Annotated in this window: 93 protein-coding genes (2 of these 93 only partly in view); 51 read left to right on the forward strand and 42 right to left on the reverse strand. The window is 66.2% G+C overall.

Going from position 1 to position 115,343, the window contains the following annotated elements:
• A protein-coding gene (locus tag AC3ITW_RS02385) for a histidine phosphatase family protein (protein WP_004140776.1) crosses the window boundary here: on the forward strand, positions 1 to 326 show its 3' portion. It extends 253 nt beyond the left edge of the window; only the last 326 of its 579 coding nucleotides appear in the window; the start codon falls outside the window, past its left edge; its stop codon occupies positions 324 to 326.
• Between the two features lie 84 nt (positions 327 to 410).
• Here the strand turns inward: AC3ITW_RS02385 and AC3ITW_RS02390 are convergent, their stop codons facing one another.
• Positions 411 to 773, reverse strand: a complete 363-nt coding sequence (locus AC3ITW_RS02390) for a TfoX/Sxy family protein (RefSeq protein ID WP_012509946.1) — start codon at positions 771 to 773, stop codon at positions 411 to 413.
• Positions 770 to 1,252, reverse strand: a complete 483-nt coding sequence (locus AC3ITW_RS02395; RefSeq protein ID WP_004140850.1) for a GAF domain-containing protein — start codon at positions 1,250 to 1,252, stop codon at positions 770 to 772. The genes AC3ITW_RS02390 and AC3ITW_RS02395 overlap by 4 nt, the downstream gene beginning before the upstream one ends.
• A gap of 68 nt (positions 1,253 to 1,320) precedes the next feature.
• Between AC3ITW_RS02395 and bioD the strand changes: the two genes are divergently transcribed.
• Positions 1,321 to 2,004, forward strand: coding sequence for a dethiobiotin synthase (gene bioD / locus AC3ITW_RS02400; RefSeq protein WP_100467762.1), 684 nt, complete (start codon positions 1,321 to 1,323; stop codon positions 2,002 to 2,004).
• Between the two features lie 75 nt (positions 2,005 to 2,079).
• Here bioD and AC3ITW_RS02405 read toward each other — a convergent pair whose 3' ends face one another.
• The 4 genes from AC3ITW_RS02405 to msrB form a co-directional block, all read right to left on the reverse strand.
• Positions 2,080 to 3,528, reverse strand: coding sequence for an aminotransferase-like domain-containing protein (locus tag AC3ITW_RS02405; RefSeq protein ID WP_100467763.1), 1,449 nt, complete (start codon positions 3,526 to 3,528; stop codon positions 2,080 to 2,082).
• Positions 3,529 to 3,733: 205 nt separating this feature from the next.
• Positions 3,734 to 4,471 (reverse strand): peptide-methionine (S)-S-oxide reductase MsrA, encoded by a 738-nt coding sequence (gene msrA / locus AC3ITW_RS02410; RefSeq protein ID WP_489390043.1) that lies wholly within the window; start codon positions 4,469 to 4,471, stop codon positions 3,734 to 3,736.
• A gap of 14 nt (positions 4,472 to 4,485) precedes the next feature.
• Positions 4,486 to 6,255 carry a cytochrome c biogenesis protein DipZ gene (locus AC3ITW_RS02415; RefSeq protein WP_012509949.1) on the reverse strand — a complete coding sequence of 590 codons (1,770 nt, stop codon included), beginning with the start codon at positions 6,253 to 6,255 and terminating at the stop codon, positions 4,486 to 4,488.
• A gap of 2 nt (positions 6,256 to 6,257) precedes the next feature.
• Entirely contained in the window at positions 6,258 to 6,830 is a 573-nt protein-coding gene (gene msrB, locus AC3ITW_RS02420) for a peptide-methionine (R)-S-oxide reductase MsrB (protein WP_004140930.1), read from the reverse strand.
• Positions 6,831 to 6,974: 144 nt separating this feature from the next.
• On the opposite strand from msrB, the gene AC3ITW_RS02425 reads away from it, so the two are divergent.
• Together AC3ITW_RS02425 and AC3ITW_RS02430 are read left to right on the forward strand one after the other, a co-directional pair.
• Positions 6,975 to 7,694, forward strand: a complete 720-nt coding sequence (locus AC3ITW_RS02425; protein WP_012509950.1) for a response regulator transcription factor — start codon at positions 6,975 to 6,977, stop codon at positions 7,692 to 7,694.
• Positions 7,691 to 9,160 (forward strand): sensor histidine kinase, encoded by a 1,470-nt coding sequence (locus AC3ITW_RS02430; RefSeq protein ID WP_012509951.1) that lies wholly within the window; start codon positions 7,691 to 7,693, stop codon positions 9,158 to 9,160. The genes AC3ITW_RS02425 and AC3ITW_RS02430 overlap by 4 nt, the downstream gene beginning before the upstream one ends.
• Here the strand turns inward: AC3ITW_RS02430 and AC3ITW_RS02435 are convergent.
• Entirely contained in the window at positions 9,157 to 10,503 is a 1,347-nt protein-coding gene (locus AC3ITW_RS02435; protein WP_012509952.1) for an ATP-binding protein, read from the reverse strand. The genes AC3ITW_RS02430 and AC3ITW_RS02435 overlap by 4 nt on opposite strands.
• Positions 10,500 to 11,189: a winged helix-turn-helix domain-containing protein gene (locus AC3ITW_RS02440; RefSeq protein WP_004141029.1), complete on the reverse strand. Its 690-nt coding sequence runs from the start codon at positions 11,187 to 11,189 to the stop codon at positions 10,500 to 10,502. The genes AC3ITW_RS02435 and AC3ITW_RS02440 overlap by 4 nt, the downstream gene beginning before the upstream one ends.
• Positions 11,190 to 11,538: 349 nt before the next feature.
• Here AC3ITW_RS02440 and asnB point away from each other — a divergent pair, with 349 nt between their 5' ends.
• The gene (gene asnB, locus AC3ITW_RS02445; protein WP_100467764.1) at positions 11,539 to 13,440 is read left to right on the forward strand and encodes an asparagine synthase (glutamine-hydrolyzing); all 1,902 of its coding nucleotides are present in this window, start codon (positions 11,539 to 11,541) and stop codon (positions 13,438 to 13,440) included.
• 447 nt (positions 13,441 to 13,887) lie between these two features.
• Here the strand turns inward: asnB and AC3ITW_RS02450 are convergent, their stop codons facing one another.
• Entirely contained in the window at positions 13,888 to 14,235 is a 348-nt protein-coding gene (locus AC3ITW_RS02450) for a phasin family protein (protein WP_100467765.1), read from the reverse strand.
• Between the two features lie 116 nt (positions 14,236 to 14,351).
• The gene (gene queD / locus AC3ITW_RS02455) at positions 14,352 to 14,714 is read right to left on the reverse strand and encodes a 6-carboxytetrahydropterin synthase QueD (protein WP_049444904.1); all 363 of its coding nucleotides are present in this window, start codon (positions 14,712 to 14,714) and stop codon (positions 14,352 to 14,354) included.
• 192 nt (positions 14,715 to 14,906) lie between these two features.
• Between queD and AC3ITW_RS02460 the strand changes: the two genes are divergently transcribed.
• Positions 14,907 to 17,546 (forward strand): TonB-dependent receptor plug domain-containing protein, encoded by a 2,640-nt coding sequence (locus tag AC3ITW_RS02460; protein ID WP_100467766.1) that lies wholly within the window; start codon positions 14,907 to 14,909, stop codon positions 17,544 to 17,546.
• 74 nt (positions 17,547 to 17,620) lie between these two features.
• A complete protein-coding gene (locus tag AC3ITW_RS02465) occupies positions 17,621 to 20,215 on the forward strand; it encodes a M14 family zinc carboxypeptidase (protein WP_489390044.1) in 2,595 nt (864 codons plus the stop codon).
• A gap of 533 nt (positions 20,216 to 20,748) precedes the next feature.
• On the opposite strand, the gene AC3ITW_RS02470 is transcribed toward AC3ITW_RS02465, so the two are convergent.
• Positions 20,749 to 22,167 (reverse strand): DEAD/DEAH box helicase, encoded by a 1,419-nt coding sequence (locus AC3ITW_RS02470; RefSeq protein WP_004141443.1) that lies wholly within the window; start codon positions 22,165 to 22,167, stop codon positions 20,749 to 20,751.
• Positions 22,168 to 23,035: 868 nt separating this feature from the next.
• On the opposite strand from AC3ITW_RS02470, the gene AC3ITW_RS02475 reads away from it, so the two are divergent.
• Together AC3ITW_RS02475 and maiA are read left to right on the forward strand one after the other, a co-directional pair.
• On the forward strand, positions 23,036 to 24,025 hold the full coding sequence (locus tag AC3ITW_RS02475) for a fumarylacetoacetate hydrolase family protein (RefSeq protein WP_004141513.1): 990 nt from the start codon (positions 23,036 to 23,038) through the stop codon (positions 24,023 to 24,025).
• A gap of 14 nt (positions 24,026 to 24,039) precedes the next feature.
• Positions 24,040 to 24,708: a maleylacetoacetate isomerase gene (maiA, locus tag AC3ITW_RS02480; RefSeq protein WP_100467769.1), complete on the forward strand. Its 669-nt coding sequence runs from the start codon at positions 24,040 to 24,042 to the stop codon at positions 24,706 to 24,708.
• 78 nt (positions 24,709 to 24,786) lie between these two features.
• Here the strand turns inward: maiA and AC3ITW_RS02485 are convergent, their stop codons facing one another.
• A complete protein-coding gene (locus AC3ITW_RS02485; protein ID WP_012509960.1) occupies positions 24,787 to 25,914 on the reverse strand; it encodes a PilT/PilU family type 4a pilus ATPase in 1,128 nt (375 codons plus the stop codon).
• A 121-nt stretch (positions 25,915 to 26,035) separates the two neighbouring features.
• Here AC3ITW_RS02485 and AC3ITW_RS02490 point away from each other — a divergent pair, with 121 nt between their 5' ends.
• From AC3ITW_RS02490 to galE, 9 genes are all read left to right on the forward strand, one after another.
• Positions 26,036 to 26,401: a DUF4398 domain-containing protein gene (locus AC3ITW_RS02490; RefSeq protein ID WP_065722703.1), complete on the forward strand. Its 366-nt coding sequence runs from the start codon at positions 26,036 to 26,038 to the stop codon at positions 26,399 to 26,401.
• On the forward strand, positions 26,398 to 27,282 hold the full coding sequence (locus tag AC3ITW_RS02495; protein WP_100433994.1) for an OmpA family protein: 885 nt from the start codon (positions 26,398 to 26,400) through the stop codon (positions 27,280 to 27,282). Before AC3ITW_RS02490 ends, AC3ITW_RS02495 begins: the two co-directional genes overlap by 4 nt.
• Positions 27,283 to 27,605: 323 nt before the next feature.
• Positions 27,606 to 27,842, forward strand: coding sequence for an HP1242/YdcH family protein (locus AC3ITW_RS02500; protein ID WP_012509964.1), 237 nt, complete (start codon positions 27,606 to 27,608; stop codon positions 27,840 to 27,842).
• Between the two features lie 366 nt (positions 27,843 to 28,208).
• Positions 28,209 to 29,579, forward strand: a complete 1,371-nt coding sequence (locus tag AC3ITW_RS02505; protein ID WP_100433995.1) for a pyridoxal-phosphate dependent enzyme — start codon at positions 28,209 to 28,211, stop codon at positions 29,577 to 29,579.
• A 123-nt stretch (positions 29,580 to 29,702) separates the two neighbouring features.
• Entirely contained in the window at positions 29,703 to 30,878 is a 1,176-nt protein-coding gene (locus tag AC3ITW_RS02510; protein ID WP_100467770.1) for a cystathionine gamma-synthase, read from the forward strand.
• 145 nt (positions 30,879 to 31,023) lie between these two features.
• On the forward strand, positions 31,024 to 31,773 hold the full coding sequence (locus AC3ITW_RS02515) for an ABC transporter permease (RefSeq protein WP_197737731.1): 750 nt from the start codon (positions 31,024 to 31,026) through the stop codon (positions 31,771 to 31,773).
• Entirely contained in the window at positions 31,763 to 33,190 is a 1,428-nt protein-coding gene (locus tag AC3ITW_RS02520; RefSeq protein WP_100433997.1) for an ABC transporter ATP-binding protein, read from the forward strand. Before AC3ITW_RS02515 ends, AC3ITW_RS02520 begins: the two co-directional genes overlap by 11 nt.
• A gap of 16 nt (positions 33,191 to 33,206) precedes the next feature.
• Positions 33,207 to 35,513 carry a class I SAM-dependent methyltransferase gene (locus AC3ITW_RS02525; protein WP_100433998.1) on the forward strand — a complete coding sequence of 769 codons (2,307 nt, stop codon included), beginning with the start codon at positions 33,207 to 33,209 and terminating at the stop codon, positions 35,511 to 35,513.
• Between the two features lie 42 nt (positions 35,514 to 35,555).
• Positions 35,556 to 36,569 carry a UDP-glucose 4-epimerase GalE gene (gene galE / locus AC3ITW_RS02530; RefSeq protein ID WP_100433999.1) on the forward strand — a complete coding sequence of 338 codons (1,014 nt, stop codon included), beginning with the start codon at positions 35,556 to 35,558 and terminating at the stop codon, positions 36,567 to 36,569.
• A 25-nt stretch (positions 36,570 to 36,594) separates the two neighbouring features.
• Here the strand turns inward: galE and AC3ITW_RS02535 are convergent, their stop codons facing one another.
• Together AC3ITW_RS02535 and AC3ITW_RS02540 are read right to left on the reverse strand one after the other, a co-directional pair.
• Positions 36,595 to 37,794 carry a glycosyltransferase family 4 protein gene (locus tag AC3ITW_RS02535; RefSeq protein WP_065722710.1) on the reverse strand — a complete coding sequence of 400 codons (1,200 nt, stop codon included), beginning with the start codon at positions 37,792 to 37,794 and terminating at the stop codon, positions 36,595 to 36,597.
• Positions 37,795 to 37,810: 16 nt separating this feature from the next.
• Positions 37,811 to 39,796 carry an HAD family hydrolase gene (locus AC3ITW_RS02540; protein WP_161994210.1) on the reverse strand — a complete coding sequence of 662 codons (1,986 nt, stop codon included), beginning with the start codon at positions 39,794 to 39,796 and terminating at the stop codon, positions 37,811 to 37,813.
• A gap of 261 nt (positions 39,797 to 40,057) precedes the next feature.
• Here AC3ITW_RS02540 and AC3ITW_RS02545 point away from each other — a divergent pair, with 261 nt between their 5' ends.
• The 4 genes from AC3ITW_RS02545 to AC3ITW_RS02560 are packed head-to-tail and all read left to right on the forward strand — an operon-like array spanning position 40,058 to position 44,954.
• Complete coding sequence (locus tag AC3ITW_RS02545) at positions 40,058 to 41,017, forward strand: glycosyltransferase family 2 protein (protein ID WP_217491433.1); 960 nt, start codon at positions 40,058 to 40,060, stop codon at positions 41,015 to 41,017.
• The gene (locus tag AC3ITW_RS02550) at positions 41,014 to 42,006 is read left to right on the forward strand and encodes a lysylphosphatidylglycerol synthase transmembrane domain-containing protein (protein ID WP_489390045.1); all 993 of its coding nucleotides are present in this window, start codon (positions 41,014 to 41,016) and stop codon (positions 42,004 to 42,006) included. The genes AC3ITW_RS02545 and AC3ITW_RS02550 overlap by 4 nt, the downstream gene beginning before the upstream one ends.
• Positions 42,003 to 43,307: an NAD(P)/FAD-dependent oxidoreductase gene (locus AC3ITW_RS02555; RefSeq protein WP_489390046.1), complete on the forward strand. Its 1,305-nt coding sequence runs from the start codon at positions 42,003 to 42,005 to the stop codon at positions 43,305 to 43,307. The genes AC3ITW_RS02550 and AC3ITW_RS02555 overlap by 4 nt, the downstream gene beginning before the upstream one ends.
• A gap of 3 nt (positions 43,308 to 43,310) precedes the next feature.
• Positions 43,311 to 44,954: a hypothetical protein gene (locus AC3ITW_RS02560; protein ID WP_489390047.1), complete on the forward strand. Its 1,644-nt coding sequence runs from the start codon at positions 43,311 to 43,313 to the stop codon at positions 44,952 to 44,954.
• 53 nt (positions 44,955 to 45,007) lie between these two features.
• On the opposite strand, the gene AC3ITW_RS02565 is transcribed toward AC3ITW_RS02560, so the two are convergent.
• A complete protein-coding gene (locus tag AC3ITW_RS02565; protein ID WP_100434003.1) occupies positions 45,008 to 45,946 on the reverse strand; it encodes an electron transfer flavoprotein subunit alpha/FixB family protein in 939 nt (312 codons plus the stop codon).
• Complete coding sequence (locus AC3ITW_RS02570; RefSeq protein WP_012509979.1) at positions 45,946 to 46,692, reverse strand: electron transfer flavoprotein subunit beta/FixA family protein; 747 nt, start codon at positions 46,690 to 46,692, stop codon at positions 45,946 to 45,948. Before AC3ITW_RS02570 ends, AC3ITW_RS02565 begins: the two co-directional genes overlap by 1 nt.
• A 285-nt stretch (positions 46,693 to 46,977) precedes the next feature.
• On the opposite strand from AC3ITW_RS02570, the gene rfbB reads away from it, so the two are divergent.
• The 4 genes from rfbB to rfbD are packed head-to-tail and all read left to right on the forward strand — an operon-like array spanning position 46,978 to position 50,391.
• Positions 46,978 to 48,033: a dTDP-glucose 4,6-dehydratase gene (gene rfbB / locus AC3ITW_RS02575; RefSeq protein WP_100434004.1), complete on the forward strand. Its 1,056-nt coding sequence runs from the start codon at positions 46,978 to 46,980 to the stop codon at positions 48,031 to 48,033.
• A gap of 14 nt (positions 48,034 to 48,047) precedes the next feature.
• Positions 48,048 to 48,935, forward strand: a complete 888-nt coding sequence (gene rfbA / locus AC3ITW_RS02580; RefSeq protein WP_065722718.1) for a glucose-1-phosphate thymidylyltransferase RfbA — start codon at positions 48,048 to 48,050, stop codon at positions 48,933 to 48,935.
• The gene (gene rfbC, locus AC3ITW_RS02585; RefSeq protein ID WP_065722719.1) at positions 48,932 to 49,489 is read left to right on the forward strand and encodes a dTDP-4-dehydrorhamnose 3,5-epimerase; all 558 of its coding nucleotides are present in this window, start codon (positions 48,932 to 48,934) and stop codon (positions 49,487 to 49,489) included. Before rfbA ends, rfbC begins: the two co-directional genes overlap by 4 nt.
• On the forward strand, positions 49,486 to 50,391 hold the full coding sequence (gene rfbD, locus AC3ITW_RS02590) for a dTDP-4-dehydrorhamnose reductase (protein WP_100467772.1): 906 nt from the start codon (positions 49,486 to 49,488) through the stop codon (positions 50,389 to 50,391). Before rfbC ends, rfbD begins: the two co-directional genes overlap by 4 nt.
• Before the next feature lie 3 nt (positions 50,392 to 50,394).
• On the opposite strand, the gene AC3ITW_RS02595 is transcribed toward rfbD, so the two are convergent.
• The 10 genes from AC3ITW_RS02595 to AC3ITW_RS02640 all read right to left on the reverse strand — a co-directional run bounded on the left by AC3ITW_RS02595 (position 50,395) and on the right by AC3ITW_RS02640 (position 60,827).
• Positions 50,395 to 51,960, reverse strand: a complete 1,566-nt coding sequence (locus AC3ITW_RS02595) for a hypothetical protein (protein ID WP_489390048.1) — start codon at positions 51,958 to 51,960, stop codon at positions 50,395 to 50,397.
• Entirely contained in the window at positions 51,960 to 52,298 is a 339-nt protein-coding gene (locus AC3ITW_RS02600; RefSeq protein ID WP_489390049.1) for a hypothetical protein, read from the reverse strand. Before AC3ITW_RS02600 ends, AC3ITW_RS02595 begins: the two co-directional genes overlap by 1 nt.
• Positions 52,276 to 52,602 carry an EamA family transporter gene (locus AC3ITW_RS02605; RefSeq protein ID WP_489390050.1) on the reverse strand — a complete coding sequence of 109 codons (327 nt, stop codon included), beginning with the start codon at positions 52,600 to 52,602 and terminating at the stop codon, positions 52,276 to 52,278. The genes AC3ITW_RS02600 and AC3ITW_RS02605 overlap by 23 nt, the downstream gene beginning before the upstream one ends.
• Positions 52,603 to 52,649: 47 nt before the next feature.
• Complete coding sequence (locus tag AC3ITW_RS02610; protein WP_197737729.1) at positions 52,650 to 53,369, reverse strand: class I SAM-dependent methyltransferase; 720 nt, start codon at positions 53,367 to 53,369, stop codon at positions 52,650 to 52,652.
• Between the two features lie 17 nt (positions 53,370 to 53,386).
• A complete protein-coding gene (locus AC3ITW_RS02615; RefSeq protein ID WP_100467774.1) occupies positions 53,387 to 54,322 on the reverse strand; it encodes a class I SAM-dependent methyltransferase in 936 nt (311 codons plus the stop codon).
• Positions 54,319 to 56,283 (reverse strand): NAD-dependent epimerase/dehydratase family protein, encoded by a 1,965-nt coding sequence (locus AC3ITW_RS02620; protein WP_065722726.1) that lies wholly within the window; start codon positions 56,281 to 56,283, stop codon positions 54,319 to 54,321. Before AC3ITW_RS02620 ends, AC3ITW_RS02615 begins: the two co-directional genes overlap by 4 nt.
• Positions 56,280 to 57,173, reverse strand: a complete 894-nt coding sequence (locus AC3ITW_RS02625) for a transketolase family protein (protein WP_065722727.1) — start codon at positions 57,171 to 57,173, stop codon at positions 56,280 to 56,282. The genes AC3ITW_RS02620 and AC3ITW_RS02625 overlap by 4 nt, the downstream gene beginning before the upstream one ends.
• On the reverse strand, positions 57,170 to 57,898 hold the full coding sequence (locus AC3ITW_RS02630) for a 1-deoxy-D-xylulose-5-phosphate synthase N-terminal domain-containing protein (RefSeq protein WP_065722728.1): 729 nt from the start codon (positions 57,896 to 57,898) through the stop codon (positions 57,170 to 57,172). The genes AC3ITW_RS02625 and AC3ITW_RS02630 overlap by 4 nt, the downstream gene beginning before the upstream one ends.
• Before the next feature lie 161 nt (positions 57,899 to 58,059).
• Entirely contained in the window at positions 58,060 to 59,469 is a 1,410-nt protein-coding gene (locus AC3ITW_RS02635; protein WP_065722729.1) for a mannose-1-phosphate guanylyltransferase/mannose-6-phosphate isomerase, read from the reverse strand.
• A gap of 11 nt (positions 59,470 to 59,480) precedes the next feature.
• Positions 59,481 to 60,827: a phosphohexomutase domain-containing protein gene (locus AC3ITW_RS02640; protein WP_065722730.1), complete on the reverse strand. Its 1,347-nt coding sequence runs from the start codon at positions 60,825 to 60,827 to the stop codon at positions 59,481 to 59,483.
• Positions 60,828 to 61,056: 229 nt separating this feature from the next.
• Between AC3ITW_RS02640 and AC3ITW_RS02645 the strand changes: the two genes are divergently transcribed.
• Genes AC3ITW_RS02645 through AC3ITW_RS02670 form a run of 6 tightly spaced genes read left to right on the forward strand, consistent with a single transcriptional unit; the run spans position 61,057 to position 65,598 of the window.
• Entirely contained in the window at positions 61,057 to 62,013 is a 957-nt protein-coding gene (locus AC3ITW_RS02645; RefSeq protein ID WP_012509987.1) for a UDP-glucuronic acid decarboxylase family protein, read from the forward strand.
• 10 nt (positions 62,014 to 62,023) lie between these two features.
• A complete protein-coding gene (locus AC3ITW_RS02650; protein ID WP_012509988.1) occupies positions 62,024 to 62,968 on the forward strand; it encodes a glycosyltransferase in 945 nt (314 codons plus the stop codon).
• The gene (locus AC3ITW_RS02655; protein ID WP_004141946.1) at positions 62,946 to 63,350 is read left to right on the forward strand and encodes a GtrA family protein; all 405 of its coding nucleotides are present in this window, start codon (positions 62,946 to 62,948) and stop codon (positions 63,348 to 63,350) included. Before AC3ITW_RS02650 ends, AC3ITW_RS02655 begins: the two co-directional genes overlap by 23 nt.
• Positions 63,347 to 63,946: a hypothetical protein gene (locus tag AC3ITW_RS02660; protein ID WP_004141949.1), complete on the forward strand. Its 600-nt coding sequence runs from the start codon at positions 63,347 to 63,349 to the stop codon at positions 63,944 to 63,946. The genes AC3ITW_RS02655 and AC3ITW_RS02660 overlap by 4 nt, the downstream gene beginning before the upstream one ends.
• A 49-nt stretch (positions 63,947 to 63,995) precedes the next feature.
• Positions 63,996 to 64,421, forward strand: a complete 426-nt coding sequence (locus tag AC3ITW_RS02665; RefSeq protein WP_004141952.1) for a hypothetical protein — start codon at positions 63,996 to 63,998, stop codon at positions 64,419 to 64,421.
• Complete coding sequence (locus AC3ITW_RS02670) at positions 64,396 to 65,598, forward strand: hypothetical protein (RefSeq protein WP_012509991.1); 1,203 nt, start codon at positions 64,396 to 64,398, stop codon at positions 65,596 to 65,598. The genes AC3ITW_RS02665 and AC3ITW_RS02670 overlap by 26 nt, the downstream gene beginning before the upstream one ends.
• Positions 65,599 to 65,628: 30 nt before the next feature.
• Here the strand turns inward: AC3ITW_RS02670 and AC3ITW_RS02675 are convergent, their stop codons facing one another.
• Positions 65,629 to 68,943, reverse strand: coding sequence for a DEAD/DEAH box helicase (locus AC3ITW_RS02675; protein ID WP_100434013.1), 3,315 nt, complete (start codon positions 68,941 to 68,943; stop codon positions 65,629 to 65,631).
• A gap of 160 nt (positions 68,944 to 69,103) precedes the next feature.
• On the opposite strand from AC3ITW_RS02675, the gene AC3ITW_RS02680 reads away from it, so the two are divergent.
• Positions 69,104 to 69,835: a CoA transferase subunit A gene (locus AC3ITW_RS02680; protein ID WP_004142008.1), complete on the forward strand. Its 732-nt coding sequence runs from the start codon at positions 69,104 to 69,106 to the stop codon at positions 69,833 to 69,835.
• 1 nt (position 69,836) lies between these two features.
• Entirely contained in the window at positions 69,837 to 70,469 is a 633-nt protein-coding gene (locus tag AC3ITW_RS02685) for a CoA transferase subunit B (protein ID WP_004142014.1), read from the forward strand.
• A gap of 10 nt (positions 70,470 to 70,479) precedes the next feature.
• Here the strand turns inward: AC3ITW_RS02685 and AC3ITW_RS02690 are convergent, their stop codons facing one another.
• On the reverse strand, positions 70,480 to 72,540 hold the full coding sequence (locus tag AC3ITW_RS02690) for a glycoside hydrolase family 99-like domain-containing protein (RefSeq protein WP_004142016.1): 2,061 nt from the start codon (positions 72,538 to 72,540) through the stop codon (positions 70,480 to 70,482).
• Positions 72,541 to 72,656: 116 nt separating this feature from the next.
• Between AC3ITW_RS02690 and AC3ITW_RS02695 the strand changes: the two genes are divergently transcribed.
• Positions 72,657 to 73,244: an alpha-ketoglutarate-dependent dioxygenase AlkB family protein gene (locus tag AC3ITW_RS02695; RefSeq protein ID WP_004142019.1), complete on the forward strand. Its 588-nt coding sequence runs from the start codon at positions 72,657 to 72,659 to the stop codon at positions 73,242 to 73,244.
• Between the two features lie 71 nt (positions 73,245 to 73,315).
• Here the strand turns inward: AC3ITW_RS02695 and AC3ITW_RS02700 are convergent, their stop codons facing one another.
• Genes AC3ITW_RS02700 through AC3ITW_RS02715 form a run of 4 tightly spaced genes read right to left on the reverse strand, consistent with a single transcriptional unit; the run spans position 73,316 to position 76,834 of the window.
• Complete coding sequence (locus tag AC3ITW_RS02700) at positions 73,316 to 73,957, reverse strand: ABC-type transport auxiliary lipoprotein family protein (RefSeq protein WP_012509997.1); 642 nt, start codon at positions 73,955 to 73,957, stop codon at positions 73,316 to 73,318.
• Complete coding sequence (locus AC3ITW_RS02705; RefSeq protein WP_012509998.1) at positions 73,954 to 74,880, reverse strand: MlaD family protein; 927 nt, start codon at positions 74,878 to 74,880, stop codon at positions 73,954 to 73,956. The genes AC3ITW_RS02700 and AC3ITW_RS02705 overlap by 4 nt, the downstream gene beginning before the upstream one ends.
• A gap of 3 nt (positions 74,881 to 74,883) precedes the next feature.
• Positions 74,884 to 75,711 carry an ABC transporter ATP-binding protein gene (locus AC3ITW_RS02710; RefSeq protein WP_004142066.1) on the reverse strand — a complete coding sequence of 276 codons (828 nt, stop codon included), beginning with the start codon at positions 75,709 to 75,711 and terminating at the stop codon, positions 74,884 to 74,886.
• Between the two features lies 1 nt (position 75,712).
• Positions 75,713 to 76,834, reverse strand: a complete 1,122-nt coding sequence (locus AC3ITW_RS02715) for an MlaE family ABC transporter permease (RefSeq protein WP_004142067.1) — start codon at positions 76,832 to 76,834, stop codon at positions 75,713 to 75,715.
• Between the two features lie 92 nt (positions 76,835 to 76,926).
• On the opposite strand from AC3ITW_RS02715, the gene AC3ITW_RS02720 reads away from it, so the two are divergent.
• Positions 76,927 to 78,186 carry a threonine/serine exporter family protein gene (locus AC3ITW_RS02720; protein ID WP_004142069.1) on the forward strand — a complete coding sequence of 420 codons (1,260 nt, stop codon included), beginning with the start codon at positions 76,927 to 76,929 and terminating at the stop codon, positions 78,184 to 78,186.
• Between the two features lie 131 nt (positions 78,187 to 78,317).
• On the opposite strand, the gene AC3ITW_RS02725 is transcribed toward AC3ITW_RS02720, so the two are convergent.
• From AC3ITW_RS02725 to AC3ITW_RS02735, 3 genes are all read right to left on the reverse strand, one after another.
• On the reverse strand, positions 78,318 to 78,701 hold the full coding sequence (locus AC3ITW_RS02725; RefSeq protein ID WP_004142140.1) for an H-NS histone family protein: 384 nt from the start codon (positions 78,699 to 78,701) through the stop codon (positions 78,318 to 78,320).
• Positions 78,702 to 78,923: 222 nt separating this feature from the next.
• Positions 78,924 to 80,627 (reverse strand): proline--tRNA ligase, encoded by a 1,704-nt coding sequence (locus tag AC3ITW_RS02730; protein ID WP_004142201.1) that lies wholly within the window; start codon positions 80,625 to 80,627, stop codon positions 78,924 to 78,926.
• Positions 80,628 to 81,193: 566 nt separating this feature from the next.
• Positions 81,194 to 81,568 carry a DUF4124 domain-containing protein gene (locus AC3ITW_RS02735; RefSeq protein WP_485618602.1) on the reverse strand — a complete coding sequence of 125 codons (375 nt, stop codon included), beginning with the start codon at positions 81,566 to 81,568 and terminating at the stop codon, positions 81,194 to 81,196.
• A gap of 80 nt (positions 81,569 to 81,648) precedes the next feature.
• On the opposite strand from AC3ITW_RS02735, the gene pssA reads away from it, so the two are divergent.
• From pssA to rimI, 3 genes are read left to right on the forward strand one after another with little or no spacing between them, the layout of a single operon-like run.
• The gene (gene pssA / locus AC3ITW_RS02740; RefSeq protein WP_004142286.1) at positions 81,649 to 82,425 is read left to right on the forward strand and encodes a CDP-diacylglycerol--serine O-phosphatidyltransferase; all 777 of its coding nucleotides are present in this window, start codon (positions 81,649 to 81,651) and stop codon (positions 82,423 to 82,425) included.
• Positions 82,422 to 82,925, forward strand: coding sequence for a hypothetical protein (locus AC3ITW_RS02745; RefSeq protein ID WP_004142287.1), 504 nt, complete (start codon positions 82,422 to 82,424; stop codon positions 82,923 to 82,925). The genes pssA and AC3ITW_RS02745 overlap by 4 nt, the downstream gene beginning before the upstream one ends.
• The gene (gene rimI / locus AC3ITW_RS02750) at positions 82,922 to 83,419 is read left to right on the forward strand and encodes a ribosomal protein S18-alanine N-acetyltransferase (RefSeq protein WP_004142288.1); all 498 of its coding nucleotides are present in this window, start codon (positions 82,922 to 82,924) and stop codon (positions 83,417 to 83,419) included. Before AC3ITW_RS02745 ends, rimI begins: the two co-directional genes overlap by 4 nt.
• 67 nt (positions 83,420 to 83,486) lie before the next feature.
• Here the strand turns inward: rimI and AC3ITW_RS02755 are convergent, their stop codons facing one another.
• From AC3ITW_RS02755 to AC3ITW_RS02775, 5 genes are all read right to left on the reverse strand, one after another.
• A complete protein-coding gene (locus AC3ITW_RS02755; RefSeq protein ID WP_032968532.1) occupies positions 83,487 to 84,308 on the reverse strand; it encodes an EamA family transporter in 822 nt (273 codons plus the stop codon).
• 121 nt (positions 84,309 to 84,429) lie between these two features.
• Entirely contained in the window at positions 84,430 to 87,258 is a 2,829-nt protein-coding gene (locus tag AC3ITW_RS02760; protein ID WP_004142369.1) for a valine--tRNA ligase, read from the reverse strand.
• Between the two features lie 33 nt (positions 87,259 to 87,291).
• A complete protein-coding gene (locus AC3ITW_RS02765) occupies positions 87,292 to 87,483 on the reverse strand; it encodes a YqaE/Pmp3 family membrane protein (RefSeq protein WP_012510005.1) in 192 nt (63 codons plus the stop codon).
• 19 nt (positions 87,484 to 87,502) lie between these two features.
• Positions 87,503 to 87,928, reverse strand: coding sequence for a DNA polymerase III subunit chi (locus AC3ITW_RS02770; protein WP_005415211.1), 426 nt, complete (start codon positions 87,926 to 87,928; stop codon positions 87,503 to 87,505).
• Between the two features lie 82 nt (positions 87,929 to 88,010).
• On the reverse strand, positions 88,011 to 89,489 hold the full coding sequence (locus AC3ITW_RS02775) for a leucyl aminopeptidase (RefSeq protein WP_004142473.1): 1,479 nt from the start codon (positions 89,487 to 89,489) through the stop codon (positions 88,011 to 88,013).
• A gap of 104 nt (positions 89,490 to 89,593) precedes the next feature.
• On the opposite strand from AC3ITW_RS02775, the gene lptF reads away from it, so the two are divergent.
• Together lptF and lptG are read left to right on the forward strand one after the other, a co-directional pair.
• Positions 89,594 to 90,676: an LPS export ABC transporter permease LptF gene (gene lptF / locus AC3ITW_RS02780; protein ID WP_012510006.1), complete on the forward strand. Its 1,083-nt coding sequence runs from the start codon at positions 89,594 to 89,596 to the stop codon at positions 90,674 to 90,676.
• Complete coding sequence (lptG, locus tag AC3ITW_RS02785; RefSeq protein ID WP_004142518.1) at positions 90,673 to 91,779, forward strand: LPS export ABC transporter permease LptG; 1,107 nt, start codon at positions 90,673 to 90,675, stop codon at positions 91,777 to 91,779. The genes lptF and lptG overlap by 4 nt, the downstream gene beginning before the upstream one ends.
• An 82-nt stretch (positions 91,780 to 91,861) precedes the next feature.
• Here the strand turns inward: lptG and AC3ITW_RS02790 are convergent, their stop codons facing one another.
• Positions 91,862 to 92,353, reverse strand: coding sequence for an RDD family protein (locus AC3ITW_RS02790; protein WP_012510007.1), 492 nt, complete (start codon positions 92,351 to 92,353; stop codon positions 91,862 to 91,864).
• 56 nt (positions 92,354 to 92,409) lie between these two features.
• Here AC3ITW_RS02790 and xerD point away from each other — a divergent pair, with 56 nt between their 5' ends.
• Both xerD and AC3ITW_RS02800 read left to right on the forward strand, forming a co-directional pair.
• A complete protein-coding gene (gene xerD, locus AC3ITW_RS02795; RefSeq protein WP_012510008.1) occupies positions 92,410 to 93,387 on the forward strand; it encodes a site-specific tyrosine recombinase XerD in 978 nt (325 codons plus the stop codon).
• 100 nt (positions 93,388 to 93,487) lie between these two features.
• On the forward strand, positions 93,488 to 94,279 hold the full coding sequence (locus AC3ITW_RS02800; protein ID WP_012510009.1) for a DsbC family protein: 792 nt from the start codon (positions 93,488 to 93,490) through the stop codon (positions 94,277 to 94,279).
• Between the two features lie 121 nt (positions 94,280 to 94,400).
• Here the strand turns inward: AC3ITW_RS02800 and AC3ITW_RS02805 are convergent, their stop codons facing one another.
• Entirely contained in the window at positions 94,401 to 96,512 is a 2,112-nt protein-coding gene (locus AC3ITW_RS02805; protein WP_154354607.1) for a glycosyl hydrolase family 18 protein, read from the reverse strand.
• An 830-nt stretch (positions 96,513 to 97,342) separates the two neighbouring features.
• On the opposite strand from AC3ITW_RS02805, the gene purL reads away from it, so the two are divergent.
• The 8 genes from purL to xpsI all read left to right on the forward strand — a co-directional run.
• Positions 97,343 to 101,227, forward strand: coding sequence for a phosphoribosylformylglycinamidine synthase (gene purL, locus AC3ITW_RS02810; RefSeq protein ID WP_012510011.1), 3,885 nt, complete (start codon positions 97,343 to 97,345; stop codon positions 101,225 to 101,227).
• Positions 101,228 to 101,665: 438 nt separating this feature from the next.
• The gene (locus AC3ITW_RS02815) at positions 101,666 to 108,844 is read left to right on the forward strand and encodes an ESPR-type extended signal peptide-containing protein (RefSeq protein ID WP_489390051.1); all 7,179 of its coding nucleotides are present in this window, start codon (positions 101,666 to 101,668) and stop codon (positions 108,842 to 108,844) included.
• Between the two features lie 158 nt (positions 108,845 to 109,002).
• Positions 109,003 to 110,856, forward strand: coding sequence for a S8 family peptidase (locus tag AC3ITW_RS02820; protein WP_012510013.1), 1,854 nt, complete (start codon positions 109,003 to 109,005; stop codon positions 110,854 to 110,856).
• Positions 110,857 to 110,992: 136 nt separating this feature from the next.
• Positions 110,993 to 112,714: a type II secretion system ATPase GspE gene (gspE, locus tag AC3ITW_RS02825; RefSeq protein WP_100467785.1), complete on the forward strand. Its 1,722-nt coding sequence runs from the start codon at positions 110,993 to 110,995 to the stop codon at positions 112,712 to 112,714.
• A 24-nt stretch (positions 112,715 to 112,738) separates the two neighbouring features.
• Positions 112,739 to 113,959, forward strand: a complete 1,221-nt coding sequence (xpsF, locus tag AC3ITW_RS02830) for a type II secretion system protein XpsF (RefSeq protein ID WP_004142828.1) — start codon at positions 112,739 to 112,741, stop codon at positions 113,957 to 113,959.
• A gap of 49 nt (positions 113,960 to 114,008) precedes the next feature.
• Positions 114,009 to 114,452 carry a type II secretion system major pseudopilin GspG gene (gene gspG, locus AC3ITW_RS02835; protein ID WP_004142831.1) on the forward strand — a complete coding sequence of 148 codons (444 nt, stop codon included), beginning with the start codon at positions 114,009 to 114,011 and terminating at the stop codon, positions 114,450 to 114,452.
• A gap of 6 nt (positions 114,453 to 114,458) precedes the next feature.
• On the forward strand, positions 114,459 to 114,953 hold the full coding sequence (gene xpsH / locus AC3ITW_RS02840; protein WP_489390052.1) for a type II secretion system protein XpsH: 495 nt from the start codon (positions 114,459 to 114,461) through the stop codon (positions 114,951 to 114,953).
• Positions 114,950 to 115,343 carry the 5' portion of a type II secretion system protein XpsI gene (gene xpsI / locus AC3ITW_RS02845; protein WP_012510015.1) on the forward strand. Its footprint extends 26 nt past the window's final position, so only the first 394 of its 420 coding nucleotides appear in the window; it begins with the start codon at positions 114,950 to 114,952; the stop codon falls past the right edge of the window. Before xpsH ends, xpsI begins: the two co-directional genes overlap by 4 nt.

Raw genomic sequence — 115,343 nt, forward strand, 5'->3', positions numbered from 1 at the left:
AGTCGCTGTTCGACCTGCCGGAGGATGCGCTGGCCGCTTTCCATGCTGACCCGCATGCGTTCCCACCACCGAATGGTGAAAGCTGGGGCCACTTTGAGCGACGTATCGCACGCGCGCTGGATCGCCTGCTCGATGATGACGATCCGGTGCCGACGCTGGTGGTCAGCCATGGCGGTCCGCTGCGTATGGTGCTGTCGCAGGTCTGTGGACTGCCGATGTCGCTATGCTGGGCCCTGCGCATCGACCACGGCACCCGCCTGCGGGTGTGGCTGGAGCGAGGTGAGGTCGGGCTGGTGGGCGAACTGCTGGAGCTGCAGCAGCCCTGACGAATCCGGTAGCGCCGGGCCATGCCCGGCGAATTCCACATCACCCGCGCTACGCGCTCGCCGGGCATGGCCCGGCGCTACCGGTCAATCCTCGTCGGCGCTCTCGGCCACGCTGTCTTCCGCGTCATCATCGGTGTCGAAGCGCTGCTCATGCACCGGTCCCGAGGCCGGGCCGGCCGCTTTCAACGGATGCGCGGCGATGCGCGCCTCATAGTCCTGCACCAGCGCATCGCGCTGCGGCTCGCTCAGTTCCTGCCAATGGCAGTCCAGCAACGCGCCTTCCAGTGAATAGAGCAGGTTCAAACTGGGCTTGAAGCCGGCGCGCTTGACCTTGACGAAGGCGCCGACCGCGCCGATTGCCACCAGATCCTCGCGGCTGCGCAGGCCGACCTGGCGCAGCCACGCCGCACTCTTCGGGCCGATGTTGCGCAGCTTCGGTGCGCTCATCCCAGCGCCTCGACGAACACGCGGGCGATGGCTTCCAGGCCGGCCTGGTCGTCGGCGTCGAAGCGGCCGACCTTGGGGCTGTCGATGTCGAACACGCCGATCAGTTCATCGCCGCGCAGCAACGGCACCACCAGTTCCGAGCGCGAGGCCGAATCGCAGGCGATGTGGCCGGGGAAGGCATCGACATCATCCACGCGCTGGGTCACGCGCTGGCTGGCGGCGGCACCGCACACGCCCTTGTCCAGCGGGATGCGGACGCAGGCCGGCAGGCCCTGGAACGGTCCGACCACCAGCTCTTTGCCGTCGTACAGGTAGAAGCCCACCCAGTTCAGGTCGGGCAGGGCGTGGTAGACCAGTGCCGAGAGGTTGGCCGCGTTGGCGATGCGGTCGGACTCGGCGTAGACCAGGCCACGGGCCTGTTCCAGCAGCTGGGCGTATTGTTCCGGCTTGCTGCCGGTAAGCGAGGCATTGGCGAACATGCCCGCAGTCTAGCAAGCGCGCCGGGCCGGCGATAATGTACGTTCTGTTGCCCCGCTGGAGCTTATCGATGCCGTTGCCCGCCACGCTGCCGCCTGCCCTGTTCGTCACCGGCACCGATACCGAGATCGGCAAGACCGCGGCCAGCACCGCGCTGCTGCATGCACTGCGCCGGCGCGGCCTGCGCGCGGTCGGCATGAAGCCGGTGGCCAGCGGCAGTGAGGATCTGGGACAGGGCCTGCGCAACGAGGACGCGCTGGCGCTGCAGGCGGCCAGCTGGCCGGTGCCGGACTATGCCGACCTGAACCCGTATGCGCTGCGGCAGCCGCTGGCGCCGGAGCTGGCTGCTGCCGAGGACGGCGTGCAGGTGGAGCTGGCGCCGATCGTGGCTGCATTCGAGCGCCTGCGCGCGCAGGCAGACATCGTGGTGGTGGAGGGCGTTGGCGGTTGGCTGGCGCCGGTCTCGGCCACGCTGGACCAGCTCGATCTGGTGCGTGCGTTGCATCTACCGGTAGTGCTTGTGGTCGGCATGCGGCTGGGCTGCGTCAACCACGCACGGCTGACTGCGCAGTCGCTGCAGGCCAGCGGCGTGGAGTGCCTGGGCTGGATCGGCAATCACATCGACCCGGCGATGCAGCGCCAGGATGACAACATCGCCACGCTGCAGCAGCGCCTGCCGATGCCGTGCTGGGGGCGGTTGCCCAATCTTCCGGGGGCGAATGGCGAAGCGTTGGCGGCGCACCTGCTCGAGTGACCCTGAGTAGTGCCGGCCGCTGGCCGGCAACTGCATCCACCCGGCGATCCCGAGGTTGCCGGCCAGCGGCCGGCACTACCGTGTTACAGCTGCCAGCTCCTTCGCGATCGCACCGAGCCGCTCCACCGCACCGATGAAGCGCGCATCCAGCGTCTGGCAGCATGAGAGTCGCAAGCAGTGACGGTAGCGCGCGCCGCGCGAATACACCTGGCCGGGCATGAACACGATGTCCTCCTGCAGCGCACGTTCGAACAGTTCGCGGGTATCCACCCCCGGCAGTTCCAGCCACAGCAGGAAGCCACCCTGTGGCTCGGTGGCACGGGTGCCGGCCGGGAAGTGTTCGGCCACCAGCTGGCGCAGGCGACCGACCTGTTCGCGGTACAAGCGGCGCATGCGATGCAGGTGGTGTTCGTAGCTGCCTGCTTCCAGATACGCCGCCACCGCATCGCCCAGCAGCTGTGGTTCGCCACCGGTGGACTGGAACTTGAGCAGCGCGATGCGCTCGGCGAAGCGGCCGCCATCCAGCCAGCCGATACGGTAATCCGGCGCCAGCGTCTTGGAGAAACCACCGACCACCATCACCCAGCCATCGCGATCGAAGGCCTTCAGCAGTGGTGCCGGCGGCTCGCAGAACTGCAGTTCTGCGTACACCGCATCTTCGATCAGCGGCAGCTGGCGCGCGTTGACCAGTTCGGCCAGGCGTTGTTTGGCGGGTGTCGGCATGGTGCAGCCGAGCGGGTTGTGCACGGTCGGCATCACCACCAGCGCGGCCAGCGACGTGTGCTCCAGCATCGCTTCCAGTGCATCGACATCCAGGCCGTGCTGCGGGTGGGTGGGCAGCTCGATGGCCTGCAGGCCGAGGTTGGCCAGCAACGGGTACAGGTTGAAGTAGGACGGCGCCTCGATGCCTACCGCGTCGCCGGGCTGGGTTACTGCACGCAAGGCCAGCTGCAGGGCTTCCATCGCGCCGTGGGTCAGCAGCAGCCGCTCGCTGTGGGTGTGCAGGCCCATACGTGGACCGCGCCGCACGATCTGCGCCAGCAGTCGCGGCGAGCCGTTCGGGCGCGCGTAGGTTTCCACTGTCTGCTGGCCGTGGCGCAGTACCTGTGCGGTATGCCGGGCCAGCTGCGCACCGGGATAGAACTGGCGTCCGCGCGGTCCCGCGAAAGCCAGATCGATCACACCGGCGCGGCGTTGTGCCTCCAGCACGCGGGCCATCAGCACCTGCTGCAGCGGCGCGGTGGGTGCGGACGGAGTGTCACGCAGCGAACGCTGCGGCACCGACAGTCGCGGCGCAACTTCGAAGCCGGCCTTCGGCCGCGGAATCACCAGGCCGGCATCTTCCAGCTGGCGATAGGCGGCGATCACCGTGTTCAGGCTGAGCCGGCGCTGCGACGCCATCTGCCGCAGCGAGGGCAGGCGGCTGCCGACCGGGAGACGTCCGCCGTGGATGGCTTCGGCCAGTTCATCGGACAGCCGTTGGTAGCGGGGTGGGATCATCGCGCTCTGGTCATCTGTATCCATCGAACTTCCCGCCATCTGGTTCTGTACCCATGATGATGGCGAGCCTAGCATGTCGTTGTCGGACGGGCCTGATCGGGGCGTGGCCGATACTTCCCAAGCGCACGGCTGGATGGCCGTGCGTCTTTTTTTGTGTGTAGGTAGCGCCGGGCCATGCCCGGCGGAATGCATGGGCCCGCCGGGCATGGCCCGGCGCTACCGGAATGGTTCAGCGCATCGGCACCAGCACCGCCTCGCGCCGGTACAGCGCCGGGAACTGCTTGCCCAGCGCGGCCAGCTTCGGTGCGTCGTAGTAGCGGATGTAGGCCGCCTGCGGGTAGTTGGTCATGTAGTTCTGGTGGTAGCTCTCGGCCGGGTAGAAACGTTGGCCGCTGCCGAGCTGGGTGACGATCGGCGCGCGGTAGCTGCCGGCCTGGCCGAGCTGCGCGATGTAGGCGCGGCTGGCCGCCTGCTGGCGGGCGTCATCAGAGAAGATCGCCGATCGATACTGGCTGCCTTGGTCCGGTCCCTGCCGATTGAGTTGGGTCGGGTCGTGCACCACCGAGAAGAACACCTGCATCAGCTGCCCGTAGCTGACCTGGCGCGGGTCGTAGTCGATCTTCACCGCCTCGGCATGACCGGTCTGGCCGCTGCTGACCCGCTCATAGCGTGCATTGGCAGCGCTGCCGCCGATGTAGCCGGACACCGCATTGCTCACGCCCTTCTCGTGCTGGAACACGCCCTGCACGCCCCAGAAGCAACCGCCGGCGAACACCACGCTGGCATGGGTGGCGTCATCGCGGAACGCGGCGTCGCCGCTGGGCGCCGGTAGTGCCTTGGCCTGCGCGCTGGCTTCCAGCGGTGCCGCGACTGCGCCGTGGTCGACCAGCAGCACGCCAGCGATCAATGCAGTAGCCACCAGGCCGGCGACACCGGCGGCGATACCTTGTTCAAAAGAGAGTTTCATCGTGTGCTCCCGTTTCAACCGAAGGTGAAGGCGTAGGCCTGCACGCCCGTGTCGAGGAATTCGATCTCGAAGCGATGCGGGCCGACCGTGCCGCGCTGGCGAACCAGCTGGTACAAGCGGTGTTCATTGACCACGCCGCTGCCATCGGCACCGACATCGCTGCCGGCATCGGCAGCGGTCAGCGGCTTGCCGTCCAGCCAGACGCGGAACCGTACCGGCGTGCCGTCCTGGCTCGGTGCCAGCACCAGGTGCAGGTCCCGCGCGTGGAACTGGAAGGCGATGCGGCCACCGGCCTGCTGCAGCTGTGCGGCTTCGTCGGTGACGGTCCAGCGTCCGGACAGGCCCCACTGGTTCAGTGCCAGGGTGGTTGGCAGCGTGTAGTCGAACGGGCTATCGCTGCGTTGGCCGCCGGGTGAGGCGAACTGCTCGGCACGCGCGTGGCCCAGATAGGTCTCCGGCGAGCGCAGGTTGCTCATGTCGGCCTGCACGGCCACACCCTTCAGGTCGGCGGCGGCGGGGTCGGCCGGTGGTGGCAGGTTGGTCTGCCCGGCTTCGGTCAGAAGCCGGCGGATCACTTGTTCCGAGCGTGCATAGTTGCCCTCGCCGAACTGGTGGCCGCGGATGTTGCCCTGTGCATCGACGAAGTACTGCGCCGGCCAGTAGCGGTTGTTGAACGCGCGCCAGATCGTGTACTGGTTGTCGAGCGCCACCGGGTACTCGACCTTCAGTTCCTGCACCGCCTTCATCACGTTGCTCGGGTTGCGTTCGAAGGCGAACTCCGGCGTGTGCACGCCGATCACCACCAGCCCATGGTCACGGTAGCGACGTTCCCATTCGTGCACGAACGGCATCGCGCGCAGGCAGTTGATGCAGGAGTAGGTCCAGAAGTCGACCAGCACCACCTTGCCACGCAGCTGCTGTGCACTCAGCGGCGGGCTGTTGAGCCAGCCGGTGGCGCCATCCAGCGCGGGCAGGGTGCCTTCCACCGGCAGCGGAGCATCGGCACCTGCATTGGCGCCGGCCATCATCATCATCGGCGGTGCCGCCGGCTGCGCGCCGGGTACTGCGTCCAGCAGGTTTTGCTCGATACGCGCGGTGCTGACCGTTGAAAGACGGGTCAGCAGGCCAGTGTCCCAGCCCAGGCCGATCGCCACCACGGCCAGCAGTGCGGCTACGCCCAGCACCTTGCGCAGTACGTCACCCAGGCCGAGCCGCGCCTGCAGCGCACGGAACACGCGGCCGCCGACCCACACCGCCAGCGCCAGCGCGGTGATCGCACCCAATGCATAGGCAAGCAGCAGGCTGCTGGTACCGACGCTGGCGCCATGCAGGGCAGCACCGGTCAGCACCAGGCCGAGGATTGGACCGGCGCACGGCGCCCACAGCAGGCCGGTGGCGACGCCGATCAGCAGCGAGGTCCACGCGCCGCCACGTCCTGCGGCGTCCGCGGCATCGGCGCGTGCGCTCAAGCGTGCACCCACACGCTGGAACGGCGCCAGCAGATGGTCGGCCAGCCGTGGCCACAACAGGGCGACCGCGAACAGCGCCATCAGCAGCAGGGCAATCCAGCGCCCGACCTGGTTGGCCTGCGCCACCCATTGGCTGCCTACGGCGGCCAGGCTGGCGACCACGGTGAAGGTGAGCGCCATGCCCAGCAGCAACGGCAGCGTGCTGCGCAGGAATGGACGGTCGGCACGCGCGAACACGAACGGCAGCACCGGCAGGATGCAGGGGCTGAGCAGGGTCAGCGCGCCCCCGAGGTAGGCAAGCAGCAACAGCAGCATCGTCAGGCTCCGGAAGCAGGGGAAGAACCGACCGGCACCCGCCAGCCGTCGGCAGTGCCAGCAGGGGCACCGGGAACGAACACCATCGCCGCACCGTTCATGCAGTAGCGCAACCCGGTTGGACGCGGGCCGTCGTTGAACACATGGCCGAGATGGCCGCCGCAGCGGCGGCAGTGCACCTCCACCCGCAGCATCCCGAAGGTGACGTCGCGGTCTTCGCCGATGGCGTTGTGCAGCGGTGCCCAGAAGCTGGGCCAGCCGGTGCCGCTCTCGAACTTGGTGGACGAGGAGAACAGCGGCAGCGCACAGCCGGCGCAGGCGAAGGTGCCCTGCCGATGTTCCTTGTTGAGCGGGCTGCTGTACGGGCGCTCGGTGGCCTGCTGGCGCAGCACCGCGTACTGCGCCGGGGTCAGCTGCTGGCGCCACTGCGCATCGCTGCGCATGACCTCGAACTGTCGCGACGGACGCGCTTCGGCGGCGGCCGGGGCGGCGCGGCTGCAGGCCCCCAGGCCGAGCAGGCCGGCGGCGGTGGCAACACCGCCCAGGCCCAGCAGATGGCGGCGGGAGAGGGACATGGCGGACTCCGGGAAGGGGCGACGGGGCCATGCTGCGCCCGCCCGGGTCAACGAATCCTCACGCAGGATTCAATTTTTCGTGAGGTATCGGCGGCCGTCCCGCGTCACAATGCAGCCAGCCTCCCCACTGGCCCCGAGCTGCCGATGTCGACCAAACGCGTGCTGATCGTCGAAGACGATGCCCACATCGCTGACCTGCTGCGCATGCACCTGGGCGATGAAGGCTATGACGTGGCCCACGCCGCCAGCGGTGACGGTGGCCTGCGCCTGCTGGAACAGGACGGCCCATGGGATGCGCTGGTGCTGGACGTGATGCTGCCCGGTGTCGACGGCCTGCAGGTGTGCCAGCGTGCACGCGCGATGGCGCGCTACGTGCCGATCATCATCATCAGCGCGCGCGGCAGCGAGACCCAGCGCATTGTCGGCCTGGAGCTGGGCGCGGACGACTACCTGGCAAAACCCTTCTCGATGCCGGAACTGGTGGCACGGGTGCGCGCCCTGCTGCGCCGGGCCGAGGCGATGGCACAGAGCGCACGCATCGATGCCGGCGCGATCGAGCTGGGCGGGCTGCAGCTGGATCCGGTCGCGCGCACCGCTTCGGTGGATGGCAATGCGCTGGAACTGACCCCGCGCGAGTTCGACCTGCTGCTGTTCTTCGCCCGCCACCCGGACCAGGTGTTCGCACGCATGGAACTGCTCAACCAGGTCTGGGGTTACCAGCACGATGGTTACGAGCATACGGTCAATACCCACATCAACCGCCTGCGCAGCAAGATCGAGCCGGACCCGGCAAACCCGCGGCGGCTGCTGACGGTGTGGGGCCGCGGCTACAAGCTGGTCGACCCGGCCGGGGCGGCGGCATGATCAAGCCCAATCTGTGGCAGAAGCTGGCGGCGGTGATCGCCGCGCTGATGCTGATGTGCTGCATGGCGCTGCTGGCACTGCAGATGCGCGCCAACACCCGCCATGAGCAGGAAGTGGTGCAGCGGCTGTCGCTGGGCCTGGCCGAACACATCGCCCAACGCAGCGAACTGATGGACACCAGCGGCATGCGCGATGCTGCGGTGCGTGCGCTGTTCGGCCAGCTGATGGCGGTCAATCCCAGCGTCGAGGTCTACCTGCTGGACGACCAGGGCCGCATTCTCGGCCACGACGCGCCCAGCGGTCATCTGGTGCGCAACAAGGTGGACGTGGCACCGCTACGCCGCCTGCTGTCGGGTGCGCCACTGCCGATCCTCGGCGATGACCCGCGCAGCGCCGATGGCCGCAAGGTGTTCAGTGCCGCACCGTTGATCGTGCAGGGGCGCCAGGCCGGTTACGTGTACGTGGTGCTGGTCGGTGAACACCGGCAGATGCTGGCCGACGACCTGGCGGCGGGCAGCCAGTGGAACACCACATGGTGGTCGGTGATGCTGGTCGGAAGCCTCGGCCTGCTGGCCGGGCTGGTGGCGTTCTACTGGGTGACCCGTCCGCTGCGGCGGCTGACCCGGCGCATCCAGGCCTTCGATATCGATGCGCCGACACCGTTGCCGCCGCCCGAACCGCTGCGCCCGGGCGAGCGCGACGAGCTGGTGATTCTCGAACATGCACATGCGCAGATGGCGCAGCGGCTGGGTGAGCAGTGGCAGCAACTGCGCCAGCAGGACCTGCAGCGGCGCGAGCTGGTCGCCAACATCTCGCACGACCTGCGTACGCCGTTGTCGTCGCTGCATGGCTATCTGGAAACGCTGGCGCTGAAGGACGTCACGCTGTCACCGGACGAGCGCCGCCGCTACCTCGGTATCGCGCTGGCACAGAGCGCCAAGGTTGGCCGGCTGGCGCGCGCGCTGTTCGAGCTGGCGCGGCTGGAGCACGGTGAAGTGCGTCTGGAGTGGGAAGTGTTCGCGCTGCCGGAACTGCTGCAGGACGTACTGCAGAAGTTCGAGCTGGCCGCGCAGGCGCGCAACCAGCGCCTGCACGCCGAGTTCCCGCCGGGCCTGCCGCTGGTACGTGCCGACCTGGGCCTGGTCGAGCGGGTGCTGACCAACCTGCTCGACAATGCATTGCGGCACGCGCCGGAAGGTGGGCGGATCGAAGTGTGCCTGCGTGCGACCGCGGACAGCATCGAGGTGAGCGTGGCCGATGATGGTCCCGGCGTGGCAGCGGCGCTGCGCGCACAGTTGTTCCAGGCGCCGGCCGCACTGGGCGCACGGCGTGGCGAGAACGGTGGCCTCGGCCTGTTGATCGTGCAGCGTATCGTGCAGCTGCATGGCCGCCGCATCGAACTGCGCGACAGTGAGCGTGGCGCGCTGTTCGTGTTTGCCTTGCCGCGCGCGGAGCCGGCGGCCTAGCAGGCCGCCTCGCTCTCCACGGCACCGCCGCTTTCCAGCGGCAGGTGCAGGCGGATGCAGGCACCGCCCAGCTCTGAATCGGTTACCTCGACGTGGCCGCCATGCTTGTCGGCCACCACCTGCACCAGTGCCAGGCCGAGACCGAAACCGGGGCTGCCCGGGTCCAGCCGCACATAGGGTTGCAGCACCTGGCCGCGCAGTTCGGGCGCGATGCCGGGGCCGTCGTCCTCCACCTGCAGGCACAGCCAGCCATCGTTGACCGTGCTGGCGATGCGGATCTGCCGCCGCGCATAGCGCAAGGCATTGCCGAGCAGATTGCGCAGCGCCAGTTCCAGCATGTGCCGGTTGACGTTGACCAAGCCGGTGGGCGACAGCACCTGCTGCACTGGCATCGGCAGCGGTGCGAACTGGGCCACAACGCCGCGCACCAGCGCGGCCAGCTGCAGGCGCTGGCGGGTCAGCTGATGGCAACGGCCCAGCGCGGCGTACTCGACGCCGGCATCGGTGAGGTGCTGCAGGCGATCGACGTCGGTACGCAGGCCACCCAGCGCATCGCGCTGGATCTCGTCGAGTGCGGTGTCCTCCAGGTCGGCCAGGCCGAAGCGCATCCGCGCCAACGGCGTGCGCACTTCATGCGCGACCGCCTGTGCCAGCACGCGCTGGCTCTCCAGCAGTTGCTGCAGCTGCTCTGCCATGTGGTTGAAGGCATTGGCCAACGGCCGCACCAGCGCGGTGCCGGCACGCGGCGCACGCGTATCCAGCTGGCCGTCGCGCATCTGCCGCGCCGCCTGTGCCAGCTGCGACACATCGCGCCACAGGCGGTAGACCATTACATACATCGGCAGCGCCACGGCCACCATCAGGATCAGCAGCAGGATCGCCACGCCGGACACTTCGCTGTCCTGCCAGCCTTCCTCAGGCAACGCCTCATCCAGTGGCCCCAGCATCACGGCATAGCCGCTGTCGCCGATCCGCTGCAGGCTGCGCATGTGTTCCAGGTCGATCTGCACTCGGCCGTTGTTGAACGGCGGTCGCTGGCTGGCCGACAGCGCCTTCTCTGCCTCGGCCAGCGGCACCATCCGCAGGGCATAGGCGAAGTCGGCGTCGAGCCCTCGTGCCAGCGCCGGCCACTGGTCGCGTGGTGTTTCCGCGAAGCGTTGCTGCAGCAGCGCATGGGTGCCACGCATCTCGGCCAGCAGGCTGGCTTCGGTGCGGTCTTCCAGCAGCGCATCCCAGGCCCACAGGCCCAGCACGATCAGCAGCAGGTGGGCGACCAGGAAGCCGATGCCATAGCGCAGGAAGTGGAAGGCGTGGCCGCGCATCGCCGAGGGCGTACGCTTCATCCCCATGCCGAGCGGCTGAACAGGTAGCCGCGGCCGCGGACGGTCTTGATCCGTTCCGGCTGTTCCGGGTTGTCGCCCAGCTTGCGGCGCAGGCGCGAAATGCGTGCATCGATCGAGCGGTCGAGGCCATCAAACGCGATCCCGCGCAGGCCGCGCAGCAGCGCATCGCGGTCGAGGATCTGCCCGGCGTTGCTGGCCAGCAGGAACAGCAGGTCGAACTCGGCGGTGGTCAGCTCCAGCAGGCTGCCCTGCAGGTGCACGTTACGGGTGGACGGGTCGATGTTCAGCTCGCCGAAGCGCAGGCTGCCGTCACGCGGCTCGACCCGGCGGTGGCGGCGCAGATGGGCACGCAGGCGCGCCAGCAGCACCCGGGGCTCGATCGGTTTGCCGATGTAGTCGTCGGCGCCCAGTTCCAGTCCCAGCACCTGGTCGATGTTGTCGGTACGCGCGGTCAGCACGCAGATGATGCCGTCATAGTGGGGTCTGATCTGCCGACACACTTCGAAACCATCCTGGTCGGGCAGGCCGACATCCAGCAGGACCAGGGCGGGCTTTTCGGCCAGGATCCGGGCCACCGCGCGTTCGCCACTGCGCTCGTGGGCGACCTGGTAGCCATGCCGCTGCAGATAGTCGCTGACCATCGTACCGAGGCGGGCATCGTCTTCGACCAGTACGATATCCAGCATTTTCAAGGCCTCCGTGGGGCGTACGTACCGCCACGGCACGAGCGCGGCGATGCTATCCCAGCCATTGGGCCGCCCGGGTCCTGGGGGCGGGCGCCATTCAGCCGGGGTTGCTGGCGCGCGGGCCGGGTCTCAGTCCCGGCAACAACTTGGCGTCCAGCATAGCTTGTTGCCGTTACAAAACGTTACCTTCGTGATACGTCCGGTGACCATCGCTGACAGCAAAGCGACTGACGCGGGGCAGGGGGCGGGCCGAGCATGGAGTCTCCTCCGTTCCGCGTGCCGTCCTCATGTCGCCCGCTGCCTTCTCCCTGCCGAACCTGTCCCACCGCCGCCATTGCGGGGGTATCCGATGAGCGGCGTGGTTGGCGCCTGGCTGCCGCCGGCCGAGGACGAGCACCTGCTGCAGCAGCTGGCGCCGATGCTGCGCGCCCTGCAGCAACGTGGCCGTGGCCGCATCGGTTACTGGACCGACGCCGAGGCCGGCCTGGCGCTGGGTCACTGCCGGGCGCCGACCGACACTCCGCTGCAGCCACTGAGCTCGGACTGTGGCCGTTACGTGCTGTGCCTGGACGGTCGCCTGTACAACCGGGCTGACCTGCAGTCGCAGCTGCGCGATCTGCCGCGCAGCTGCAGCGATGCACGGCTGCTGCTGCAGGCGATTGTCGAGTGGGGCGTGGAGCGGACGCTGTCGCGTATCGAGGGCGCGTTCGGTTTCAGTGTCTGGGACCGGGAGTCGCGCGCGCTGTGGCTGGCACGTGACCCGGTAGGCGAGCGGCCGCTGTACTACGGTTGGTACCAGGGCCAGTTCCTGTTCGCCTCCGAACTGAAGGCGCTGCAGGCGTTCGCCGGCTTTGCGCCGAGCATCGACCAGGATGCGCTGAGCCTGCTGCTGCGCCACGACTATGTCCCGGCGCCGCACACCATCTACCGCGGCATCCACAAGCTGGTGGCCGGCGCGATGCTGCGCATCGACCTCAACGACCATGCCGCCGGGGGTTCGAGCCAGGCTGCGCAGGGCGGGTCGCGCTACTGGTGCGCGCGCGAGGCGATGCACAGCGCGCTGCAGGAACCGCTGCAGCCGGCGCCGAGCCTGGAACAGGCCACCGACCAGCTGGAAGCGGTGTTGCAGAAGGCCATCGCCGCACGCATGCACTCGCCGCTGGCCTGCGGCGCGTTCCTGTCCGGCGGCACCGATTCGTCGTTGGTGACGGCAATGATGCAGGCGCAGTCGACGCTGCCGATCGAGGCATGGACGGTGGGCTTCGACGATCCAGGCCACGATGAGAGCGACTGGGCCTCGCAGGTCGCGCGCCACCTGGGTGTGCAGCATCACCTGCACCGCATGGACGCGCGGCAGGGTCTGGACCTGCTGCAGCGGCTGCCGCAGGTCTGGTGCGAACCATTCGCCGACGCCTCGCAGCTGCCGACTCTCTTGGCCAGCGAACTGCTGGGTGCACGCAAGCCGGTGGCGCTGACCGGCGACGGTGGCGATGAGCTGTTCTTCGGCCATCCCAGCTATGGCCGCGCACTGCGTAACGCACGCCTGTGTGGTGGCCTGCCGGACTGGGTACGCGACCTGGCACGGCGCAGCGGCAACCGCATGAACGTCGAACGTGGCCGTCTTGGTGGCTGGCGCGCGTTGGTGGCCGAGGTCGCCGCCAACGACGTGGAAGGCCATTACCTGCAGCGCGTCACCCGCTGGCGACAGCCGGCACAGGTGGTGCTGGGCGCGCGCGAACCAATGACGATCTTCCAGCAGCAGGACACCGCGCTGCCGGCCGAAGCGCGCATCCAGCTGCTGGATTTCCGCATGGACCTGGCCGAGGGCATCCTCGCCAAGGTCGACCGTGCCGGCATGGCGGCCGGCGTGGAAACCCGCGCGCCGCTGCTGGACATGGAGGTGGTGCGCCTGGCCTGGCGCCTGCCGCAGCATTTGAAATACCACGACGGTGAGCACAAGCGGATCCTCAAGCACCTGCTGGCACGCTACCTGCCGGAACCACTGGTGTACCGCCCAAAGCGCGGCTTCGGCCCGCCGATGGCACGCTGGCTGGCCGGTCCGTTGCGCGACTGGGCCGAGGCACTGCTGGACCCGCAGCTGCTGCGCAACCAGGGATGCTTCGATGCAGTACGCGTGCGCGGCATCTGGGAGGCGTTCCTGCGCGGTGAGCGCAAGTGGCACACGCACCTGTGGAACGTGTTGATGTTCCAGGCGTGGCACCAGCACTGGCACGGTGGTCGCGGGCGCTGAGCCGTTTCTGCATTGCGTGCAGCGGATTGAATCAGCGTGGCGCGGGGCGGATGCCCTTGCGTACGAATGTCCTCCGGCGCCGGCCGTTGGCCGTCACCTCCCTCTTTACTTCGTACGCAAGGGCATCCGCCCCGCGTTCGGAGTTCGTCGGCGCCTCGTTGAAAGGCACCACGAGCGCTGCGCTTTACCTGCCGTAAGCCGAGCCTCGTCGGGGTGGGCAGGGGTCTGGGCAAAGTAAAGGAGGAGGTGACGGCCAACGGCCGGCGCCGGGGGACATTTGCCCAGGCCCCTGCCCACCTCGGCGGGGCCCATCAGCTCGCAGGGAATCCAGACGAGGAAGCGCTCTTCAATCCAGACGTCAGGCAAAAAAAGACCCGGCAGAGGGAGGGATCTGCCGGGTCCGGATTGCGTGGGGGGAGGGACCCACGCAATGAGCGTTGCGTCGCGTCAGTGGTTGCTCGCGTCCGCCGTTGATTGGTTGTAGCCCTGCACCAGTTCGGACCAGGCCTTGCTGGCCTGCAGGCCAAGCCCGACCACGTCCTGCTGGGCCTGGCCCAGCCGTTGCAGGTTGTCCTGCCACAGCTGTGCGCCCTTGTTGAGCGTCCCGGCCGCATCTTCGCCGCGGGCCAGTTCACCCAGCCAGCCGCCGGTCGCGGTCAGGTTGCGCTCCATCACCTTCAGTTGCACGCCGAACATGCTTTCCGCGTTCTCCAACGCCAACCGGTTCGCACGTGTTGCCGCGGCGGCGAGCTGGCGGGTGGCATCACTGAAGCGATCGCTGAAGGCGGCGGCCATGGGTCATCAGGAAGTGACTTGATGCATTGCAGCATACGCCCTTGATGCGGCAATGCAACAAAAATAACAAAGGCGCCCAGGGCGCCTTTGAAACACCTTTCAGATCAATGGGTTGATCAGGCCGCCGGGCCGCGGTAACGGCACCCCGACGTGCAGGTTTCGTGCACGGTGATCTCGCTCAGCGCCGGCAGGCTGGGCTTGAGCTCGTTCCAGATCCACACCGCCAGGTTCTCGCTGGTCGGGTTCTCCAGGCCGGGGATGTCATTGAGGTAGTGATGGTCCAGGCGGTCGTAGATCGGCTGGAAGGCCGCCTTCACGTCGCCGAAATCCATGATCCAGCCGGTCTGCGCACCCGGCTCGCCCTCGACCTTCAGTTCCACCCGGAAGGAGTGGCCGTGCAGGCGCGCGCACTTGTGCCCCGGCGGCACGTTGGGGAGGCGGTGCGCCGCCTCGAGCATGAAGACTTTGAAGATTTCCATAGCGCGATTGTACGCCGCAGGCGGGCAGCGATCCTGAGCGGATGTTGGGCTTTGGTGAGGAAATTCTTTCCATCCGGATGAAGAGATGATAGTTTCTCTTATATCCGTATGAAGAGATGTTATTGGCCGGACCCCGGCCAGGCATGGACTACTGCGGAACTTCGTCGCCCTTACCACCTCCCCCACATCGTCATGCCCAAGCACACCCTGCTCGTGGCGGCCCTGGCCGTCGCTCTGGCCGCGCCTTTGTCCGCCGCCGCCGAAACCTCCGCCGACGCCAGTGGCGAAGCCAGTACGCTGGCTGCCGTGCGCGTCACCGGTTCCAACATCAAGCGCACCGATACCGAGGCCTCCAACCCGGTGCAGGTGATCGGCCGCCAACAGCTGGAACAGACCGGCAAGGCCACCGTGGCCGACGTGCTGCGTTCGATCTCGGCCAACACCGGCAACGCCAGCAACGAAACCACCAACAACGGCTGGGCCTCCGGCTCGGCCGGCATCGGCCTGCGCGGCCTGTCGCAGAAGAACACGCTGGTGCTGCTCAACGGCCGCCGCCTGGCCAACTATGGCTTCCCTGCCGGTGGCCTGTCCGACACCTTCGTCGATCTCAACGCATTGCCGCTGGTCGCGGTCGAGCGCATCGAAGTACTCAAGGACGGCGCCTCGGCCGTGTACGGCTCCGATGCGGTGGCCGGCGTGGTCAACATCATCACCCGGCAGAACTTCGAAGGCGCCGAGATCGGCGGCAGCTTCGGCGGCGCCGACCAGGGCGGCCTGCACGAGCAGAACCTGAAGTTCGTCGGCGGCCTCGGTGATCTCGACACCGATGGCTACAACATCCTCTTCAGCCTGCAGGGGTACAACCGCGAGCGCCTGGACCAGGACGAACGCAACCTGACCAAGAGCGGCATCTACACCGACAAGCCCGGTGGCCGCTGGAACGGCTGGTCGGCCAAGGGCGCGCGCTATCTGGTCAACGGTGTGTCGGTGCCGATGCTCGATGCCAGCGGCAACTGCCCGGCCGGTACTACCCGCGTCGCCAGCGCACCGATCGATGGCCTGGCCGGTGATACCTGCGGCTTCAACCAGGCGCCGTTCACTACGCTGATTCCCTCGACCAAGCGCTACCAGGCCTATGCCAACGGTACCTTCCGCCTGAACGACAACGTCGAAGCCTTCGGCGAAGTGCTGTACAGCCAGATCAAGAGCACCGCGTGGTTCGGCAGCAGCCCGTTCTTCACCCTGGAGAGTGGCCGCTTCGCACTGAACGCGGACAGTGGCCTGGCCGAGCCGGTGTCGTCGCTGCTGCCGGCCAACAATCCGTACAACCCGTACCGCCGTGCGATCCCGATCGAATACACCTTCTTCGACCTCGGCGGCACGCTCAAGACCAACCGCTCCACCGCTTACCGCGGCGTGTTCGGCCTGCGTGGCACCACCGCGAAGTGGGACTGGGAAGTCGCAGCGTTCGGCGCGCGCAGCAGCGAGCGCGAGAGCGTCTCCGGTGGCTTCGCCAACCGCTGGGCGCTGGCCGATGCGCTGGCCACCGGAAGTTACAACCTGTTGAACCCGGCCGCCACGCCGCAGTCGGTGCGTGACTCGATCAACATCGCCACGCTGCGTCCGGCCGAGTCCAAGCTGCAGGGCATCGACGCGAAGATCTCCGGCAGCCTGGGCCATACCTGGGCCGGTGAGATCGGCTTCGCGGCCGGTGCCGAGTGGCGCCGCGAGAAGCTCGATTCCAACAACCCGTGGCAGATCGATGCCGGCCTGCAGGTGCGCCCGGCCATTGCCGAAGTGCACGGCAAGCGCCAGGTCAGTGCGGCCTACGCCGAAGTGAACGTACCGCTGGCCTCGACATTGGAGCTGTCCGCCGCCGCGCGCGCCGATCACTACGATGATTTCGGCGACGCGTTCTCGCCGAAGATCGGCCTGCGTTGGCAGCCGTTGGATTTCCTGCTGATGCGTGCCTCGGCGTCGAAGGGCTTCCGTGCGCCGTCGCTGTCGGAGAACTCCAACAGCACCAGCATCGCCTACGGCAGCGTGGTCGATCCGCGTGATCCGGACGTGCCGGGCTCGCGGCAGAACCCGACCTTCTTCACCGTTGGCAACAACGAATTGAAGCCGGAGCGGACCAAGAGCCTGAACTTCGGCGTGGTGCTGTCGCCGTGGGCCAACACCAACCTGAGCGTGGACTACTACCGCATCCAGCTGGACAACCTGGTCGGTACCAACAACACCCAGACCCTGGTCAACGACAATGTCGCCGGTGCCGTGCAGCGCGATGAGCGTGGCAAGCTGCAGGCGGTCTACAACCGCTACCAGAACCTGAGCGAGTTGAAGACCTCGGGCATCGATGTCGAGCTGCGCCAGCGCATCCCGACCGCTGCGTTCGGTGACTTCACCGTGTCTTCGGCCTATACCCACGTGCGCGATTACCGTCGCCCGACCGTGGTCGGTGGCCCGCTGGTGGACTATGCCGGCAGCAACCTGGGCGCGACCCTGCCCAAGGACAAGGCGACCACCACGCTGGACTGGAAGTACGGTGATTTCAATGCAGCGGTGACCTGGTACTACACCAGCAGCTATCGCCAGGAAGCCAGCACCGCTGCCAAGGCCGTGCAGCAGCAGGTCGGCAGCTACAGCCAGTACGACCTGTACCTGGCCTACACCGGCATCGACAAGCTGACCGTGTATGCCAAGGTGCAGAACCTGGCCGACAAGACGCCGCCGTACGACGCCTCGTTCCCGGGCATCCGCGCGCCGTACGACTTCAGCCAGTACGACCTGCGTGGCCGCTACTTCACGCTGGGCTTCGATTACCGCTTCTGATCCACCCGCCGCGGCCGGTCACCTGAGAGGACCGGCCGCGCGACCGTCTGCCGTTGTGTTCCAGGGGAGTCACCGTGTCCTTGCATCGCCGTGCCGTTCTTCCGTTGTTGCTCGCCGCCGCCACTGCACTATCCTTGCCGCCGCCGGTACAGGCGCAGAGCGCCTACTTCTTCCCGCAGGCCACCGACGCCGCCGCGTTCGATACGGCCGTGCCCACGCCGGAGCAGTTCCTCGGCTATCCGATCGGCAGCCGCTACACCCGACACGACCAGCTGGTGGCGTACTTCCAGGAACTGGCGAAACGCTCGGACAGGATCAGTGTGCGCGAGATCGGCCGCAGCTATGAAGGTCGCCTGCTGTTGATCGCCACTGTCACCGCTGCAGGCAATCATGCGCGGCTGGAACAGATCCGCCAGCAGCACGCGACCTTGGCCGATCCGGCGCAGCCGCGCAGTGCGGCCGGTGACAGCCCGGTGGTGGTGTGGCTGGGCTACAGCGTGCATGGCAACGAAACCTCCAGTGCCGAAGCGGCGATGCTGACTGCCTACTACCTGGTGGCCAGCCGTAGTGCCGAAACCCAGCAATGGCTGCAGCAGGCGGTGGTGCTGTTCGACCCGGCGCAGAACCCGGATGGCCGTGATCGCGCCGCCAACTGGCACAACGCGTGGGCCTCAGATCCAGCCTCGGCCGACCCGGCCGACAAGGAGCACGTCGAGCCGTTCCCGCAGGGCCGCACCAACCACTACTTCACCGACCTCAACCGCGACTGGCTGGCCCTGACCCAGCAGGATTCGCGGCCGAAGGTGGAGGTGTTCCACCAGTGGTACCCGAACGTGCAGATCGACTTCCACGAGATGGGCAAGGACAGCACCTACTACTTCGAGCCCTCGCCGAAGAGCATGCACAGCCCGCTGATTCCGCCGGCGTCGTACGAGTTCAACAAGACCCTGGCCAAGTACCACGCGCAAGCCTTGGATGCATTGGGGTCGCTGTACTACACCGGCGAGAATTTCGACAACTTCTCGCCGGTCTACGGCTCCACCTATCCGGACTTCCATGGTGCAGTGGGCGTCACCGTTGAACAGGCCAGTTCGCGCGGCCGCGTGCAGGAATCAGTGAACGGCCTGTTGACCTTCCCGTTCACCATCCGCAACCAGGTCGCTACCGGCCTGGGTACCGTGCGCGGCGCAGTGAGCGAGCGCAGCGGGCTGTTCGACCTGCAGAAACAGTTCTTCCAGAGCGCGCTGAAGCAGGCCGCGCAGCAGCCGGTGAAGAGCTTCGTGTTCGGCGATGCGCATGACCCGGCATTGACCCGGCGTCTGCTGGAACTGTTGCTGCTGCATCGCATCGAGGTGCGCGCGCTGGATCGTGCAGTCAGTGTCGATGGGCAGCACTTCGAAGCGGGCAGCGCCTACGTGGTGCCGGTGCAGCAGGCGCAGTTCCGCCTGGTGCATTCGATTTTTGCCGAGACACCTCCGATCAAGGGCGATGTGTTCTACGGCAGCACCAGCTATGCGATCGCACCCGCGTATGGCGTGGCCCTCGCCGGCAGCCGCAGCCGTATCGAAGGCGGCGCGCGCGTGACTGCGGTGCCGGCAGCGCAGGGCGCGGTGCTGGGTGGCCAGGCCGGCTTCGCCTATGCCATCGACTGGCGCGACTACAACGCCGGGCGCGCGTTGGCCGCGCTGCAGGACAAGGGATTGAGCGCGCGTGCGGCGTTCCAGCCGTTCACCACTGCGACTGCACAGGGCGAGGTCAGCTTCGCTGCTGGCAGCCTGGTGATTCCGGTCGCCGGTCAACCGTTGCAGGGTGCGGCGTTGCTTGAGGCGGTGACCGCTGCCGCACGCGACGCCGGTGTGCAGCTTCACTCGCTGGCGAGCGGCCGCAGTCGCGAGGGCATCGACCTCGGCAGTGACGGTGTCAAGGCGCTGCGCAAGCCCGCCGTCGCGCTGGTGATGGGCGAGGGTGTGGCCGCCACCGAAATCGGTTCGGCCTGGTTCCTGCTCGATCAGCAGCTGCACCTGCCGGCCAGCAAGCTGGACCCGCAACAGCTGGGCAAAGTGCCGCTGGACCGCTACACCACGATCGTGTTGTCCGGTGGTACCTATACCGGTGTCGATGCCACAGCGGTGGCTGCACTGAAGCGCTGGGTACAGGCCGGTGGCTCGCTGGTGACCTACGGTAGTGCCTCGAAGTGGGCGATCGAACAGAAGCTGGCCGACGGCGAGAAGCTCGGCAAGGAAGAAGACGCTGCTGACGAAAGCCGCCGCGCGTTCGGCGATCAGCGTGACATTGCTGCGATCGAGCGCGTCAGCGGCAACATCCTCAGCGCTGATGTGGACACCAGCCATCCGCTGGCATTCGGTGTGCCGCGCCGGCAGCTGGCGATCAACAAGGAAAACACGGTGACGCTGCAGCCGAGCGCGAACCCGTTCTCCACGGTGGTGCGCATCGATGCCACGCCACGGGTGAACGGCTATCTGTCCGAGCGCAACCGCGCGCGGGTGGCTGGCAGTGCGTGGCTGCTGGTCTCGGCGCAGGGGCAGGGCAACGTGGTGTTGTTTGCGGATGATCCGGCGCACCGCAAGTACTGGCACGGGACCGATCGGCTGTTGATCAACGCGATCTTCTTCGGGAATCTGGTGAATCCGAGTAAAGCGCGGGGTTGAGGCGTTTGGCGCCTTGATTGATGCGTGTATGGGGAGGCCGGGCGGGCTGCGCAGGACACGCCGTAAACCCGTCCTTGGGGGCTCGATGGCGCCATCCATGGCGCCAACGGTCCTGCGCACCCCGCCCGGCCTCCCCTCGACAGTTTCCCGCGGGCGCGGACGCATCAAACCCAAGGCGGGAGCAAGGGCAAAAGCAAAGCCAGGAATTGCGACTTCGGCTTTTGCCTTTGAATTTGAATTTGAATTTGATCTTTCTTCCCACGGCTACCCGGAGGGAGAAGAAGGCGCAGGTAATGCTTGAAGCGGATGGGCGTGGGGCCAGCGCAAAACCGTGAGGCGCATGGATGCGCCGACCGAGCCCCCATGGATGGGTTTACGGCGTGTTTTGCGCTGGCCCCACGCCCATCCGCCCTCAGCGCAATACACCGCCGGCTCTACTCACGGTAGCTGGCAACAAAAAAGGGACGGCGCGTCAGCGCCGTCCCTCGATAGCCCCCCCGCGCAGCGGGAGACGCCATCCCTGTCAGCTGGGATCAGCTGGCGCGACCGCCGCCGCCGCCCTGGCCGCGGCCACGGCCACCACCATTGCCAGCACCGCCACGACGCTGGCCCTGACCGGCACCTGCACCCGCACGCTGCTGGCCATTGCCACCGCCCTCGCGACGGCCGCCACCAGCCTTCTTCGGGCCGGCATGTGCGTGACGCGGTGCATCGCCATGCGGACGGCGCGCGTGGTTCTTGCGCGGTGCGCGCTCACCGGTTTCGTGCTCGGCCTTGCCCGGTGCACTGTTGCCCCAGCGGATCGGCACCTGCAGCTCGAAGCCCGGCACATCGCGGATGTCCATGTCGCGGCCGAGCAGGCGGGTGATCGCACGCAGCAGCTTCACTTCATCCTGCGCGACCAGCGAGATTGCCTGGCCGGTGGCGCCGTTGCGGCCGGTACGGCCGATGCGGTGCACGTAGTCTTCGGCCACCATCGGCAGATCGAAGTTGATCACCTTCGGCAGCTCGTTGATGTCGATACCGCGCGCAGCGATATCGGTAGCCACCAGCACGGTCACCCGGCCGGCCTTGAAATCGCCCAGTGCACGCAGGCGCTGGCCCTGGCTCTTGTTGCCGTGGATCGCCGCGGTCTTGATGCCGGACTTTTCCAGGAACGCGGCCAGCTTGTCGCTGCCGTGCTTGGTGCGGGCAAACACCAGAGTCTGCTCGCGGCTGTCCTGCGCCAGCAGGTGCAGCAGCAGGTCGCGCTTGCGGCCGCCATCGACCGGGTGCACGCGATGGGTGATGGTTTCAGCGACGGTGTTCTTCGGCGTGACCTGGATCTGCTCCGGGTTGCGCATGAATTCCAGCGCCAGCTGGCGGATGTTGTCCTCGAAGGTGGCCGAGAACAGCAGGGTCTGGCGGTTCTGCTTGGGCAGCTTGGCCAGGATGCGCTTGATCGAGGGCAGGAAGCCCATGTCCAGCATGCGGTCGGCTTCGTCCAGTACCAGCAGTTCAATGCCGGACAGGTCGATGCTGCGACGCTCCAGGTGGTCGATCAGGCGGCCCGGGCAGGCCACCAGCAGGTCCACGCCACGGCGCAGGATGTCCAGCTGGTTGCCCATGCCGACGCCGCCGTAGATGCAGGCGCTGGGGATGCGCAGGTACTTGCTGTAACCGCGCAGGCTGTCATGCACCTGGGTGGCCAGCTCGCGGGTCGGGGCCAGGATCAGGGCACGCGGCTTGCGCGGGCCGGTACGCACTTCCTGCGAGGCGGTGCCCAAGTGCTGCAGCAGCGGCAGGCCAAAGGCAGCGGTCTTGCCGGTACCGGTCTGCGCGCCGGCCAGCAGGTCGCGGCCGGCCAGCACCAGCGGGATCGCCTGCTGCTGGATCGGGGTCGGGGTTTCATAGCCCTGCTCGGCGAGCGCACGCAGCAGGAAGGGCGCAAGGCCCAGGGATTCAAAAGACATTGAGATTGCTCCAAGTACAAGAAACGCCTGTCCGAACGGACAGACGGGGGCAGATCAAACTGATCGGCTGACTCGGAGCGTTCCCGTGAACCGCGCTGCGAGAATTGGGTGCAGCCGGCACGGAGCGCAGGCTGGAATGCGTGACGAACGGCGTCGGAGTGGGGGCGGGCAATCAGGGCGGACCCTGGTCGCCGGCGATCCCGGAGGGAAACGGACGGCCGCTGCAGACCCGCCTAGTCTAACCGATGGTTGAGACCCCGCGCAAAACGGCCTGTTCAGGTAGGGGTTCTGTCTGCAGGGCTGCGCCCTGCACCCGCAGAGGCCGAAGCAACGTCAACGTCAACGTCAAAAGCCGGTTTCCTGAGGGATGGCGGGGTGGGTCCGGTTGCGGGGGGCGCTGCAAGTACGTCCATGTAAGCTCGGTCGCCGCATCCATGCGGCTCACGCCCCCGCAACCGGACCCACCCCGCCTTCGACAGTTTTCCGCGATCTGTCGAATCTCATTCGATCAACATCGATATCTGACGGATTTCGACGACGAACGATGTGGATGTTCGATCCGTCATCGGGAAATTGGCGGGGGCGGGGCGGTGTGGGTGGGCAGGACCGTTGGCGCCATGGATGGCGCCATCGAGCCCCCAGGGATGGGTTTACGGCGTGTCCTGCCCACCCACACCGACCCGCCCAGCTCACAGGAAACCAGAGCCGCTTTGGCATTTGACGTTGCACTGGCCTCCAGCAGGTGCAGGGTGCAACCCTGCCGAACCCCCCACTGCGGTAGGGTGGGCCGATGCGGCGCTGCAGCTTGGCGTCGCCGCATATTTGATTACACTTGAAACTTGTTTGCCCACGACTCCGGACACCCACCATGAAGCTTGGTTCTTTGAAGGAAGGCGGCCGCGACGGCACCCTGATCGTCGTCTCGCGTGACCTGCGCCACGGCGTGCGCGCCACCGGCATTGCCGCCACCCTGCAGCAGGCCCTGGAGGACTGGAGCCACATCGCGCCGCGCCTGAACGCGCTGTACGAATCGCTCAACGCCGGCGACGCCGATGGCGTGTTCGACCTGGATCCGCAGGCGCTGGCCGCGCCGATGCCGCGTGCCTATGAATTCGTCGATGGCAGCGCCTACCTGCCGCATGTCGAGCGCGTGCGCCGCGCCCGTGGCGCCGAGGTGCCGGAGAGCTTCTACACCGACCCACTGATGTACCAGGCCACCAGCGCCGGTTTCCATGGCCCGCGCGACGCGGTCAAGGTGGTCAGCGAGGACTACGGCATCGACCTGGAAGCCGAGATCGTGGTGATCACCGACGACGTGCCGATGGCCGCCACCCCGGAACAGGCCGCAGGCCATATCCAGCTGGTCGGCCTGGTCAACGATGTCTCGCTGCGCAACCTGATTCCGGGCGAGCTGGCCAAGGGCTTCGGCTTCCTGCAGTCCAAGCCGCGCTCGGCGCTGTCGCCGGTGTTCGTCACCCCCGACGAGCTGGGCGCCGCCTGGCAGGACAGCAAGGTGCACCTGCCGCTGCTGACCCACATCAACGGCCAGTGGTTCGGTGCGCCGGAAGCGGGCGTGGACATGCAGTTCAACTTCGCCCAGCTGGTCGCGCACGCGGCCAAGACCCGTCCGCTCAGCGCCGGCACCATCGTTGGCTCGGGCACCATCGCCAACGAAGACACCAGCAAGGGTGCCTCCTGCTTCGCCGAACAGCGCGTGGTCGAAACCCTGCGCGACGGCAAGCCGAGCACGCCGTTCATGTCCTTCGGCGACGTGGTCCGCATCGAGATGCTCGATGCAGCCGGCAACAGCATCTTCGGTGCGATCGAGCAGCGCATCGAACAGGCGGCCAAGCCCTGAGCATGGAGGCGGCGATGGAGATTCCGGTCGACGACGGCATCGCGCTGTACACCTACTGGCGATCCAGCGCCGCCTACCGCGTGCGCATCGGCCTGGAGCTGAAGGGCCTGGCCTGGGAGGCCCGGCCAGTGCACCTGGTGCGCGAAGGCGGCGAGCAGCATCTCGACGCCTATCGCGCTCTCAATCCGCAGCAGCTGGTGCCGACTCTGTTGCATGAAGGGCATGCGCTGACCCAGTCGCTGGCGATCCTGGAGTACCTGGATGAGCGCTTCCCGCAGGTGCCGCTGCTGCCAGCCGACGCCGCTGGCCGTGCGCGGGTGCGAGCATTGGCCCAGCTGGTGGCCTGCGACATCCACCCGATCAACAACCTGCGGGTGATGCAATACCTGGAGCGCAGCCTGCAGGTGCCGGCCGACGCCCGCACGCAATGGACCCTGCACTGGATCGCCGAAGGCTTTGCGGCGATGGAAGCAATGCTGGCCAACAGCCGCGATACCGGCACCTTCTGCCACGGCGACCGCCCGGGCCTGGCCGATATCTGCCTGCTGCCGCAGCTGTACAACGCGCACCGCTTCGGCCTGGACCTCACGCCGTACCCGACCTTGCGCCGCATCGAAGCGGCATGCCAGGCACTGGACGCCTTCGACCGCGCACGCCCGGAAAATCAGCTCGACGCCGCCTGAAAGGAAAAGGGGACGGAGGGGATTAAGTCGTATGTGCACTTACGACTTAATCCCCTCCGTCCCCTTTTTTTCGTGTGGTCAGAAGCCGTGGGTGATGCTGGGCGCACCGGCCGAGAAGTCGGCGTACGGGTCGTGCTCGCCGCTGCTGCCTTCGGACAGGCGGAACTTCAGGGCCAGGCCATCGCGTGAGTCGGCCGCGCGCAATGCTTCCTCCTGCTCGATGGTGCCGGCCTTGGCCAACCGGAACAGGCACTGGTCGAAGCTCTCCATGCCTTCTTCCAGCGAGCCTTCCATCGCGGCCTTGATCTCGTGCACCTGGCCGCGGCGCAGCAGGTCGCGGATCATCGGCGTATTGATCAGGACCTCTGTGGCCGGCAGCCGGCGGCCTTCCTTGTTCTTCACCAGGCGCTGGCTGACCACCGCGCGCAGGTTCAGCGCGAGGTTCATCAGCACGTTCTTGTGCGCGCTTTCCGGGAAGAAGTTGAGGATGCGCTCGATGGTCTGGTCGGCATTGTTGGAGTGCAGGGTGGCCAGGCACAGGTGACCGGTCTCGGCGAAGGCGATCGCCGCCTCCATCGTTTCCGCGTCCAGGATCTCGCCGATCAGGATCACGTCCGGCGCCTCGCGCATCGCATTCTTCAGCGCGTTGTGGAAGGCATGGGTGTCCAGCCCGACCTCGCGCTGGTTGACGATCGACATCTTGTGCTTGTGCAGGTACTCGATCGGGTCCTCGATGGTGAGGATGTGGCCGGTGGTAGTGCTGTTGCGGTGGTCGATCATCGACGCCAGCGAGGTGGATTTGCCGGAACCGGTGGACCCCACCACCAGCACCAGCCCGCGCGGGGTCATGATGACGTCCTTCAGCACCTGCGGCAGGTTCAGCTCTTCAATGCTCGGGATGCGGCTGCGGATGGCGCGAATGACCATGCCGACTTCGCCGCGCTGCTTGAATACATTGACCCGGAAGCGCCCCGCATCAGGCAGGGCGATGGCCATGTTCAGCTCCAGCTCGCGCTCGAACTGCGGCACCTGGCCCTCGTCCATCAGCGAGTAGGCGATCTTCTTGACCATGCCCGGCGGCAGGCCGGTATTGCCCAGCGGATAGAGCTTCCCCTCGATCTTGATGTAGACCGGTGCCCCGGTGGTCAGAAACATGTCCGAAGCGTTCTTTTCGGTCATCAGCTTCAGGAAGTAGCCGATATCCATTGCGAATTTTCCCCAACGAAACGGTCGACGCCCGTTGCCAGCACGGTGTCGGCTTGACGACAATGGCCGTGAACCGACAACCGGTACGGCCTCCCCAATGAAACGACTTAGCTTCGCACGAATGCGCCATGGCCTGTATGTGATGGCGTTTGCATTCGCACTGACTGCCCCCGCTTGGGCGCAGGACGCCGCACTGGAACTGGCGCAGGCCCGGCAGGCGGTCGACAAGGCCACCCAGGCCGATGCCGACCAGTACGCTCCGGATCTGATCGGGCTGGCCCGGCAGGGGCTGGAGCAGGCCCAGCGCGCCGCCGGCGACCGCCGCGAGCGCAAGAACGCCCCGGCGATGGCCCTGCGCGCCGCCGCCGATGCCGACCTGGCCCGCGTCCGCAGCGAGGAAGCCACCGCCACCGCGCAGCTGCAGCTGCGCCGCAACGAGGTCAACCAGCTGCAACGCCAGCTGTCGACCGGGGAGGACCGCCGGTGAAGCCGATGACCGCCGCAACCCTGGCCGCGCTGCTGGCGCTGCCGACCCTGGCCGTGGCCGCCGACAATCCGATGGTGGCGCAGCTGAGCCAGCGCCTGATGTCCATCCAGGCCAATCCCGACACGGCTGAGCTGGGCGCTTTCGAGCGCATGCAGGCGCAGCAGGCCATCGCCACCCTGGACAAGGCCAAGCGCCGCGACCAGGAACTGGCCACCTACCTGGCCGAGCGCCGCGTCGAGATCGCCGAGACCGCCGTGCGTACCGCACTGGCCGCGCGTGAGGTCGACCGTCTCGAGCGTACCCGCAGCGACCTGCTGATCGAGGCCAGCCGCCGCGATGCCGCCCGTGCCCGCCAGGAAGCCGAGCAGCTGCGCATGCAGGCGCAGATGCAGGCCGAGGAGGCAGAGCGCCTGCGTCAGGCCGCCGAGGCCGAGACGCTGGCCCGCCAGGATGCCGAGAATGCCCTGACCAGCGTGGCTGGCAAGCAGCAACAGCGCCTCAGCGCCGCGCAGCAGAACGCTGCCAAACTGGCCCGCGAGGAAGCCGAGCTGGTGTCCGGGCAGAAGCTGCCGGGCTCGAAGTTCGACGGCCGCGGTGAGGTGTTCACCTTCAATGGTGACGCCTTCGCCGCCGGTGCCTCCAGCCTGTCCAGTGGTGCCCGCAACCAGGCCAAGGCACTGGCCGAGTACCTGAACATCGGCAAGAAGGGCCGCCTGCGCATCGAGGCGTATGACAGTGCCAATGGCGTCGGCCAGAAGCGTGCCGAAGCGCTGCGCGATGCCCTGGTCGCCGGCGGTGTCGCAAGCAACCGGATCCAGCTCAGCGGCAAGAAGGCAGCGTCCACCCGGGCGCGTTCGGCCGAGGTCATCATCGCCCCGTAATTGCTTGATATTGTTTGTTTTTCGTTGCGATGAGCATTCAGCCTGAACCCCGCCCCGGCGGGGTTCGGTCTTTTTGACGCAGGGGCTTGAACCCCGCCCGGAGCAGGCGTAGGGTCAATCGTCCGGGACGCAATGCCGCGGACCGGACGATGGGAGGGCCGGGCCGATGCAAGCAGGGCGCGAACCGCAGCAGATCGACGTGCGCAGGCCAGTGCCGCAGGTCGTTGCAGGCGTCCAGGTGGCCATCGACCGGCGCTCCTCCATGAACAACGCCCCGTGCCTTGCGGCCGGGGCGTTCGTGTATCTGTCGAAGGAGGTCCATCATGTTTGAAGATCAGCCCCAGAGCGAGATCGACGCCCGCCGCGCGCGCGATCCGGAGTTCCGGGCACTCCATGACCAGCACCGCAAGTTGAACAAGAAGTGCATGGACGCGGAGTTGGGTGTACTCCCGATCGATGATGTCACCCTGGGTCGCATGAAGCGTGAGAAGCTGCTGGCCAAGCAACGTCTTCTGCGAATGTACGAGACACCGCTTCCAACGACGTCCCCCGCGCATTGACGCACCCCGTCACGCCCGGAACGGCGTGACCCGGCCAGAGATGGCCCTGCCGGGCGCTCCTGCCCCGGCATCGCGGCACCGCCGATGAGGCGGCCGCGCCAAGGCACCACAGGCGGTGGTGCCTTGGCCTGCAGGCACAACTCACCGATGCGGGCGGTACCGGTCTCCTCGTCGATCCGGGGCCGCCCGCATCCCTTTTGGGTGTTCAGCCGAGCATGGCTCGGCTCTACAGCAGGCAGCCGAGCATGGTGGGGCAGCCGAGCGTGGGCTCGGCTCTACAGGGCATGCGGCAGCGCCTGACTTTCATCGCCATCCGTCGGATAATCATCGGTCCGGCCCTGCGTGGCGCGAACCGAAAGTCCCCGAATGCCCATCCACTCTTCCGTCCTCGAACTCATCGGCCAGACCCCGATCGTCAAGGCCCAGCGCCTGGATACTGGTGTCTGCGAGCTCTACCTGAAGCTGGAGAGCGCCAACCCGGGCGGGTCGATCAAGGATCGCATCGGCCTGTCGATGATCGAGGCAGCGGAAAAGCGCGGCGACCTGAAGCCGGGCGCGACCCTGGTCGAGGGCACCGCCGGCAACACCGGCCTGGGCCTGGCCCTGGTAGCGCAGCAGAAGGGCTACAAGCTGATCCTGGTCGTTCCCGACAAGATGAGCCGCGAAAAGATCTTCAATCTGAAGGCGATGGGTGCCGAAGTGCGCTTGACCCGCTCGGACGTGGCCAAGGGCCATCCCGAGTACTACCAGGACTTGGCCAAGACCATCGCCGAGCAGACCCCGGGCGCCTACTTCATCAACCAGTTCGGCAACCCGGACAACCCGGCCGCGCATGAATTCGGTACTGGCCCGGAAATCCTGGAGCAGATGGGCGGCGACCTCGATGCCATCGTGTTCGGCTGCGGCAGTTCCGGCACCATGACCGGCCTGTCGCGCGCCTTCGCCAAGCTGTCGCCGAAGACCGAGCTGGTGCTGGCCGATCCGGTTGGTTCGATCCTGGCCGAGTACATCAACGACGGCAATCTGAACGACAAGTCGGGCAGCTGGCTGGTGGAAGGCATCGGCGAGGACTTCCTGCCGTCGATCTCCGATTTCAGTCGCGTCAAGAAGGCTTATGCCATCAGCGACGCCGAGAGCTTCCACACCGCACGCGAGCTGCTGGGCAAGGAAGGCATCCTGGGTGGCTCGTCGACCGGCACCCTGCTGGCGGCGGCGCTGAAGTACTGCAAGGAGCAGACCACGCCGAAGAAGGTGCTGGTGCTGGTGCCGGACACCGGCAACAAGTACCTGTCGAAGATGTACAACGACTACTGGATGCTGGACAACGGCTTCCTGCAGCGCCCGCAGCACGGCGACCTGCGCGACCTGATTCTGCGCCCGTATGGCCAGCGCGACACCGTGGTGATCGGCCCGAACGACCTGCTGACCACGGCCTACCAGCGCATGAAGCTGTATGACGTGTCGCAGCTGCCGGTGCTGGACGGCGATCAGCTGGTCGGTATCGTCGATGAAAGCGACGTGCTGCTGCATGTCTATGGCGATGAAGCCCGTTTCCGCGACCCGGTGGCGACCGCAATGGTCAGCAAGCTGGACCGGCTGGACGTGAAGTCGCCGATCGAAGCGCTGTTGCCGGTGTTCGACCGCGGCCAGGTGGCGATCGTGATGGACGGCAATGCCTTCCTGGGCCTGATCACCCGTATCGACCTGCTGAACTACCTGCGTCGGCGCGTTCAATAAGCCGCTGATCGCGGATGTTCGCCGCTGAATCCTGGTTTATCCGCGTCAAAGGTCGTTAAGGCCGCGCTGATAGACTTCCGCACCTTCGATGGCGCCGTGCGTCGGCGCCCCTCAGGAAAGAACATGTCCAACGCTACTTCCCAGGATCGTGCCCTGGCCCTGGCTACCCTGGCCATCCACGGTGGCCAGTCGCCGGACCCCAGTACCGGTGCGGTGATGCCGCCGATCTACGCTACCTCGACCTATGCGCAGTCCAGCCCGGGCGAGCACCAGGGCTTCGAGTATTCGCGTACCCACAACCCGACGCGCTTCGCCTACGAGCGCTGTGTGGCCTCGCTGGAAGGCGGTACCCGTGGCTTCGCCTTCGCTTCGGGCATGGCCGCCAGCTCGACCGTGATCGAGCTGCTGGACGCCGGCAGCCACGTGGTGGCGATGGATGACATCTACGGTGGCAGCTTCCGCCTGTTCGAGCGTGTGCGTCGCCGTACCGCCGGGCTGGATTTCAGCTTTGTCGATCTGACCGACCTGGCCGCGTTTGAAGCGTCCATCACGGCGAAGACGAAGATGGTGTGGATCGAGACCCCGACCAACCCGATGCTGAAGATCGTCGACATCGCTGCGGTCGCCGCCATCGCCAAGCGCCATGGCCTGATCGTAGTGGTCGACAACACCTTCGCTTCGCCGATGCTGCAGCGTCCGCTGGAGCTGGGCGCGGACCTGGTCCTGCATTCGGCCACCAAGTACCTCAATGGCCACTCGGACATGGTCGGCGGCATGGTCGTGGTCGGTGACAACGCCGAACTGGCCGATCAGATGGCCTTCCTGCAGAACTCGGTGGGTGGCGTGCAGGGCCCGTTCGACAGCTTCCTGGCCCTGCGTGGCCTGAAGACCCTGCCGCTGCGCATGAAGGCGCACTGTGCCAATGCGCTGGCCCTGGCCCAGTGGCTGGAAAAGCACCCGGCGGTGGAGAAGGTGATCTACCCGGGCCTGGCCTCGCACCCGCAGCACGAACTGGCCGGCAAGCAGATGGCCGGGTACGGCGGCATCGTCTCGATCGTGCTCAAGGGCGGTTTCGACGCGGCCAAGCGCTTCTGCGAGAAGACCGAACTGTTCACTCTGGCCGAGTCGCTGGGCGGCGTGGAAAGCCTGGTCAACCACCCGGCGGTGATGACGCATGCGTCGATCCCGGTGGCGCGTCGTGAGCAGCTGGGGATCAGCGATGCGCTGGTACGGCTGAGCGTGGGTGTTGAGGATCTGGGGGATCTGCAGGTGGATCTGGAACGAGCGCTGGGCTCGTGAGACAGCGGCTAGCTCGGGAGTACTTACATCCATGAATGACGTTGTCGTCCATACGCCGAACTCGATTTCAGAGCGTACCAATCTGTTCAATGCGCCCAGGAAGCTGGCGCGGAGCATCTGGATCCATCGCAGCCTGATCGTGCAGATGACCCGGCGTGAAGTGACCGGGCGCTACAAGGGGTCGTTGCTCGGTCTGGCGTGGTCGTTCTTCAATCCACTGCTGATGTTGGTCATCTATACGTTCTTCTTCTCGGTGATCTTCAACGCGCGCTGGGGCACTGATGCCCCAGGTGGCAAGGCTGCATTCGCGATCATCCTGTTCTCCGGCCTGATAATGCATACCTTCCTGGCCGAATGCATCAACCGTGCCCCCGGTCTGATCGTGGGCAATGTGAACTACGTCAAGCGCGTCGTGTTTCCATTGGAGATTCTTACGCTGATCTCGCTGGGCTCGGCGCTGTTCCATGCAGCAATCAGTCTCCTGGCGTTGTTTGCCGCGCAGCTGGCCTTCATGCAGGAGATGCACTGGACCGTCGTGTTCCTGCCGTTGGTAATGTTGCCCCTGATCCTTGCGGCCATGGGCCTGTCGTGGATCCTTGCATCGCTGGGCGTATTCGTCCGGGATGTGGGGCAGATGACTGGTACGGTGATGACGATCCTGCTGTTCCTGTCGCCGGTGTTCTATCCCATCACCGCGCTTCCTGAGAAGTACCGCGGCTGGCTGATGCTCAATCCACTGACCTTCATCATCGAGAATGCGCGCAAGGTGATCGTGTTCGGAACCTATCCTGACTTCCGCCAGCTGCTGGTGGGTACGGTAATCGCCGGTGTTGTTGCCATATTCGGCTTCTGGTGGTTCCAGAAGACCAGGAAGGGGTTTGCCGATGTCCTCTGATGAAATAGCAATCAGTGTACGTGGCGTCAGCAAGCGCTATGAGATGTATGACACCCCGCGGCAGCGCCTGAAACAGTTCTTCGTGCCGGCGCTGAACCGTGTTTCGCCGGGCCTTTGCCACGATCAGTTCCGTGAGTTCTGGGCACTCCGCGACATCGATTTCGAGGTCAAGCGCGGTGAGGCGGTCGGTATTGTCGGACGCAACGGCAGCGGCAAGAGCACGCTGTTGCAGATCATCACGGGCACCTTGTCGCCTACCGCCGGCGAGGTCCGTACCAGCGGGCGCATTGCTGCGCTGCTGGAGCTCGGATCGGGTTTCAATCATGAGTACTCAGGGCGCGAGAACGTTTATCTCAACGGCGCGCTGCTGGGCCTGACGCCGGCCGAGATCGACGAAAAGTTTGACGCTATTGCTGGGTTCGCCGATATCGGCGACCACTTGGAACAACCCGTCAAGACCTATTCCAGCGGCATGCTCGTACGCCTGGCGTTCGCCGTGCAGGTGCAGTTGAGGCCCGACATCCTGATCGTTGACGAGGCCTTGGCCGTGGGTGACGCGCTGTTCCAGAAGCGCTGCTTCCAACAGATCGAGCGCCTGGTCAGCGAAGGCGTATCGCTGCTGTTCGTTTCCCACGACCAGGAATCGGTGCGCACGCTGACCAATCGGGCATTGCTGCTGCGCGATGGCCGGCAGATCGGCTGGGGCACGTCTTCGGAAGTGATCGTGAGCTACCGGCGGCTGCTGCACGAGGAAGAGTCGCGCTACTTCTCGTCATTGACTGAGAAGATCGCGGCCTCGACAGCCCAGCACAAGCAGGAATCGGAAGCATCGCTTCCTGCACTCCCGCCTGACACGCAGGCCGACGCGGCTTCGTTGCCGTCGGTCGGAGAGGACGAGGCGGTCCAGGGGGCGCGCTCGGGCAACATGTCATTCGGCGACCAGCAGGCCTTTGTTGTGAAGGTGGAGACGCTGGACGAGGCGGGTGACAACGTATCCGTGTACTACCCCTCGCAGCGGATCACCATTCGCGTCGAATGCGAGAGTCGTGTCGCAATCAGCAATTTGAATGTCGGAATTCGCATTCGAAACAAGGAAGGTTTCAAGATTTATTCATGGGGCACCCTGAATCAGGACATGAAGCGCCTGGCAGGCCTGGCAGAAGGCGAGGTCTTCTGGAATCGCCAGTTTGCCCCGGGTGAGCGCTTCAGTGTCACGTTCACCTGCGATTGTGATCTCGGTGTCAATCTGTACGAAATTCAGGCCGCAGTGTCCTTTGAAGAGCGGCCGGACTACACCAGCCAGCGCATACTGCACTGGATGGATGAAGCCGCGTTCTTCCAGGTGCTGATGCGCAGGGATGAGCATTTCTTTGGCGGTGTCATCGACCTGAGGATGCAGGCCGATTGGGACCGTTAGCGATGGGTGTGTGGATATGGGTGAGAACGAGAGCGTAGCGGTCTACCAGCTGCGTTGGGACCGGTGTTGGAGTGCCGGTGCAGAGGACGACACTCCGGCGATTGCTGCGTTCGCGCAGACAATCTTGGCTACTGCCGGTGCTGGCAGGGTGCTGGACGTCGGCTGTGGCCGTGGCGGGCTGGTCGCAGAGCTGCTCAAGCAAGGCGTGGACGCCCGTGGTGTCGATATATCGCAGGTCGCGATCAGCGCGGCGCAGCAGCGTGCGCCGGGTCGTTTCGCCTGCGCTGCTGCGACGGCCCTGCCTTATCCCGATGGCCATTTCGATTGTGTCGTGGCCAACGGCCTCTTCGAGTACCTGGATGAAGTGGATGTGCCGCGCGTGCTCGCCGAGCTGCGACGGATCTGCCAGGGGCAGTTGCTGGTACGCGTGCAGGTGTCGGCGGTCGTGGAGGAGGGGGATGGCAGGCAGGTCATCGAGGGCCGCAGCTGGTGGGAGCAGAAGTGCTTCGACGCGGGCTTCCGCAAGCACCCCGGCTACTTCGACCTGATCAACTTCGAGTCGTTGAACTTCGACGACGGTGTGATTCTGCTGGCACTGGAGGCGAAGCCCGTGGTGGCGGGCGATGCAGTGTGCGACTCCTGCTGCAGCACGGGTATCGTGGCCGACGCCGAACTCTACAAGTACCACTGGGCGGCGGGTTATGTACGCCCGGGTGACCGGGTGCTGGATCTGGAGGCGGCGGCCGGTGCAGGCAGCTATCTGCTGTCGCGCCGCTCCGAAGCGGACACGCTCTACTGCGTGATCGATCCCGCGGCACGTTTGGCCTTTGAGGCGGCCTATGTCGCAATGGATCCCCGCCTTCGCCCGACGCTGTCCGGCGCAGCGCCTGAAGTCGATTTCGTCGTCGCGGTCGGTGACCCGAAGTCGCGCGGGACGCTGGTGGATGTGCTGGATTCGCTGCAGGGCGGGGTTTCGCCTGGAGGTCGCGTGCTGCTGTCACTGGTGGCAGACGGTGGCGACGCCTCGGAATCATGGCCCAAACTGCAGGATGTACTCCCGTCCGGTTGGTACCTTGAACAGGCCTTCAGCCTGCTCGGTGGCATTCCCCGGGGCAGGGGCGGTGCGGTGCGTGCATTTGCCCCCTGCGGGCTGGAGTGCACGGACACGGTGCCGAAGGACGCCGAGTTGCTACTGGTCGTGATGCGGGATCCGCTGGCTTCGGGATTCGTCTACCGTGAATCCGTCTACGGAGCCAGTGATAGACCGGCCGAAGTTCTGGAGTTCGCCCGCGACTACCGTAATCCCTGGCTGCTTCGTGCGCTGGTGGAGTTCCCGTTCCGCGCACGCAATCCGCAGGTACTCGCCGACATCGCCCGGCGCGTGCTGGCGCAACCTGCGAACGAGGGTGCTCCGGACGCGGCGGCCGCATTGGCCGTACTCGGCTACCAGATGCTCGAACGTGAGGAGCTTGTGGCCGAGGAGGTCACTGTCGTGGTCAGGCGGATGGTGGAGCACTTGGACCGCGTCATCCCGTCTCCACACGCGGTGCGCTGGTCGATCTCGCTGCGCTATCTGTGCGCCTCCCTGTTGCGTCGTATCGGTGATCTGGATGGAGCGCTGGAAGCGCTTGATGCGGTTGTTGCCGTTGACTGGCGCTCGTTCAGCCCGACCATCGGTACCAAGATCGTCGATGCCGCCTACGAGGCCGGGCAGCTGCTGGCCGCTGGCGGTCAGCTGGAACAGGCCCGTGCGCGTTGGCGCATGGCCAGCACGGTTGCCTTCGAGATGCTTGCGTGCGGGCATGAGGCTTACCTGGGGGACCCGGAGCAGCCGCAGCAGTTCGCATCGATCGTGGGGGTGGAGCTTCTGGACTCGGCGACGCGCAGCATCAAGGCGCTGCGCTGGTCGGCTCCCGCGCGACAGCTGCCCCAGGAGCGCCTGCTCGAGCAGAGCCGGCAATGCTGGAAGTGGATGATCCGCGAGCGTACCGACTCGATTGCATCCCAGGCGCGCCTGCTGGACGAGCGTTGGCAGGTTCTGCAGTCGCTGGACCAGATGGTGTCCGAACGGGATGAGATCATCACGTCGCTCGAACGGATGGTGTCCGAACGCGACGAGGTGATTCAATCCCAGGGGCACCTGATCGATGGCCGCGATGAATCGATCCGTTCGATGACTGCCTTGATCGATGCGCGTGATGAGGCTCTGCAGGGGCAGGCCGACCTCCTGGAAGCGCGCTGGAAGGTGATGACCCATATGGATGCTGAAATCGCGGCGCGTGACCAGATCATTGCGAGCCTCAAGCAGAAGCTCGGCACGTAGTCCTTCCCAACGGCAAGTACGAAGAAATAAGGAAGAACAAGGATGAAGATCCTGGTAACTGGTGGCACCGGCTACATCGGCTCGCACACGTGCGTGAAGCTGGTCGAGCAGGGTTACGATGTCTGCCTGGTGGACAATCTCTGCAACTCGTCGGCACGCGTGCTCGACCAGCTGGCCAGGATCATCGGCTTCACTCCCGAGTTCCATCAGATGGACATCCGTGAGCCGGCGTTCGCCGAGCTGCTGCGCAGCAGTGGTGCCGAGGCGGTGATCCATTTCGCCGCACTCAAGTCGGTGGCCCAGTCGGTCGCTGCTCCACTTGACTACTTCGATAACAACATCACCGGCACCTTGTGCCTGCTGCGGGCCATGAAGGACGCTGGTGTCGGCAAACTCGTGTTCAGCTCATCGGCCACGGTCTATGGCGATGGCAACACCTCGCCGATCACCGAGTCGGCCGGTCTTGGTGCGGTCAATCCCTATGGCCGTACCAAGCTGGTGATGGAACAGATGATCGGCGATCTGACTGCCTCCATGCCGGAGTTCGGGGCAGCGCTGCTGCGCTACTTCAACCCGGTTGGTGCCCATGAAAGTGGATTGATCGGCGAGGATCCCAATGGCCTGCCGAACAATCTGATGCCCTACATCTCGCAGGTTGCGATTGGCCGCCGTGCGGCATTGAGCGTGTTCGGCAATGACTATCCCACCAGTGATGGCACGGGAGTGCGCGACTACGTGCACGTGGTCGACCTGGCCGAGGCCCATGTACGCGCCATCGATGCCCTGCAGAAATACCCGCGTGGCTTTACCGTGAACCTGGGAACGGGGCGCGGTTACAGCGTGCTTGAGGTGGTGCAGGCATTCGAGCGGGCTTCGGGTCGGAACATCGCGGTGGACTTTGCGCCACGTAGGGAAGGTGACGTGGCCGAATGCTTTGCTGACACGGGCCTGGCTGAGCAGTTGCTGGGCTGGAAGGCGCAGTTCGACTTGCAGCGAATGTGCGAAGACAGCTGGCGCTGGCAGACGCAGTATCCGAGAGGCTACCAGGACGCCTGAGCAGCGTCCTGGGAAACGGGCTGGTTCAGAACCAGCCCTCGCCGATGTAGCGGCACCATTGACGGAAGTCGTGGATGGCGCGGATGCGGTACAGGCGCGCGCCGACGCGCTTGCGCAGGCTGACATGCTGCGGGATGTGCTTGAGACGCTCGTTTTCATCGGCAACATAGCGTGCCCAGAAATGCTCGTTGCGCTCGCGCAGTTCGGTGCGGTCGACCGCTGGCAACGCGTGCATCTGGCGAAGCACTGCCTCGAACTGGGTCGAGGAGGTATCCCAATCGGGCCAGGCCTCGGCCGTGGCAATCGCGTTGTGCTTCAGCCGCTGCAGTTCATCCGGAGAGTCCTTCAGCAGATTCAGGGCATTGACCACGCCGGCTTCGTCGTCACGCTGCAGGACCAGGGCGTTCTCGCCATTACGGATGTACTCGTCATGGCCGGTGACGTTGTAGACGATCGCGGTGCCGCCGCAGTGGAACATCTCCAGCGGCGGTCCGAACATGCCTTCGACATAGCTCAGCTTGACGATCACATCGCATGAGCGATAGATAGCGGGAACCTGGTCGATCGGAACCCTCGAGAACAGGCGGTCAACTCCCGGGTACCAGCGCAGCTGACTGGAAGTCAGCAGCCAGGTCTGGTCGGCGCGGCTGTTGCGGGCCAGTTTCAGGCTGCGGCCGACGTTCTTGAAGAACACACCGAACGGTCCTTCGACCAGCACGCGCAGATCGCGGTTACGCGGTGCGTGGGCCGGGCCGTCCAGGCGATAGAGATCCTTGCGGATGCCATTGCGTACCAAGCGGGCATCGTTTCCATGGCGTTCCCGCAGGTGCTCCTGGATCCAGGTCGCCTCGGTGACGACCGGGAGCCCCAGATCGTAGGTGCTGTCGACCAGCGACTGCAGCGGCCGTTCCGCGTCCGGGTAGAAGCGCGATTCGATGGATTGCACGAAGTAGGCGTACTGGTCGGCATTGATCTTGTGCAGCTCGGTAGCGGTACGCCACCAGGTGGCGACCGCCAGATCGAAGTGCTCCTCGCCGAGGTCCCAGATCTGCACGATCCGCAGGACATCAAGTGCGGGGTGCCACTTGCGTTGGCTCGCGACATAGGGGTACTGCAGTACCAGGGTGACGTCATGCCCTTCCTGGATCGCATGCAGTGCATGCTGGAACACCACGTAGGTACCACCGCTGATGTCGGCAGAGCCGACAAAGAACGCAATTTTCATTCAGGCTTCCCGGTGATCAATCTTCAATGCCGCGCAGTCGACCTGAGGCGTAGCGCGAGGCAACCCAGCGGCCGCCGCGCTGCAGGCAGGTCAACAGGGGCCAGAAGCCGAGGTTGTCCACGCCATTGCGGCGCAATGACAGGTAGAAACGAAGCTTGTCGATGAACGATGGTTGATGTGCGCCGACATCGAAGGTGGAATGGTTGAACACGCCGAAGTTCTCGACGTGGTAAACGTTCTCGAACCACTCGATTGCGGCCTGGTCTGGCTGCAGCAGCATGCGTGCATGCGCGCGCGTGGCCAGGCGTTCCAGCTCACGGGCAGGGATGTTGTGGTGGCGGAAGACGCGATCCAGTTCAACGAACAGGTCCCACAACTGGGCTTGCAGCGGTGCGACCTTGCTGCGGAACAGCGACTCCTCGCTGAACTCCTGGTGGCTCACCACGGGCAGGCCGTTGGCATCGAAGCTGTAGCACAATGCCGAGCCATGGTCGGCCGCGAGCACGACTTCGAACAGTGCTCGGTTTTCGTTGAAAACTGCGAAGTTGCGGCTGGTGTTGCCAACGCAGGAGAACAGCAGGCCATCCTTCCGGTTCCGGGCCGAAGCCGAACCGCTGGCCACCAGGCCGATGTAATGGCCTTGTACGGCTGTCAGGCCGTTGTCCGCACCGATGACGATGGCCGAAATGTTGTCCTGGATGGTGCCCTTCCAGCCCACATCGACCAGATGCAGGGTCTGGGCTGTGGGGTCGGCCCCGAAGGCGTTCAGGTAGGCGAGGAACGCCGAGCGGCGTGCCAGGCGTTCCTGTTCATAGGTCTGCTGGAACAGCGCATCGGCACGCAGGCGGGCGAAGACTTCGCTGGACGGGAGGTCATCCTGGATGGCGTCGGCCCCAACGCCAAGGCGCTCGGCCAGTTCAGCAGACATCGACTGCAGGCCAAGGCTGGACAGGAAGTCGTTGAGCGAGATGCGCCGATACTGGCGGAACAGCGTCTCGAAGGTTTCCTGGGCCAGTGGCTGCAGTGACGGCAGCAGGGTGGCGCGGCGCGAGACCTCGAGATAATGGCTGCGAATGCGGACTGCGCCCTGGAGCTGCCGCGTGCTCTGGTAGTGGTCGAACAGGCGCTTCAGGAACTGGCCCTCACGGGCCAGGAAAAACACATCGCGGGCACCCTCGCGGACCAGGCGCGCATGTAGACGGTCGATGAAAAGATGGAGCGTGAGCGCAAGCTCGCGGAACACGCCGGGTCCTGCACTGAGCAGGCGATTGACGTCGGCACGGGTACGGGCAAGGTCGGCGGCACGTTCAGCCAGCACCTGGTAATGGGCGTGACGTCGACTGCGATCCAGGTGGATGGCGTGGAGTCCAGCGGCCCTGGCGTTGTTGAAATCAGCGTGCTCGTTGTCGCCGATCATCAGCACCCGGCCTGGCGCGATGCCCGTTTCCGCAAGCAGGCGGGCATACATTCCATTGCCGCGCTTGGTCGTGAACGAATCGCATGATACGAACATGCGTTTGAAGGCCGTATCCAGCCCATGATGGGCAAGGAACCGCTGGAAAACATCGGTTTCAAGATAGAAATCGCTGACCAGCCAGCATTCAATGCCCTTTGCCGCTAGCTCCCGGACCAGGCCAACCACCTGTTCGTCCAGCTGCTGAGTAGACAATTCCAGCGAGACTTCCAGGTCCAGCGCGAGTGTGGTGAATGCGGTGCGAGGCATCGACTGCAGCCCCGGGTTGGCGTCCCAGAGTTCGATATAGACCTCGCTGGCGCGGAATTCGCTGTCCAGGCCGGGACCACGGTCGATGGCGCAATGAGCGGCCTCGCGCGCGTTGCGCTGGCGATACAGCTCGGGGCCGTCAGGACCCTCTGGGAAGGTGCGGGCAATCCCCTCGGCCCACAGCCGCTTTACGTCCTCCGGATGGACGCCCCGCGATACCAGGGTATCGAAGTAGTCGAAGCAGACCACCGAAGGCTGAATGCGTTCAATTTCACTCATGACCCCCTTCGGGTCGATATCGGTGCAATGCTCTTGGGTCATGGACTGTCGTGAATGGCCTGTAGCGAAAGGGTGCGGGTTACGCAAGAGGGGATAGAGATGGTATCAGCGTCGCCTGGGACCGCGGTAGCGCAAAGGTGGCGAGGCTCGGATATCATGTCCGGCTGAAAATGACGCGGCCTGAATGGGCTGTGCGCCGTTCATCCGAAGGATGTGGACCTGGGACCCGCAATGAGCATTGACAATCCGGACGGCAGATTGGTGTCTATCGTCGTACCCTGCTACAACGAGGAAGAGGTGCTGGCCGAGACACTGCGCCGCCTCTCCGAGACCGCAGAGACCCTTGAGGCCCGCGGTTTGAAGGTTGAACTGGTATTCGTTGACGATGGCAGCCGGGATCGTACCCGTCAACTGCTGAGGCACTATGCCGCCAGTGATCGTCGTGTCCGCATGCTGGGCTTCGCACGCAATTTTGGCCATCAGCTGGCGGTAACCGCCGGCATCGACGCAGCGCGCGGCGATGCCGTGGTCCTGATCGACGCCGACCTGCAGGATCCGCCGGAAGTGATCGCGGAAATGGTCGATCGCTGGGAAGAGGGGTTCGACGTGGTCTATGGAACCCGCACGGACCGTCCAGGTGAATCGCGGTTCAAGCTGGCCACTGCTCGCGCCTTCTACCGCGTGCTCAACCACCTGTCCGATGTGCCGATCCCGTTGGATACAGGGGACTTCCGCCTGATGAGCCGCGATGTTGTCGAGGTGCTGAAGTCGATGCCGGAGCAGGATCGCTTCGTTCGCGGCATGGTCAGCTGGGTGGGTTTCAACCAGATTGCCTTGCCCTATCGCCGTGACAAGCGTTTTGCGGGCGAAAGCAAGTATCCGTTGCGGAAGATGGTGCGCTTCGCGACCGACGGAATCCTGTCTTTTTCGGCCAAGCCACTGCAGATTTCGGTGACGCTGGGTGTGCTGAGTTCGTTGCTCGCGATGCTCGTCATCGTCTATTCGCTGGCCATGCGCCTGTTCACCCAGGTATGGGTGCCGGGCTGGACCGCACTGATGATCGCGGTGCTGTTCCTGGGGGGCGTGCAGCTGATCTGCGTCGGCATCCTGGGCGAGTACATCGGCCGCATCTACCGTGAGGTCAAGCGTCGCCCGTTGTACATCGTGCAGGAAACGAGGGATGGCACCGCTGCCGTCAGTCGGACGGAGTCTGGTGAATGAGGGGGGCCCGAAAGGTCCTGCGACTGCTGGTCGGGGTGGGGGTGGCGGGCTTGTTCGGCTGGCTGGTGCTGCGCCAGGTCAGCGTCGAGCAGATGAAGAATGCCTTTGCCAACGTCGGCTGGGGCTGGCTGGGTCTGGCCCTGTTTTGCTTCCTGCTGGGCTACTCTGCACGTATCGAACGCTGGCGCCGGATGTTGGCGCGCGACAACGCCGACCTGCGTTGGCGCGACTGCGCGGGACCGTTCATGGGCAGTTTCGCCATGAACAATGTACTGCCGATGCGCGCTGGCGACATCCTCCGTGCCTTTGCATTCAATGACCGTCTGGGCGTTACCTCCGGCGTGGTGGTGGCGACCCTGTTCGTCGAGCGCCTGCTGGACCTGCTGATGGTCGTGCTGCTGCTCGGCATTGCCTTGTGGGTCAGTGGCGCCAGTGATTCGCTGGCCGGCGGCGTCGGGATCTGGACGCTGGCGGCGGCAGGGCTGGTAATTGCCCTGGCGCTGTTGTTCCCGGGCGCGTTCTCGCCGTTGCTGGCCTGGGGCGGTCGCCTGCTCTCGCGCATTTCGCCCCGCATCGGAGCCCGCGTGCAGGGTGAACTGTTGAAGGGGGTCGATACCCTTGGCCATCTTTCCGGCAAGGGCACCATGGCCGGCCTGATGCTGTGGTCGGTGCTGGCATGGACCGGCGAGGGGCTGGTGTTCTACCTGTGCGCCAAGGCGCTGGCCAGCCTCGCTGTTGCCGCCGCAGCCTGGCTGGCTTTGCCGCTGGGAACGCTGGCCACGCTGCTCCCCGGCACGCCAGGTTATGTGGGGACTTTCGATTACTTCGTGGTCAGGGCGATGAAGGCGATGGGCAATGGTGTTGCCGAATCGACGGTCTATGCGCTGCTGGTCCATTTCATGTTGTGGCTGCCGCCGACAGTGATTGGCGGTCTGTTCCTGATGACCCGTTCGATGCGGGGCAAGCCGTCTTCCGAGGATAGGAAATGAAGAACAAGAGCGTTGCCATCATCGGTGGCGGATTCACCGGTCTTACCGCTGCTTATGAACTGGCACGCAATGGCGTGCAGGTGACGTTGCTGGAGGCCGAAGCCGATGTTGCCGGCCTGGCAGCAGCATTCGACGTCGGTGGGGAGAAGCTGGATTGCTTCTATCACCACTGGTTCACCAACGACCTGGAGGTCATGCAGCTCATCGACGAGCTGGGTCTCAATGACCGGGTTGAAGTGAATCCGACGAACACTGGCATGTACTACGCCAACAACTTCTTCCGCCTGTCCACTCCATGGGACCTGCTCAACTTCACACCGCTTTCGTTCGTCGATCGCATCCGCCTGGGCCTGCTCGCCCTGCGCGCGCGCAGGGTCAAGCACTGGATGGAGCTGGAAGGCCTGACTGCGGCCCAATGGTTGAAGAGCCTGGGCGGCGAGAAGGTCTATGAGGTGGTGTGGGAGCCGCTGCTGAAGGGCAAGTTCGGCCCTTACGCCGAGACGATTTCCGCCGTGTGGTTCTGGAACAAGCTGAAGTTGCGTGGCGGCAGCCGTGGCAAGGGCGGTGAAGAGCGTCTTGCCTATTTCCGCGGTGGCTTTGCCAGCCTGGCCGAGGCGTTGGCGGCCCGCATCGTGGCGCTGGGGGGCAAGGTGATCACCGGTACCCGGGTCGACAGCTTCGCCCCCAATGGCGATGGCTGGCAGTTGCAGACGAGTGCCGGCCCGATCGATGCCGACAAGGTGCTGGCCACCACCGCGCTGCCGCTGGTGGCCGACATGGTCTCCGGCTGGGCGTCGCCGGAGTATGTGCAGTCTTTGCAGCGCATCCAGTACATCGGCAATGTCTGCCTGGTGCTGGAGATGGACCGCAAGCTGTCTGATACCTATTGGTTGAACGTCAACGATCCCAGCTTCCCGTTCGTCGGCGTCATCGAGCACACCAACTTCGAGCGGGCCGAGACCTACGGCGGCAGCCATATCGTGTATCTGTCCAAGTATCTGCCGCATACGGATGCGCTCTATTCGATGGACCGCGATCAGTTCCTCGACTTCGCGCTGCCTTATCTGCAGAAGATGTTCCCGGCACTGCGCCGCGAATGGATCACCAAGCACCACCTGTGGCGTGCACGCTGGTCGCAACCGGTTGTCGAAAAGTTCTACAGCCGCCTGATTCCCGAAGTGCGTGGGCCGGAACAGGGCTTCTACCTGTGCTCGATGGCGCAGATCTATCCGGAAGACCGTGGTACCAACTATGCGATCCGCGAAGGTCGCAAAGTGGCGCACGAAATCCTTGGGAGCTGAACCATGCCGGTTGTCGCCCGGATACTGCTGACCCTGTTGCTGGGGTACCTGTGCCTGGTGGCCGGCCGTGCCGTGCTGGCCTTCCAGTACAACACCTGGGGGGAGAGCTACTACGTCCTGGTGGACGACGCTGAAAAAAAGGTGTTCGATCAGCGTGCACGGCACATCCCGGTAGAAGCACTGGAGGGGCGTGGTCTGCGCTGGGAAGGCGACGTCCTGACCCGGGACGGACAGCCTCTGTCCAGTCATGCCGACAAGCAGGTGAAAGTATTTCATGCCGGTGGCGGTCCGCTGCACTCGGCGGCGGTTCGCTGGCTGGGCCTTGGAGTTGTCCTTGTCTTGACGATCCTGATGTGGCGCCGCCAGGTTGCAGGGCGCTGGCTGGGTCGGCTGCGCACCGCCTGTCCATGGTTGCGGCCGGTGGATCTGCTGGTGGCGGCAGGCCTGTTGCTGTTCTCCCTGCTCAAGGTAGGCATCATCGACATGGGCCCCTTCGGGCAGGTCGTCACCGGGCTGCAGTTCGGACTGAACTTCTACGTCCATGACGTGCTGGTCGGTACCAGTGGGGCGCTGACGATCTACCCGTACAACCCGGTGAGCCTGATCTGGATGCAGGCCCTCGCTTGCATTCAGGGCGACCTGCAGTCGATCGGGATGAATCTGCGTCCCTATGCACTGGTCAGCCTGTCGATCGTGGCTGCCTATATCTGGCTGTGCCTGGAATTGCAGTTGCTGTTCAAGGAGCGCTGGCGCGGCAATCCGCGCCTGCTGTTCTTCGTACTGCTGTTCAATCCCTTCGGCCTCTACTATTCGCTGGTCCTGGGCCAGGTCGATGTGATTGCGGTGGCCCTGCTGGTGGCGGGCGCGCGCCGGGTTCTCGCTCCGGGAACACTGGCCGCCGGACTGGGCCTGGTGGTGCTGGGCCTGGTGTTCGCCAAGCCTCAGCACATGCTGGTCCTCCCTGCATTGGCCATCGCCCTGTTCGCTGCCCGTAGGCAGGCACTCAAGGGGCGCATCCTGCTGATCGCGGCCGCGGTGACAGTGGCCAGCCTGGCCATCTACTGGAGCTACGGTCGGGTGCCGGCCTATGCCCTGTCACTGGGGGTGAACCCGCAGTCGCAGCGGATCGGCTGGGCCACCTGGTTCCCGTTGTTTGGCGATGCAGTGGTGATCAACCGACCGTTGGCCTTCCTGACCATTGCGTTCCTGGTCCTGGCTTACCGGGTGAAGCACGTTGCCGATGGCATGGGGGCCTGGCAGGTTGTCGCGCTGGTGACCGCAGCATTAACTGCCTGGTTCCAGGCGGCCTATGCGCACACCTTCGGCATGGCCATGCTGATGTTCCCGGCCCTGATGCTGCTGGTGGCCGAAGCTGAGGACCGTTGGCGTGCCGCGGGTGTCTGGCTGGCGTCGATCCTCCTGTTGGTGGGTTGGGGAACCGGCGAGGTCGGGGACATGGCGGGCATCTTCGGCAAAGTGCTTTTCAGCCCGGAAAGGGTCCATCACATCGTGGCATTGGGTGTGAACTATCCGTCCCTGCTGGCGACGTTGGAGGCGGCAGCCTACATCGCATTTGGCGTGATGTTGATGCTGCGCCTGCTGGGTGGTGCGGAAACGGCAGACGCCGGTCGCTACATCGATCGTTGAGCACTGCATGAAAGAGGCCGGCCCTGTCGGGGCCGACCTTCACTTTCAGCAGATCAGAGCGCTTTTTCCAGCTCTGGCAGGATCGCAAACAGATCCCCCACCAGGCCGATATCGGCAATCTCGAAGATCGGCGCGTCGCCGTCCTTGTTGATCGCCACGATCGTGCCGGCATCCTTGATGCCGGTCAGGTGCTGGATTGCACCACTGATGCCAACGGCCACGTACAGTTCCGGCGCGATGATCTTGCCGGTCTGGCCGACCTGCAGGTCGCTGGGCACGTAGCCGGCATCGACCGCCGCACGCGAAGCACCGACGGCGGCACCGAGCTTGTCGGCCAGCTGGAAGATGACCTTGAAGTTCTCTTCCGAACCGACACCACGACCACCGGAGACCACACGCTTGGCGCTCTGCAGGTCCGGGCGGTCGCTGGCACCGGCGGCTAGGCCGACGAAGCGGGTGTGGCCCGGCAGCGCGGCATCGACACTGGCGGCTTCAATCGCGGCGCTGCCGCCTTGGGCGGCTTCCGGCCACGAGGCTGCACGCACGGTGGCGACCACGATCTGATCGGCCGGGGCTTCCACGGTGATGATCGCGTTGCCGGCGTAGATCGGACGCTTGAAGGTGTGGCTACCTTCAACGCTCATCAGGTCGGAGACCTGGTTGACGCCGAGCAGGGCGGCCACACACGGCATCAGGTCCTTGCCGAAGGTGGTCGACGGGCCGAACACGTGGGTGTAACCCTTGGCCAGCTGCGCGATCTGCGGCGCCAGCACCTGGGCGATGGCCTGCGCATTGGCAGCGCTGGCCACGGTCAGGACCTTGGCGACGCCAGCGATCTTCGCGGCCTCGGCGGCAACGGCGGCCGGGTCGGCGGCCAGCACCAGCACGTCGATGCTGGCACCGCTGATGGCGGCAGCAGCGCTGACGGTCTTGGCGGTAGCGGCGTTGAGCTTACCGTCGTGGTGCTCGGCGATGACGAGAATCCTGCTCATTACAGCAACCCCTTCTGCTTGAGTGCGGCAACCAGTTCGGCTGCGTCCTTGACCATCACACCCTTGCTGCGCTTGGACGGCGCTGCGTACTGGGTGGTCTTGAAGGTGTCGGCGGCTTCAACGCCGAGGTCGGCCAGCTGCAGGGTCTCCAGCGGCTTGGCCTTGGCCTTCATGATGTCCGGCAGCTTGATGAAGCGCGGCTCGTTCAGGCGCAGGTCGGTGGTGACCACGGCCGGCAGATCGACTTCCAGTGTTTCCAGGCCAGCATCGACTTCACGGGTGACCGTGGCCTTGCCGTCGGCGATCTCGAGCTTGCTGGCGAAGGTCGCCTGCGGGCGGCCCCACAGCGTGGCCAGCATCTGGCCGGTCTGGTTGGCGTCGTCGTCGATGGCCTGCTTGCCGAGGATCACCAGGTCCGGCTGTTCCTTCTCGATCAGCTTGAGCAGGGTGCGCGAGGCGGTCAGCGGCTGGATGGCCTGGTCGGTGACGACGTGGATGGCACGGTTGGCGCCCATGGCCAGGCCGTTGCGCAGGTGCGCCTGGGCGTCGGCCGGCGCGATGGTGGCAACCACGACTTCGCTGGCGATGCCCTTGTCGCGCAGGCGCAGGGCTTCTTCCAAGGCGATTTCATCGAAGGGGTTGGGGGACAGCTTGACGCCGTCGGTGACCACGCCGGAACCGTCCGGCTTGACCTGAATGCGGACGTTGTAGTCCACCACGCGCTTGTACGCGACGAGGATTTTCATCTGCTGCTCGATCCTTGTAGTGCCGGCCGCTGGCCGGCTCACAGTTGCGGAGAACGCCCGGTCCTGCAACAGCAACCGGTTCGGGGGTGGGACCCCGATTCTAGCTGGCTTGGGGTGACCATGCGAATGCGTATGGTTTTGCTGCGGCGCGGCAAAATCCATCGCGCCGGGTCCTTTGTTCATGCTCGGCAGACAGTTGGCGGGGGCCCTCCATGTATTCTGTATGGCTGAATCGGACGGTTCTCATATCGCCGAACTTCGATAGATCGATCAGGAGAACAGGTAGTGCCCACATGGCTTGTCACCGGCGGCGCCGGATTCATTGGCGGTAACTTCGTTCTCGAAGCCGTCGCGCGCGGCGTCAAGGTCATCAACCTTGATGTGCTGACCTACGCCGGCAACCTGAAGACCCTGTCCAGCCTTGATGGCAACCCGAACCACCTGTTCGTCCAAGGCGACATCGGTGACCGCGAACTGGTCACCCGCCTGCTGGCCGAGCACCGGCCGGACGCGGTGCTCAACTTCGCCGCCGAGAGCCACGTGGATCGCTCCATCGACGGTCCGGGCGCCTTCATCCAGACCAACGTGGTGGGTACCCTGGGCCTGCTGGAAGCGGTCCGTGACTACTGGAAGGCGCTGCCGGCCGAGCAGGGTGCGGACTTCCGCTTCCTGCACGTGTCCACCGACGAGGTGTACGGCACCCTGGGCGAGACCGGCAAGTTCAGCGAAACCACGCCGTATGCCCCGAATTCGCCGTACTCGGCGTCGAAGGCGGCTTCGGACCATTTGGTCCGCGCCTTCCACCACACCTACGGGCTGCCGGTGCTGACCACCAACTGCTCCAACAATTACGGCCCGTACCACTTCCCCGAGAAGCTGATTCCGCTGGTGATCGCCAAGGCGCTGGCTGGCGAGCCGCTGCCTGTTTACGGCGATGGCAAGCAGGTGCGCGACTGGCTGTTCGTGTCCGACCACTGCGAAGCGATCCGCACCGTGCTGGCCAAGGGCCAGGTCGGCGAGACCTACAACGTCGGCGGCAACTCGGAAAAGCAGAACATCGAAGTGGTGCAGGCGATCTGCGCGCTGCTCGATGCGCGCCGCCCGCGTGAGGATGGCCAGCCGCGCAGCAGCCAGATCACCTACGTGGCCGACCGCCCCGGCCACGACCGCCGCTACGCGATCGATGCGTCGAAGCTGAAGAACGACCTGGGCTGGGAACCGGCCTACACCTTCGAGCAGGGCATCACCTTCACCGTCGACTGGTACCTGGACAACCAGGAATGGGTCAACGGCGTGCTCGACGGCAGCTACCGTCTGCAGCGCATCGGCACCGCGGGCTGAACCCAGGAGACCTCATGACCCAGCGCAAGGGCATCATTCTCGCCGGCGGCTCCGGCACCCGGCTGTATCCGATCACCAAGGGCGTCAGCAAGCAGCTGCTGCCGGTATACGACAAGCCGATGATCTACTACCCGCTCAGCGTGCTGATGCTGGCGGGCATCCGTGAAGTGCTCATCATCAACACCCCGCACGAGCAGGCCCTGTTCCAGCAGCTGCTGGGTGACGGTTCACAGTGGGGCATGGACATTCAGTACGCGGTGCAGCCAAGCCCCGATGGCCTGGCCCAGGCCTACCTGATCGGCCGTGATTTCGTGGCCGGCAAGCCGAGCTGCCTGGTGCTGGGTGACAACATCTTTCACGGCCATGGCCTGCGTGAAATGCTGAGGCGCGCGGACGCGCGCGATCAGGGCGCCACAGTGTTTGGCTACTGGGTCAACGATCCTGAGCGCTACGGCGTGGCCGAGTTCGACAAGAGCGGCAAGGTGATCGACCTGGTCGAAAAGCCGGAAAACCCGCGTTCGAACTACGCGGTCACTGGCCTGTACTTCTACGACGGCAACGCCAGCAATCACGCCGTCGACCTGAAGCCCTCGCCGCGCGGCGAACTGGAGATCACCGACCTCAACAAGCGCTATCTGCAGGAAGGCAATCTGCACCTGGAAGCGCTCGGTCGTGGCTATGCCTGGCTTGATACCGGCACCCATCAGTCGCTGTTGGAAGCCTCCAACTTCATCGAGACCATCCAGACCCGTCAGGGCCTGCAGGTCTGCTGTCCGGAAGAAATCGCGTTCGGCCAGGGCTGGATCACCGCCGAGCAGCTGGAAGCACTGGCTGCACCGCTGATCAAGAATGGCTACGGCCAGTACCTGCACAAGCTCGCGCTGCGTGGAGTCGTTCCGTGAAAGTGATTGAAACCAGGTTGCCCGGCTGCGTGGTGATCGAGCCGGCCGTGTTTGGTGATGCCCGTGGTTACTTCTTCGAAACCTGGAATGCCGAGCGCTTCGCCGCGCTGGGCCTGCCGCATCGCTTCGTACAGAGCAATGTTTCCACCTCGGCGCAGGGAGTGCTGCGCGGCCTGCATTATCAGTGGCCGCGCCCGCAGGGCAAGTTGGTGAGCGTGCTGGAAGGGGAGGTCTATGATGTCGCCGTAGATATCCGCCGTGGCTCGCCGACCTTCGGCCAGTGGGAAGCGGTAGTGCTGAGCGCCGAGAACAAGAAGCAGTTCTGGATTCCGGATGGCTTCGCGCACGGCTTTGCGGTGCTGTCCGAACGCGCGGTGTTCAGTTACCTGTGCACCGAGGTGTACCTCAAGGACTTCGATGCCGGCGTGCGCTGGAACGATGCGGACATCGCCGTGGACTGGCCGATCAGTGCACCGACGCTGTCGGCCAAGGATGAGAGTGCTCCCTTCCTGAAGGACATCGCTGAAGACCGCCTGCCGGTCTACGTGCCATGACCGTTCTGGTATTCGGCGGCAACGGCCAGGTCGGCCAGGAACTGCTGCGCGCGCTGGTGCCGCTGGGCAAGGTGGTCACGACCACCCGCAGCGGCATCCTGCCTGATGGCAGTGTCTGCCAAACCGCCGATTTCGACCAGCCGGACAGCCTGCCGGCCTTGCTCGACCGGCTTCAGCCATCGGTCGTAGTCAATGCGGCGGCTTACACCGCCGTCGACCGTGCCGAACGGGAAGTCGACGCGGCCTTTGCGGTCAACGCACAGGCACCGGGCGTGATCGCGCGTTGGTGTGCGGCGCATGATGTGCCGTTCGTGCATTACTCCACCGACTATGTGTTCGATGGCCAGGGCACGGCACCGTACCGTGAGGACGAGCCGACCGCACCGCTGGGTGTCTATGGCATCAGCAAGCGTGATGGCGAGGACGCCGTACGGGCTGCGGGAGGACGCCATCTGATCTTCCGCACGGCATGGGTGTATGCCTCGCATGGCGCGAACTTCCTGCGCACCATGCTGCGTGTGGGCGCCGAGCGCGATCGGCTGCGCGTGGTGGCTGATCAGATCGGTACACCGACCTCTGCAGCGCTGATCGCCGATGTTACGGTGTTGGCACTGCAACGATCACCATCATTGTCGGGCACCTGGCACCTGACGGCGAACGGCCAGACCAGCTGGCATGGATTCGCCGAAGCGATCTTTGCCGAAGCACTCGCGCTGGGCCTGCTGGAGCGGGTGCCGGACGTCGAGGCGATCCCCGCTGCTGATTACCCCACGCCTGCGCGACGCCCGTCATGGTCGGTGCTGGACAACCGTGGCCTGCAGCAGGCGCTGGAGATCCAGTTGCCCGACTGGCGTCATGGCTTGCACGCGGTGATGCGGCAACTATTGCGGCAGCAGCAGTGACTCTCACTGCGCGCAGTGATGACCACCGGGTTTGATCCGCCGGTACAGCGTGCCGCCAAAGATGCCGTAGTGCTTGGCCGGGTCGGCTGGAAGGACGCCGATCTGCTCGTACAGCGAAGACATTGCGATCGCCTGCTCCAGCTCGTGCGCGCCTGGCCAGTCGGTGCGCGTGGTGGTCAACACCAGGTCGGGAGAGCAGGTCGCAAGCTCTTTCGCGAGCCGTGCTGGATCAAGGTCGAGCTGGATGATACGCGCACTGAGGTTGTTCAGTTCACCGGAGGGTGGCAGGCGCCCGGACAGCGGATACACGCTGAACATGAAGCCGCTGATGCTGGCGGACGCACCGGGCGGTGCGGCATCACGCAGCATGCGTGCAGCCAGTAGATAGTTGGATCGCTCGATCTGGTCGGCAGGCCAACCGTGCTGGACCAACTGTTGGACTTCGGCCAATGCCTGGGGGCTTTCCTTCGCCTGCGTGAGCACTGGAGGCACCAATAGCAGTGCTTCGCCAATGGCGAGCACGCCGATGGCAAGCCTGGTGCGCTTCGCACCGGCCGGGAGCAAGGTGCGCCAGGCTAGCGCGCAGAGCATGGCCATGGCCGGCAGCATCACGGCGAAGTGATAGGGGAAGCCGGCCTTGGTGGCGGGTTCCACCAGCGGCAGCAGGGCGCATGCGAACCAGAACAATGAACGCCGCAGCAGCCAGTGATCCCGACGGGCGACGATCATGGCCAGCAGTACGACCGTGGCCACGATCGACAGCGCGCACGCGATCGGCGCAGCAGCTACACTGCGGCGGGCCGCCAGCAGGAACAGTTCCATCGTTTGTGGTTGGGCCGAGTAGACTGCGCCGGAGCCCCGATAAGCGTCCAGCAGGCTCGTCAGATCTCCACGCAGTGCGATATCAAGCGCCAGCAGAGGGAGCGCCAATGCTGCGCCGCCGGCACACATGGCCAATGCCTGGCGGCGGCCGTGACTGATCCAGGCTGCAGCGACTGCGAGCACGGCGAACGGCGCCAGTGTCTCGCGCAGCAGTACGCCGAACGCGATCAGTACTCCCATCAGGAGCCATCGATGGAAGGATGCGGAGTCCGCGCGCTGCCACAGCAGTACGGCTGCGAACAGAGGTATGAAGGCCGCCTGATAGCTGTTCTTGAATCCATACTGGATGAACTCGGTATGGTTCATCCCAAGAAGGAACGGCGCGCCCAGCAGCAATGGCCCCCACCACCGGCTTCCGGACTCGCGGGCGATCATGGCCAGTAGCAACAGGCCAGCCACGCTGGCGATGATCAGGTCGGCCAAGCGGAGCATGGGCAGTGATTCTGCCTGCAGCCCGTTGATCCACGACAGCAGGATGGGATAGAGCATCAGTGGCCCATCCCCGGGTAGTTGTCCTGAGCCCTCCAGCAACAGGTACGCCTTCATCGCGAAATAGGCCATGTAGCCTTCGTCGGTGGCAGGCGGCGAACGCAATAGCAGCAGGCGCGGCAGGGCAATGGTCAGAACCACGATGACCAGCCAGGGCAGCCAGGCGTGGACGCGTGAGGAGGGGCGCACATGTGCCATCAGTGGAGGCTCGCGAGAACTACACCAGCGCAGACCAGGCCCGCGCCCAACCAGAAGCGCAGGGTCAAACGTTCCTTGAAGAGGGCGGCACACAGTACGGGAACCGTGAGGTAGGCCAGTGCGGCGAACACCACCAGCATCGATAGCGGCAGCGTACGCAGCAGCACGATCACCAGTAGGACCGAAGTCAACTGCAATCCGATCGCAAGCATCAGAAGCAGCCACTTGCCTGCCTGCTTGTGGGTGCGTGCAGCGGCCTTCATCGCCAGCTGTGACAGAGTGCTGGCACATACCGAGGTAAGTCCGAGGGAAAGTTCAGCGGGCGTCATGTTGGCCATTGGCCCCGTTGATGATGAACAGGCCGATCACGATCAGTGCGACGCCGGCCATGAAGCCTGGCGGCAGAATCTCACCGAACAGACCCGCGGCGGCCAGGGGCGTGAGCAGGTAGATCAATGCCGTCCATGGATAGGCGGCGGAGAGAGGCATCGCCCGAAGCGTGATGAACCAGCAGACAAACCCCAACGCAGAAGCAGCCAGTCCAGCATGCAACCAGGGATTGAGCAGCGTCTGCGGGCCGATTCCGCTTTCGCCGGAGGAGCGCAGGCCTGCGTACTTGAATGCGACCTGGGCGGCGGTCATGAACAGGATCATGGCCGCGAGGGCGGAATGATTTCGTGCCACATGGCTCATCGCTGCGCCAGCATGACGTTCTGGCCACAGGCGATGTCACGGGCGAGAGGCAGCTGCTCGACCAATGGCTCCAGTAACCGCAGGCCACGCGCGGCTGCGTCGGGGCAAAAGAAGGGCACGAGATTGATGGTGGAGGTGCTGATCTTGCTGAAGCCGGCGGCGCGCAGCCAGTTGCGGATTGCCCAGGGCGTGAACGAGCGCTCTTCGTGTTCGATGTGATAGCGGGAAAAGCGCTCCAGTAGTTTCAGCACCGGATTGAGGCCATTCGGCTCCACCACCACGATGCTACCCTTGAAGCCAGCCAAGCCGGCGATGGCACCGGCTGGGTCCGGCAGGTGGTGCAGGACGCCCCGTAGCACGATGCAGTCGAAGCTTCCTTCTTCCAGGACGGCGCTGATGTCATAGATGTTGCCGACGGCAAATTCCACCTGGGAGGCAAGGCCATGCGCGGCTGCGCGCGCCTGCGCGGCCTCGATCGCAACGGCGGCAGGATCGACCCCTAGTGCGTGGGCTGCTCCCATGCCCGGAAACTCGAGCGTATAGGAACCATCGCCGCACCCCAGATCCAGTACGCGCTTGCCCTGGAACGGGAAGGCGGCAGCAACCGCGTTGCTGATGCGTGCATTGGCCAGATTGGAGGACAGGCGATCGGTGGTATAGCGATAGGAACCGGTCGCGCGGACGTCGTCATCGAACTGTGCGACGTTCTTCTTCACCAGCGGGCGTTGGGATTTCATGCAGGGGTACTCACAGGTTTGGTGCCAACAGCCATGATGTTGCCGACTCTGAGCGGGATCATCATCCCGGCCAGGCCGACGCGTTCAAGGCCCGTGAGCAGCAGTGACTTCAAGACGCTGGGCAGTGGCGTCAGGCGGACCCAATAGCGCAGCGGATAGGCGTTGCGGATCGAATCAACGCGCACGTGCTGGAATCCGTTGGATTCAAGCAGCGCAGCAACGGCGCGATCGCTGAACAACTGCAGGTGCTCGACATCGATGATGGGCGAGCGAAGCCCCAACAGACGGTTCAGCGGGGCCCGCCAATTGTGCACGACCACCGCCAGCTTACCGCCAGGTTGCAGCAGGGTATGTGCCGAACGGACCAGGTCACCAGGCTCTGCGACATGCTCGAGGGTCATGAACGAGCACACCAGCGAGATAGACTGATCGGCAAGAAGATCGGGGTCGAACATGGCTTCGACCAGCATGGGCCTGACATCCTCGGGTGCGGCGTCGATCGCCGCACGCGACGGCTCGACGCCGATGACGGGAGCGAAGCCGGATTGCCGGAGGTAGGGCAGTAGTGGTCCGCTGCCGGCACCCACGTCAACCGCGCCGCGTCGGTGCGCAAGCTGTTGCAGATGCGGCGCCAGGGCATGCGCGTAACTGGCGGCTGCAGCCGCAGCTTCCGGAGTGGAATCGTAGGCGGCATCCGCATAGGCCTGCGACAGGAAGTCATGGCTGGGCGGGCGCGGAGCGAACACCAGGTCGCAGGCCAGGCAGCGCACCAGCCACAGACACATGAACTCCGGATCCTTGCGCGATGCGTAGGTGAAGTCGTTGACCCGTGATGGATCGAGCTTCTCGTCGGCGAATGCAACTGCGTCGCGGGCGCCACAGCCGGGGCACGGACGGTCCCGCGCCTGATCGAATTCAATAGGTGTGCTCATGATTCATTTCCGGGGGCAAGCACTCTGATTTCGCCATGGACGATCAGGTTACGGCGGATGAAGGCAGGGCGCGCCTTGGTTTCCTCGAAGATCTTGCCGATGTACTCGCCGAGCAAACCGATGCCGAGGATGCTGGCCGAGCCGAAGAACATCACCAGCAATGCGACGAATGTAACGCCGCGTGGTGCCAGTTCCGGGTGTAGCACGCGCACGGCAACACTGAACGCGGCAAGCAGCACTGTAAGGGCACAGGCGATGCCGCCGAACGCAGTCAGGAGATGCAGCGGAATGCGCGAGAACGAGAATATGCCCTTCTTGGCCCAGCCGATGTTGCGGATCCAGTTGTTGGTGCTGGTGCCGAACATCCGGTCGGGGCGTACGTAGTCCACGCCGACCTGGCGGAATCCGACGAAGGCGCGCAGGCCACGCAGGAACGCGTCGCGTTCTTTGCACTGCAGCATCCAATACACCACAGAGCGGTCCAGTAGCGAGAAATCGCCGGCATCCTTCGGAATGGGGACCTCGCTCATCGCCGCGAACACGCGGTAGAAAGCGCGGTAACAGGCCTCGAGCATCACCGGCATGTCGCGCTTCACGCGCCTGCCATAGACCACTTCAGCGCCCGCACGCCATTCACGGACAAAGTCCTCGATCAGCTCGGGCGGGTCCTGCAGGTCGCCATCCAGCAGTACACACGACGCCTTGCTGGCGTACTCCATGCCGCTGCGGAATGCCGCCTGCGAACCGAAGTTGCGCGAATGGGTGATGCCGATGACATGAGGGTCTTCGGCACTGATGCGCCGGATGACGTCGGCCGAGTCGTCCGGCGAGCAGTCATTGACGAAGATGATCTCGTAGTCGACGCCCAGGCGCTGGAATACGTCGGTCAGTCGCTGGTGCATCACTGGAATGGCCTGGGCATCCCGGTAGCACGCGATCACCGCCGATACGGAATTGCGTTCGGCCTGGCGCGGGGCTTTCTTGGTCAATTCGCCAAAGGTGCTGTGGCCCAGTTGCTCACGCCACCAGTCGACGCTGCGGCGCAGCCCATTCTCGAGGGTGATCCGAGCCTGCCAGCCGAGTAGGCGGGCTGCTTTTGCCGGGTTGGCGTACCAGTCGCTGAGGTCCCAGGCGCGTCCGGCCGAGGTGCTGAACTCTGGTGTGGCGGCCAGATCGAACTGGGAGACTGCCTGGGCTGCCAACGCGTCCAGCCGGGTCGAGTGCCCTGTGCCGATGTTGAAGGACTCGCCGGCGATCGCCGGTGACATCCGGGCGGCTGCCATCACGAAGGCGGCGACAACGTCGTCGACATGGATGAAGTCGCGCGATACGTCGGGGCGTGCAAACATCGGTAGCTCGCCGCGTGCGATGTGTGCGCAGAGATTGGGAATCAGGCGTGAGCTGTCCTCGTATGGGCCATAGACCGAGTACAGGCGCAGGTTGACGATTGGCTGATGCAGGACCTTGCCGTAGTAGCTGACGGCCTGGCTGCAGGCCGCCTTGCTCACCGCATAGTGGCTGTTGGGCAGCAGGGGCGCATCCTCGGCCGGGCCAGATGCATTGAGCCCATACTCCGAGGATGAGCCGGCTCGGATATAGGCCACCAGCGGTAGTGACTTGGCTTGTTCCAGCAGATTGATGAAACTGCTGTAGTTGGTGGCGTGGATGCGCTGCGCGTCATCTTCGAAGGCGTAGGCGCCGAACGAGGAGCAGTCGAATATGGTTCGTGGTGCGACCTTGCGAAGCAACGTCGCGACCGATGCGGGATCGTTGAGGTTGAGGTATGCCAGGTTGGCGGCATGTATGCCCTGCAGGCGCCATGAGTCTCCGGAGAACACAGTGCCCACCACATCGCTGCGCTGTGCGAGGCAGTTGCGCAGCAGGTTGGCACCGATGAATCCACTGGCTCCGATCACCAGGATCGGCCCCTCCAGGGCGGCGATCATCCGCTCCAGGCTCATGCGGTCTGCTCCTTCACCATCGCATGCAGCGATTCGGCATCAAGGCCGCACTCGCGGCGATGGAACTGCTGCGAGCCGAAACGGCCTGAAGGATAGCGCAGGGCGTGGCGGTGGATGAACGGGCCGACAGCATGGCCGGCAGTCAGCACGGCAGCGGCCAGCGACATGCCGAGACCTCCTTCGCGCACATGCTCTTCGACCACGTACAGTGGGCCGCCACGCAGCTGGTCGACCACGGTCTTCGGCAGCTGCCGTACATCCGGTTCAGTCACTGCCCACACCGCCGGCCGGTCGGCCACCGACAACTCTGCCAGCGCCGACCAGGCAACCCCCGCCATCGGCCCGAGCGCAGCCAGCACCCCGCGTTCTCCATGCAACAGCTGGCGCCATGCAGCATAGGGCGGTGCCTGGTGCCCCGCAGGGCGGGCATCATAGCCCAGCCGCAAATAGGTGGGGCGGCGCAGGTCCTGCAGCAGTGCGGGCAGATCCTCGTCGAACGCAGGAACTTTGACGTCCATGCCCAGCGCCATCATTGCCGCGCAGTCCTCCAGGGCATGATGGGTCGGACCCATGTGGCCGTAGGCGAACCCACCGCCATTGCCTACGAGGCAGACGGGCAGGCCAGGCAGGCAGACATCATTGCGGATCTGCTCGAACGGCCGTGCGTAGCAGAAGGGGGCGATGCTGTAGGCGAAAACGATGTTGCCTTCGCGGGCAAGGCCGGCTGCAACCCCGATCATGTTCTGCTCGGCGACGCCGGCATTGATGAAACGGCTGCCGAACACGTCCTTGACTTCTTCCAATGCCATGAATCCAAGGTCACCGGTGAGGAAGAAATGCTGTGGGGTTGCGCAGTGGGCAATGACTGCGGTGGCGAAGGCCTTTCTCATCGTACTGCGTCGCTCCCGAACGTAATCGCCTGCTCATACTCGGCTTCCGCCAACGGCAGGTAGTGGGATTCCAGCAGGCCTGCATAGTGGGTGCCAAGGCCCTTCACTGTATCCAGCACCAGTACTGTGGGCGCACCGGTGGCCGGTTGGTGGAGGATCTGCGCCAGGGTGTCGGGATCATGGCCGTTCGCGCGCTGCACCTGGGCACCGAAAGCCTGCAGGCGGGGACCCAGATCTGGGCAGGAAACGACATCCTGGGTACTGCCGAACCCTTGCAGACCGTTCTGGTCGATCAGCAGGGTCAGGTTGTCCAGGCGATGGTGAACGGCGAACGACAGAGCCTCCCAGCAGCTGCCTTCCTGCCATTCTCCGTCCGAGCATAGGCAGTACACCCGCCGATTCGAGCCCTGGTGACGTGCAGCCAGGGCCAGGCCGGCCGCAAGCGAGGGGCCGTGGCCAAGCGATCCTGTGGAGAACATCAGGCCGGGAATGCCACTGCCGCTGGGGTGGCCGGGCAATAGGCTGTCGTCCTGGCTGAAGGTTTCCAGATCCGCGTCGCTCAGGCGCCCCAAGCTCCAGAGTGTGACGTACAGCGCGCCTGCGGAATGGCCCTTGGAAAGAACGAAGCGGTCATCCTCCTGCATCACGTCGTGATGCAGGGCGATCAGTGCATCCAGGCAGGAAAGGTTGCCACCCACATGGCCAGACCGGGTCTGGAAGTGCATCTTCAGCAGGCGCGCGCGGGCCTGGGCTGCTAGAGCGGGTAGCCTGTTCACTGTAGTCCCACATTGCTTCAGTCGGGCAAGTATAGACGCGGGCAGGCGTGACATGACTCAGCTGCCCGTTCGTCGGACCGGACCAGGCAGACTGCCAGTCGGCCCCCAACTCAGCTCTCGGTCCGCCCGTAGGTATCCTCGAACCGCACGATGTCATCCTCGCCCAGGTAGCTGCCCGACTGCACCTCGATCAGTTCCAGCGGCAGCTTGCCCGGGTTGCGCAGGCGATGGGTCACGCCCAGCGGAATATAGGTGCTCTGGTTTTCGCTGAGCAGGATCACCTCATTGCCGCGAGTCACTTCAGCCGTGCCGCTGACCACGATCCAGTGCTCGGCGCGATGGTGATGCATCTGCAGGCTGAGCGTGCCGCCGGGCTTGACGGTGATGCGCTTGACCTGGAAGCGCTCACCATTATCGATTGAGTCGTAGGCACCCCAGGGGCGGTAGACCTTGCGGTGCCAGGTGGCTTCGCTGCGGCCTTCGGCCTTCAGCTTCGCCACCACCGTCTTGACTTCCTGCATGCGGTCGGCCTTGCCGACCAGCACCGCGTCATCGGTCTCGACCACGATCACGTCATCCAGGCCGACCAGTGCCACCAGACGCTGCGCATAGGCGTAGGTGTTGCGGCAATCGATGGCGATCACGTCACCCTGGTGGGCGTTGCCATCACCGTCCTGCTGCGAGACATCGCGCAGCGCGGTCCACGAACCGACGTCGTTCCAGCCGGCATCCAGCGGAATCACCACCGCATCGGCGGTCTTTTCCATCACCGCGTAGTCGATCGAGTCTGAGGGCACGGCGGTGAACGCATCCTTGTCCAGGCGGGTGAAGTCGGCATCGCGTCGGGCCTGCTGCCAGGCCTGGCGGCTGCTGGCCAGCATTTCCGGCTGGAAGCGTTCCAGCTCCTGCAGGTAGCGCGACGCCTTGAACAGGAACATGCCGCTGTTCCAGTAGTACTGACCGCTGCTCACGTAGCCGGTGGCGGTCTCCAGGTCGGGCTTCTCGACGAAACGCTCGACCGCACGCACACCCTGTCCATCAGCGGCTTTGATGTAGCCATAACCGGTTTCCGGGCCGGTCGGTACGATGCCGAAGGTCACCAGCTTCCCAGCGTCGGCGGCACTGGCCGCGGCCTGCACTGCACTGCGGAAGGCAGCTTCGTTGGTGATCACATGGTCAGAAGGCAGCACCAGCAGCAGTGCGTCGGCACCGTCACGGGTGGCTTCCAGCGCGGCCACGGCAATGGCCGGTGCAGTATTGCGGCCCACCGGCTCGAGGATGATCGCGGCCGGTTCGGCGCCGACCTGCTGCAGCTGCTCGGCAGCGACGAAACGGTGTTCTTCGTTGGCGATCACCAGCGGGCCATGCGCCGCCAGCGGGGCGACGCGTTGCCAGGTGGCCTGCAGCATGGTCAGCTCGCCCGCCAGCGGCAGGAACTGCTTCGGATACGCTTCGCGCGAAAGCGGCCAGAGGCGGGTGCCGGATCCGCCGGAGAGAATGACGGGCTGGATGCTGCTCATGCGGGCCTCGGTTACTGCTGGATCAGACGGGAAATTTCGTCGGTGCGCGCCTGCATCAACGCAGCGTCACCGCGCGCTTCGACGTTCAGGCGCAGCAGTGGTTCGGTGTTGGAACTGCGCAGGTTGAAGCGCCAGTCGCCGAAATCGGCGCTGATGCCGTCGGTGTGGTCCAGCGCGGGCGACTGCGCCGCGAAGTGCTCCATCACGCGCGCGACGGCGGCCTTGGCATCGTCCACCTTGAAATTGATCTCGCCGCTGCAGGGATAGGCGGCCATGCGGTCTTCAACCCAGTCGGCCAGCGAACGACCACTTTCGGAAACCAGCTGCGCGATCAGCAGCCACGGGATCATCCCGGAGTCGGCATAGGCGAACTCGCGGAAGTAATGGTGGGCGCTCATCTCGCCGCCGTACACCGCATCTTCGGCACGCATCTTTTCCTTGATGAAGGCGTGGCCACTCTTGCACTGAACGGGCACGCCACCGGCCTGCTCGACCATGTCCACCGTGTTCCAGACCAGGCGTGGATCATGCACGATCTTGCCGCCCGGATTGCGCGCCAGGATCGCCTTGGCCAGCAGGCCGACCAGGTAGTAGCCCTCGATGAAGCGGCCGGAATGATCGAAGAAGAAGCAGCGGTCGAAGTCACCGTCCCAGGCAATGCCGAAGTCTGCGCCGTGTTCGCGCACCGCATCGGCGGTGGCGGCGCGGTTCTCCGGCAGCAGCGGGTTGGGAATACCGTTGGGGAAGCTGCCATCGGGTTCATGGCAGATGCGGATGAACTCGAACGGCAGGTGCGGTGCCAGCAGGTCGACGATGGCACCAGCACCGCCGTTGCCTGCGTTCACCACCAGCTTCAGCGGCTTGAGCCTGCTGGTATCGACATAGCTGAGCAGGTGCTGGATATAGGCACTCTTGTCATGCTGGGCGACTTGGCCCGCGCGAGGCGGCTGGGCCTCGGAGGTGTCGGCGGCGACCGCATCGGAAATCGCGAACAGGCCGGTATCCGAGCTGATCGGTCGCGCGTTCTCCTTGACCAGCTTCATGCCGTTGTAATCCATCGGGTTGTGGCTGGCGGTGACCATCACGCCGCCGGCCGCACCCAGGTGGTCGGTCTGGAAATAGACTTCCTCGGTACCGCAGAGGCCGATGTCGATCACCTCGCGGCCGGTGCCGCGCAGGCCGGCCGCCAACGCGTCCTGCAAGCCTGCGCTGGTCAGACGCACATCATGGCCAAGCACCACCGGGCCGGGAGCGAGCTGCGCGGCCAGGGCGACGCCGATGCGGCGGGCCAGGTCTTCGTTCAGTTCCTCGGGCACGCGGCCACGGATATCGTAGGCCTTGAAGGCGGGCAGGGGCATCAAACCAGTCCATCAGGAAGAGAATCCCGATTATAGCGGGAGGGTCTGCAAACGGCGGGTGAGCCGGGGGCGGATCCCCCTGTGCCGGGGCGCAGGCGGGGGGCGGTCGCGGCTGGGCGGAACATGGCCAGCAGGCAGTTCGCTTACAATTGCGCGCTGAATACCGAGGGTGTGGCCTTTCGTGGCCACCGCCGATTGGCCTGCTGCTCCAGAAGGTTCGAGGATTGCTTTGAAATTCACTCACGATCAGAAGCGCGTGCTGGTGACCGGCGGTGCCGGCTTCCTGGGGTCACACCTGTGTGACCGCCTCATTGCGGCCGGCCATGACGTCCTCTGCGTGGACAACTTCTACACCGGCAGCAAGGCGAACGTGGATGGGCTGCTGGGGCACCCACGCTTCGAGCTGATGCGCCACGACGTGACGTTCCCGCTGTACGTGGAAGTGGATCGGATCTTCAATCTGGCCTGCCCGGCCTCGCCGATCCACTACCAGCAGGATCCGGTGCAGACCACCAAGACCAGCGTGCATGGTGCAATCAACATGCTCGGCCTGGCCAAGCGTCTGCGCGCGCGCATCCTGCAGGCCAGCACCAGCGAGGTCTATGGCGATCCGGAAATCCATCCGCAGGTGGAGGGCTACTGGGGCCGGGTCAACCCGATCGGTATCCGTAGCTGCTATGACGAAGGCAAGCGCTGTGCGGAAACCCTGTTCTTCGACTACTGGCGCCAGCATCAGCTGGAAATCAAGGTCATGCGCATCTTCAATACGTATGGCCCACGCATGCACCCCAACGATGGCCGCGTGGTCAGTAATTTCATCGTGCAGGCGCTGAAGGGCGACCCGATCACCATCTACGGTGACGGCAGCCAGACCCGTAGCTTCTGCTATGTCGACGATCTGATCGAAGGCATGCTGCGCCTGATGGATTCGCCAGCCGACCTCACCGGCCCGATCAATATCGGCAATCCGGCCGAGTACACCATGCTGGAACTAGCTGAAACCGTGCTCCGGCTGGTCGGTGGCTCGTCGAAGATCGAGTATCGCCCGTTGCCTTCGGATGATCCGCGCCAGCGCCAGCCGGATATCAGCCTGGCCAGGGCCGATCTTGGCTGGGAACCCAGAGTCGGCCTGGAGGACGGCCTGAAGGAAACCATCGCCTACTTCCGCCATCGGCTGCAGGCCTGAGGTGCCGACGATGCGCAAGATTGTGGTGATGCCGGTCTATGAGGACCTGGAAGCGTCTTCGAAGCTGTTCATCGAGCTCGCCCGCACGCAGGGGCCGGACACCTATGTTGTGGCTGTCGACGACGGCTCGGTACGGCAACCACTGCCGATCAGTGCCATCGAGGCCTCAGGACTGGAAGGCGTGGTGATCCGCCTGCGGCGCAACGTCGGGCACCAGCGGGCGATTGCCATCGGCCTGAGCTATGTGGCCGAACACTTTGATGGCGACAACATCGTCGTGGCCATGGATTCCGATGGAGAGGACACGCCTGAGAGCATCACCGCGCTGGTTGCCGGCCTGGATTCGGCCGATGTCGACGTGGTTGTGGCCAGCCGCCGGAGCCGGGTGGAATCGTTGAGGTTCAAGGCCTTCTACGTGGTGTACAAGCTTCTGTTCTCGCTGCTCAGCGGGAGGCAGATCAGTTTCGGCAATTTCATGGCAGCGAAAATGCCAGCGGTGCGCCGGTTGGCATCGATGCAGGAGCTCTGGATCCATGTTGCGGCCTGCGTGCTGGGGTCCAAGCTGCGCGTGCAGACCTGCGCGCTGGATCGGGGGCCACGCTACGCCGGCCGCAGCAAGATGAACTTTGTCGGCCTGGCCCTGCACGGGTTTCGCGCGCTGATGGTGTTTGCCGAGGATGTGCTGGTGCGCGTGGGCATCGCCTGCACCGTGGTGGCGGCACTGTCGATCACCGGCGGTGTCGTCGCAACCGTGCTGAAGATGCTGGGCTTTGCATCTCAGGGGTGGTTCTCGCTGGCATTCGGCATTCTGGTGCTGGTGTTCCTGCAGACGGCCGCACTGACCCTGATCATCCTCATGCTGTCGGGCATGATGCGCAGCGGTGGCGTGCTTGGCGTCGGCAGCTATCGTGAATTCGTCGACGAGGTCCTGCATGCCACCCGTCGTAGCGCGTAAGGACGCGCTGGCTGGCCAGTTCATTCGTTATGTGATCAACGGCCTTGCCGCCACGGCCGTTCACTACGGGGTGCTGCGCTTCAACATCGAGGTGCTGCACATCCCGCTCGCCGCGGCGGCCAATGCTCTGGCAGCGGTGTTTGGCATCATCGCCTCGTTCCTTGGCAGCCGCTATTTTGTCTTTCGCGGCAGACAGGGAAACGTGGCGCGGCAAGGCTCGTTGTTCCTGCTGGTCTATGCCGGCATCGCCCTGTTGCATGGGCTGGTGATGTACGTCTGGGCCGACCGGTTGCAGCTGGATTACCGTATCGGTTTCGTGCTGGCCACGGGCATGCAGATGACCATCAGTTTTGCTGCCAATAAATTCCTGGTGTTCAAATGAACAGATACCTGCGCGCCGTAGTGGCGACCGTCATCTTCGTGGTTGCCCTGCTGCTGGTCTACTACGTGCATATGCGCCACTTCCGGGTGAACGTGGTGCTGTACGCCAGTATCCTTGATGCGGTGATCGCCCTTGTGGTCGTGTTCGCAGGGCTGTATCTGCTGAAATGGTTCCGCGATTTCAGTCGTCTGGAGTTGATCCAGCTCGCGGCCATCTGGCTGCTGGGCGGCTACGTATTCGCGATCTCCGTACCCACAGTGATTGATCGGTCGCTGTCGTTCTACATTCTGGAAAAGCTGCAGCAGCGTGGTGGTGGCATCCGCGAGGATGCATTCCGCGAGGTCTTCACCGAAGAGTATGTGCGTGAGCATCATCTGGTGGAGGTGCGTTTGACCGAGCAGCTGCAGTCCGGCACGGTGCAGATCGATGGCGGCTGTGTCAGGTTGACAGCCCGGGGTGAGCGCTTGGCCTCATTCAGTCGCTTCTACCGGAAAAACCTGCTGCCGACCCATCGCCTGTTGATGGGCCAGTACACCGATGCGCTGACCGATCCTTTCCGCGACAGCCGGATGCCGACTGACTACCGTTGCCAGTAGTACGCGCGTCCTGGCATTCGTCCAGGATCCATCGCTTTCCCGTCCTTTCATGGAAGACATGAGTAACCTATCCGTTCGCAGACGCCCTTCGCCCTGGCAATGGGCTGCCGCCGCCTTGCTGGGCGTGTTGCTGGTCCTCGCCCTTGCTTCGGTGGCGCGCCGCTCGCACTTCGAAACCCCTCTGCTGCGCCAGGCGCTCGCTGAAGATGCAGGCTTTGCGGCGTCCGTACCGCGCGAGGTGGTGGATGCTCGTGAACTGATGCGCGCGCAGCGCGAGGATCTCTCGCCGTTGTCGCTTGGGCAGGGTCTGAAAGACGACCCGTTGCTGCAGCAGCGCATGTGGGAGGCGCTGTATCCGGCGCGCTTCAGCGATGCCGATACGCCACATCGCCTGCTGAAGGCGGATGACCCGCTGGCTGCCACCTGCCAGGTTCTCGACAGGAGGGGAAATGTCGTTCTTGCCAACTGCCGTTGAACTGGGACGCCGTGCGGCGCTGGCCATGCTGGCCTCGTTGCTGTTGTGCTATGCCCTGGCGGCCACAGGCCTGATGGGGTGGCCGGTGCTGGTTGCCTTCGCTATCTTCCTGGTCAGTGCCTTGCTGGCGCTTCCCGCGGTGCGTGATCTGCGCGTGTCGCCGTTGGTGCTGGTCGCCTGCGCACTGGTGCTGATCGCATTGGGCAGTCCCAGTGACGGCTGGGACCCGCGGTCGATCTGGCTGTTCCATGCCAAGCGCATCTTCCTGGAGGGCTCGCTGTATGCCCAGCTGGACGACTACGCGCCGTGGAGCCACAACGACTATCCGGCGCTGGTACCGTTGCTGATGGCCTCTGCCGCGGGCCTGCTGGGGCACTGGAACGAGCTGCTGCCCAAGGCTGTGGCCCCGTTGCTGCTGCTGCCTGCCTTGCTGTTGATCGCGCCTAGCCTGCGCTCGCGCTGGTTGGTGGCGCTGTTTGCGTTGTTGCTGCTGAGCACGGGCCGCGAGATGCTGCTCAACGGCTACATGGATGCGCTGGTGGCAGTCTATGCAGTCGCGGTGGTGGCAACCGCTGTCCGCGCCCGCACGACGGGCGGTAGGCCGCGTGCTGGTGAGCTGATCGCATTCGTCCTGCTGGTGGCCGTGCTCTCGATGCTGAAGAACGAGGGCGCCGTGCTGGCTGCCGTACTCACAGCATCTGTGCTGGTGGATGGCCTGTTGCGGGAGCGCCGCCTTGCTTGGCACATCGTCCTTGCCGTGCTCGTGGCCCTGTTGCCGCTGCTGGCATGGAAGCTGAGTGTGGACGGAGCGGGCGTTGGCAATGATCTGGCGGGTAGCGACATGAAGGGCCAGCTGCTCGCTCGCCTGGGCAGCGATGGCGGGAGTCAACTCATCCTCAAGCGACTGCTCCTGGATGCCTGGGTACTGGTTCCGTTGCTGTTGTTGGCAGTGTTCTGGCGACGGACGTTGCGCACGCCGGTGGCGATGACGTCGCTGCTGGCGGCGCTGGCTTACGCCGCGGTGCTGTTCCTCGTCTATCTCGGCACGCCGCATGACCTGGATTGGCACCTGCGGACCAGTGCGGATCGTGTCCGCCTGCCCGTGCTCCTGCTGTTGGCCTTCGCGATGCTGTCCGTGTTGGGGCCGCGCGCAACCCCGGTGGCTCGAGCCGAATGATGTCGCGGCGTTGGCCGCAGCCCCAACGCTCTAGCGGACCTTGCTTTGCCGGCCGGCCTTGCGTCGCGCCGGCAAAGCACCCGGCAACGGCGCCAGCAGCGCCTGCACGTCCTCTTCGCTGAAGCGCGGTCCTGCGCTGCCGCCGCCTTCCAGAATCGATTCGGCCAGCATCGCCTTGCGCTCCTGCAGCTCGGCGATCCGCTCTTCGATGCTACCGGCGGCAATCAGCCGGTAGACGAACACGGGCTGCTGCTGGCCGATGCGATGGGCACGGTCACTGGCCTGGTTCTCGGCGGCCGGATTCCACCAGGGATCGAAGTGGATGACGGTGTCGGCGGCGGTCAGGTTCAGCCCCACGCCACCGGCCTTCAGGCTGATCAGGAACAGCGGCACCTCGCCCTGCATGAAACGCTGCACCGGCGTGACCCGGTCCTGGGTATCACCGGTCAGGGTCACATAGGCCAGGCCCAGCCCGTCGAGCGCCTGCGCGATCAGCGCCAGCATGCCGGTGAACTGCGAGAACAGCAGGATGCGGCGGCCTTCCTCGACCATCGACGGCAGCATCTCGCGCAGCAGCTCAAGCTTGGCCGAACCGGCATTGCGTGCCGGCGTTTCGCCCGGCAGCAGGCGCGGATCGCAGCAGACCTGGCGCAGCTTCAGCAGCGCATCCAGTACCCGGATGTGGCTGCGTGCCAGTCCGCTGTCGCTGATGGCCTCGCGGACCTGCTTCTCCATCGCCGCACGTACGGTTTCATAGAGATCACGCTGCCCGCCCTCCATTGTCACCGCACGGGTGATGAGGGTTTTCGGCGGCAGTTCGGCGGCCACCTGGTCCTTGCGCCGGCGCAGGATGAAGGGGCGCAGCCGCTGCGCCAGCAGTTGGGCACGACGCTGGTCGCTGCCGCGTTCGATGGGGTGGCGCCAATGCTGGTTGAACAGCTTTTCACTGCCGAGCAGCCCGGGCAGCAGGAAGTCGAACTGCGTCCACAGTTCGCCCAGGTGGTTCTCCAGCGGCGTACCGGTCAGGCACAGGCGATGACGCGCCTGCAGCGTGCGCAGCGTGACCGCCGCCCGCGATTTCGGGTTCTTCACCTGCTGCGCCTCGTCCAGGATCAGCAGATGGTAGGAATGGGACTGCAACGCCTGCTCGTCGCGCCACAGCAGGGGATACGTGGTCAGTGCAAGATCGTGCTCGGGGATAGCCTCGAACAGCGCTTCACGTGCCGGTCCGTGCAGGGTCAGTACGCGCAGGCCCGGGGTGAAGCGTGCCGCTTCGCTCTGCCAGTTGTGCAGCAGCGAGGTCGGCACCACCAGCAGCGCAGGCCGGTCCAGGCGGCCACTTTCCTTCTCGACCAGCAGATGGGCCAGGGTCTGCAGGGTCTTGCCCAGGCCCATGTCATCGGCCAGCACGCCGCCCAGCCCCTGCTGGCGCAGGTACTGCAGCCACGACAGGCCTTCGCGTTGGTAGCTGCGCAGCGTCGCCTGCAATCCCGCAGGCGGTGCCACGTCTTCCGGTGCTGGCGCCTGCAGCAGGCGCTGCACGAGTGCCTGGGTGTCCTTGTGACCCCGGAACTGCAGGTGTGCATCGTCCTGCAGCGCCTGCAGGCGGCCGCGGTCGTGCGCCGACAAGCGCAACGGTGCACCACGCTGGGTAAACAGGTCGGCCAGCAGGGCCATGATCGGCTTCAGTCGCGACGCCTGCAGCGCCAGGCGCGTGTTGCCGCTGGCAGTCAGCAGGATGTTCTCGTCATCGCCAATGGCGTCCAGCTGGCCGCGCGACCAGCGCGGATCGGCGTGCAGCACCTGCTGCAGCAGCGGAACCATGGACACTTTGCGGCCATCCACCTGGATCTCCAACCCCAGGTTGAACCAGCCCGCGTCCTCCGGGTCTGCCTGGATGTCCAGATCGATCTCATCCACCCGGGTGATGCGATGGCGGAAATCGTCATCCGTCTCCACCTTCCAGCCGAGGGCCTCCAGTCGTGGTACATCGCCCAGAAGGAATCCGGTCCAGTCATGGGTACGCAGCTGGAATTGAGGGCCTGCGCCATCCAGAACCGCGCGTGGCTGCGGGTCGCGGTGCAGCTTCACACTGCGCAGCTCGCCTTCCCGTCGCGCTTCTTCAGCCAGGTCGCGGGGCAACAGGGCCAGCCGGCCCTCGGTGTCGTGGGCGAACAGGCTCGGGTCATCCAGGAACCGCACATGCTCGTCGTACTCGAAGGCCACGGTCGCGATATCGGCCCATTGCGACGGGTCGCGGCGGCCGAGCCATGCCGGCCGGAACTCAATCGTATGCAGGCGCAGCACGGGGATCATCGCGCTGATCTGCAGGGTGGGCAGCGTGTCGCTTGCACCGGGGCGCGGCAGGGCAGGGTCGATCTGTTGCAGCATCTGTGCGACCACCGCTTCTTCGTTGGGTAACAGATTGGGCAGGCTCAGGAAGGCGTCGGCGTCCTCGGCCCTGACATCCAGCAGCAGCGGACCGACCTCGCCGGTGACCGGGTCCAGATAGCACGCACTCCGGCCCAGGACCACGCCTCTGGCGCCGCCCTCCACGCTCAACGCGGGTTCCAGCAGCGTCGCGCCCTGCGTCATGCCAACGGTCCAGCCCAGTTCGCCGCGGCGTGGAGCTCCTGACCGGGCCGGCACGTCGCCGTGCGTACCGCAGGAGACCCAGCCATGGCCGCTGGAGACGATCAACTGCAGGGTGGCCGCGAAGTCGATCCATTCGTCCTTCGTCGCGGGCTGCCGCTGGGTGCGTAGCTGGATCATCACCGCCAGATCAGTCGGCGTGAGATATGCCGGAGGATCCAGCAGCAGGTCCGCGGTGATATCCATCCACTTGCCCGTGCTGATCGCACCATCGGTCCCGTACTTGACGCGCCGGACCAGCACGGCGGGGTGGTGGTTATAGGTGGACAGTTCGAAGATGACACCGTTCCGGCGTGGCTGGGCCGGCTGGATCCGCGCGCTCTGCCAACGCGAAAGCTCCGCCAGCAGTTCAGGACGCGGCGGTTGCGTCAGGTTCTGTTCGGTCAGGGGGCTTTCGTCGTCCATGGCAAGCGAATCCAGCATGTACGAGACCAGCACCGCCGCCACATGCTTGCAGGTGCGGCCGACGGGGCAGGAACAGGCACTCTGCAGGCGGCTGCGCGCGGTGCGCGTACTGGCCGTCAGATCGATCTCCACGTAGTAGGGATGCCTGGCCGAACCCTGTACCTCGGCCGTCAGCAGGCCATCGCGGAGTTGCCGGTTGCGCACGCCACCCAGGCACTGCTCGCTTTTCTGCAGTGTCCATTCGTCTATCCAGCGGAACAGGTCTTCGTCTGTGAAGGTCGGCGTCATCGTAGATGGAGGGGCGCAGGCGCTGCAGCCACCTTCTGCGTGGAATCGGCCATTCTACCCAATGCCCGCCTGGTGCTCCGTCAATGCTGCGGCGCATCCAGGCCCTTCGCCGCCCTCCAGCTAGAATGCGGTCATCCTCAACGTGCAGGGTAGTACAGCAATGCAGCAATCGACTTCCACCGGCAAGCGCGGCAAGCGCTTCGCCAGTGCGGCGGAGGCCCTGCAAGGGGTGGTCGCCGATGGCCAGACGCTGGCCGTGGGCGGCTTCGGCCTGTGTGGCATTCCCGAGGCCCTGATCGCCGCGCTGCGCGACAGTGGCGCCAAGGGCCTGACCGTGATCTCCAACAATGCCGGCGTCGACGGTTTCGGCCTGGGCCAGCTGCTGGAAACCCGGCAGATCAAGAAGATGATTTCGTCCTACGTGGGCGAGAACAAGGAATTCGAGCGCCAGTTCCTGGCCGGCGAGCTGGAGCTGGAATTCAATCCGCAGGGCACCCTGGCCGAGCGGCTGCGTGCCGGTGGCGCGGGCATCCCGGCGTTCTTCACCGCCACCGGCTACGGCACCGTGGTGGCCGAGGGCAAGGAAACCCGCGAGTTCGACGGCAAGCACTACGTGATGGAGACCGCGCTGCGTGCCGACGTGGCGCTGGTCAAGGCGTGGAAGGCCGACGAGGCTGGCAATCTGGTGTTCCGCAAGACCGCACGCAACTTCAACCCGGCCTGCGCGATGGCCGGCAAGGTCTGCATCGTGGAAGTGGAAGAGGTGGTGGCGGTCGGCATGATCGATCCCGACCAGGTGCACCTGCCGGGCATCTACGTGCACCGTATCGTGCACAACCCCACTCCCGAAAAGCGTATCGAACAGCGCACCATCCGCGCGGAGGGCAACTGACATGGCGTGGACCCGCGATGAGATGGCGGCACGTGCCGCACGTGAACTGACTGATGGCGCCTACGTGAACCTGGGCATCGGCCTGCCGACCCTGGTTGCCAACCACATTCCCGAAGGCGTGGACGTGTGGCTGCAGTCGGAAAATGGCCTGCTCGGTATCGGCCCGTTCCCGACCGATGCCGAAGTCGATGCCGACCTGATCAACGCCGGCAAGCAGACCGTGACCGCACGTGCCGGTGCCAGCTACTTCGGCAGCCACGACAGCTTCGCGATGATCCGCGGTGGCCACGTCAACCTGGCCATCCTCGGCGCCATGCAGGTCACCGACAAGGGCGACCTGGCCAACTGGATGGTGCCCGGCAAGATGGTCAAGGGCATGGGCGGCGCGATGGATCTGGTGGCCGGTGTGCAGCGCGTGGTGGTGCTGATGGAGCACACCGCCAGAAACGGTGAACACAAGATCCTGGCCGAATGCACGCTGCCGCTGACCGGCGTGGGCGTGGTCGATCGCATCATCACCGACCTGGCCGTGTTCGACGTGACTGACAAGGGCCTGTTGCTGATGGAAGCGGCACCGGGCGTCAGCGACGACGAACTGAAGGAAAAGACTGGCGTGGCGTTCGTTCGCGCGTGACGCCGGAGGTTCAGCCCCCGCGGGCATATGGGTAGCCCGCGGATGCTGGTTGTGGGGGGGCGCCGTGCACCTGGGAGGTGTCGCCCACGGAGAAGCCGGCGCACGTGGCCACGGCACCGGTCGCGCGCTCGATGGCATGGGCCAGGGTGCCATCGATCTGGCCGGCTTCGACCTCGAACATGCTGGGCAGCAGGTGCGCATCCAGCAGCGGGCGCAGTGCCTGCAGGCGCACCCAGAACATGCTGCCGGACGCGAACTGACCGTCGCCGGGCGCACCGTCCAGCCCCAGCTGTGCCCACAGCCGCTCCATGCGCTGTGCATTGCCACCGATGTAGTCGGCCACATTCAGCAGATGCCCGGCAGGAGCCATCAGCCCCAGGCGGGGATCGGCTTGGAGATGGGCCAGGTTCGCCGCCGCCTGGGCCGGGCCCAGCAGCGCATCAACCATCTCGCGCCGCCACTGGTCACCGTTGTCGCGATGGGTGGAGCGCTTGGTATGCAGCTTCAGCACCAGCGATTCGTTCTGCTGCAGCAGCCGGTCGGCGGCATGCAGGAAGGGCAGGATGTCGCGGCCGTGGTTGTCGTAGGCCCAGATCTCGGCAGGCAGTCCGTGCGACTCGGTGATCGACTGCACCTGTGCTTGCCGGTCAGATGTGGTGGTGATGACAAGACGTGCCGGAAGCCCGCTGTCCTTCACCGCGCTCAACAGCTCGGGCAGCGCGTCCAAGTGCCAGGCATGGATGACGACGCACGGCCGCGATGGTGCAGGCTGCGAGGGCGTCATTGCGCGGCGGGTGGCCTGCAGCCAGGCATGGCCGAGGCGGGCGTCGGGCTCGAGCACAGCACTTTCCGCCCATTCGTTCCAGGCGTTGATGAACACCATGCGCCTGGCCGGCGGAATATCGCGCAGGCGTCCGTGCACCGTGTCGTGCAGCCAGTCAGCATAGCCGCGCGGCGACGCGTGCAGCAGGACGCGTCCGCGTCCGGGGCGGCGGGCCTCGTTGTCCCAACCCGGATTTACGCCCGGATACAACGGATAGTCCGGTAACGGTGCCGTGCGCATCTGCGCCGCCAGCTCGCGCCAGTCGCGCACGTCGCCTTCGTAGCCGGGGTTGAGCAGGAACTGGGACGTGTTCAGCTGACGTGGAGCGGCTATGTTCGGCGGGAACTCCACGGCGGCATCGAAGCCGATATCGCGTGGGTCCGGGCGCTCGAAACTCTGGACATAGGCCAGATGGATCTCGCCGATGCCATTGTCACGGCACCAGCCGCGCCAGCGCGCGGCCGTGGCCTTGGGATCGGGCAGCAGTTGCGGGCGATACAGCAGCAGCACGGGGTGTCCATCGACCTTCAATGCCCGGCGGTCCCGCAGGTATTCGGCGATGTGGGCGATGAAGGCCAGATCATCCTGCTCGCTGTGCTGCTGGCCGATCAGCACGTCCTGGTTTCGCCCATCCCAGCGCCGGGTCCAGTTCTCGTTGGCCCAGCACAGGCAGAAAGGCAGTTCAATCGTGCTGTCGGCCAGCCATTGACGCAGGGGCTGCTCCATCAGCGTGTGGCCACTGAACCAGTAGAAGTAGAAGCAGAAGGCACCGATGCCGTGGTCTGTCGCCAGTTTCGCCTGCGCACGTAGCGTCTCGCCAACGCGAAGGTCGTAGAAGCCCAGGTCGCCGGGCAGGCGCGGTTGTACATGACCCTCGAACTGGGGTAAGGCGCGGCTGACATTGCGCCACTCGGTGAAGCCCTTGCCCCACCACGCATCGTTCTCTTCGAATGGATGGAATTGCGGCAGATAGAAGGCCACCAGCGTGGCTGGCGGTGCTGCCGGCAATGGTGCGTCTTCCGCGGCGGCGTAACCGATCGCCCGTTCATCGGCACGCAGCAGCGCACGCGCACCATCGGCTGCTGCGCCGACACGACCGCGCGGCGGCGGTGGGCTCCAGCTGCCGATGCGGTCCAGGCCTTGGTTGCGCAGGCGATCGCGCAGCGCCGCGGGCATCGGCAGGGCACGGAACAACGCGCGCAGGACGGAGAAGCTGAGCTGGCGGATGCCGGACGCTGCGCCACTCATTGCTGGAACCTGGGAAGGAAGACAGTGCGCATTGTTCGGGACCAGCATCGGGACTGAGCTCATTTTCCGGCAATCGCCGTTGCAACGGCAAATCTGCCCGATGCTACTGTGCTGGCATGCTCTTTCCCCACGACCTGCCCGATGCCGAAGTCCAGCACTTGCCCGGTTGGTTACCGGCGGGCGAGGCCGATGCATTGCTGCTGGCGCTTCGGGCCGAAGTGCCTTGGGAGGTGCATCGCATCCGCATGTTCGGCAACTGGGTGGATTCGCCGCGGTTGAGCTGCTGGATAGGCGATCCGCAGGCCCGTTACCGCTATTCCGGTGCTGAATTCGTGCCGCATCCGTGGCCGCTGTCGCTACAGGGCGTACGTGAGCATCTGGAAACCGAAGGTCTCGGCCGCTTCAACAGCGTGCTGCTGAACCGCTATCGCGGCGGTGGCGACTACATGGGCTGGCACAGTGATGACGAACCCGAACTGGGGCCGTCGCCGGTGATTGCCTCACTGAGCCTGGGCGCAGCGCGGCGCTTCCTGCTGCGCCGTCGCGATGACCCGGCGCGGAAGGCCGAATTCCTGCTTGGCCATGGCGATCTGCTGGTGATGGCGGGGCAGACGCAGAGGTTCTACCAGCACGCGTTGCCGAAGATGGCGAGGGTGCAGGGTGAGCGCATCAACCTGACCTTCCGCTGGATTACGCCGCGCTGAGGGATTTGGGGGCAGTGAGGTGGGGTCAGAGCCCTTTCCCGAGGGGGAAAGGGATCCGACCCCTGGTGCGTTCAGCGGGTCACGGTCGGTTGGTCGGCCTGCCCGCTCTGCAGCGTCCAACCGACCACATCCTGCGCCAGCTGCTGCAGGCCACGCTCGAACGCGGCAGTGACCGCCGGCACATCGGTGCTGCCGACCGGCTGCGACTGGCGGAAGGTACGGTCAGCGACCACGCGCTGGTCGGCGACGTGGATCAGCTTGGCGTTGACCTCGATCACCACCGTCGGCGTCGCCTGGCCCTGGTAGTCCGATTCGAAGCGGCGCACGTCGGTGGACAGCTTGTAGTCGGCGCGGATGCCGGCGGTGCTGCGTGCCACGCCACGGATCCGGCCGGAATCCTCGAAGCCGCGCAGCAGGGTGTCTTCGATCATGTCGGTGGCCGGCTGCGCCCAGCTGGCCCCCTTGTAGATCTCCAGCTGCGATGGCGTCGGCCGCACGTTGATGCGCGGGCTGTCGACCATGCGTGCGGCGCTGGGCTTGGCCAGCACCAGCTGCCAGCTGGCCTGCGGCCACGCCGGGTCGGCCTTCACCTGCACCGAGGGCGAGTAAAGCGTCACCGCGGTTTTCTCGCTGCTGCCGAGGATGGAGCAGCCGCCCAGCAGGGCGAGCATCGAAGTGGCCAGCAGCAGGCGCGGAAGGGTGGTCGGGCTCATTGGGGTTCGAACTCCTTCGGGGCGTCGCGGCCAAGCAGGTAGCGCGCGGGGTTGTTCTCGAGGCGGTCGCTGACCCGGCGCAGGTCGCGGATCAGCCCGCGCAGTTCGGTCAGCGTCGGGCCCAGCTGGCCGAGACCGTCGTTGGCGAAGCTGTTGATCGCGGCGCGGTTCTCGCCAAGGATCGAATCGGCGTTGCCGGCGGCCGAGTCGAGCTTGACCAGGGTGCCGTCGAGCTTGTCGATGATGCCCGGCAGCTGCTGCACCAGGTTCTTGTCCAGGCGCTCGATGGTGCCGTTGGTAGTCTTCAGCGTGGTGTCGAGGCTGCGCGCGGCATCGCGAGCGCTGAGCAGCAGCGCCTGGGTACCCTGGTCGCGGTCGGCCAGGCCGCCGCTGATGGTTTCCAGGTTGGCCAGCGTTGCGTTGATGGACGCCACGTTGCGGTCGCTGAGGATCTGGTCCATGCGCTCGACGATGCGGTTGGCCACATCGGTGATGTTCTGCAGTGCCGACGGCGTGGTCGGGATGATCGGTGCCGGGTCCTTGTTGACCGTGGTCAGCGCCGGCGACTGCGGCGTGCCGCCACTGAGCTGGATGATCGACGGGCCGGTCAGGCTGGTGATCGCCAGCTTGGCACGAGTATCGGTCTTCACCGGCGTGGTCGAGTTCAGACGGATGCGTGCGACCACCTGGCGCGGGTCATCCGGTACCAGGTTCAGTTCGATGATCGAACCGACCGCGATGCCGTTGTACTGCACCGGGCTGCCGACCGACAGGCCGGTGACCGCCTCGCGGAACACCACGCGGTATTCCTGCCAGGTGCGGTCGGAGGAGTACTTGGCGGCCCACAGGCCGAAGGCCAGCAGGGCCAGGCCGGTGATCAGGGTGAACGCGCCGATCAGCACGTAGTTGGCTTTGGTTTCCATGGCTCAGGCACTCTCGATCTGTTCGCCGCGGGCGGCACGCGCGCGCGGTCCGTGGAAATACTCCTGGATCCACGGATGGTCCAGTTTCTCGATCTCCGGCAGCGGCGCATTGGCCACCACCTTGCGGTCGGCGATCACCGCCACCCGGTCGCAGATCGCATACAGGGTGTCCAGATCGTGGGTGATCAGGAACACGGTCAGGCCCAGTGCTTCCTGCAGGGTCTTGATCAGGCGGTCGAAGGCCGCCGCGCCGATCGGGTCCAGTCCAGCAGTGGGTTCATCCAGGAACAGCAGCGGCGGGTCCAGGGCCAATGCACGGGCCAGGCCGGCACGCTTGCGCATGCCACCGGACAGCTGCGAGGGCAGCTTGTTGATCGCGTCGGCGGGCAGGCCGGCAAGCTTCACCTTCAGCAGCGCCAGTTCGTAGTGCCAGCGCTCGGGCAGTTCGCGGTGGTGCTCCTTCAGCGGTACCTGCACGTTCTCGCCCACCGTCAGCGACGAGAACAGCGCGCCGTCCTGGAACAGCACGCCGGTGTTGCGTTCGATGTGCAGGCGGCTCTCGGCATCGTCGACGCGCGCATCGCGGCCGAGCACTTCGATCTGCCCGGCATCGGGCACGCGCAGGCCGAGGATCGAGCGCATCAGCACCGATTTGCCGGTGCCCGAACCACCCACCACGCCGAGGATCTCACCGCGGCGCACGTCCAGGTCCAGGTCCTCGTGTACGGTCTGGCTGCCGAATCGATTGACCAGGCCACGCACGCGGATGGCGAGGTCGTGGCCGTCATCGTCGCGCATGGGCACTTCTTCGGGTGTCGGATGCGTGCTCATGTCACCAGTCCATGTGCATGAACCACAACGCCGCGAAGGCGTCGATGATGATCACCAGCGAGATCGTCTGCACCACGCTGGAGGTGGTGCGCTCGCCGACCGACTGCGCCGTGCCTTCGACCTTCAGGCCTTCCAGGCAGCCGATCAGGCCGATCACCAGCGCGAACACCGGCGCCTTGGACAGGCCCACCAGCATGTGCCGCACTTCCATCGTGTCGTGCATGCGGGCGATATACATCTGCGGTGGAATATCCAGGTCGAATGCGCCCACCGTGATGCCGCCGGCCAGGCCGGCGACCATCGCGATGAAGGTCAGCAGCGGCAGCGTGACCAGCAGCGCGAACAGCCGTGGCAGTACCAGCAGGTCGATCGGGTCCAGGCCCAGTGTGCGCATCGCATCGATTTCCTCGCGCGCCTTCATCGCACCGATCTGCGCGGTGAACGCGCTGGCAGTGCGGCCGGCCAGCACGATCGCGGTCAGCAGCACGGCGAACTCGCGCAGGAAGGCGATGTTGACCAGCTCGACCACGTAAATCTCGGCGCCGAAATCGCGCAGGATGGTCGAACCGAGGAAGGCGATCACCGCGCCGACCAGATAGGACAGCAGCGCCACCAGCGGTACCGCATCCAGCCCGACCTGCTCCATCTGGTGCACGGTGGCGGTCAGGCGGAAACGGCGGGGTTCCTTCACCAGGCGCGCGGCCTTGACCAGGTTCTCGCCGAGGAAACTGCACAGCGCCTTGATGTTGTGGCCGGTGGCATGGACGCTGACACCCAGCCGTTCCAGCGCGGCCAGCACGCCGAAATCGCGCTTGGGCTTGGGCCGGTCGTCGGCCACTTCCTCGATGGTGCACACCAGCGCCTGGTGATCCGGACGGAACTGCAGCGCGTCCTCGCCGAGGTCGGCGCGATGGGCCACGCGCAGCACCTGCAGCACGCCGGCCGAATCCATCTTCTCGATGCCGGTGGCATCGATGCCGGTCAACGTGTCGGGAACGTCGCGCAGGACTTCGGCCGCGGTCAGCGCGGTCTTCAGGGTCCAGGTGCCGGACAGGCGGATCAGGCCCGGGTCATGGGCATCCTGTTCGAGCTGGGGGGCGTGGTTCGGGGTCACTTGGGCCATTCGGGTCGCAGCATAACCGTTCTGTATCGGGCTTCGCGTCGAACTCGGATGAATTTCTCCGGTAAGCCCCAGCCTAGGTAATACTACGGCGCATGTCCGCAGACGCTCACACGATCCCCACGCCCCAGGCCACCTACGCACAGCGCGTGGCCTTTGTTTCCGAGATCGCCGGACGCCTGCACAGCTATGGCACAACGGCTCAGCGCCTGGAAACGGCGGTGGTGGCACTGGCCCGCCAGCTCGATCTGGATTGTGAACCGTGGTCGAATCCCACCGGTATCATTCTCAGCTTCAGCGACCCGGCGCAGGCGATCGGCTCCAGTGACATCACCCGCGTGATCCGCCTGGCGCCCGGTGAAAACGATCTGCACAAGCTCAGCGTCGCCGACCATATCGCCGAGGAAGTGGCCAACGGGCGGATGAGCATCGCCCAGGGCCACACCGCGCTGCGCCAGCTGGACAAGGATCCGGGCCGCCGCGGCAAGCTGCGCACCATCCTTTCGTTCACTCTCGGTGCGGCCGGCGTGGCCGGCATGTGGAAGCTGCCGTGGCTGGACATCGCCACCGCCGGTGTCATCGGCCTGATGATCGGCCTGCTCGGCATGGTCACCGATCGCCGCCCGGCCACCCGCGAGGCAGCCGAGGCACTGGCTGCGCTGCTGGCCGGCCTGGTCGCCACGCTGGTGGCGTCCTTCGTCGGCGCGCTCAACCTCAATACGGTGATCATCGCCTCGCTGGTGGTGCTGCTGCCGGGCATGTCGCTGACCAACGCGGTCAACGAGCTGGCCAGCCAGCACTGGGTGTCGGGTACCGCGCGCTTCGCCGGTGCGTTGACCACCATCATGAAGCTCAGCGTCGGCGCGATGATCGCGGTGACCCTCGCCGACGTGCTCGGCCTGGATCCGGTGATCCGTGCGACGCGCCCGCAGGGGCCGTGGGTCGAGTGGGGTTCGCTGCTGACCGCGGCCTTCGCTTTCGCGATGCTGTTCAAGGCCAACCGTCGCGACTATCCGTGGGTGATCGCCGCCTCGGTGGCCGGCTATGCGATCTCCAAGTTCGGCGGCCATGCCTGGGGTGCGCCGGCCGGCATCTTCCTGTCGGCGATGCTGCTGACCGCCGGTGGCAACCTGTTCGGCCGCCTGGTCGGGCGCCCGGGCGCGATCATCCGCCTGCCCGGCATCATCATGATGGTGCCCGGCAGCACCAGCCTGCGTGGCGTGCTGACCCTGGTCCAGCAACAGGACGTAGGCGCCGGCCAGAGCGTGTTCCTGACCGTGCTGAACGTGGTGATGGCGCTGGTCGCTGGCCTGCTGTTCGGCAACCTGTTGATGCCGGCCCGCAAGACGCTGTGATCAGGCGGTAGCGCCGGGCCATGCCCGGCGGATCGGGGAACCAACCGCTGCGCTCGCCGGGCATGGCCCGGCGCTACCTCAAAAAAAACGCCGGCTTTCGCCGGCGTTTTTCATTGCATCCCGATCCGGACTCAGGCCTTCTTGATCAGGAAATCTTCCGGCTTCTTGTTGCCCTTGGCGGTCAGTTCGGCCATCCAGCGCGGCTGCTTGCCGCGACCGGTCCAGGTTTCCTTCGGATTGGCCGGGTTGCGGTACTTCGGGGCAACCTTGCCCAGCTTGCGGCCGGCGGTCTTCGACGGTGCCTTGGCGGCCTTGGCCACTTTGCGCGCGCGCGGGGCCGGGGCATCGCCGAACAGTTCCTCGATGGTGTAACCCTCGGTCTTGGCCAGCTTGATCAGCTGGGCCCGGACCTTGGTGATCGGCCGGCGCTTGGCGACGATGGTCTGCTGCTTCTTGGCGGTGCGGATCAGGGCGCCCAGCTCGCGTGCCGACAGGCCGGTCAGGTCAATGCTCATTTACGGTTACTCCGGAAACTAATGTGTGGACGGGACGAGCCAGTCCATGGCGTCGGCGGACAGAATAGTGATGAATTAATCAGAGCACAAATGCAGGCAGGACAGGGCTTGGCGGCATGCCGGCTGCATTGCGTCGATTTTGACCGGATTATGTCCGCTGCAATATCGATCATATGAACACAACGCAAAAAAAGACCGGGGCATGCCCCGGTCTTTTCTTGATCAACCCTGCAGGCGCTGCAGCAGGGTGGCCTTGTCCAGGCTTTCCGCTTCGCTGGCGCGGCGCGAGCGGTACTCGTAGGTACCGGCGGCCAGGCCACGTTCGCTCACCACCACGCGGTGCGGGATGCCGATCAGTTCCATGTCGGCGAACATCGCGCCCGGGCGCAGGCCACGGTCATCGAGCGCCGCGTCCAGGCCCGCATCGCGCAGTTCCTGCAGCAGGTTGGTGGCGGCGTCGGCCACGGCGGCGTCCCCCTTCGGGTTGATCACGCACACCACCACCTGCCACGGCGCCATCGCGTCCGGCCAGATGATGCCGGCATCGTCATGGTTCTGTTCGATCGCGGCAGCCACCACGCGCGAGATGCCGATGCCATAGCAGCCCATCGCCATCACCGCGGCCTTGCCATTCTCGTCCAGCACGGTGGCATCAAGCGCTCGGGCGTACGTACGGCCGAGCTGGAACACGTGACCGACTTCGATGCCACGGGCGATCTTCAGTTCACCACCGTCCAGCGCGCGGTCACCGGCACGCACGTTGCGGATGTCGGCCACTTCCGGTTCCGCCAGATCGCGGCCCCAGTTGACGCCGGCCAGGTGGAAACCGGCTTCGTTGGCGCCGACGACGAAGTCGGACATCGCCGCCACTTCACGATCAGCCACCACACGGATGGCCTTGGCCGGCGCAATCGGGCCGAGGAAGCCCGGCACGCTGCCCAGGTGCTCGGCGATTTCCGCCTCACTGGCGAAGCGCTGTTCATCCAGGCCGGCAACCTTTGCCAGCTTGATCTCGTTGACCTCGTGGTCACCGCGCACCAGTACCAGCACGAACTGCTGTGCCTTGCCTTCGCCGGCGATCAGCGCCACCGACTTCACCGTGCGCTGCAGGTTGATGCCGAGCAGGGCCGCGACATCCTCGCAGGTCTTCTGGGTGGGGGTATCGACCTTGCGCATGGCTTCGCTGGCGGCCGCACGCGGTGCCGGATCGGCGGCAATCGCCGCTTCCATGTTGGCCGCGTAGTCCGAGCCGGTGGAGAACACCAGCGCATCTTCGCCGGAATCGGCGATCACGTGGAATTCCTGCGAGGCGTCGCCACCGATCGCACCGGAGTCCGCCTGCACCATGCGGAAATCCAGGCCGAGGCGGGTGAAGATGCGGCTGTAGGCCGACTTCATGTTCTCGTACTCGCGCACGAGGCACTCATCGTGCAGGTGGAACGAGTAGGCGTCCTTCATCAGGAATTCGCGCGAACGCATCACGCCGAAGCGCGGGCGGATCTCGTCGCGGAATTTGGTCTGGATCTGGTAGAAGTTGACCGGCAGCTGCTTGTAGCTGGACAGCTCGCTGCGCGCGAAGTCGCAGGCGGCTTCCTCGGCGGTCGGGCTGTAGCAGAAGGTCTGGTCCTTGCGGTCCTTGATCTTCAGCAGCTGCGGGCCGAACTTCTGCCAGCGCCCGGTCTGCTCCCACAGTTCCTTCGGCTGGATGGTCGGGATCTGGAATTCCACGGCACCGGCACGATCCATTTCCTCGCGGACGATGCGTTCAACCTTGCGCAGCACGCGCAGGCCCAGCGGCGACCAGGTGTACAGGCCCGATGCCAGCTTGCGGATCATGCCCGCGCGCAGCATCAGCCGGTGGCTGGTGAGCTCGGCGTCGCTGGGGGTTTCCTTGGTGGTGTGCAGGTGGAACTGGGAGAGGCGCATCGGCGGCTTCGGATAACGGCAGAGACGCCTATTCTGCCAGCCCGGCCGGGGGGAGGGGTATCGGCAGGGCTGCGCCCTGCACCCGTCTCAAGCAACGTCAACTGCAACGGCAACAGCAAAAACGGGTTTCCTGGGAGATGGCGGGGTGGGCCCGGTTGCGGGGGACGCCGTAAATACGTCCCTGTAGGCTCGGTCGCGCCATCCATGGCGCTCACGCCCCCGCAACCGGACCCACCCCGCCTTCGACAGTTTTCTGCGATCTGTCGCCCTTTTGTAGGGCCGAGCCATGCTCGTCTGCTGTTCGATCAATTCTCGAACTATTCGATTTCCATGGAGATTCATCCACGCATGGCGTGGATCTACTGACCACCGGGAATCTGTCGGGGGTGGGGCGGTGTCGGATTGCGGGGTGTCAGCCGCATGGATGCGGCTGCCAAGCCTACATGGACGTACTTGCGGCGTCCCCGCAATCCGACACCGCCCCGCCATTCCACGGAATGCCCGCTTTTGACGTTGCCCTTGCTATTGCCTCTGCGGGTGCAGGGCTGCAAGCCCTGCCGATACCCTCACTCCGCCGGGCAGTAGGCCTTGATGGCGGCTTCAGCCAATCCCTTCTGCGCGCTGCGCTGCTCCTGGGTCAACGCGGTATCGGCCTTGCCGTCGCCGTTGGTGTCCTGCATGACGGTGCCGGTGCTGTCCAGCAGGGCCAGGTTGGCGCGGGCGGTGCTGCACTGCTCGGGCACCGGCGCGGCGGGGGGCTCGGCGCTGGCCGCTGCCTGCGGGCTGCGGGCCTGCTCGCGGGTCTCGAACTTCTTGCCCGCCGGCGGGGTCTCCGAATACTGGGTCACGCCATTGGCGTCCTTCCATTTATAGACCGGGCCGGCCACGGCGTTGGCACTGGCCAACAGCAGCAGGCATCCAAGGCAGGACAGGGCACGCATGGCAAACTCCACGGAATGGGCGTAGAACGCCGATTGCAGCATTGCCGCCGACCACTGGCAAGTCGATTAAACTGGATTCCATGGACCCGATCACACCGCCGCCGCGCTCGCGCACGATTTACCTGCTGCCCAACCTGTTCACCACCGCCGGCCTGTTCGCTGGCTTCTACGCGATCATCGCCGCGGCCAACGGGGATTTCGTCAATGCCAGCATCGCCGTGTTCGTGGCGGCGGTGATGGATGGCCTGGACGGGCGCGTGGCGCGCCTGACCGGCACCAGCAGCGAGTTCGGCGTGCAGTACGACTCGCTGGCCGACCTGGTCAGCTTCGGCATGGCCCCGGCGCTGGTGATGTACCACTGGTCGCTGTCGTGGCTGAAGTTCGATGACCCGCTGCTGGGGCGCGTCGGCTGGGCCGTGGCCTTCCTGTATGCCGCCTGCGCTGCACTGCGCCTGGCCCGCTTCAATACCCAGGTGGCGGTGGTCGACAAGCGCTGGTTCGTCGGCCTGGCCAGCCCGGCTGCGGCCGGCCTGATGATGTCCTTCGTCTGGGCCTTCGCCGATGGCAACCTGGGCTGGGACGGCAACCAGCTGCGCTATGTGGCGCTGGCGGTGACGATTGTCTCCGCACTGCTGATGGTCAGCCGCATCCGCTTCTGGAGCTTCAAGGGCGGTGCCGCCAAGGGCGGTCGTTCGGACCGGGTGCCATTCCTGGTGTTGGCACTGGTGCCGGTCGCCATCGCCATCGCGGTGATCGATCTGCCGCGCGTGCTGTTTGCGGTCGGCATCCTGTACGCGCTGTCCGGCCCGGTGATGTGGGCGGTGCAGCGCCTGCGCAAGAAGCCCGAGGCCGCGTGAGCCAGGACCTGCCCGTGCTGTGGTCATCGGCCCAGCAGGCCTGGCTGCAGGCCATGGGCTACACCGTCTATCACGACGGCCAACTGGCCGCCGAACTGGACGCCGCGCTGCAGTTGAGCGTGGCCGAAGCCGAGGCCGCACAGCCGGCGGAACCGGCGCGGGCGAGCAGCCCAATCGCGCGCGAGCACCCCGCCGAAGCCGTCCCCGCGCCCCGTGCGGAACGCCCGGCTCCGCCGCGCCGCGAGACGCCGGTCAGCGCACCGGATACGGCGCCTGCACCGGCCCGGCCGCTGCCCAGCGGCAATGCGCGGCAGCCGGTCGTGCGCCTGCCGGATCGCCTGCAGATCGCGTTGTTGCGCGCGTCCGGCTGCAATCCCAACGACCCGGCCACACAGACCCTGATGGAGAGTTGGCCGCTGGACCAGCTGCGTCACGATCCGGCCGCCAAACGCGCGCTGTGGCCGCAGCTGCGCGCCCTGCGCAAGCGGGGCATGCCGTGAGTGCGGTCCGGCAGCCCGGTCCGGTCAGCCTGCGCGCGCTGCGCGAGAGCGACCTCACGGTGGTGATGGCGATCGAGGTGCGCGGTTATCCGTTTCCGTGGACCCGCGGCATCTTCGTGGATTGCCTGCGTGCCGGTTACCCCGGCCTGGCCATGGAGCGTGACGGCGAGCTGATCGGCTACGGCATGCTCAGCATCGCCGCCGACGAGGCACATGTCCTCAACATCTGCATCGATCCGTTGACGCAGTCGCGTGGCCTGGGTCGCCAGTTGCTGCGCGCACTGGTGCAACTGGCCGGCGACCGTGGCGCGCAGCGTGTGTTCCTGGAAGTGCGGCCTTCGAATACACCGGCACTGGCGCTGTATCACAGCGAAGGCTTCAACGAGATCGGCCGTCGCCCGCGCTACTACCCGGCGGCACAGGGCCGCGAGGACGCGGTGGTGATGGCGATCGAACTGGTCCACGGCGACCTGCAGGCGATGCCGCCGCTGTAACGAAGAAGGGTTGCCGGCCAGCGGCCGGCACTACCGGTAGCTGCCAACCTTGGTTGGCACGTCTTGCTCACGCCAACCGCAACGCCAACACGCCGCCCACGATCAACGCCGCCGCCAGCCAGCGCGCGCGCGGAATCCGTTCGCGCAGCAGGAACACCGAGATCAGCAACGCGAACAGGATCGACGATTCGCGCAACGCGGAGACCATCGCCACCGGTGCCTGGGTCATTGCCCATAGCGCCATCGCGTAAGAGGCGGTGGTGCCGGCGCCGCCGGCCAGCCCCAGCGGCCAATGCTGCCGCGCATAGTCCAGCACCGCGCCGCCGCGGGTGTACAACGCCCACAGTGGTAGCGGAATGCCTGACAGCAGGAACAGCCACAGCGTGTAGCTGAGTGCGCTGCCGGACTGGCGCGCGCCCTGCGCATCGACCAGGGTGTAGGTGGCGATCATCGCCGCGGTCAGCAGCGGCAGGCGCAGCTGGCCGCCACGCGCACCCAGTGCCATGCACAGGATACCGGTGCTGACCAGCACCACGCCCAGCCACGCTGCAGGCGGCAGCTGCTCGCCCAGCAGGGTGCCCGCCAACGCGACCAGGATCGGCGCGCTGCCACGCATCAGCGGGTAGGCCAGGCTCATGTCGACCTGCTGGTAACAACGTGCGACCAGCCCGTAATAGGTCACCTGCAGCAGCACCGAAGCGGCCAGCCATGGCCAGCTGTGCGCGGCGGGGAAGGGCAGGAAGGGCAGGGCAGCGGCGGACAGCAACGCGGCGCTGCCGGTGATCAGCACGGTGCCGAGGAACTTGTCCGGCCCGCGCTTGACGATCGCGTTCCAGCTGGCGTGCAGGGCTGCAGCGGCGAGAACCAGCAGGAAGATGGAAAGAGGCATCCAGCGATGATGCCATGCGCGCGAAATGTAGAGTCGAGCCATGCTCGACTGCTGTCATGAGTCGAGCGGGGCTCGACTCTACAAAAGGAAACGCCGGGCAGTACCCGGCGCTTCCCGGCGCTTACAGCTTCGCGCGCTGCTCGCGCAGGCCGGCCAGCTGGGTGTTCCAGTCGACCAGGCGCACGCGTTCCTGCTCGACCACGGCCGGCGGCACCTTGTCGGTGAACTTGGCCAGCTTGGTCTCGCTCTTTTCCTTTTCGGCTTCGACGCGGGCGATTTCCTTGTCCAGGCGCACGCGCTCGGCATCGAGATCGACCAGGCCTTCCAGCGGCACCAGCAGCTTCAGCTCACCGACGATCGCGGCGGCGGCCGGCGGTGCGCTTTCGCCTTCGGCCAGCCACTGGATGCTGTCCAGCTTGAGCAGGAACGACAGCGAGGCGCTGAAGCGTTCGATGCGCACGCGGTCCTGCTCCAGGCCGGCCTGCAGGCGCAGCGGCACCTGCTTGGACGGGGCGACGTTCAGTTCGCTGCGCACGCGACGCACCGCACTGATCACCGCCTTCAGCCATTCCACGTCGGCCTCGGCCTGGGCGAAATCGCCTTCGAACTCGGCGGCGGTCGGGTACGGGCGCAGCGACAGCGTGGTTTCGGCCAGGCCCAGTCGCGGGGCCAGCTGCTGCCACAGCTGTTCGGTGATGAACGGCGTGAGCGGGTGCAGCAGGCGCAGCAGCGCTTCCAGCACGTACAGCAGGGTGTGGCGGGTGCTTTCGGCGTCGGCGGCATCGGCACCGTTCAGCGCCGGCTTGCTCAGTTCCAGGAACCAGTCGCAGAACTCGTTCCAGGCAAACTCGTACAGGCACTGCGCCAGCAGGTCGAAGCGGTAGTTGGCGTAATGGCCCTGGGCCTCGCTGGACACGGCCGCAAGGCGCGAAAGGATCCAGCGCTCGGCATCGGTACGCGGGGTCGGCATGCCGGTGAACGCTGCACCCTCGGTGTTCATCAGGGTGAAGCGGCTGGCGTTCCACAGTTTGTTGCAGAAGTTCTTGTAGCCCTCGGCGCGGTTCATGTCGAACTTGATGTCGCGGCCGTGGGTAGCCAGCGCGGCGATGGTGAAGCGCAGCGCATCGGCACCGTGGGCGGCGATGCCGTCCGGGAATTCCTTGCGGGTGGCCTTCTCGATCTTCTCCACCATCTTCGGCTGCATCAGGCCGCCGGTGCGCTTGGCAACCAGGTCGTCGATGCTGATGCCGTCGATGATGTCCAGCGGGTCGAGCACGTTGCCCTTGCTCTTGGACATCTTCTGGCCCTGGCCGTCGCGGATCAGGCCGGTGAAGTAGACGTCCTTGAACGGGATCTTCCCGACCAGGTTGTCGGTGGCCATGATCATGCGCGCCACCCAGAAGAAGATGATGTCGAAGCCGGTGATCAGCACCGACGAAGGCAGGTAACGGTCGAAGCCACGCTCGGCCATGGCCTGCTCGTTCGGCCAGCCCAGGGTGGAGAACGGCCACAGCTGCGAGGAGAACCAGGTCTCCAGCACGTCGCTTTCCTGGTTCAGCACCACGTCGCTGCCCAGGCTGTGCTTTGCGCGCACTTCCTCTTCGCTGCGACCGACGTAGCAGCTGCCGGTGGCTTCGTCGAACCACGCCGGAATGCGGTGGCCCCACCACAGCTGGCGGCTGATGCACCAGTCCTGGATGTTGTTCATCCAGTGGCGGTAGGTGTTGATCCAGTTCGGCGGCACGAAGGAAATGCTTCCGTCCTCGACCAGTTCCAGGCCACGCTTGGCCAGGTCGTCCATCTTCACGAACCACTGGTCGGTCAGGTACGGCTCGATCACCTGGCCGGTACGGTCGCCACGCGGCACCTGCAGCTTGTGCGCCTTGGTCTCGACCAGGATGCCCAGGTCTTCCAGCTCGGCCAGCACGGCCTTGCGCGCGGCGTAGCGGTCCAGGCCCTGGAAGCGCTCCGGCGCGTTCTCGTTCAGCGCTGCCACCGGAGTGAACAGGTTGATCATCGGCAGGCTGTGGCGCACGCCCACTTCGTAGTCGTTGAAATCGTGGGCCGGGGTGACCTTGACCACGCCAGTGCCGAAGGCGCGGTCCACGTAATCATCGGCGATCACCGGCACGCGGCGGCCGGTCAGCGGCAGCACCACGCTCTTGCCGATCAGGTGCGCATAGCGGGCGTCTTCCGGATGCACCATCACCGCGGTATCGCCCAGCAGGGTTTCCGGACGGGTAGTGGCCACCACCAGGTAGTCGCGGGTTTCGCGCAGGGTTTCCACGCCGTCGGCATCGCGCTCGACGTGCTCGTAGCTCAGGCCGTCATCCAGCGTGTAGGCGATCGACCACAGGAAGCCGTCTTCCTCGGCGCTCTCCACTTCCAGGTCGGAGATGGCGGTCTTCAGCACCGGATCCCAGTTGACCAGGCGCTGGCCGCGGTAGATCAGGCCCTGCTCGTACCAGCGCACGAAGGCTTCGTTCACCGCCGCCGAAGGCTGCGGATCCATGGTGAAGGTGCTGCGCGACCAGTCGGCCGAGGTACCGAGGCGGCGCATCTGGCGTTCGATGATGTCACCGGACTGCTGCTTCCACTCCCAGACCTTGCCGATGAAGCCCTCGCGACCCAGCGAATCGCGGGTCTCGCCCTTGCCTTCCAGCGCCAGGTTGCGGCTGACCACCATTTCGGTGGCGATGCCGGCGTGGTCGGTACCCACCTGCCACAGCGTGTCGTAGCCGCGCATGCGGTGGTAGCGCACCAGTGCATCCATCAGGGTCTGCTGGAAGGCATGGCCCATGTGCAGGGTGCCGGTCACGTTCGGCGGCGGCAGCAGGATGGTGTACGGCTCGCCCGTGCCGGACGGCTTGAAGTGGCCGGCCTTCTCCCAGGCCTCGTAGAGGTCGGTCTCGAAGGACTTCGGGTCGTAGCTGGAGGCGAGTTGGGTCATGCGGGGCAACCGGTAATCAAGGCGGAAGGGAGATCAGCGCGGCCCGAGGGCGCGCCGGATCTTCTGGTCGGTGTGGTACTGGCTGACCGCGTAGGCGGCCCAGATCGCGGCGGGCAGCCAGCCGATCAGGGTGATCTGCAGGATCAGGCAGACGATGCCGGCAAACGGCCGGCCGATGGTGAAAAAGGACAGCCAGGGAAGAATCAGGGCGATCAGCAGGCGCATCAAGGGGTCCTCGCTGGACTTACATGTCGTGCTTGTTCAGGTCGTAACCGGCGGCCTTGTACTGGCGCCAGCGCTCGCGCAGCGGTTCGCGCGCTTCCGGGTCGGCCGGGACCACTTCCAGCACGCGCTCGCACTGTCCCAGCCAGGGTTCGTCGCGCAGGTTGATCACCAGCGGGCGGGCCGGCGCTTCAGTGCCGGGCACGGCGATCAGCACCAGGGCCTCTTCCTCGTCCATGTCTTCGCCGGCGATCTGGTGCGGGATGTAGGCATCGTTGTCGAACGCCCACAGCAGTTCGTCCAGCTCCTCGGCCTGGGCCTGGTCGCGGGCCAGCACCAGGGTGAACAACCCGGCGTCGTTGGCCTTGCGCGCCAGCTCGCAGACCAGGCGCAGCGGCTCGGTCAGGAAGCGGGGCTTGGCGATCAGGTAGAAGTCGGCGCGGGGCATGGCAGGATCCGGGTCAGGCAGGGGCCCGGCGCTGCCGGGCGAGGCCCTGGCCGGCGGGCGCCGGCCAGGGTCGGGTACGGCATCAGGCGCGGGCGGCCTGGTCCAGCAGCCACTGGCTCAGCAGGCCGACCGGGCGGCCGGTGGCCATGCCACGCTTGCCTTCATCGCTGGCCACACCGGCGATGTCCAGGTGGGCCCAGCGCTGGCCTTCGGCGAAGCGCGACAGGAAGCAGCCGGCGGTGATCGCACCGGCCCAGCGGCCGCCGATGTTGTAGACGTCGGCGAAGGTCGAATCCAGCATCGGCTGGTATTCGTCCCACAGCGGCAGGCGCCAGGCGCGGTCGAACACCTGCTCGCCGGCGGCCAGCAGCTCATTGGCCAGGTCGTCGTGCTTGCTCATCAGGCCGGCGGTCTGGTGGCCGAGGGCGACCATGCAGGCACCGGTCAGGGTGGCGACGTCGACCAGCGCGGCCGGCTCGAAGCGCTGCGCGTAGGTCAGGGCGTCGCACAGGATCAGGCGGCCTTCGGCGTCGGTGTTGCCCACTTCGATGGTCTTGCCCGACATCGAGGTGATCACGTCGGACGGACGATAGGCGTTGCCGTCGATGGCGTTTTCGACCGCCGGCACCACCACCACCAGGTTCAGCGGCAGCTTGGCCTTGACCGCAGCGACGAAGGTGCCGATGACGTTGGCGCCACCGCACATGTCGTACTTCATCTCTTCGATGCCGCCCTGGGTCTTCAGGTTGACGCCACCGGTATCGAAGGTGATGCCCTTGCCGACCAGCACGTACGGCTTGGCATCGCCGCCATTGTTCCACTTCAGCACGACCAGGCGCGGGCGGTTGGCCGAGCCACGGGCCACGGCGAGCAGCGAGCCCATGCCCAGCGCTTCCATCTGGTGCTCGTCGAGGATCTCGGCTTCGGCACCGTCGTGCTCGCCGGCGAACTTCACGCCGACCTCGGCCAGGTAGGCCGGGGTGCAGTAGTTCGGCGGCAGGTTGCCCAGCTCGCGGGCGAACTCGACACCGGCGGCGATGGCCTGGCCCTGGGCCAGGGCCTGCGCGTCGTCACCGGCGATGGCCAGCTGGGCCAGGCCGGCGTCGTCGGCCTTCTTCTTGCCCAGGGTAGCGGTGTAGCGGTAGGCGGCGTGATCGGCGGCGATCACCGCCTGGCGGATCGCCCAGGCCGCATCGCGGTCCTTCACTGCCACTTCGGACAGGGTGAACAGTGCGCTGCGGACAGCGCCGGCCTTCAGCGCGCGTACGGCATCGCCGACCGCCTTCAGGTACTGCGGCACGCCGAAACGGGCCGCTTCGCCCAGGCCGACCACCAGTACGCGCGGGGCGGTCACGCCCGGCAGGTCGTGCAGCAGGGTGGTCGCGCCGGTCTTGCCGGACAGGTCGCCACGCTGGGCCAGGGCGGCCAGGCGGCCACCGCTGGCGGCATCCAGTGCCTGCGCGGCCGCAGTCAGGGTATGGTCGGCATAGGCGCCGACGACCAGGCAATCAACGGCGGCCGAAGCCGCGGCGAGGTGGTTCAGGGTGAATTCGAGAGCCATTGAGCAGATTCCATTGGCAAGTCCGTACAATCGCGGACCGTTTACGCCCAGACAGTAGACTGGGCGGCACCGCGAACGAACCCCAGAGTTTAAACCACCGCCCCATGTTGAAGCTCGACCGATACCTGCTGGGCGATTTCGTCCAGAGTTTCCTGGCTACCCTGATCGTCCTGCTGGTGGTCAGCGTGGGCGGCGTGCTGGTGGACATCCTCGGCAACATCGCCGATGGGCGCCTGCCGGCCAAGCTGCTGTTCTCTCAGCTGGGCCTGCAGTTCATCGCCTACCTGCCGCTGATCCTGCCGCTGGCGCTGATGCTGGGCCTGCTGCTGGCGGTCGCCCGCCTGTACCGGGACTCGGAAATGGCGGTGATCACCGCCATTGGCGTGGGCCCCAAGCGCCTGCTGCGGCCGCTGCTGATGCTGGTGCTGCCGGTCGTGGCCCTGGTGGGGGCCTGCTCACTGTGGCTGGGGCCCTGGGCCGGGCGGGTGGCCGAGCAGATGATCATCGAGGCCAACCGCAGCGTGCTGATGGCCGGACTGGAGCCGGGCCGGTTCACCCCGCTGCCCAATGGCGGCGTGGTCTACCTGTCCTCGATCTCGCCCGATGGCACCCGGCTGGGCAGGGTGTTCCTGCAGCGGCAGAAGGACGACCGCCTCGAGGTGGTGTCTGCCGCCGGGGGCCGGATGTTCTTTGAAGGCGCCCGCCAGCGCTTCCTGGAGCTGGATGATGGGCACCAGGTGGAGGGCCCGGTAGCGGGTGGGCTGGACTACCGCCTGGCGACCTTCGCGCGCAACGACGTGGCCCTGCCCGACGGTGCGCAGACCCGTACCGAGAACGATCCGGAGCTGATGCCGACCACGAAGCTGTTCGGTGATGCCCGGCCCGAGGCACAGGCACAGCTGCATCGCCGGCTGGCCCCGCCGCTGATCGCACTGGCCTTCGCCCTGTTGACCGTGCCGCTGGGCCGCAGCTCTCCGCGCCAGCAGCGCTATGGACGGATGATGCTGGCCCTGCTGGCCTACATGGTTGGCACCAACCTGATGTTCATCGGCAGTGGCTGGATCGCCACCGGCAAGATTCCGGCCGCGCTCGGCCTGTGGTGGCTGACCCTGCCGTTGCTGGGGCTGGCGATCTGGATGTATGCACGTGATGGCCGCCTGGGCCGGCCGAAGGGAGCCCACGCATGAGGCTGCGCCCGATGCGTTTCGATCTGTACCTGGGCCAGTCGGTATTCACGACGGTGCTGTTGACCTGGACGGTGCTGGTCGGCCTGGACGTGGTGATGGCCTTCTCCGGCGAGTTCAAGGACATCGGCAAGAACGGCTACTCGCTGGGCCATGCCGCAGCCTGGGTGCTGTACACGGTGCCGCGGCGGGCCTACACCTTCTTCCCCACCGCTGCGGTGATCGGCGCCCTGATGGGCCTGGGCCAGCTGGCGGCGACCTCCGAACTGACCGCGCTGCGCGCGCTGGGGCTGTCGCGCAAGCGCCTGAGCGTGTCGGTGGCGATTGCGCTGTCACTGCTCACCGCAGTGATGGTGCTCAGCGCCGAAACGCTGGGACCCTGGGGCCAGGATCGAGCCGATGCGCTGAAGTCCAGCGCCAAATGGGGCCAGGACATTTCCACTGCACGCTACTCCGGGCTGTGGGCGCGGGAGGGCGACACCTTCCTCAGCGCCGCCGGTGGCGAAGAGCAGCTGGTGGGTGACAAGGGCACGCGGTTGATCCTGCGCGACGTGCGCCTGTACCGCATCGCCGAGGACGGACAGATCGCCTCGTTGACCCACGCGGCCACCGCCGAGCACGACAACGATGGCTGGGTGTTGACCGGTGTGCGCCGGGATACGTTCGGCGAACGTTCGGCCACGCGCGAGGAAGTGGCGCGCGAGCCGTGGAATTCCAAGCTGGATGCCGGCGCGCTGGCGACCGGTATCGCCAAGCCGCGCAACCTCAGCGTGGCCGAGCTGCGTACCAGCATCGAGTACCGCGAACGCAATGGGCTGGATGCGCGCGACTATGAGGATGTGTACTGGAGCCGCTGGTTCTACCCGGTGAACGTGCTGGCGCTGTGCCTGGCGGCGGTGCCGTTCGCATTCGGCTCGCTGCGCAGCGGCGGCATGGGCAAGCGCCTGTTCCTGGGCATCCTGTTCGCGCTGGGCTTCTGGTTGCTGCAGCTGTTCTTCGGCCGCATGGCCGGCGCGTTGAAGTTCGATTACCGCATTGCCTATGCGCTGCCGCCGATCGTGATGCTGGCGATATCCGGACTGCTGTTCCGGCGCAAATCGGGCTGATTCCGGTAGCGCCGGGCCATGCCCGGCGGAGGTTTGCGGTAACCCACGTCCGCCGGGCATGGCCCGGCGCTACCAGGGCAATTCACCGCTTCGGCATGCGCACCAGCCGCGTGCCACTGGCACGGTCGTGCCAGGTCAGCCGCTGGCGGTCGATCAACGCCCACCAGAAGCCGATGCCGCCCAGCAGCAGCGACAGCGTGCCCACTGCGAAACGCAGCCACAGCTGCCTGCGTCGTAGCGGCGTGCCATCGCTTGATTCCAGCTTCAGCCGCCACGGCCGCATGCCCAGTGTCTGCCCGCCACGGCGCCAGCTGGCGGTGGCGTACCACCCGGTGATCGCCCAGCACACCGCCCACAGCAGCCACTGCCAGGCACTGAACGGTGCGATGTTCTCGCGCTGGGTGTGGCCATCAAGGGTGTAGGCGATGGTGAACAGTGTGCCGGCCAGCATCCACAGGGCCAGCACCGGCAACGTGTCGTAGACCATCGCCAGCGTGCGCCACAGCAGCAGTGCGCGCGGGCGGGGCATCTCGGTGGTGGCCGCAGTGGCCGTGTCGGTGGCAGGGCGGGACATGCGCCGAGCATACGCAATGCTGGCCGCATCCGCAGTCGCCCTCGTATCCTGCACGCATGGCCCCTGTTTCCACCCCCGCCGAACGCCGCCAGCTGGTGCAGCAACTGCCCGAGCTACGGGCCGATGACAGCCTGCGCATCCAGCGCTTCCTCGATGCGATCTGGGCCGAGAACGGCCTGGCCCGCGCCACCCTCGACAGCTACCGGCGCGACCTGGAAGGGTTGGCACGCTGGACCGATGGGCGCGAGGGTGGCCTGGCCGGCATTGAACGTCCCGGGTTGTTCGACTACCTGGCGTGGCGTACCCGGCATGGCTGGTCGCCGCGCAGCAACGCGCGCCTGCTGTCGGCGCTGCGCGCGTTCTTCGCTGATGGTGTGCGCCGGGGCGATCGCAGCGAGGACCCCAGTGCACTGCTGGATCCGCCGAAGCTGCCGAGGCTGCTGCCCAAGGCGTTGGCCGAAAGCCAGATCGACGCACTGCTGGCGGCGCCGGACATCGACAGCCCGCTGGGCCTGCGCGATCGCGCCATGCTGGAGCTGATGTATGCCGCCGGGCTGCGCGTTAGCGAGCTGGTGCTGCTGCCGGCCACGGCGGTCAACCTGCGCCAGGGAGTGTTGCGGGTCACCGGCAAAGGCAGCAAGGAACGGCTGGTGCCGTTGGGCGAGGAGTCGCAGCATTGGCTGGAGCGCTATCTGCAGCAGTCGCGGCCGCAGCTGGTTGGCAAGGGCAAAGTGCAGGCCTTGGCCGATGGGCAGACACCGTTGTTCATCGAGCCGACGCTGCATGCGTTGACCCGGCAGGCGTTCTGGCACCTGGTCAAGCGCCACGCACAGGTGGCCGGCATCGATCCGGCACGGATCAGCCCGCATGCCCTGCGCCACAGCTTCGCCACCCACCTGCTCAACCGGGGCGCGGATCTGCGCGCGCTGCAGATGCTGCTGGGCCACAGCTCGCTGTCGACCACCCAGATCTACACGCTGGTGGCGCGCGAACACCTGCAGAAACTGCACGCCCGCCATCACCCGCGCGGCTGAGCAGGGGCCTGAACCCTTGCCGCGAGCCCTGCCTGCCATCGCGGCCTGGCAGCGGCGGCTGTGTCAGAATCCGGGGTCTTCTTCTGTCGCGGACCGCTCCATGCTCCGATTTGCCATCGCCGCCGTGTTCGGTGCGCTCAGCCTGACTGCCTGCGCCCAGCCGGCCCCGCCGGCCGCCAAGGCACCTGCTACCGCTGCTGCGGCCAAGGCTGCCAGCCCGGCTGCCAACGGCTCGGCCGACCAGGCCGTGCGTGCCGCGCTGACCGCGCTCAATCCGGGTTTCGAAGTGGATTACATCGGCGCCGCGCCGTTCCCCGGCTTCCGCGAAGTGGTGGTCTCCGGCCAGCTGCTGTACGTGTCCGATGACGGTCGCTACCTGTTCCAGTCGCAGCCCTACGACACCCGCGCCAAGGGTCCGGCCAACAGCGAAGGCCTGCTCGGCTACCGCCGCGATCTGCTGGCCAAGGCCAACCACGGTGACCGCATCGTGTTCGCTGCGCCCAATGCCAAGTACACCATCAGCGTGTTCACCGACATCGAATGCGGCTACTGCCGCAAGCTGCACCAGGATATCGCCGAGCTCAACCGCAACGGCATCAGTGTCGAGTACCTCGCGTTCCCGCGCATGGGCCTGGGCAGCAAGGACTACACCGACATGATCTCGGTCTGGTGTGCGGCCGATCGTCGCCAGGCGCTGACCAGCGCCAAGCGCGGTGGCAGCGTGCCGGCGAAGAGCTGCACCAACCCGGTGGCGATGCAGTACGCACTGGGCCAGCAGCTGGGCGTGAACGGTACCCCGGCGATCTTCGCCCCGGACGGTACCCAGCTGGGCGGCTACCTGCCGCCGGCGCAGCTGCGCGCCGCGTTGGAAAAGCTGTCGGCCAAGCGCTGATCAGAACACCGCCGGGCATGGCCCGGCGCTACCGTGGAATGGCGGGTAACGCCGGGCCATGCCCGGCGGATGCATCATGCGAGCGAGGCCGGGGATGCAAGTCGCACCCCCGGCTTTTTTCTTATTGCAGGCCGTCACTGACCGCCTTGGTCAGCGTGCCCTGCGCATCGTCACCACTGAACTCCCAGACGAATGCGCCGCCCAGGCCCTGGGTCTTCACGTAGCCCATCTTGCGGGTGATGTTGGCCGGGGTGTCGAAGCTCCACAACGTGCTGCCGTTGTAGATCCAGGTGGCACCGGCGGTGTTGTCGGTGTAGCCCGGCCACGCCAGGTTCTTCAGCACCTTCCAGTCCTCGATGCCGGCTTCATACGTGCCCGGGGCGGCGCCGGTCGCGGTCTGGTACAGGCCGTTGTTGGCGTTGGCCACACCGGTCCAGCCACGCCCGTAGTAGCCGATGCCCAGGTTGAGCTTGGCGGCGGGCACGCCACGGCTGATGAAGGCCTCGATGGCGTCGTTGCTGTTGTAGAGCTTCTGGTCGCCGGTGGACGGATCATTCGGCGAATCGAACAGCGCCGACTGGTGATTGGTCTTCGCATCCCACGCGCCGTGGAAGTCGTAGGTCATCACATTGATGTAGTCCAGGTACGGGTGGTACGCGGCCGGATCGGTGACGCGGATCTTGTCGATGCCGGCACCCACCGCTACCGTCAGCAACAGGCCCGGACGCACCGCATCGAGCTGGCGGCGGAACTCGGCCATCAGCGCGGTGAAGTTGGCGTTGTCCTCCGGCTTGCCACATTCGATGCCGCAGGCCACCGGGTATTCCCAGTCGATGTCGATGCCGTCGAACACACCCAGGGCGGCACCGGCGCCACCGGCACCGTCGGTCACCGGCAGGTTGCCCTTGATGTAGGCGTCGATGCACGAGGCCACGAAGGCCTGGCGGTTTTCCGGGCGCGCCGCGCTGGAGAAGCCGCGCGACCAGGTCCAGCCACCCAGCGAGATCAGCACCTTCAACCCCGGGTGCTTGGCCTTGAGCTGCTTGAGCTGGTTCCAGTTGCCGCGCAGCGGCTGGTCCCAGGTATCGGCGCTGCCGCTGACGCTCTCGCCGGCACCGAAGGCCTTGCTGTAGTCGGCAAATGCATCGCCGCCGGCACCGGTGTTCGGATCCGACGGTTGGGTGATGCCCACTTCACAGCGGTTGTTGCGCACGTTGCCGAACGCGTAGTTGATGTGGGTCAGGCGTGCGGCCGAACCGCTGCTGTCGATGTTCTTGACCCGGTAGTTGCGGCCGTAGATGCCCCACTGGGTGAAGTAACCGATGACCCGCTTGCCGGTGCCGCCGCCATTGCCGGCCAGCGTGGTGGCGCTGATCTCGGTGCCCTGTGCCGATGCATTGCCGGCGTTGTCGCGGGCGCGCACGCGGTAGCGGTAGGTGGTCGATGCGGTCAGCCCACCATCGACGTAGCTGGCGCTGGACGGTGAACCGACCAGGCTGCCGTTGCGGTACACGTCATAGCCGGCCACGCCGCTGCCGCCCGTGTTGTCGGTGGACGGGCTCCAGCTGAGCGCGATGCTGTTGGCGGTGCGGGTGCCGACCGCCAGCCCGCCCGGCACGCTCGGCGCGGTGGTATCGCCACCGGCAGCGTTGACGGTGATGCTGATGGTCGTCGTGCTGGCGGTGGCGTTGTTGTTGTCGGTGGCTACCGCGCGCAGGGTATGGCTGCCGGCGCTGGCATTGGCCCAGCTGGCCGCATACGGCGCATTGGTGGCCACGCCCAGCGAGCTGCCATCGCGGAAGAATTCGACCTTGGCGACGCTGCCGTCCGCATCGCTGGCATTGGCGGTCACGTTGACCGTGCTGCCGGCGCTGAAGGTGGCGCCATTGGCCGGTGAGGTCAGGCTGACCACCGGCGGCTGGTTGCTGCCGCTGCCATCACAGGCACCGAGGCTGGTGTAGTAGGGCGCACCGGCCGGATGGTCCGGCGGCGCGTTCCAGATGTCCTGGTTCGCCCGATAGAGGACGCCTCCTTTCTGCAGGGTATCGCCGGCCCGGTAGATCTTGGCCTGGTCCCACTGGGCCACCCCGGCACAGCTGGCGGCCTGCGCCAGGCCGGGCAGGGCAACGGCCCCGGCAAGGGCCAGCAGCCAGGCCAGACGGCGCGGGCGACAGCGGTGGAGGGAGCGTTCGGCACTGCGGACATCGGCACTCAGCACAAGCGGGTCGTACATGGTGTGTCTCCGATCGATCGGTTGGCGCGCGGGCCCGGATGGCGCCGCACGTAACGCAGGTCCGGACATCGCCCGGGAAGGCGACGGAGGGGGACGGACGGAGGTACCTGGGAAGCCGGGGAGAGAGTCCGGCGCCAGGTTGGGACAACGTTGTCATCAATCGCGTGGTCAATCCGTGAGCAAGCGCATGGTTCCGGGATCCGGGCCAAGGGCGGCGCTGCGCGCGGTCGGCGGCCATCGGCGGAGCCCCTCGTGGCGGGTCGAACTGCGAATTCATGGGCTTGGCCGGGCGGGTGGGCATCGCGGGGGACGCCGTAAACCCTTCCCTGGGGGCTTGGCCGCGGCATCCATGCCGCGGACACCCCCGCGATGCCCACCCGCCCGACCCTGGACAGTTTCCTGCGGGTGCCAGCCACGAAAGACAGAAGAAAAAAAACAAAAGCAAAAGCCGGTCGCTCCGCTCTTCATGCCTGATTTCTGATGTTCCCTGGTTGCCGGCCAGCGGTCGGCACTACCGGGGAGCATCCACGCATGGCGTGGATCTACCGCAGATCGCGGGAAATTGTCGAAGGCGGGGTGGGTCCGGTTGCGGGGGTGTGAGCGGCATGGATGCCGCGACCAAGCCCCCATGGATGGGTTTACGGCGTCCCCCGCAACCGGACCCACCCCGCCATCTCCCAGGAAACCCGCTGTTGCTGTGGCTTTTGCCTTTGCTCTGGCTGTGGCCTTGGCTCGGGCGCCTCTGCGGGTGCCGGGCGCCGCCCGGCCAGAGCCCTTCCCCCGCTTCCGGTACAATGTCGGGCCCGTTTCCCAACTACGGTTCCCCGGACATGATGGTCCTCGAGGGCGCGCCCGCCCTGTCGCCGTTCCGCCGCGAACGTCTTGAATCCCGCCTGCAGTCCATCGCTCCCTCCCTGCGCATCAGCGGTGCCTGGCACGTCTACTTCGTGCAGCCCGAAGGCAGCGCCGTCCCCGACCTGACCACGCTGTGCCGCATCCTCGAAGCTGCGCCGCAGGCCGAGGCCGTGGCCGAAGGCGCGGTCAGCCGCATCGTGGTGCCGCGCCTGGGCACGCTGTCGCCGTGGTCGAGCAAGGCCACCGAACTGGTGCGTGGTGCTGGGCAGCCGGTCAGCCGGGTCGAACGTGGACTGCGCATCGACGTGCAGGGCTGGCCGGCCGATGCCGCCGCCCAGCAGGCGCTGATCAAGGCGCTGCACGACCCGATGACACAGTCGGTGCTGGAGAACGTCGAGCAGGGTCAGGCCCTGTTCTCGACCCCGGCCCGGGGTGAACTGGAGCGGGTGCCGGTGGACCAGCTGGAGGCCGCCAACCAGCGCCTCGGCCTGGCCATGGCCCAGGACGAGATCGATTACCTGCGCGAGCGCTTCAGCGCGCTGGGCCGTTCGCCATCGGACGTGGAACTGATGATGTTCGCGCAGGCCAACTCCGAGCACTGCCGCCACAAGATCTTCAATGCCAGCTGGACCATCGACGGCCAGGAGCAGGACCGCTCGCTGTTCCGGATGATCAAGAACACCCACCAGCAGACCCCGCAGCACACGCTCAGCGCGTACAGCGACAATGCCGCAGTGATCGAAGGGCATCCGGCGTCGCGTTATCGCCCGGACCCGGCCAGCGGCGAGTACCGCAGCGAGCCGAGCGTGCCCAGCGCGTTCCAGATCAAGGTGGAAACGCACAACCATCCGACCGCGATCGCGCCGTTCCCGGGTGCCTCGACCGGCGCCGGTGGCGAGATCCGCGACGAAGGCGCGACCGGCCGCGGTGGCAAGCCGAAGGCCGGCCTGAGCGGCTTCTCGGTCTCGCACCTGCGCATTCCCGAGCTGCCGCAGCCGTGGGAGGCGCCGCGCGCGCTGAACCCGCGCATGGCGCCGGCGCTGGAAATCATGACCGACGGCCCGCTGGGCGGCGCTGCGTTCAACAACGAGTTCGGCCGCCCGGCCCTGCTCGGTTACTTCCGTAGTTTCGAGCTGCCGGAAGGCGCCGACCTGGTGCGTGCCTACGACAAGCCGATCATGCTGGCCGGTGGCCTCGGTGCGATCGACCGCGTGCAGGTCGACAAGATCCTGCTGCAGGATGGCGACGCCGTCATCGTGCTCGGTGGCCCGGCGATGCTGATCGGCCTCGGTGGCGGTGCCGCCAGCTCGGTGGCCTCCGGCGAAAGTGCCGAAGACCTGGATTTCGCCAGCGTGCAGCGCGACAACCCGGAAATGGAGCGCCGCTGCCAGGAGGTCATCGACCGCTGCGTGGCGATGGGCGCCGACAACCCGATCAAGTTCTTCCATGACGTCGGTGCCGGTGGCCTGTCCAATGCCATCCCCGAGCTGCTGCACGACTCCAAGGTCGGCGGCATCATCGATCTGGGCAAGGTGCCGACCGACGACCCGTCGCTGTCACCGATGCAGCTGTGGTGCAACGAATCGCAGGAACGCTACGTACTGGGCGTGGCGCAGGAGCGCCTGGCCGAATTCGCTGCGCTGTGCGCGCGCGAGCGCTGCCCGTTCGCCGCAGTTGGCGTGGCCACCGCCGAAGAACACCTGGTGGTGGCCTACGGCGCTGTTCCGGGCAACATTCCGGCTGATGCGCCGATCGACCTGCCGATGGACGTGCTGTTCGGCAAGCCGCCGAAGATGCACCGCGACACCGCACACCCGCCGGCCCCGCGCTGGCCGGCGCTGAAGACCGGCGGCCTGGACCTGCAGGAAGCTGGCCTGCGCGTGCTCGCGCACCCGACGGTGGCATCGAAGAACTTCCTGGTCACCATCGGCGACCGCAGCGTCGGTGGCCTGACCGCGCGCGAGCAGATGGTCGGCCCGTGGCAGCTGCCGGTGGCCGACGTGGCAATCACCCTGGCCGACTTCAACGGCGTGGCCGGTGAAGCCATGGCGCTCGGTGAGCGCACCCCGCTGGCGCTGCTGGATGCCGCGGCGTCGGCACGCATGGCGGTGGGTGAAGCATTGACCAACCTGTGCGCTGCGCCGGTCGATGCGCTGGACGAGATCAAGCTGTCGGCGAACTGGATGGCCGCTGCCGGCCACCCGGGCGAAGACGCGCTGCTGTACGACGCGGTGAAGGCGGTGGGCATGGAACTGTGCCCGCAGCTGGACATCAGCATCCCGGTCGGCAAGGACTCGCTGTCGATGCAGGCGCAGTGGCACGACCAGGGCGAGGCGCACAAGAGCGTGTCGCCGGTGTCGCTGGTGATCACTGCATTCGCGCCGGTCGCCGACGTGCGCCAGCAGTTGACCCCGCTGCTCGACCGCGAAGTCGAGAGCGAGCTGTGGCTGATCGGCCTCGGCGCCGGCAAGCAGCGCCTCGGTGGTTCGATCCTGGCCCAGGTACATGCCGACCATGGCGACCTGCCGGCCTTCGCCGGTGCCGCCCCGGACCTGGATGACCCGCAGCGCCTGCGTGGCTTCTTCGAACTGATCCGCGATGCGCGCCAGTCCGGGCTGCTGCTGGCTTACCACGACCGCAGCGACGGTGGTGCCTTCGCCGCACTGTGCGAAATGGCCTTCACTTCGCGCCTGGGCCTGGACATCACCCTTGATGCCTGGGGCGATGATCCGTTCCGCAGCCTGTTCAACGAAGAGCTGGGTGCGGTGGTGCAGATCGCGCGCGAAGACCGCGCGGCCTTCGCCGACCTGGTCGAGCGGCATGCCCTGACCGAATGCGCGCAGCGCATCGCCAAGCCGACCACCGCACCGGTGGTGCGCGTGTCGCTGGGTGGCGAGAACCTGGCCGAATGGCGCTGGGACGCGCTGTTCGATGCCTGGTGGTCGGTCACCCACGCCATGCAGAAGCGCCGCGACAACCCGGCCAACGCTGACGCCGAGCGCGAGATTGCCCGTGCCTTCACGGCGCCGGGCCTGAAGCCCAAGCTCAGCTTCGACCTCAACGAGGACGTGGCGGCGCCGTTCATCAGCACCGGTGCGCGTCCGCGCGTGGCCGTGCTGCGAGAGCAGGGCGTCAATGGTCAGATCGAAATGGCGAATATCTTCGAACGTGCAGGCTTCCGCGCGTTCGACGTGCACATGAGCGACCTGATCGAAGGCCGCGTGGCCCTGCAGGACTTCACCGGCCTGGTCGCCTGTGGTGGCTTCAGCTATGGCGACGTGCTCGGTGCCGGCCGTGGCTGGGCGACCTCGATCCTGGAGCGCAGCGCACTGCGTGATGCCTTCGCTGCGTTCTTCGCCCGCGAGGACAGCTTCGCGCTGGGCGTGTGCAACGGCTGCCAGATGATGAGCCAGCTGAAGGGCATCATCCCCGGTGCCGAGCACTGGCCGCAGTTCCGCCGCAACGCCAGCGAGCAGTTCGAAGCCCGTACCGCGCTGCTGGAAGTGGTGGAATCGCCGTCGATCCTGCTGCGTGGCATGGCCGGCTCGCGCCTGCAGGTGGCGGTGGCGCATGGTGAAGGCCAGGCGGTGTTCGACAACGCCGTTGACCAGGCCGCCGCACGCGTCTCGCTGCGCTACATCGACGGCAATGGCAACGTCGCCAGCCAGTACCCGCTGAACCCGAACGGTTCGCCGGACGGCATCACCGGCCTGACCAGCACCGACGGCCGCGTCACCATCATGATGCCGCACCCGGAACGCACCCCGCGCGCGCTCAACATGAGCTGGGCCCCGGCCGAGTGGCAGGGCGATTCGCCGTGGATGCGCATGTTCCGCAACGCGCGGGTGTGGTGCGGCTGATCGCACTGCATCGCGCAGGCCTCAATGCCATCGCGTATGGAAAAACCCGCCGTTGATCGGCGGGTTTTTCTTTGCGCGATTGAAACTCCAGTCGCGACCGCTAGTTACATGCATTTCCATGCGTCGAGGAATCGTCACGCATGCATAACAAAATCCTTTCATAAACACGTGAAATAGTGATGTGCTTCACGGCAATAGGATTTGCCGTGTCAAAGTCTTGACGATCTGCAAAGTTGCCGTTAACACTTGAACCCCGTTTCAGAATCATTCATTTCGCAGTAACCGCTTGGCGCACGCGCTCGGTTTTCTGTCGCTGCGCGCCGTTCGGCAATACCCCGCAGTAAATCACGCGAATAAACGCCCCCAGGGGACGTTGGGCCGGAAAGCCCAGCGGTGGCGTTGCTTTGCCCAAAACCAGTCCAATCAGGAGCCGTACCGATGAATCGGATTTATCGCAAGGTCTGGAACAAAGCATTGGGTCAGTTGGTGGTGGCCTCGGAACTGGCCTCCTCCGGCAGCAGCGGCGGGGTCGTCGACCAGCGCCGCGATGCAACGCAGGCTGCGCCCGCACGGTTGGCGATGGCACTGGGCCTGGTATTGGGATTGGGCATGAGCGGTATCGCTGCGGCACAGTCGGTGCAGATCGGCGGCAGCGCCACCTGCGTCGCATTCAGCGGCAAGCTGCTCGAAAAGTGCCTGATCGAAGGCTCGGCTACGGCCAAGGGCAGCAACGCGGTGGCGATCGGCAGCAACAGCAGCGCCAGTGCGGCCAACAGCGTGGCGCTCGGCGCCGGCTCCAAGGCCACCCGCGCAAACACCGTGTCCGTCGGTGACACCGGCAAGGAACGGCAGATCACCAATGTTGCTGCAGGCAGCCAGGCCACCGATGCGGTGAACAAGGCGCAGCTCGATGCGCAGGCGCGTGCAACGCAGGCCGCGCTGGCCGACGTCGCCGCAGACGGCAACCGTTATTTCAAGGCCGACGGCGCAGGCGATGACAGCGACGCGGCGAAGATCGAAGGGCAGGGCGCCGTGGCGGCCGGTGCCGGCGCACAGTCGCTGGCCAATGCGACCACCGCCATCGGTACCCAGGCCATCGCTGCCGGCATCGGCGCGAGTGCGTTCGGCCAAGGCGCACTCGCGCTCGGCGATGCCAGCGTCGTGGTCGGGCAGAGTGCCGCGGCATTCGGTCTCGGCGACACCGCAGTTGGCGCAAGCGCTACCGCATCCAGCGAGAACGGCGCGGCCACCGCACTCGGCGCGCTGTCCGAAGCCACCGCTGATGGTGCGACGGCCGTCGGCGGCGGTGCCGTGGCGATGGGCCCGGGCAGCACCGCACTGGGCCGCGGCGCTACCGCCGCCAACGAAGCGTCGATCGCGGTTGGCGCGTTCAGCACCGCCGTCGGTGAATACAGCACGGCGCTGGGCTCGAACTCCGCTGCGGTGGCTACCGGCAGCGTGGCGCTCGGCGCCGGCTCACTGGCCGATCGTGTCGATACCGTGTCCGTCGGTGCCGCCGAATACGGCCTGACCCGCCAGATCACCAGCGTGGCTGCCGGTACGGAAGATAACGATGCGGTCAACGTCGGCCAGTTGAAGGGCGTTGCCGCCGTGGCCGATGCTACCGCCAAGCGCTTCCAGGCCACCGGCAGCAGTAACAGCGATGCCGGTGCGCTGGCCGAGGGCGACGACGCACTGGCTGCAGGCGAGGCCGCCAATGCCATCGGCAACGGCACCACTGCAGTCGGTGCCGGCGCCACCGCCGTCGCGCAGAACGCCACTGCCGTTGGCAACAACGCGCTGGCCTCGGGCCAGAACAGTGCCGCGTTCGGCAACAACGCGCAGGCCAACGGCCCGGGCAGCGTTGCCGTGGGTGGTGCCGCGGTGGACGCCAACGGCAACCCGCTGATCACCAGCGGCGGCGTACCGGTGGAAACCGGCGCCACCAGCGCCGGCGTCGGTGGCACTGCCGTCGGTGCCAGCGCTGAAGCCAGCGGCTTTGCCGCGTCGTCCTACGGCGTGGGTGCCTATGCTGCCGGCGCACAGGCGTCGGCGTTCGGTGCGGTGGCCAATGCCATCGGCGATTACTCCACGGCATTGGGTACGCAGAGCAATGCCACCGGCACCAGCAGCGTCGCCATCGGCGGCCCGGCTGATCTGATCCCCGGTCTGGGCTTCTTCGTGCAGACCCAGGCCAGTGGCGAAGCCGCGACCGCCGTCGGCGCGGGCGCCATTGCCAGTGGCGATCGCGCGGTGGCCAACGGCAGCCTGAGCGAGGCCTCCGGTGCCGAAGCCACTGCGGTCGGCTACTTCGCCTATGCACCTGGCGAGAACGCCAGTGCCCTCGGCGCTCAGACCTGGGCCAGTGGCGCACAGAGCACTGCGGTGGGTTACTACGCCACCGCACGTGGCGCCAACAGCGTCGCGCTCGGCGCCAACTCCGAAGCGGTGCGCGCCAACAGCGTGGCGGTGGGCAGTGCCGGCAACGAACGGCAGATCACCAGCGTTGCCGCCGGCAGCGAAGCCACCGATGCGGTGAACAAGGCGCAGTTGGATGCGGTGGCCAATACCGCCGACACCACCGCGCGGTTCTTCCAGGCGCAGCCGGAAGCTGGCAGCGATGCCGGCGCGCTGGCCGATGGCGAGGGCGCCATCGCCGCCGGTTCGTCGAGCAATGCGATCGGTGCGGGTGCCATCGCGCATGGTGCGGCTGCATCCGCGATCGGCGATGACAGTGTGGCGGTCGGCCGCAACAGCGCGGCCACCGGCAATGGCGGTGTCGCCATCGGTGGCCTCGGCCAGGCCTACGATGAATTCAACCAGCCGATCATCGGTGCCGACGGCAAGGCACAACAGGTCGGCACCACCGCCGTTGCCGATGCCACCGCAGTCGGCAGCGGTGCGCAGGCCACCGGAGCCACCAGCACTGCCTTCGGCAATGCCGCCAAGGCCAGTGGTGACAACAGCTTCGCCGCCGGCGGCAAGTCACGTGCCACCGGCAGCTATGCGGTTGCAGTCGGCGACAGCGCGTTCGCCAGCAGCGATGACAGCACCGCCGTCGGTGGTTACAGCTGGGCGACCGCCAGTGGCGCAGCAGCATTCGGTTCGGGTGCATGGGCCACCGCCACCAACGCGTCGGCGTTCGGCAACGCGGCGTGGGCCAGCGGCAGCGGCGCAACGTCCATCGGTTACAACAGTTGGGCCAACGGTGCCAGCTCCACCGCCGTCGGTCGCGGGGCCTTCGGCTATGGCGACAACAGCGTGGCGTTGGGCTTCCAGGCGTTGGGCAACAGCATCAACAGCATCGCCATCGGCACCAACACGGTGGCCGGTGGTGAGAGTGCGATCGCGCTCGGTGCCGGCAGCAATGCCAGCGCCAGCAACACGGTCGCGCTGGGCGCTGGTTCGGTCGCCAACCGCGCGCGCACGGTGTCGGTGGGCAGCGCTGGCAACGAACGCCAGGTCACCAACGTCGCCGCCGGCACCCAGGCCACCGATGCGGTGAACAAGGCGCAGCTGGATGCGGTTGCGGCCACGGCCACAACCACCAGTCGCTTCTTCCAGGCCAGCGGCAATGGCGATGACGTAGCCGGTGCGCTCGTGGACGGTGACAACGCACTGGCCGCCGGTGATGCGGCCAATGCCATCGGCAATGGCGCCACTGCGCTGGGCAGCGGCGCCAATGCGTTGGCCAGCAATGCGCAGGCGGTGGGCTTCAATGCCCTGGCCAGCGCGGCCAATGCCAGCGCCGTCGGCGCCAACGCACAGGCCACCGGTGAGTACGCCACCGCGCACGGTGCGGAAAGCGAGGCCAGCGGCGAGCAGAGCGCGGCGTTCGGTGCGGCCAGCATCGCCAGCGGTGCCGGCAGTACCGCTACCGGCGTGCTGTCCGAAGCCTCTGGCGAAGAAGCCGTGGCTGTGGGTTACTTCAGCAATGCCAGCGGTGACGCGGCAACCGCCGTGGGTAGCGAAAGCGTGGCCAGTGGCACGGCGTCAGCGGCCTTCGGTATCGGTGCCGAAGCCAGCGGCGGTTACAGCACCGCCATCGGTGGCTACGCACAGGCCTCGGCGTTCAACGCCACGGCGTTCGGCAACTTCGCCAACGCCTCCGGCTCCAACAGCGTGGCAGTGGGTGGCGACTCGGAAGCGTCCGGCGCCTACAGCACCGCCACCGGCCAGGGCAGCCTGGCCACCGGCACCAACAGTGTCGCCGTTGGCGGCTCGCTGTTCGGTCTGCTGGCCACCGAGGCATCGGGCAACTACTCCACTGCGGTGGGTGGTGGCGCCTGGTCGGGGGGCATCAACAGCACCGCACTGGGCAACGCCGCCGAATCGCGCGGTGCCAACAGCGTGGCGCTGGGTGCGGACTCGATTGCCGACCGCGACAACACCGTGTCGGTGGGCGGCGGCGGCAATACCCGCCAGATCACCAACGTGGCCGATGGCACCCAGGGCAACGACGCGGTCAACAAGAACCAGCTCGATGCGGTGGCCGCTGCGGCGGAAAAGACCAGCAAGCAGTTCCAGGCCAGTGGCAATGCCGATGGCGAAACCGGGGCGCTGGTCGAGGGTGACAACGCGCTGGCCGCGGGTGACGCCGCCAATGCCATCGGCAACGGCGCCACCGCGCTGGGCAGTGGTGCCAATGCGCTCGCGGCCAACGCCACGGCGGTAGGCATCGATGCGCTGGCCACCGGCAACAATGCGGCTGCTCTGGGCAGCACGGCACAGGCCACCGGCGAGAACAGCCTGGCGCTGGGCAGTGGTGCCAGCGCCAGTGAACTGGGCGCCACTGCCACCGGCGCGCGTGCGCAGGCCAGTGGTGCGTACAGCACCGCCAGCGGCGCCGAAGCCAATGCCAGCGGCACCCAGGCATTGGCCAGTGGCTTCCGCAGCGCCGCTTCGGCCGATGGCACCACCGCCGTCGGCGGCTATGCCGAAGCCAGCGGTCGGCTCGGCACGGCACTGGGCTACGGGTCGGCGGCCAGTGGCGCCAACACCACGGCAGTCGGCTTCGGTGCTGCTGCAGCCGGTGCCGGTGCAGTAGCAGTCGGTCAGTCCAGCGAAGCCAGTGGCGAAGAAAGCGTGGCGATCGGCGGCAGCACCTTCTTCGGCCTGATTCCGTCGCGTGCCAGTGGCACCGGTGCGGCCGCATTCGGCGCAGGCGCCTGGGCCACCGAAGACTACGCCACGGCAATCGGCTGGAACTCGTGGGCGGCAGGCAGCAGCGCCACCGCGCTGGGTGCCAATGCCACCGCCAATGGCAGCAACAGCGTCGCGCTCGGCGCCGGTTCCAAGGCCGACCGTGACAACACGGTGGCCGTCGGCAAGGCGGGCGGTGAGCGCCAGGTAACCCATGTCGCAGCAGGCAGCGAAGCCACCGATGCGGTGAACAAGGGCCAGCTGGATGCAGTGGCCAGCGTCGCCGACAAGACCAGCCGCCAGTTCCAGGCCAGCGGCAATGCCGATGGCGAGGCCGGTGCCCTGGTGGACGGTGACAACGCACTGGCTGCCGGTAATGCGGCCAACGCCATCGGCAACGGCGCCACCGCACTGGGCAGCGGTGCCAACGCGATGGCGGCCAATGCCACCGCGGTGGGCTTCGATGCGCTGGCCACCGGCAACAATGCCGCTGCACTGGGTAACACGGCGCAGGCCAGCGGTGTCGACAGCGTCGCCCTCGGCAGTGGCGCCAGTGCCAGTGAGCTGGGTGCCAGCGCCACCGGTGCCGGCGCCCAGGCCAAGGGCGCCTACAGCACCGCCAGCGGTGCGCAGGCCACCGCCAGCGGCACGCAGTCGCAGGCCAATGGTTTCCGCGCCAGCGCGTCGGCCGACGGCGCATCGGCCATCGGTAGCTACGCCGATGCCAGCGGCCGTCTTGGCACCGCAGTCGGTTATGGCAGCAAGGCCACCGGCGCCAACGCGACGGCGGTGGGTGTCAGCGCCAATGCCAGCGCTGCCGGCAGCGTCGCGCTGGGTGCTGGTTCGGTTGCCGACCGTGCCAACACCGTGTCGGTCGGCAGTGCCAGCAGCGATCGCCAGATCACCCGTGTCGCCGCCGGTACCGAGCGTACCGATGCGGTCAACCGTGGCCAGCTGGATGCCGTTGCCGCCACCGCAGACGGCACGGCGCGCTACGTCAAGGCCACCGGCAGCGGAACGGCCAGCGCCAGCGGTACCGACGCCGCAGCCATCGGTTCGGCAGCCAGCGCCAGTGGTGCGCGCAGCAACGCGCTGGGTGCCAATGCGCTGGCCATCGGCAACGGTGCATTGGCCCTGGGTACCAGCGCCGGTGCAACGGGTGCCAACTCGGTCGCGCTCGGCGCGGGTTCGCGAGCGCTCGATGCCAACGTGGTGTCGGTCGGTGGTGGCAACGGCACCGATGGTCCGGCCACGCGCCGCATCGTCAATGTGGCCGATGGGCGCATCGCCGCCGGCAGCACCGATGCGATCACCGGTTCGCAGCTCAACGTCACCAACCAGCGCGTAGGCGCGGTGGAAACCCGCGTCGGTGATTTCGATTCGCGCATCACCACCGTTGAAACCACGGCGGCCAGCGCGGTGGGCTACGACGACGCCAGCCGTGATCGCCTGACCCTGTCCGGCTTCCAGGGCACCACCATCGACAACGTTGGTGCCGGCAGCATTGCGGCAGGCAGCCGCCAGGCGATCAACGGCGGCCAGTTGTTCCAGTCGCTCAGCGATGCCGCCAGCTTCCTCGGCGGTGGTGCCAGTGTCGGCATGCAGGGTGTGTTCGTGGCGCCGAACTATGTGATCCAGGGGGCTACCTACAGCAACGTCGGCGATGCGCTTGGCGCGCTCGACCGCAAGGTCAGCGAGATCGACCGCCGCAGTGCCGGTGGCACGCGTGCCGGTGCGTCCAGCCTGCGCGCGATGAGCGCGTCGCTGGATGACCCTTCGTTGGCCAGCACTGCCGATGCCCCGGTGGCGGCGGATGCGGCAGCGGCCAGCACCGCACGCGTGCAGGGCACGCCGACGGCTGCCGCAGCAGGTGCCGGCATTCCGGTGGGTACGCCGGGAAGCGGCGCCAACTCGGTCACTGTGGGCGATGGCGCCGTGGCCAGCGGGGCTTCCTCGACCGCGATCGGCCAGGGCGCTACCGCCACAGCAACCAACGCCATTGCATTGGGCCAGGGCTCGCTCGCCGACCGTGCCAATACGATCTCGGTGGGCAGCGAGGGCAACGAGCGCCAGGTCACCAACGTGGCGGCCGGTACCACGGCTACCGATGCGGTCAACAAGGGCCAGCTTGATCGTGGCATGGCCACGGCCAACAGCTACACCGACAGCCGCGTCCAGGCCGTCACCGACAGCTTCGATGTGTTCAAGGGCGAGATCGACGGACGCCTGCGCCACATGGATCGCCGCATCGACCGCCAGGGCGCGATGAGCGCTGCAATGCTCAACATGGCCACCAGTGCTGCCGGTATCCGTACCCAGAACCGGGTCGGCGTCGGCATCGGTTTCCAGGGCGGCGAATCGGCGTTGTCGCTGGGCTACCAGCGTGCGATCAGCGATCGCGCCACGGTCACCTTCGGCGGTGCCTTCAGCAGTGACGACAGCTCGGTTGGCGTCGGTGCCGGCTTCGGCTGGTAAGCCATTCCATCGCGCCGGCGGCCACCCACGCCGGCGCAGCACCTGCAGTGAGGGCCTGGGGGGAGGTCACGGCAATCCCGGCTGGGCCGGCCGGGAGTCGTCAAGGAATGATGGCCGCAGTGTTGGTTCGAACCATGACCCAGAAGAGGAATTTCGACGTGATCAAGAAGCAGAACCTTCGCATCAATGTGCTTGCCGCCGCCGTGCTGTCGATGACGGCTGTCGGTGCCGTCCACGCCGCCGGCCTGCCGACCCGTGAGCCGGTGCGCCAGGCCAGCACCGCCCAACCGGGCGCCGAGCGCATCATCGTCAAGTACCGGGCCGGCGCTGCTGCCGCCACCGACCGCTCGGCGAAGCTGTCCAGCGTGCAGTCGGCGCTGACCCGGGCCAGCCTGTCCGGCGGTACCTCACGTGCCAGTACCCTCGGCCCGCAGGTGGTACGCAAGCTCGCTACCGGTGCGGACCTGATCCGCGTGCAGGGCCGCCTGGCCCCGGCCGAACTGCAGCGTGTGCTGAAGGAACTGCAGGCCGACCCGTCGGTGCAGTACGCCGAAGCCGACGTGAAGCTGCGCCGCACCGAGCTGCGTGCCGGCGATGTGCAGCCGGCACTGGTGCCGAACGATCCCTTCTACCAGCAGAACCAGTGGCACCTGCACAATGCGGTCGGCGGCATCAACGCACCGGCGGCATGGGATGTCTCGCAGGGCGAAGGCATCGTGGTGGCGGTGATCGATACCGGCATCCTGCCGCAGCATCCGGACCTGGTTGGCAACCTGTTGGAGGGTTACGACTTCATCAGCGACGCCGAGACCTCGCGGCGCCCGACCAATGATCGTGTGCCAGGCGCGCTTGACCAGGGCGACTGGGTGGAGAACGACAACGAGTGCTACGACGGCTCGCTGGCCGAGGACAGCTCCTGGCACGGCACCCATGTGGCCGGTACCGTCGCCGAGCAGACCAACAATGGCGTCGGCATGGCCGGTGTCGCCTACAAGGCCAAGGTGCTGCCGGTGCGCGTGCTGGGCAAGTGCGGCGGCTACCTGTCCGACATCGCCGACGCGGTGGTCTGGGCATCGGGTGGCACGGTGACCGGCATCCCGGCCAACACCAACCCGGCCGAGATCATCAACATGAGCCTGGGCGGCAGCGGCGCCTGCGGCAGCACCTACCAGGACGCCATCAACGGCGCCATCTCGCGCGGTACCACGGTGGTGGTGGCGGCCGGCAATGAGACCGACAACGCGTCCAAGTACCGTCCGGCCAGCTGCGAAGGCGTGGTGACCGTGGGTGCGACCCGTATCACCGGCGGCATCACCTACTACTCCAACTACGGCACCCGCGTGGATCTGTCCGGCCCGGGCGGCGGTGGCAGCGTCGACGGCAATCCCGGTGGCTACATCTGGCAGACCGGCTCCAATGCGGCGACCACGCCGGATTCGGGTACGCCTGGCTACATGGGCATGGGCGGCACCTCGATGGCCTCGCCGCATGTGGCCGCCGTTGCTGCACTGGTGCAGAGCGCGCTGATCGCCAAGGGCAAGGATCCGCTGACCCCGGCGGCCATGCGCACCCTGCTGAAGGAAACCGCGCGTCCGTTCCCGGTCGCCATCCCGGCGGCCACCCCGATCGGTACCGGCATCCTCGACGCCAAGGCCGCGCTGGCCAAGGCACTGGAAGAGCCGTGCACCGAGAACTGCGGACCGGTGGCCACGCCGCTGACCAACAAGGCGGCCATCGGCGGTCTGTCCGGTGCGGCTGGCAGCAGCAAGCTTTACAGCTTCGAAGCGGCCGCCGGCAAGCAGTTCAGCGTGATCACCTACGGCGGCACCGGCAATGTTTCGGTCTACGTGGCTGAAGGCCGTGAGCCCAGTGCCAGCGACAACGACGCCAAGTCGACCCGTCCGGGCACCTCCGAGACAGTGCGGGTGACCAAGCCGGTGGCGGCCACCTACTACATCAAGGTGGTGGGTGAAGCGGCCTACAACGGGGTGAGCATTCTCGCCACGCAGTAAGCTCGCACTGTCGTAGTTGAATGGCCGAAGCCCGTCATCCCGTGTGACGGGCTTCGTCTTTTTACGAAAGGTGGCGCAGGAGCGGCGGAAATCACGGCTTAACTGCTAAAGTCGAACCGATTGACAGGAGAGTCATGTGAACGCGCTTGCTGCAACCGCCGCCGACACCGCCGAAGGTCGCATCCTGGATGCGCTGCTGGCGCGTGGCCGGCTCAAGGAAGGCGATCTGGCACGGGCGCGGCCGCTGCATGCCGAAGCCGGTGGCAGCCTGCTCGGCCTGCTGGTGCGGCTGGGGCTGGTCTCCGAGCGTGACCAGGCGCAGGCCAGCGCCGAGGTGCTGGGGCTGCCGCTGCTGGAGGGCAAGCAGCTGCCCGAGGCACCGCCGCAGGGGCTGGCCGAGGGCCTGCCGCTGTCGGTGCGCTTCCTCAAGCAGTTCCATGTGTGCCCGTTGGCGCTGGATGAACAGGGCGTGCGGCTGTGGCTGGCCGATGCCCACGATCCCTATCCGCAGCAGGCCGTGCAGCTGGCATTGGGCGTACCAGTGACGCCGGTGCTGGGCATGCGCGCGGAGATCGATGATCTGGTCGAGCGCTGGTTCGGCCAGGGCCGCAGTGCGATGGGCGCGATTGTCGAGACCGCCGACGGTGAGGGTGGGGCGGTGGACGACATCGAACACCTGCGCGACCTCGCCTCGGAAGCGCCGGTGATCCGCCTGGTCAACCTGGTGATCCAGCGCGCGGTGGAGCTGCGTGCCTCGGACATCCATGTCGAACCCTTCGAAAGCCGGTTGAAGGTGCGTTACCGCATCGACGGCGTGCTGGTGGAAGGCGAGAGCCCGCCGGCCAACCTCACCGCTGCGGTGATCAGCCGCATCAAGATCATGGCCCGGCTCAACATCGCCGAGCGCCGCCTGCCGCAGGACGGCCGCATCATGCTGCGCGTGCAGGGCAAGGAACTGGACCTGCGCGTGAGCACGGTGCCGACCGCACACGGCGAAAGCGTGGTGATGCGCCTGCTCGACCGCGAAACCGTGGTCTTCGATTTCCACCGGCTCGGCTTCACCGATGTCTTCCTGCCGCAGTTCCGCAAAGTGCTGGAACAGCCGCACGGCATCCTGCTGGTGACCGGCCCCACCGGTTCGGGCAAGACCACCACGCTGTACACCGCGCTGAGCCAGCTCAATACCGCCGACGTCAAGATCATCACGGTCGAAGACCCGGTCGAGTACCAGATCGAGGGCATCAACCAGATCCAGGCCAAGCCGCAGATCGGGCTGGACTTCGCCAATGCCCTGCGCAGCATCGTGCGCCAGGACCCGGACATCATCATGATCGGCGAAATGCGTGACCTGGAAACCGCGCGCATCGCGATCCAGTCGGCGCTGACCGGCCATCTGGTGCTGTCCACCCTGCATACCAACAACGCAGCCGGCGGCATCACCCGCCTGCTCGACATGGGGGTGGAGGACTATCTGCTCACCTCCACCATCAACGGCATCCTTGCCCAGCGCCTGGTGCGCCGGCTGGAACCGACCCACGCCGAGCGCTATGAAGCCTCGCCGGAAGAAGTCGAACGATTCGAACTGCGCCGGCTGCAGCCGCAGGGGCCGATCCACCTGTACCGCCCGAAGCCCTCGGCGCTGGCACCGACCGGCTACCTGGGCCGCACCACCATCATGGAATTCCTGGTGATGAACGACGCACTGCGGCGTGCGGTGATGCGCCGTGATGGCATGGGCGAGATCGAGCGCATCGCCCGCGAAGCCGGCATGCGCACCATGTACGAGGATGGCCTGTCCAAGGCGCTGGGCGGGCAGACGACCATCGAGGAAGTGCTGCGCGTGACCGAGGAAAGCTGATGCGCGCAGGACGCAGGGGCTGACATGCCGAACTACCGCTACAAGGCGCTCAATACGCACGGCGAGATCTTCGACGGGCAGATGGAAGCGGCCAGCGAGGCCGAGCTGGTCGCGCGCCTGCAGGACCAGGGCCACCTGCCGATGGAGACGCAGCTGGCTGACGGCGGCGCGATCGGCGGCAGCACCTGGCGCAACCTGTTCCGCCAACGCCCGCTGCAGGGCGCGGCACTGCTGCAGTTCACCCAGCAGCTGGCGACCCTGCTCGGTGCCGGCCAGCCATTGGACCGCGCGTTGTCGATCCTGCTCGGCCTGCCGGAAGACGAACGTTCGCGGCGTGCGATCACCGACATCCGCGACGTGGTGCGCGGTGGTGCGCCGCTGTCCACTGCGCTGGAGCGCCAGCATGGGTTGTTCTCGCGCCTGTACGTGAACATGGTGCGTGCCGGCGAGGCGGGTGGCAGCCTGCACGACACCCTGCAGCGGCTGGCCGACTACCTTGAACGCAGTCGTGCACTGCAGGGCAAGGTGATCAACGCGCTGGTCTACCCGGCCATCCTGCTGGTGGTAGTGGGCGGTGCACTGCTGTTCCTGCTCGGCTATGTGGTGCCGCAGTTCGCGCAGATGTACGAGAGCCTGGACGTGGCACTGCCGTGGTTCACCAACGCGGTGCTGCAGCTGGGCCTGTTCGTGCGCGACTGGTGGGTGCTGCTGCTGGTGGTGCCCGCCGTGCTGGCGCTGTTCTTCGAACGCAAGGCGCGGCAACCGGTGTTCCGACTGGCGCTGGATGGCTGGCTGCTGCAGCGGCGCGGCATCGGCCGCCTGCTGGGCGAACTGGAAACCGCACGGCTGGCGCGCACGCTGGGCACGCTGCTGCGCAACGGCGTGCCACTGCTGGGTGCGCTGGGCATCGCCCGCAACGTGCTGGGCAACCGTGCGCTGGCCGCCGATGTCGAGGCCGCTGCCGACGAAGTGAAGAACGGTACCGGCCTGTCGCTGGCGCTGTCGCGCGGCAAGCGGTTCCCGCGGCTGGCCCTGCAGATGATCCAGGTCGGCGAGGAATCCGGCGCACTCGATACCATGCTGCTGAAGGCGGCCGATACCTTCGAACAGGACAGCGCGCGCCGCATCGATCGTCTGCTGGCGGCTATGGTGCCGGCGATCACCCTGGTGCTGGCCTCGGTGGTCGGTGCGGTGATCGTTGCCGTGCTGGTGCCGCTGTATGACCTGACCAATGCCATCGGTTGACGATGGATCCCTACACAACCCCGACACTCCGCAACTGAAAGGACCGACCATGATTGCTTCCCGTCGACCGATCCGCCTTTCCTTCACCGCCGCGCGCAACCAGTCGGGCATGAGCCTGCTGGAAATCATCATCGTCATCGTGCTGATCGGTGCGGTGCTGACCCTGGTCGCCAGCCGCGTGCTGGGCGGCGCCGATCGCGGCAAGGCCAACATCGCCAAGGCGCAGGTGCAGACCGTCGCGTCCAAGGTCGACAACTACCAGATCGATACCGGCAAGCTGCCTGGCTCGCTCAACGATCTGGTGACCGCACCGGCGGGCGTCGGTGGCTGGCTGGGTCCGTATGCCAAGCCGGCTGACCTGAACGATCCGTGGGGCCACGCGCTGGAATACCGTGCGCCGGGCGAAGGCCAGCCGTACGAGCTGATCAGCCTCGGCAAGGATGGCAAAGCCGGCGGCAGCAGCGTCGATGCTGACATCCGCTACCAGCCGTAATCCTGCATGACGTATTTCCTGCCGCGCCGGCTGCCTCGCCCGCGCCTGCACGGCAGGCGCGCAGCGGGCCTGTCGCTGCTGGAAATGCTGCTGGTGATCGCCCTGATCGCAGCAATTGGCCTGATCACTACTGCCGGCCTGTCACGTGGCTTCGCTGGCATGCAACTGCGCAGCGCCGGCAAGGACATCGCCAACCAGCTGCGGGTGGTACGCGCGCAGGCGATCGCCCGCGGCGAACCGCAGCGCTTCGTGATCGAACCGGCGCGACGCCACTGGGAAGGTGCCAATCAACGCCAGGGTGATGTGCCTGAGCAGCTGCAGGTGCAGTTCGAGGGCGCCGCGCAGCTGGCCACCGCGCCAGGGCAGGGCGTGATCGAGTTCCATCCCGATGGTGGTTCCAGCGGTGGCCGCATCCGCCTGCAGCGCGACGGTGCCGAGTGGCGCATCGATGTTGGCTGGATGACCGGCGAAGTGCGCTCCGGCCCATGGCGGGCGCAATGAAGCGGCGTGCGCGTGGCTTCACCCTGCTGGAAGTGATCATCGCCTTCGCCCTGCTCGGGTTGGCGCTGACGCTGCTGCTGGGCAGCCTGTCCGGTGGTGCGAAACAGGTACGCGAGGCCGGGCTGCGCACGCGTGCGGTGCTGCACGCGCAGTCGCTGCTGGCCGAAGCCGGTGTCGCTGCACCGCTGCAGGTCGGCCGCCAGCAGGGCGACTGGGAGCAGGGCCGCTACCACTGGGAACTGCAGGTGCAGCCGTGGGTGGAGCCACGTGCTGGTAGCGTGGTGCAGTCGCAGTCGCCGGGTGCGCCCTGGCTGGCCGAGCTGCAGCTGCAGGTGCGCTGGGGCGACAGCGAGCGCGAACAACTGCGCTGGCGCAGCCTGCGCCTGTTGC

Source organism: Stenotrophomonas sp. KH_052, assembly GCF_057838755.1.

Coding starts and splice junctions, on each gene's coding strand:
- AC3ITW_RS02535 (WP_065722710.1), bottom strand. CDS start 37,794: ATGAAAATTGCGTTCTTTGTCGGCTCTGCCGACATCAGCGGTGGTACC.
- asnB (WP_100467764.1), top strand. CDS start 11,539: ATGAGCGGCGTGGTTGGCGCCTGGCTGCCGCCGGCCGAGGACGAGCAC.
- AC3ITW_RS02630 (WP_065722728.1), bottom strand. CDS start 57,898: ATGCACTTCCAGACCCGGTCTGGCCATGTGGGTGGCAACCTTTCCTGC.
- AC3ITW_RS02460 (WP_100467766.1), top strand. CDS start 14,907: ATGCCCAAGCACACCCTGCTCGTGGCGGCCCTGGCCGTCGCTCTGGCC.
- AC3ITW_RS02520 (WP_100433997.1), top strand. CDS start 31,763: ATGTCCTCTGATGAAATAGCAATCAGTGTACGTGGCGTCAGCAAGCGC.
- AC3ITW_RS02390 (WP_012509946.1), bottom strand. CDS start 773: ATGAGCGCACCGAAGCTGCGCAACATCGGCCCGAAGAGTGCGGCGTGG.
- queD (WP_049444904.1), bottom strand. CDS start 14,714: ATGGAAATCTTCAAAGTCTTCATGCTCGAGGCGGCGCACCGCCTCCCC.
- rfbA (WP_065722718.1), top strand. CDS start 48,048: ATGACCCAGCGCAAGGGCATCATTCTCGCCGGCGGCTCCGGCACCCGG.
- AC3ITW_RS02730 (WP_004142201.1), bottom strand. CDS start 80,627: ATGCGCCTCTCCCAGTTCCACCTGCACACCACCAAGGAAACCCCCAGC.
- AC3ITW_RS02770 (WP_005415211.1), bottom strand. CDS start 87,928: ATGCCCCGCGCCGACTTCTACCTGATCGCCAAGCCCCGCTTCCTGACC.
- xpsH (WP_489390052.1), top strand. CDS start 114,459: ATGACGTATTTCCTGCCGCGCCGGCTGCCTCGCCCGCGCCTGCACGGC.
- AC3ITW_RS02440 (WP_004141029.1), bottom strand. CDS start 11,189: ATGCTGGATATCGTACTGGTCGAAGACGATGCCCGCCTCGGTACGATG.
- xpsF (WP_004142828.1), top strand. CDS start 112,739: ATGCCGAACTACCGCTACAAGGCGCTCAATACGCACGGCGAGATCTTC.
- AC3ITW_RS02690 (WP_004142016.1), bottom strand. CDS start 72,540: ATGAGTGGCGCAGCGTCCGGCATCCGCCAGCTCAGCTTCTCCGTCCTG.
- AC3ITW_RS02720 (WP_004142069.1), top strand. CDS start 76,927: ATGTCCGCAGACGCTCACACGATCCCCACGCCCCAGGCCACCTACGCA.
- purL (WP_012510011.1), top strand. CDS start 97,343: ATGATGGTCCTCGAGGGCGCGCCCGCCCTGTCGCCGTTCCGCCGCGAA.
- AC3ITW_RS02800 (WP_012510009.1), top strand. CDS start 93,488: ATGCTCCGATTTGCCATCGCCGCCGTGTTCGGTGCGCTCAGCCTGACT.
- pssA (WP_004142286.1), top strand. CDS start 81,649: ATGGACCCGATCACACCGCCGCCGCGCTCGCGCACGATTTACCTGCTG.
- AC3ITW_RS02550 (WP_489390045.1), top strand. CDS start 41,014: ATGAGGGGGGCCCGAAAGGTCCTGCGACTGCTGGTCGGGGTGGGGGTG.
- AC3ITW_RS02760 (WP_004142369.1), bottom strand. CDS start 87,258: ATGACCCAACTCGCCTCCAGCTACGACCCGAAGTCCTTCGAGACCGAC.
- AC3ITW_RS02435 (WP_012509952.1), bottom strand. CDS start 10,503: ATGAAGCGTACGCCCTCGGCGATGCGCGGCCACGCCTTCCACTTCCTG.
- AC3ITW_RS02620 (WP_065722726.1), bottom strand. CDS start 56,283: ATGAGCCTGGAGCGGATGATCGCCGCCCTGGAGGGGCCGATCCTGGTG.
- AC3ITW_RS02735 (WP_485618602.1), bottom strand. CDS start 81,568: ATGCGTGCCCTGTCCTGCCTTGGATGCCTGCTGCTGTTGGCCAGTGCC.
- AC3ITW_RS02600 (WP_489390049.1), bottom strand. CDS start 52,298: ATGGCCAACATGACGCCCGCTGAACTTTCCCTCGGACTTACCTCGGTA.
- AC3ITW_RS02660 (WP_004141949.1), top strand. CDS start 63,347: ATGAACAGATACCTGCGCGCCGTAGTGGCGACCGTCATCTTCGTGGTT.
- AC3ITW_RS02485 (WP_012509960.1), bottom strand. CDS start 25,914: ATGGATATCGGCTACTTCCTGAAGCTGATGACCGAAAAGAACGCTTCG.
- AC3ITW_RS02710 (WP_004142066.1), bottom strand. CDS start 75,711: ATGAGCACGCATCCGACACCCGAAGAAGTGCCCATGCGCGACGATGAC.
- AC3ITW_RS02650 (WP_012509988.1), top strand. CDS start 62,024: ATGCGCAAGATTGTGGTGATGCCGGTCTATGAGGACCTGGAAGCGTCT.
- AC3ITW_RS02490 (WP_065722703.1), top strand. CDS start 26,036: ATGCGCCATGGCCTGTATGTGATGGCGTTTGCATTCGCACTGACTGCC.
- AC3ITW_RS02565 (WP_100434003.1), bottom strand. CDS start 45,946: ATGAGCAGGATTCTCGTCATCGCCGAGCACCACGACGGTAAGCTCAAC.
- AC3ITW_RS02525 (WP_100433998.1), top strand. CDS start 33,207: ATGGGTGAGAACGAGAGCGTAGCGGTCTACCAGCTGCGTTGGGACCGG.
- AC3ITW_RS02540 (WP_161994210.1), bottom strand. CDS start 39,796: ATGAGTGAAATTGAACGCATTCAGCCTTCGGTGGTCTGCTTCGACTAC.
- AC3ITW_RS02425 (WP_012509950.1), top strand. CDS start 6,975: ATGTCGACCAAACGCGTGCTGATCGTCGAAGACGATGCCCACATCGCT.
- AC3ITW_RS02625 (WP_065722727.1), bottom strand. CDS start 57,173: ATGAGAAAGGCCTTCGCCACCGCAGTCATTGCCCACTGCGCAACCCCA.
- AC3ITW_RS02415 (WP_012509949.1), bottom strand. CDS start 6,255: ATGCTGCTGTTGCTGCTTGCCTACCTCGGGGGCGCGCTGACCCTGCTC.
- AC3ITW_RS02640 (WP_065722730.1), bottom strand. CDS start 60,827: ATGCCCCTGCCCGCCTTCAAGGCCTACGATATCCGTGGCCGCGTGCCC.
- AC3ITW_RS02605 (WP_489390050.1), bottom strand. CDS start 52,602: ATGACCGCCGCCCAGGTCGCATTCAAGTACGCAGGCCTGCGCTCCTCC.
- lptF (WP_012510006.1), top strand. CDS start 89,594: ATGTTGAAGCTCGACCGATACCTGCTGGGCGATTTCGTCCAGAGTTTC.
- AC3ITW_RS02505 (WP_100433995.1), top strand. CDS start 28,209: ATGCCCATCCACTCTTCCGTCCTCGAACTCATCGGCCAGACCCCGATC.
- AC3ITW_RS02430 (WP_012509951.1), top strand. CDS start 7,691: ATGATCAAGCCCAATCTGTGGCAGAAGCTGGCGGCGGTGATCGCCGCG.
- AC3ITW_RS02680 (WP_004142008.1), top strand. CDS start 69,104: ATGCAGCAATCGACTTCCACCGGCAAGCGCGGCAAGCGCTTCGCCAGT.
- AC3ITW_RS02470 (WP_004141443.1), bottom strand. CDS start 22,167: ATGTCTTTTGAATCCCTGGGCCTTGCGCCCTTCCTGCTGCGTGCGCTC.
- maiA (WP_100467769.1), top strand. CDS start 24,040: ATGGAGATTCCGGTCGACGACGGCATCGCGCTGTACACCTACTGGCGA.
- rfbD (WP_100467772.1), top strand. CDS start 49,486: ATGACCGTTCTGGTATTCGGCGGCAACGGCCAGGTCGGCCAGGAACTG.
- AC3ITW_RS02805 (WP_154354607.1), bottom strand. CDS start 96,512: ATGTACGACCCGCTTGTGCTGAGTGCCGATGTCCGCAGTGCCGAACGC.
- gspG (WP_004142831.1), top strand. CDS start 114,009: ATGATTGCTTCCCGTCGACCGATCCGCCTTTCCTTCACCGCCGCGCGC.
- AC3ITW_RS02670 (WP_012509991.1), top strand. CDS start 64,396: ATGTCGTTCTTGCCAACTGCCGTTGAACTGGGACGCCGTGCGGCGCTG.
- galE (WP_100433999.1), top strand. CDS start 35,556: ATGAAGATCCTGGTAACTGGTGGCACCGGCTACATCGGCTCGCACACG.
- msrB (WP_004140930.1), bottom strand. CDS start 6,830: ATGTCCCTCTCCCGCCGCCATCTGCTGGGCCTGGGCGGTGTTGCCACC.
- AC3ITW_RS02665 (WP_004141952.1), top strand. CDS start 63,996: ATGGAAGACATGAGTAACCTATCCGTTCGCAGACGCCCTTCGCCCTGG.
- AC3ITW_RS02450 (WP_100467765.1), bottom strand. CDS start 14,235: ATGGCCGCCGCCTTCAGCGATCGCTTCAGTGATGCCACCCGCCAGCTC.
- AC3ITW_RS02515 (WP_197737731.1), top strand. CDS start 31,024: ATGACCCGGCGTGAAGTGACCGGGCGCTACAAGGGGTCGTTGCTCGGT.
- AC3ITW_RS02570 (WP_012509979.1), bottom strand. CDS start 46,692: ATGAAAATCCTCGTCGCGTACAAGCGCGTGGTGGACTACAACGTCCGC.
- AC3ITW_RS02405 (WP_100467763.1), bottom strand. CDS start 3,528: ATGGATACAGATGACCAGAGCGCGATGATCCCACCCCGCTACCAACGG.
- msrA (WP_489390043.1), bottom strand. CDS start 4,471: ATGAAACTCTCTTTTGAACAAGGTATCGCCGCCGGTGTCGCCGGCCTG.
- AC3ITW_RS02705 (WP_012509998.1), bottom strand. CDS start 74,880: ATGGAAACCAAAGCCAACTACGTGCTGATCGGCGCGTTCACCCTGATC.
- AC3ITW_RS02725 (WP_004142140.1), bottom strand. CDS start 78,701: ATGAGCATTGACCTGACCGGCCTGTCGGCACGCGAGCTGGGCGCCCTG.
- AC3ITW_RS02755 (WP_032968532.1), bottom strand. CDS start 84,308: ATGCCTCTTTCCATCTTCCTGCTGGTTCTCGCCGCTGCAGCCCTGCAC.
- lptG (WP_004142518.1), top strand. CDS start 90,673: ATGAGGCTGCGCCCGATGCGTTTCGATCTGTACCTGGGCCAGTCGGTA.
- AC3ITW_RS02510 (WP_100467770.1), top strand. CDS start 29,703: ATGTCCAACGCTACTTCCCAGGATCGTGCCCTGGCCCTGGCTACCCTG.
- AC3ITW_RS02595 (WP_489390048.1), bottom strand. CDS start 51,960: ATGGCACATGTGCGCCCCTCCTCACGCGTCCACGCCTGGCTGCCCTGG.
- AC3ITW_RS02555 (WP_489390046.1), top strand. CDS start 42,003: ATGAAGAACAAGAGCGTTGCCATCATCGGTGGCGGATTCACCGGTCTT.
- AC3ITW_RS02655 (WP_004141946.1), top strand. CDS start 62,946: ATGCCACCCGTCGTAGCGCGTAAGGACGCGCTGGCTGGCCAGTTCATT.
- AC3ITW_RS02560 (WP_489390047.1), top strand. CDS start 43,311: ATGCCGGTTGTCGCCCGGATACTGCTGACCCTGTTGCTGGGGTACCTG.
- AC3ITW_RS02695 (WP_004142019.1), top strand. CDS start 72,657: ATGCTCTTTCCCCACGACCTGCCCGATGCCGAAGTCCAGCACTTGCCC.
- AC3ITW_RS02790 (WP_012510007.1), bottom strand. CDS start 92,353: ATGTCCCGCCCTGCCACCGACACGGCCACTGCGGCCACCACCGAGATG.
- AC3ITW_RS02475 (WP_004141513.1), top strand. CDS start 23,036: ATGAAGCTTGGTTCTTTGAAGGAAGGCGGCCGCGACGGCACCCTGATC.
- AC3ITW_RS02775 (WP_004142473.1), bottom strand. CDS start 89,489: ATGGCTCTCGAATTCACCCTGAACCACCTCGCCGCGGCTTCGGCCGCC.
- AC3ITW_RS02615 (WP_100467774.1), bottom strand. CDS start 54,322: ATGAGCACACCTATTGAATTCGATCAGGCGCGGGACCGTCCGTGCCCC.
- AC3ITW_RS02700 (WP_012509997.1), bottom strand. CDS start 73,957: ATGAGCCCGACCACCCTTCCGCGCCTGCTGCTGGCCACTTCGATGCTC.
- AC3ITW_RS02395 (WP_004140850.1), bottom strand. CDS start 1,252: ATGTTCGCCAATGCCTCGCTTACCGGCAGCAAGCCGGAACAATACGCC.
- AC3ITW_RS02765 (WP_012510005.1), bottom strand. CDS start 87,483: ATGCGCCTGCTGATCGCCCTGATTCTTCCCTGGCTGTCCTTTTTCACC.
- AC3ITW_RS02685 (WP_004142014.1), top strand. CDS start 69,837: ATGGCGTGGACCCGCGATGAGATGGCGGCACGTGCCGCACGTGAACTG.
- AC3ITW_RS02635 (WP_065722729.1), bottom strand. CDS start 59,469: ATGAGCAGCATCCAGCCCGTCATTCTCTCCGGCGGATCCGGCACCCGC.
- xerD (WP_012510008.1), top strand. CDS start 92,410: ATGGCCCCTGTTTCCACCCCCGCCGAACGCCGCCAGCTGGTGCAGCAA.
- bioD (WP_100467762.1), top strand. CDS start 1,321: ATGCCGTTGCCCGCCACGCTGCCGCCTGCCCTGTTCGTCACCGGCACC.
- AC3ITW_RS02500 (WP_012509964.1), top strand. CDS start 27,606: ATGTTTGAAGATCAGCCCCAGAGCGAGATCGACGCCCGCCGCGCGCGC.
- AC3ITW_RS02715 (WP_004142067.1), bottom strand. CDS start 76,834: ATGGCCCAAGTGACCCCGAACCACGCCCCCCAGCTCGAACAGGATGCC.
- AC3ITW_RS02675 (WP_100434013.1), bottom strand. CDS start 68,943: ATGACGCCGACCTTCACAGACGAAGACCTGTTCCGCTGGATAGACGAA.
- AC3ITW_RS02815 (WP_489390051.1), top strand. CDS start 101,666: ATGAATCGGATTTATCGCAAGGTCTGGAACAAAGCATTGGGTCAGTTG.